Genomic DNA, 98,979 nt, shown 5'->3' on the forward strand with positions numbered 1-98,979 from the left:
AAACGCGGCGATGGCGATCGGCGGCCACCCCAAAGACTGGACCTACGGCAACATCGCCGACATGCGCGGCCAGATGAAACCGCTGGGGCTGTCGATTGACTGGTCCCGCGAATTTGCCACCTGTGACCCTGAATATTACGGCCAGCAGCAGGCGCTGTTCCTCGATTTCCTGTCGGAAGGGCTGGTCTATCGCAAGAACGCCATCGTGAACTGGGATCCGGTCGATATGACCGTTCTGGCCAACGAACAGGTCGAGGCAGGGCGCGGCTGGCGCTCTGGCGCGCTGGTGGAACGGCGCGAGCTGACGCAATGGTTCTTCAAAATCTCCGACCACTCGGAAGAGCTGCTTGATGCGTTGGACACGCTTGATAACTGGCCGGCGAAGGTCAAGCTGATGCAGGCGAACTGGATCGGCAAATCGCGCGGTCTGCAATTCGCGTTCTCGACCATCGACGCGCCGGAAGGTTTCGACCGGATCGAAGTATACACCACACGCCCCGACACCCTGCTTGGCGCAAGCTTTGTCGGCATTTCACCCGATCACCCGCTGGCCAAACTGCTCGAGAAAGACAGTCCCGAAATCGCGGCCTTCTGTGCCGAATGTCGCAAGGGCGGCACAACCGAAGAAGCGATCGAGACTGCCGAAAAGCTGGGGATGGATACCGGCCTGCGTGTGCGCCACCCCTTCGATACCGCGTGGGAACTGCCCATCTATATCGCGAACTTCATCCTGATGGACTACGGCACGGGGGCGATCTTTGGCTGCCCCGCCCATGACGCACGGGACTTTGAATTCGCCACCAAATACGGGCTGCCGATCACGTCGACCTTCTTGCCGTCCGAGGACGCAGACCCAAAGCTCTCCGCGCCCTTCGTGCCGGCGAAATCCGAAAAAGTGTATTACAACGGCGGCTTTGCCGGCGAGAAATGGCAAACCGGCGAAGAGGCGATCATTGCGGCCATCGACGCCTGCGAAGCGCAGGGCGTGGGCCAAGGCGTGACCAAATACCGCCTGCGCGATTGGGGCCTGTCCCGGCAACGCTACTGGGGCTGCCCGATCCCGGTCGTGCATTGCGACACCTGCGGCGTGGTGCCCGAAAAGAAAGAGAACCTGCCGATCGANCTGCCCTATGACGTCAGCTTTGACACGCCCGGCAATCCGTTGGACCGNCACCCCACNTGGCGCGACTGCGCCTGCCCGTCTTGCGGTGCGCCCGCGAAACGCGAAACCGATACGATGGANACATTCGTCGATTCCTCTTGGTATTTCGCCCGCTTNACCGCGCCACGCGCTGACACGCCGACCAATATGGCGGATGCGGAATACTGGATGAATGTGGACCAATATATCGGTGGCATCGAACACGCGATTCTGCACCTGCTGTATTCGCGCTTCTTCGCCCGCGCGATGCAGATNACCGGCCACCTGCCTGAAAAAGCGATNGAGCCGTTTAACGCGCTGTTCACGCAAGGCATGGTAACACATGAGATTTACCANACCCGCGACGCAAATGACCGCCCCGTCTATCACCTGCCCGAAGATGTGACCGACGGNAAACTNGCCGATGGGACAGAGGTTGAANTCATCCCNTCGGCCAAGATGTCGAAGTCGAAGAAAAACGTGGTCGACCCGCTGGGGATCATCGCGAANTACGGGGCGGATACCGCCCGCTGGTTCGTTCTGTCCGATTCGCCCCCCGAACGCGATGTCGAATGGACCGCATCNGGGGCAGAGGCGGCGTATAAGCACCTAAACCGCGTGTGGAACATCAGCANCCGNATCGCCGAGATGGANGACAGNGCCGCAGGCACNGGCGACGACGATCTGCTGCGCGCGATGCACAAGACCATCCACGATGTCACGATGGGTGTGGAATCCTTCGGCTTCAACGCCGCGATTGCCAAGCTTTATGCCTTTACCGCGACGTTGCANAAATCCAAGGCGGGCAAAGCCGCACAGCGCGAAGCGATCATGACGCTGGCCCAGTTGATGGCCCCGATGACCCCCCACCTGGCAGAGGAAATCTGGACCGCGCAAGGCGGCGACGGNNTGATCACNACCTCGACCTGGCCGCNAGCNGACGAAGCGATGCTGGTCGACGATACGGTGACCNTGCCNATCCAGATNAANGGCAAACGCCGCGCGGAAATTCAGGTACCTGCNGATATGCCNAAGGAAGAGGTTGAAAAGATCGCGCTGAGCCACGAAGCTGTCATTCGTACCCTTGATGGGGCCACGCCTAAAAAGGTCATCGTTGTGCCCGGACGGATCGTCAATGTCGTTGCTTAACCGCCGTTTTCTTATCGCATTGCCACTGCTGGTCCTGGCGGCCTGCGGGTTTCAACCCGTTTANGGCCCCGGCGGCACTGGCACGGCGCTGCAAAACGCGGTGCAGGTCGACGCGCCGAATGATGCCTATTCNTACACNCTCGTTCGCGAGATCGAGACGCGNTTGGGCCGCGCCGCNAGTCCGCGTTATGCTTTGGCCCTGACCGTCGANACNTCGGAAGAGGGGNTGGCGATCGACAGCGAAGACAACACCACACGGTATAANCTNNTCGGCAAGGTCGANTTNGCCCTGCGCAACCTCAGCAGTGGTCAGATCGAGGTATCAGGAAATGTCGAAAACTTTACCGGCTATTCCGCGACCGGTTCGACTGTTGCAACGCTCGCGGCAGAACGTGATGCCCAAAAACGCTTGATGGTCATGTTGGCCGACCAGCTGGTCACCCGCCTNTACGCGGCCGATCTGACCCCATGAAGCTGCCCCCGCGCGACGCGAATGCCTATTTCGCCAAGCCCGATCCGACGAAGACCGGGCTGCTGATCTATGGCGGCGATGCGATGCGCGTCGCGTTGAAACGGCANANTTTNCTGAAAAACCTGCTGGGCCCCAATGCCGAAGAGGAAATGCGCCTGACCCGTATTCAGGCCGCTGACCTGCGGCGGGATGCGCCNATGTTGCTGGACGCNATCAAGGCGGTAGGTTTCTTTCCGGGNCCGCGCGCGGCTTTTGTGGAAGACGCCAACGACAATATCGCCAAAATCCTGACCGATGCGCTGGCCGACTGGCAGCCGGGCGACGCCCAGATCGTCGTGTCGGCGGGGGATCTGAAAAAAACCTCCAAGGTGCTCAAGGCGTTCGAGGCACATAAGAACGCTTTCGCCACCCCGATCTACGACAATCCACCCGACCGGGCAGAGATTGAACGCGTGCTTGCCGAAGCAAAGCTCAGCCCCGAGGCGGATGCGATGGGGGCGCTCAGTGAATTGGCGCGGGTGCTTGATCCGGGCGATTTTCGTCAAATGGTCGATAAAATCACTCTCTATAAAATCGGCGACGCAGGCCCCCTCACGGCAGAGGATGTGGCCAACTGCGCCCCCACCTCGACAGAGGCAGAGGTCGACGACATTCTCCACGTCGTGGCAGAGGCGCGCGCGGGCGACATTGGCCCCGTGATGGCCAAGCTGCAGGCCCAAGGGGTGAACGCCGTGACGCTGATCATCATGGCGACACGTCATTTTCGCACGCTTTACCGCATCGCGAGCAATCCGGGCGGCCAGATCTGGGGCGTGCGCGACCGCGATCGCGCCATGCGTCAGGCCAAAAACTGGGGTGCGGCCAAACTGGAAACCGCACTGACCGTGCTGACAGACACCGACCTGACGCTTCGGTCAGCAGGCCAACACGCGCCGACGATGGCGCTGGTCGAACGCGCCTTTATCCGCCTCGCCATGCTGGGGGCACAACGCTAAATTCAGGTTAATTCTTGGGAGGGAATGTCGATGTATAAGGTTATCGGGGCAACCAAAACGCGGGCGATGCGGGTGATGTGGATGCTCGAGGAGTTGGGCCAGCCCTACGATCACCTGCCCTGTGCGCCACGTTCGGACGAGGCAAAGCAATACAACCCGTCCGGCAAAATTCCCGCACTTGTGGACGGCGACGACGTGCTGACCGATTCTGTCGCGATCATGCAGTATCTGGCGGACAAGCATGGCGCGCTGACAGCCCCCCCTGGCACCGCGGCCCGAGCGCATCAGGATGCGCTGACCTTCTGGCTGATCGACGAAATGGATGCGATCCTTTGGGCTGCGGCGAAACACAGCTTTGTTTTCCCGCAGGAACAGCGCGTCCCCGAGATCAAGGATAGCCTCAAAGCCGAATTCGCCCGCTCTGCTGCGATCCTGTCAGACAGGTTGGACGGACCGTTCCTGATGGGGGAGGAGGTCACCATACCGGATTTGCTGGCGACCCATTGCATCAACTGGTCCATCGGCGCGGGATTTGCGCGGGTGGATGACAAGCTGGGAAATTGGGCCAAGTCCATGCGTGACCGCCCCGCGTTCAAGGCCGCCGCCACCCGCGAAGGTTAACCCCGCTGCGCCCATGCGGCAGCGTGTTGGCCGGCCCATCGGCCTGTCGCAAGGCAGGCCGAGATCAGATACCCGCCCGTCGGGGCCTCCCAATCCAGCATTTCGCCTGCAACGAAAACGCCGGGGCGGGCGTGTAGCATCAACCCGTCATCCAGCGCATCAAGCTTTACCCCGCCTGCGGTTGAAATCGCCTCGTCCAGCGGGCGCAGCCCTGCGTGTTTCACCGGCAGCGCTTTCAGCAACCTCGCCAAGTCAGTCGCGTTCGCCGGCAAGGGGCGCGCCATTTCCTGAAGCAGCGCAATCTTGGCCACGTCCAGTTTGAGCGTTTTGCGCAGATAGTTTGCCACGCTCATCTTGCCACGCGGCTTAGCCAGCTTTTCGACCAACGCCTCGCGGGATTGATCCGGCAGCAGGTCCAGCATCAGCGGATGCCCTTCACGCAACCCGCGCGACACGGTGTAGATCCCGCCGCCTTCCAATCCGCGGGCGGAAATAACCGCCTCCCCCCGCGATCGGTGGGTGCCTGATTTCAAGCCGATCCCTTTCAGCGCCGCGCCAAAATGCGCTTCCATATGCGGCGACCAGTTCATCGCGATTCCTGCATTGGCAGGCGCAAAAGGCGCGATATCGACGCCCGCGTCGCGCAGCGGCAAGGCCCAAGCACCGGTGGACCCCAAGCGTGACCAGCTTGCCCCGCCCATGGCCAGCACGGTGACATCGGCCGGCAAGCCTTTCATGCCGTCTGGCGTATCGAACACCGGCGCGCCATCTTCCCATCCGGTCCAACGCCAGCGGGTGTTCACCGCAACACCTGCATCGGCCAGTCGTGCCAGCCACGCACGCAGCAGCGGCGACGCCTTCATCACGGTCGGGAAAACCCGCCCGGTAGAGCCGGTGAATAGGGTTTGCCCCAATCCCTTGGCCCATTCCTGCACCGCCGTAGCATCGAAACTGTTGAGAATGGGTTCAAGCGGTTCTTTTGCCGTCGAAAAAGCGTTCAGGAATTTGGCGTGTTCTTCGGCCTTGGTGATATTCAGCCCCGATTTACCCGCCATCAACAGCTTGCGCCCGACGGATGGTTTGTGATCGCAGACCGTCACAGCCAAGCCTGCCGCCGCCATCATTTCAGCCGCCATCAGCCCTGCAGGCCCCGCCCCGATGACAACCCCGCGACGGGCTGGCAAATTTTCTGATGTCATGACGTGCTCTTCCATTCGGGTTAAGGATATAGCTGTGAGTTACAGCGGCACCATTAACTTGACCTTAAACCAAATGCACGACGATCGTGCTTATTCCAATAAAAGGGCAGAATATGCGCATCATTTTAATCATCTCGGGCCTCACACTGCTGGCAAGCTGCGGCGTGCCCTTTGTCCCGTTCATCTAACCGCCTGACCTAGGGCATCTCGGCAGGGGTTTCGGGCGGGGCGCACATCGCTTTGATCCCAGTGGCAATTTCGGGCGTGGCGGCAACGGTATCGGCGACGATATCGCGTGCGCTTTGCATAAGCTCCTCGGCTGGCACAATACGATCGACCAAGCCGAACGTTAGTGCCTCTTGGGCGGTGATCTTCTGCCCGCCCATCAGAATAAGCTTGCTGCGCGCAGGGCCGATCAAGGTTGCCATACGTGCGGGGTCGCTGGGTTGCGGCAAGAACCCCAGCTTCATCACCGGATAGAAAAATTTGCCCCCGGGCACGCAGATCCGCAGATCGCAGGCCAGCGCCATCCCCATAGCGCCCCCCGCCAGCGTCCCGTTCAGCGCGCAGATGCTTAGCCCCGGCAGCGCGGCAATCGCGCCCGATAGCCTTTCCCATATGTCAGAGACAGCGAGCCCCGCGCGCGCCTCGTCCAGATCGGCACCGGCGCTGAACACTTTGCCAGTACCCGTCAGGATCACCGCGCGGGCGGCTTGGGCGTCCTCCATGAACTCGGCCAGGGCGACCAGCATCTCGTGGGTGAGGGAATTCGCCTTGTCCGGCCGGTTGATCGTCGCGACCCAGACGGGGCCTTCGCGGTCGAAATCGATCATACCAGACCAATCGCTTTGCGGATGCCCTCGTCGCGCAGCGAGATTTCCTCGCCACAGTATGTGTCGGCCTCGGCGCTGCACATCCACAACAGGGCCCGCGCGGGCCAATCGGCGGGAATGTGATCTTCCCACGCCAGTTCGCTGACGGGGTTGATGCCGCTTGCCTTGATCTCGCGCTGCATCTGGGTTGCGACCGTGCCCGGCGACAGACCGATGGCGCGGATCCCGTTCGCGGCTTCCTCCAGGTGGATCGAGCGGCCCATCATGTTCACCGCCGCTTTGGACGCGCAATAGTGGCTCCAGGCTTCGATGGCGTGATGCGCGGCACCCGAGCTGATGGTCAGGATCGACCCGCCGCCTGCGTCTTTCATCACGGGCAAGACAGCGCGCATGCCGTTGTAGACGCCCTTGAGGTTGATATCGATGACCTGCGACCATTCGTCAGGGTCCGACGTGGAAAGATGCGAGATCGGTTCAATCACACCGGCGTTGTTGATGAGCACGTCGACGCCACCAAAGGCCCCCAGCACCGTTTCCACCGCCGAGGACATCTCACCGAAACGGGCCACATTGCAGGGGATCGCGATGGCTTGCTTGCCGATTTCGCCCGCCAGATCGGCAATCGCGTCCTGAGACCGCGCCATCAGCACGACATTCGCCCCTGCGTCTGCAAAAACCCGTGCCGCTTCGGCCCCGATCCCGCGGCTGGCACCGGTGATCATCACGGTTTTACCTGTCATATCCATCGTATAATTCCCTTCGTCATCAATAAGCCCCGCACGGGGCCTGCCGCACGCGGCGTTTGGTGACATCGTTAGCAACTACATTCGCCAGCGCCAATCAAAAGCGCCCCCGCGGGCGGAACATCGCAGATTGGCGCGGGTCGCTTTGCCTTGTAAGGTGGCGTCGGGCGCTTACCTTTAGCGCAACCGCGCTGTCACCGGATAGCCGCCCGCGATTTGCGACAAAGGAATTTTTCATGATCCGCCCTCTCTTCGGCAGTGCCGCCCTTTCAGTTCTTTTCACCTCGTCCAGCGCTTTGGCGGATGTGACGCCGCAGGATGTGTGGCGTGACTGGCAGGACCATATGCAAAGCATGGGCTATGCGCTGACGGCCACGGAAAAGGTATCCGGGGATACGCTCGCGGTGAGCAATGTCCGCTTTGATCTGACGAGCGAGCCTGATCTGGGCCAGATCTCGATGTCGCTTGAACAGCTGAGCCTTGTGCAAAACGACGATGGCACCGTGTCGGTGGTCATGCCCGACGCAATGCCCTTGGTGTTCGAAATCACCCCGACCGACCCGGATGAAGACCGCGTGCGCGCAGCGCTGATCGTGAACCAGACCGGCCATGACATGCGCGTGAGCGGGACGCCGACCGACCTGAGCAGCGCCTATGCTGCCGGTCTTCTAGGCTTGACGCTGGATCAGATGACAGTGGGCGACGAGACCTTCGGCCCCGACAACGCGTCGCTGAATGTGGTGCTGAACAACGTCGAATACGCCTCTAAATCGGTGCTGGACGATATGCGCGCCTATGCGCAGGACGGGTCTATTGCGTCGATGACGTTTGACATGCGCTTCAAAGACCCCAAAGAGCCCGCCATCGCGACGATCAACGGCACCTCGACGGATATGACGTTCGACGGCGACGGGCGGTTGCCACTGGGTATTGCGCAGGCCAGTGACATGGCCGCCATGCTGCGGGCAGGCATGACCGGCGCGGGCACGTTCACCAGCGGCAACAGCACCATGACGGTAGACATCGAAGATCCCGAGAATGGCAATATGTCTGCCGCTGTCGCCTCTGAAGGGGGGCGTTTGACGGTTGAAACCAGCGCCGACGGCATGAGCTATGCCGGTTCGCGTCAAGGCATGGCGCTGTCAGTGCAGCCGCAGCAGTTTCCTTTCCTTCTGTCCTTCGGCCTCGATAATGCGGCGTTCAACCTAAGCGCGCCGGTGCTCAAGTCCGACGATGCGCAGGACGTGGCCCTTGGGCTGAACCTCGAAGGGTTCACCATGTCGGATATGGTCTGGGGCATGATCAACCCGCAAGGCACCCTGCCCCGCGATCCTGCCAACCTGTCGCTGGATGTGTCCGGCAAGGCGCGGCTGTTGATGGATTACTTTGACCCCGAGGCCGCGACCAGAATGGCCGAGACCGGACAGGTGCCAGCACAGCTGGATAGCGTGAACCTGAATGCGCTGATCGTGGATGCACTGGGGGCCAAACTGACCGGCAATGGCGCGGTCACGTTCGAGCATGACGAGAACGACCCAACGGCGCTAAAGCCGTCGGGCGCTGTAGACCTCAAGCTGGTGGGCGGGAACACCTTGATCGATACGCTGGTGTCCTCGGGCTTGCTGCCTGCGCAGATGGCGATGGGTGCGCGTATGATGATGGGCATGTTCGCCGTCCCGGCCGAGGGTGAGGACGATACGCTGAAATCCAAGCTCGAATTTACCCGCGACGGGCAAATCCTCGCCAATGGGCAGCGGATCAAGTAACCCTTCGCGGCCACGGCCCTCCAGCGACTGGCGTCCCTTGCACAGCTGCGGCAGGGGCGCTAGCAGTCTTTCACCCATTCAAGGAGCATCCCCCCATGTCGCAATCCATTGAGGCGCTGACCAAGTCGTTGCTGCATGCCGCCCGTCAAGCGGGTGCGGATAGTGCTGATGCGATGGCCGTGCGCGGGACATCGGTGAACGTCGATGTCCGTGGCGGGGTGCTGGAACAGGCCGAACGGGCCGAGGGCGTCGATATCGGGCTGCGGGTTTTTGTCGGGCAACGCTCGGCCAATGTCTCTGCTTCCGACACATCGGACCGCACGATCGAGGAAATGGCGATCCGCGCGGTGGCAATGGCGAAAGAGGCCCCCGAAGATCCCTACATCGGCCTTGCCGATCCCGACCAGCTGGCGACGGACTGGGATGTCGAGGCGCTTGAGCTTTACGACCCCGCGCCCGAGCCTTCGCCCGAAGCGCTGCAAGATGACGCCGCCCGCGCCGAGGCCGCAGGGCTAGCCGTCAAAGGTGTCAGTCAGGTGCAGTCCGCGGGTGCGGGCTATGGCGCGCAACAGGTATTTATGGCGGCCAGCAACGGGTTCGAAGGCGGATACCGCCGTACCGACCGCGGGCTGTCCTGCGTTGCAATCGCCGGCACCGGCACAGGGATGGAGCGGGACTATGACGGCGACAGCCGCATCTTCCAGACCGACCTGCGCAGCCCCGAAGACATCGGGACCAAAGCCGGTGAGCGCGTTCTTGAACGCATGGGGGCACGCAAACCGCCCACGGGGGCCTATCCGGTGTTGTTTGACGAACGCATTTCCTCGGCGCTGATCGGGCATCTTCTGTCTGCGATCAGCGGCACGGCGATTGCACGCGGTGCCTCGTGGCTGCGCGACGCTATGGGCGAACAGGTGCTGCCAAAGGGCATGTCCCTGATCGAAGACCCGTTTCGCCCCCGCGTCGCAGGNTCGCGCCCGTTCGATGGCGAAGGGCTGCCCACGTCGCGCCGNACCATCGTGGACGACGGGATGTTGCAGGGNTGGACCCTTGANCTGGCAACCGCGCGCAAGCTGGGGCTGACCCCGACCGGCAATGCCGCACGCGGCACCGGATCGAACCCCGGTCCGGCCACATGGAATATCGCGCTGTCCCANGGCAATGCCACCCGCGCNGACCTGATCCGCGATATGGGCACAGGTCTTTTGGTGACGTCGATGATCGGGTCGACCATCAACCCCAATACCGGCGACTACTCTCGTGGGGCGTCCGGTCTGTGGATCGAAAACGGCGAGATCACCCACGCNATCAACGAATGTACCATNGCGGGCAATCTGCGTGATATGCTGCAATCGATTGTACCNGCCAATGACGCGCGCGCGCATCTGAGCCGCGTTGTGCCGTCGCTTCTTGTCTCGGGAATGACCCTTGCCGGCGCTTGATGACCTCTCCCTTCTGATCGAGGCCGCACGCCGCTCGGGCGAGATTGCGACCTCTTTCACCGGCAAGACCGCGCAGCGTTGGGACAAGCCCGATGATGCCGGCCCGGTGACCGAGGCTGACCTTGCGGTGAACGCGATGCTGCACCANACGCTGACGGCGGCACGCCCGGATTATGGCTGGCTGTCCGAGGANAGCGACGACGGTACACGGCGGCTGGGGCAGCGTGATCTGTTCATCGTCGACCCGATTGACGGCACACGCAGCTTTATCGAAGGGTCTGACACCTGGTCCCATTCCCTTGCCATTGCGCGCGACGGGAGGATTACGGCGGCGGTGGTGTTCCTGCCCATGCTCGACCGGCTCTATGCCGCGGCGGCGGGGGCCGGTGCCACCCTGAACGGGCAAAGCATCTCTGTCTCGGACATCGCCACATTGCCCGAGGCGACCGTGCTGGCCACGAAACCGGTGATGGACATGCAGCATTGGACCAAGGGCGACCCCGGCTTCAAACGCGCGCACCGTCCGTCGCTGGCCTATCGGCTGGGGCTGGTGGGTCAGGGTCGTTTTGACGGCATGGTCACGTTGCGCAAAAGCTGGGAATGGGACATCGCCGCAGGGGCGCTGATTGTCACCGAAGCAGGCGGGCAATGCACCGACCGCACNGGGCAACCCCTGCGGTTCAACAACCCCGATCCACGCCTGAACGGTGTCGTCGCGGGGGGCGATGCCGTCCATGGGGCGCTGCTAAGCGGCCTTGCCCAGACCCAAGCCACCCCTTAGATTGCCCCCAAGGCCATCTGTTTGAAAACAAAGGACCGCGATATGACCCAACGCTTGCACCTCGTCTTTGGGGGCGAACTGATTTCGCCCACCGGTACCGCGTTCAAAAACGTCGATGACATCCATGTCGTCGGGATTTTTCCGAACTACGCCAGCGCCTATGACGCCTGGAAAAACGAGGCACAGCGCACGGTCGATAATGCGCATATGCGGTATTTTATCGCGCATCTGCACCGTCTGCGCGACGAAGAGGCTGCGGCCTCCTCTACCGAAGAGCTGGGGTAAACTCTTATGGCGCGGTCGCTTGGGCTGTCGGCCTATCGCGCCTTTACCGGTCGCGGGGGCGTGCCGCCATTCACCCCCGTGGCCAAGCGCCCCNCCGGAGAGCTGGTCTGGTGCCACGCCCCCGAACCCGGCAGCTTGTTCGCGATACAGGATCTGGCCATTCGCCTGTGCCGGAGCCGTCCGGGGCTGAGTGTTCTGATCACCGTCCCCCAAGCCTTGGTGCCGGTCGACCTGCCGCCGTGNAGCGAAGCCGACGTGCTGATCGATNCNCTGCCCGANGACCNCCCNNCGCTTGCCAANANNTTTATCGATTACTGGCAGCCCGACGCCTGTGTCTGGGCATGGGGGCGTNTGCACCCGAATATGATTGCAGAGATGACCACACAGNCCTGNCCGATGTTCCTGATCGATGCCGACAGCGACGGCTTTGACGGGCGACGCGACCGGTGGCTGCGCGATCTGACCCGCGATCTGCTGATGCATTTCTCGGCGATCATGACGCGGTCGGAGGCGGGGATGCAGCGGCTTGTCCGGCTTGGGCTCGCCCGCAAGGACATAGAGCTGACCCCCGCCCTTCAGGCCGGTGGCCGCGTGTTGCCTTGTATGGATTCCGATCTGGCCGATCTGTCNGCTGCGGTTGTGGGGCGCCCGATCTGGTTCGCCAATCAGGTGCTCGAGGGTGAGCTGAACACNGTGCTCACCGCGCACCGCCAAGGGCTCCGTCTGTCACACCGGCTGTTGCTGATCCTCGCGCCCGCCGACCCCAAGCAGGCCGATGTTTTCGCGCAGCGNATGGAGGATCAGAACTTTCGCGTGCTGCGATGGGGCGACGCGGGCTATCCCGANGCCTCGACTCAGGTGATGATCGCCGATGATCCGGCAGAGATCGGCTTGTTCTACCGGCTGGCCCCTGTGTCCTTTCTGGGCAANTCCCTGATCAACGGCAGCGGTGGCTGTGANCCGTTCGAGGCCGCGGCCCTGGGNTCGGCTGTGCTGTACGGGCCGAAAGTCCGGCGGTATCTGCCGCTNTATACCCGGCTGGCTGCCGAAGGAGCCGCGCGNATCGTGAATGATGCCACAGCGCTTGGCACCGCCGTGAACCGGCTGATCGCGCCAGATCAGGCAGCGACGATGGCGCAGGCGGGGTGGGATGTGATCAGCCGCGGTGCGGCCGTCACCGACAAGGTGATCGACCTTGTNCANGAAACGCTTGACCAGCNAGAGNCCACATCATGAAACGCGCCCCCGCCTTTTGGCACCGTCCCACGCCCGATTGGCGCGCGCGCCTGTTGCAACCTCTGGGCGCGCTTTATGCGCGTGCCACTGCCCGNAGGCTGGCGGCGGGNACGCCGCTGCGTCTGGATATTCCGGTGGTCTGCGTCGGCAACATCAACGCNGGGGGCACGGGCAANACGCCAACGGTCATGGCTGTCGTCGAACANCTGCGCGACAGGTATCACACGCCCCATGTGGTGTCGCGCGGTTACGGCGGCACGCTGAAGGGGCCGGTGCAGGTTGATCCGTCGCGCCACACCGCCGCACANGTGGGGGATGAACCGCTGCTGCTGGCCGCCTTTGCCGATGTCTGGGTTGCGCAGGATCGCGCAGCGGGGGCGCAGGCCGCGGCGGACGCAGGGGCCTCGGTGATTGTCATGGACGACGGCTTCCAGAACCCCGCGCTGCATCAGGACCTATCGATTGTGGTAGTGGATGCGGCCAAGGGGTTCGGCAACGGGCTGTGCCTGCCTGCGGGCCCCTTGCGCGAACCCGTTGCTACGGGTCTGGCGCGGGCGGATATCNTGCTGTCCATCGGTGGCGCNGCAGATCAGGCGCAGTTTGACGCGACCGACCTGCCCCGCGGGCTGCCGCATGTGCGTGCCGAACTCNCCCCCCTGCAAACGGGGATGGATTGGTCCGACACCCGCGCGCTGGCNTTNGCAGGNATCGGCCACCCCGAGAAGTTTTTTGCCACCCTGCGCGATCTGGGGGCAGAGATTGTCCACGCCGAAGCGCTGGAGGATCACCAGCCGCTGAACCCTGCGCTGATGGGACGGCTAGAGGCGGATGCCGCCCTGCGCGGCGCACAGTTGGTCACAACAGAAAAAGACGCGGTGCGTCTGCCCGCGTCTTTCAGAATGAAGGTGATAACCCTGCCTGTGCGACTGAAGTTCGATCCTGAAAACGCGCTATTTGCNGCGCTGGATCNACTGCCGAAACCGGCATAACCGCCAGAGCTTCCAGCGAAGCNCNGGCAGCNTGTCGGGGCGAACCTAGTCGTCCTGCCCCAGCTTTGGCGCGGCGCGATGCAAAGCCAGTTCAGCGCCCGAGAATTTGAACGGCGACCGGATGCCCGGCACCCCGTCCAGCTCGACCTTCATGCCACGCGCGATGACNTGGGGGTCTTCGAACATATCGGCCATGTCGTTGATCGGCCCNGCTGGCACGCCCTCTGCCTCGCAGGCGGCGAGCAGATCGTCGCGGGTGCGTTGGCTGGTAGCCCCNTTCAGACGGCGGATCATCTCGGGCCGGTTGGCGACGCGGTCGGCGTTCTTGGCATAGTCNGCCGANNTTGCCATATCATCCAGCCCCAGCATCCGGCACANCCGNTGGAACTGCCCNTCATTGCCCGTNGCNATGATCAGATGCCCGTCAGAGGATGTGAACACCTCGTAGGGGGTCAGGTTCGGGTGTGCATTGCCCATCCGCGTCGGCGCATTGCCCGTGGTCAGATAGTTCATCGCCTGATTGCCCGTCACCGCAACAGCGCAATCCAGCAGTGCCATGTCAATATGCTGGCCCACGCCGGTCTGGCTGCGCTGGTGTACCGCTGCCAGAATGGCCGTGGTGGCATAGACGCCGGTAAAGATATCGGTGATCGCCATNCCGTGTTTCTGCGGCTGACGGTCGGGTTCACCCGTGATCGACATCAGGCCGGACATGCCNTGGATGATGAAATCATAGCCCGCGCGATGCGCATAGGGGCCGTCTTGCCCGAAACCGGTGATCGAGCAATAGATCAGCTTGGGGAACTGCTTGGACANGCTGGCGTAATCCATCCCGTATTTGGCAAGCCCGCCGGTTTTGAAATTCTCGATCAGGATGTCGGCATCGGCCANAAGCTCTTTCATCTTGGCCTGACCNTCATCNGTGGTCAGATCGACAACAACCGAGGCTTTGCCCCGGTTGGCCGAATGGAAATACGACGCGGATTTATCTTCCCCGCGCTCGATGAACGGAGGCCCCCACTGGCGGGTNTCGTCGCCCGCCGGGCTTTCGACCTTGATCACCTCGCAGCCGAGATCCGAAAGCGTCTGACCGGCCCAAGGGCCTGCCAGAATACGTGCCAGCTCAATAACCTTGAGCCCTGCCAGCGGGGCCGCCATTATTCTTCCAGCGCTGCGTCGATGATCTCTTTCATCTCGGCATAGGGCATGTTGGAGTATTTCTTGCCGTTGATGATGAAGCTTGGCGTGCTGTTGATGTCATCCGCCTTCTGGTTTTCTTCCCACCATGCGACCAGCGACTGTGCTTTTTCACCGTCTTGCAGACAGGCGTCCAGTTCAGCNTTGTCGAGCCCGGCCANACGGCCGATTTTGCGCANCTCTTCGACGATCGCGGCAGGCTCTCCGGCGCGGACCCATTCGGACTGNCCGGCATAGATCATGTCGGTGATGCCAAAGAACTTGTCCTCGCCACCGCAGCGCGACACCATCGACGCCCAAAGGCCGTAGCGGTCAAAATAGACCTCGCGGTAGGTGAAGCCGATCTTGTCGTTGTCGATGTAATCCGCCTTGAGCTGCTGGAACGGGCCTTGGTCAAAGGAGGCGCAGTGCGGGCAGGTGTAGGATGCGTATTCGATGATCTGGACCGCTGAATCGGGGTTGCCCAATGTCATGTCCTGAATTTCGGTGGTTGCAGCAGGCGCATCCGCCTCTGCCGTGTCGGCGGACTGCGCGTTGGCCGCGCTGACCAGCGGGTTGATCGGTGTGCTGTTCACGGCATTTGTACCGCTGAAAGCGTACCAGCCACCTGCGGCAGCTACGGCAACAGCCGCAAGGATGGGGAATGTCGGTTTCATGTGATTTCCTTTTTCAGCGTTTGGTCTTGTTCAATATGTTCTCGCCCAGACGTGCAAGTGCATCGCGCAGGGCCTCGTTCGCGACAGGGCTGACGGTTTCGGCAGCACGCTGTTGCAAGACGGGGTCGTTCGGCGGTTCGGGATGGGTCTTGGGTTGCGGCGCAAACGCGACCTGGCCTTCGGCAAAGCCGGTGGCAGCCGTCTGGGTCACCCGCACCCGCGCAATCGCGTTGAACCCGTAGATGGCGTTCACCTTGGCGCGCAGCTGTTCCTTCTGCATCTCCAGCATGGGCGCATTTGCCCCTGTCGTCAGCAAGGTCAGCGTCGCCCCCATACCGCCGCGGCCATAGCTGACCTCAACAGGGCGCGAGATGGCCGCGACGTCCTGACCGACGATTTCGGCCCATTGGGTCAACAGACGGGATTGGGCAAAGCCGCGAGTCTCGCTCGCCTGACGGATCTTGGCCGAAAGCAGGCTATCCGTCCTTTTGAACCCTTTTGTACTGGTACGCCGTGGCGCCATGACTATCTTTCCCGAATGACTAGCCACAACATAGCGATCCCGCCTCGTATCACCAGCCATACCCAACCGAAAAGGTTATAAACATTGCGTGACACCGACCCCTCCGGCGACCTCCCGCTGATCCTTCTGGAATGGTACGATGTCCATGCCCGCGCGATGCCTTGGCGCGTGCTGCCAGCGGCGCGGATGGCGGGCGTGCGCCCCGATCCCTACCGCATCTGGCTGAGCGAGGTGATGCTGCAACAAACCACCGTCGCAACCGTGCGCGACTATTTCCAACGGTTCACCGCGCGCTGGCCGACGGTCGTTGATCTGGCAGCGGCTGCGGATGCGGATGTGATGGGAGAATGGGCCGGACTGGGCTATTATGCCCGTGCCCGCAATCTGCTGAAATGCGCCCGCGCTGTGGTGGCCGATCATGACGGCCACTTCCCCGCCGACCACGCGGCCTTGCTGAAGCTGCCGGGAATTGGCCCTTATACTGCTGCGGCCGTATCCTCTATCGCGTTTGATCTGCCGTTCACGGTGCTGGATGGCAATGTTGAACGGGTGATGGCGCGGCTTTATGACATCCACACCCCCCTGCCCGCCGCCAAGCCCGACCTCATGGCACGTGCTCAGGCGCTTACCCCAACCACCCGTCCCGGAGATTACGCCCAAGCGGTGATGGATCTGGGGGCCACGATCTGCACCCCCAAATCCCCTGCCTGCGGCATTTGTCCGTGGCGCGCCCCCTGCCTTGCTCGCCGCAATGGCACGGCGGCCGAACTGCCCAAGAAGACCCCGAAGAAGCCGAAACCGATCCGNCATGGCACGGTCTATCTGGGGCAGCGCGCGGATGGNGCCTGGCTGCTTGAGACGCGCCCCGACAAAGGGTTGCTCGGCGGTATGCTCGGGTGGCCCGGCACCGACTGGATNGAGGCCGACGGCNCGCGCCCCGCAGGCACGCCGCCTGCCCCCGCCGACTGGCACCCCCTTGCNGGGGAGGTGCGGCACACGTTCACGCATTTNCACCTGATGCTGACCGTCATGCACGCGCCCCTAACGAATGACACGGTGCCAGCACGCGGGCANTTTGTCNNGCGGGATGATTTCCGCCCGTCGGACCTGCCCACGGTGATGCGCAAAGCCTATGACTTGCTACGTTAGCGGCGGCGCGGCATAGTTTATCGCAGCCAAAGCTGTGCCCGATCCCCTTGGGCCAGATAACCCGAAAAGGCCGTGCAGCATGACCTCGCCCACCACAAACATAAGCACCGACCAGCTGTCGCAGTTCCGGCGTGCGCTGCCTTTTGCCCTGTCCTTNGCGCTGATCCCGCTGGTCTGGATNTCCGCCACCGTCGGCGGCTGGACCGTGATCCTGATGCCGCTGGTCACATGGTATCTGTTTTCGATCATCGACGCGATNGCGGGGCTGAACCTTGATAACGCCGATCCGGACGCNTCAGACGGCGACCTGTTCTGGTATCGCATGATCACGACCGCGTGGATGCCGGTGCAGTTTCTCACGCTCTTCGGGTTGCTATGGTACGTGCCACAGGCCGCGCATCTGTCCGGCTGGGAGAAAGCCGCCGTCTTCTTCGGCGTCGGCGTCATGACNGGCACCATCGGGATCAACTACGCCCACGAGCTGATGCACCAACGCAATAGACGCGAACGCTTCTGGGCCGATGCGCTGCTGGCGATGGTGCTNTATTCGCACTTCCGGTCTGAACATCTGCTGGTGCACCACCGCTATGTCGCCACCCCGCGCGATCCGGTGACCGCACGCTATAACGAAGGGTTCCACCGCTTTTACCCGCGCGTNCTGCGGCAATCGCTGGTGTCCAGCTTTCAGGCCGAAAAANCGATGCTGGCACGCAAGGGCAAACCCTGGANCGACCTGAGCAACCCNTTTTTCAAATACTGGGCGCTGCAAGCAGGCTGNCTGATCCTCGCCGTGGTCCTTGGCGGNTGGGTCGGNCTGGGNCTGTTCCTGCTGCAAGCGGGCGTGGCGATCTGGCAGCTTGAGCTGGTGAATTACATCGAACACTACGGTCTGACGCGCAAACATCTGGGTGACGGCAAATATGAACACGTCCAGCCGCGTCATTCGTGGAACGCNGCGCATAAGGCGTCCAACTGGCTGCTGATCAATCTGCAACGCCATTCCGACCACCACTANAAACCCGACCGGCGGTTTCCCGTGCTGCAAACCTATGGCGACGCAGAAGCNCCGCAANTNCCCTATGGCTACCCCGTCATGACAATGGCCGCGATGATGCCCTGGGTCTGGCGGCGNGTGATGAACCCACGGGTGCGGGAATGGCGCCGGACCTACTACCCCGAGATCACNGACTGGGCCGAGTATAACGCAGGCAAGACNCCCTANCCCCGCTGAACATCGCTGAACCTTCCTGACCGCCTGAAACGAAAAAGACCCCGCCAATGAAAGGCGGGGCCAAGGTGAGTGTCCTTATGGGCACGCCTTCTCATGAGGCGGCAAGGACACCGGCGGTGTTCGTAAATAGGGTGTGAAAGTGGGGAGAGGCCTAGTTGGCCATNTCTGCCCGGATCTGCTGGCGCAAGATATCGATCGGCACGCGNTTGCCGTCTTTCTTGTAGCACCAATATGTCCAACCATTGCAGCTTGGCGCTTTCTCATANGCCGCACCGACTTGGTGGATCGATCCTTTGACCTCGTTCCCGACAAGCGTGCCATCGGCACGNACCTTGGCGGAATACCGGCCGTTNAGGGAATAAAGCTCTTCGCCCGGGCGCAGCATGCCACGTTCAACCAGCTGGCCAAACGGCACGCGCGGCTCGGCGCGTTTCGAGGTGGTGGTCTGCAACGCTTCNTTNTCGAACTTGCGCACGGATTTNATCCGCTTTTCGGCAACCTTGCGATACGCCTCTTCCCGTTCNATCCCGATAAAGTCGCGGCCCAGCATCTTGGCAACGGCNCCTGTGGTGCCNGTGCCAAAGAACGGATCAAGCACGACATCACCGGGGTTGGTGGACCCCACAAGGATACGGTGCAACAGGCTTTCGGGNTTTTGCGTCGGATGCGCTTTATCGCCCATCTCGTCCTTCAGACGTTCGTGACCGGTGCAGATCGGCAGCACCCAATCNCTGCGCATCTGGATNCCTTCGTTCANCGCTTTCAACGCTTCGTAGTTGAAGGTGTATTTGGAATTCTCGTCCTTNCCGGCCCAGATCATGGTNTCATGCGCATTGGTAAANCGCTTGCCGCGAAAGTTCGGCATCGGGTTCGACTTGCGCCACACCACGTCGTTCAANATCCAGAAACCCGCATCCTGCAANGCGGCACCAACGCGGAAAATATTGTGATAGCTGCCAATAACCCAGATNGCGCCATTGGGTTTCAGCAGACGNCGCGCGGCTTTCAGCCATTCGCGGGTAAACTTGTCATAGACGGCAAAGCTGGAAAACTGATCCCACGCATCATCGACCGCATCCACCTTTGAATTGTCGGGACGATGCAAGTCGCCACGCAACTGCAGGTTATAGGGGGGATCCGCAAAGATAAGGTCCACCGACTCTGCCGGAAGCGCATTCATCGCTTCGATACAGTCGCCAGAAATGATCGTGTTTAAAGGGAGTGCTGCCGCACCCTTGGTCATCGTCTTCATAATAGCTGCCTCTTGCCCGGCACATTGTGTGCTCTTGGTTATCCACAAGATGCCCCGACAGACGATTCCTGGTCAATTTCTTTTTTGAATCAAGTGGTTAGTTATTTATCTTGATACAACATGTTGTGTACGGGTTTGAACAAACGTCTATGGTGTGGGGTCACACCAATTTTCTGCAACGCCTCCATGTGCTTTTTCGACCCGTATCCCATGTTGGTTTCCCAGCCATATCCAGGGTGCTGTTGCGCCAAGGACAACATGACACAATCTCGACATATTTTGGCCGCAATTGAGGCCGCGGAAATCGACTGCGACCGAGCGTCTCCCTTGATCACGGTTTCGGCAGGCAAGGTCAGATCGCGCGGGATCATATTGCCGTCGATCAACGCATAATCGGCGGGGGTCTTCAGCCCCTCCAGCGCGCGCAGCATGGCAAGGTGGCTCGCCCTCAGGATGTTGAGCTCTTCAATCTCTTCGACCGAGGCATGGGCAACGCTGATATCCGCAACCTGCAAAAGCTCTTCATACAGGCGTTCTCGCGCAGGTTTGGTCAGCTTTTTTGAATCGTTCAGCCCCTCGGGAATGCGATCCGGGTCCAGCACCACGGCAGCGGCAGTGACCGGCCCCGCCAAGGGCCCGCGCCCCACCTCGTCCACGCCGGCGACCCGCTCAAAGCCGCGCGCATGGGCGGCCCGTTCAAATTCAAAATCTGGTTTCATGACCCGTGAAAACCCCAACCCGCGGCAAAGCTCAAGCCCCGCCCACGCGAATTGTGACCTTGCGAAGACTGCGATGTCACAATCGCAAAAGATATCCACAGCACATAAGAAAGGGAGGGATGCCCGAACATCCCTCCCTTCCCCACCCGAGAGCATCGAAATGCCCCCGGTATTGGCACGCTGAGATTAACCGCGCGCCAAACTGTATCCCGCGCCGCGCAGGCAGCGGGCGTCATACCCATAGCGGGTGCCCCGATGGGTCCGGATCTGCTGCGCACATTGCTGCGGCAGACGGTTGGCATGACGGAAATTATTCTCAAGACAGCGGCGGCCGAACATCAGCACCTGACCGCGACGCGTGTCGAAGCTCTGGAAACACTGTTTGGGCAGCAGCTTGGCGTTGGCATGGGTGCGATGCTGCTTGCGCTTGTAGCCCTTGGGCAGCGGACGCGGCTCTACCCGGTGGCGCGATTGCGGCGCGCGGTAGACGGGCACGCGCTCGGCCCGTTGAGGGCGTGGAGCGCGGTACACAGTGTTTGGCGCGTGGCGGTGCTTTGATACTTCCTGCCGGGCACGTTCTTCGTCGCGCTTGTTCTTGTCGTGAATGATCTTGCCGACAATGGCCACGCCCAAAACACCGACCGCGATTTTCGCCAGATCCCTGTTGCGGTCGCCCGCCGCGGCGGGGGCAGCAGTAAAGGCGGTGATAGCGACGGCTGCGGCTGCAATCGAGGCGATGAATTTATGGTGCAATGTAAAGCGCATTGTCTGATCCTTTCGGTTGGGGGCAACATGGGAAGCACCCCATGCAAAGCCATCAAGAGCGAGGCCGTGGGATCAAACTGGCCGCACCCCCCTCAGACAGGCAATAACACCCCCCTGTTATCGAATAACAAAGCGGTACAGACCCAATGGATATTGAATATCCGCCCGGATAGGCGCAGTCTGATCGTCATGAAACACATCCTCCTTTCCCTGACTGCTGCGGGGCTTCTGGCCCTCTCCGCCCCCTCTGCCCAAGCGGCGGAATGTTTTGCCGACTACAAGGCAAAGCAGGAAAACCCCTTGCGCCTGCATTATGGTGTGGCGCAGGTATCCGGTGACTGCAGCCGTGCCTCGGCGCAGGCCCAATTGACGGACCGGCTGGCTGCAAATGGCTGGACGTTGCTGACGATCGTCTCTGTCTTTGGCAAGGATGGCCTAAACCAAAGGAAAGCGAGTGCCGGACCAAATTTCCTCCGCTTCTGAGATGCGCCGCACGGGCGGGCGTTTTGTCGGCGGTGGTATCGCGGCCGTTGTGGCGATCATTCTGATCGGCGCAGGGCTGTTGCTATGGGCCCTGCCCGACGCCAATGCCTTTAACGCGCAGGTCGAACGCATCTTTGTCGAGAACGACGATCTGACGACTCAGGCCGAAATCAAACTGCTTGAAATTCTCGCACAATCGGGCACGGCGTTTTCCGAAACCCTGTCGAGCTACCGGATCGTGATCATCGTGCTGCTGGTCTTTGCGACGGCCATGCTGGTCGCGGCGCTGGTGTTCCTGATCATGCTCGTGGGCTTCAACCGCCGCATGGCGCAGATCGAACGGGTGGGGATACAAGTAAACTCGCTCCTCATCAGCCGCGAGGAAAACACCGTCTATCTCAACAACCTGGGCTTCAAACTGACCGCCGCCGCGATGGAAACGATGTCGGTCCTTGCTGAAGCGCGCATGGATGACGATGTGCTCTCAGGCTCCGAGATCGAGGGCATGATCTCGGGCCGGACCGCCGCTGACTGCGACGAAGCAGCAGGGGCCACGCGCATCAAACGTCTGCGCGATACATTGGGCAACCAGATCGTGTCGGAACTGCTGGTCAAGAATATCGCGCGGCGCGGCTATATGCTGGCCATCGACAAAGACGTGATCAAGGTCATCTGACCTCTTCATTTTGCCCTGAAAACTCCGGGGGAGTCGCGCCTGCGCGACGGGGGCAGCGCCCCCCTGCCCGGTCTCGTGTCATCCGCGACATTCACCCCCGCTTTGTCGATCCGCGCTTTNTCAGCTCCACGCCGAGCCGGATATGCGGCGTGTGGATGGCCGCGCGGTCAGCGATTGCGTCCCGAAGCAGGGTCATTGCCCCTGCACCGACCTCGTAGCGCGGCGTCGCGACAGAGGTAATGCCCGGGTTCAGNTGCCGCGACATTTCAAGGTCGTTGAAGCCGCAGATACCCAGATCGTTGGGGACGTTGATGCGACGGCGTTCGGCCTCGAACAGCGCGCCGGCGGCGAGGTCGTCNTTATTGCAGAACACAGCATCGGTGTCTGGCGCTTGCGCAAGAAGATCGCTCAGNAGTTGCCCGCCCATACCCACCGAGGACGGGTNGGTCGTCGTGATCACGCGGCTCGGATCATACACGCCGCGCGCCTGCGCTTCGGCTGTGAANCCCGCAAGCCGCGCCTGCGAGCGCGGGTCCATTCGCGCGCCCAGAAATCCGGGCTTTTTGTACCCCGCATCAATCAAGTGCCGCGTGCCTTCGACCGCACCATCGTAGTGTGAGAACCCGATCATGAGATCAATCGGAGAGTCCGACACGTCCATAATCTGCACGACGGGACAGGGCGCGGACTTGAGCAGGGTTCGTGCTGCGTCGGTTTGGTCGATCCCTGCCACAATCAGCCCCGCCGGACGCTGACGCAGGAAGGTACGCAAAAGGTTTTCTTCCTTGCTGGGGCTATAGCGGAAATTACCGATTTGCACCGATAAGCCCGACCCGTCGATCACATCGTAAACACCGCGCAAGACGTCAGAAAACACCGCGTTGGTCAGCGATGGGACCAGCAGACCCACCACATTTGTCCGCTCGGACGCAAGCGCCGAAGCGGCTTGATCCGGTACATACCCAAGCAGTTCGATCGCAGCCTGAACCTTCTTTCGCACACCAGCCGAGACCATGTCGGGGGCACGAATCGTCCGCGATACCGTGATAGCGCTGACACCGGCCTCTGCCGCGACTTCATTCAACGTAACCCGCTTGTATTTAGTGTTCTTTTCCATGTGATAAAACCTATCACGTGCACAGCTCTTTGGGAATAGTTGACAGATGACAGCGCTGTCATTAGCGTCCGCCCATCGTCACCGTTTACGGTNACGACTTTTTAGGGAGGATAAATACATGCGCTTTACCGCTAGGCTTCTGGCCGCAACCGCACTTGTCAGCGCCGGGCTGGCCGGTGCCGCTGCTGCACAAGATTTTTCGCTCAAGTTCCAGTCATCTGATCCGGCAGGCAACGCCAACTTCTTGCTGCAGCAAGAATGGGCCAAAGACGTCGCCGCCAAAACCGACGGCCGCGTCGAGGTCGATCTGCTGCCCGTTGAAACAATCGTCGCCCATACTGAATCTCAGGATGCCGTGGCGGCTGGCATTATCGATGGCCACGTCACCGATACCTCTTATTTCGCAGGGAAAGAGCCGGCGTTTGGTCTGATTGCCAATCCGGTCGGGGCATGGTCAGACCCGCAGCAGATGTTCGACTTTATGGAGAACGGCGGCGGCAATGANCTGATGAACGAAATGCTTGAACCCTACGGTTTGCATTTCATCGGCGCGACGACCCCCGGCCTCGAGGCGTTTCTGTCGAAGGTGCCGCTGGACGGTGTGGACGANCTGAAGGGGCTGAAGATGCGCGCCCCCGAAGGTATGGTNCAGAAAGTCTTTGCCGCGGCGGGCGCGTCTCCGGTCAACCTGCCTGGCTCCGAGGTCTTCACCTCGCTTGACAAGGGTGTGATCGACGCTGCGGATTATACCGTCTTCTCGACCAACCACGCGCAGGGCATNCATGACGTGGCNAACCATCCNGTATACCCCGGCTTCCACTCCATGCCGCTGGTNGAGGTGTCGATCAACAAAGGTGTATGGGATTCGATGCCCGAGGATATCCAAAGCGCATTGGTGGAGTCCGTAAAAGACTTCCGGCAGCTCCAGGTGTCGACCTTGGCCGAACGNGACATGGCCGCGGTGAAAGAAGCCGAAGCCAACGCCNATATCACCGTGCACAATTGGTCCGATGAAGAGCGTGCGAAATTCCGCGCCTTCGCCAANACCGAATGGGAGAAGGCGGCCGAAGCATCCGACGCATCGCNCAAGGTCTATGACACGCTGACNGCCTATCTCGAANAAAACGGGNTGCTGNAATAAGCGCCGAAGCACCAGCACCCTTCCGGACAGACCNGAGGGGTGAACGCTCGGGAGGGGCANATGCAAGACAGGACAGATCCCAACGTCGCGGCCAGCGCACCCGTGGATATTGACGCACCCAAGGGGGCGATCCCAGAGGCCGGGCTGCTAGGGCGCGGCATCGACCGGATCGGCATCCTTTTTGCCTTTGCGATCCTCGCCTCTGCCGCGATCCTNGGGATCGAGGTGGTCTTGCGCTATGTNTTNGACGCCCCGACGATCTGGGCGCATGAGACGGTGATCTTTCTGAANGCCACCGCNTTTGTTTACGGGGGNCTNTATGTGGTATCGCGGGATGCGCATATCCGTGTGGTCCTGATCTANGATTACCTNTCAGCCCCGTGGCGGCGCATTTTCAATGTGGTGATTTCGCTGGTCTGCCTCGTGGCGACNGCCTTCTTCGGCTGGGCCGCATGGCAAAGCCTTGTGCGTGCGGTCTGGACGCCAACCGGNGCGATCCGGCTGGAAAGCAGNGGCAGCGCATGGGATCCNCCCACGCCGGGGATGCTTAAAATCTTTCTCTTTACAATTCTCGTGGTCATGGCCGTGCAGTTCGCTGTGCTTGCTTGGAACTACATGACAAAACAGGACCGGTGATGGACCTTCTCACAGCGCTGTTCGACTTTAAGGCCATGGGGATCGAAGTGGCGACAGGGGCGATGTTCGTCACCTTGTTCCTGCTGCTGATCACCGGCATGCCACTGGCTTTCGTGACCCTGCTCGTGGCGCTGATTTTTGCGCTTGGCTGGTTCGGNCCNATGGCCGTGCCGTTGATCACCAGCCGCATCTTCAGCTTCGTCAATTCNTTCGTCTTCGTNTCCGTACCGATGTTCGTATTGATGGCCGCGATCCTNGATCGGTCGGGCATTGCACGCGATCTGTTCGACGCCATGCGCGTGGTCGGTGGCCGTCTGCGGGGCGGCATCGCGATCCAGACTTTGCTGGTCGCCGTGGTGCTGGCNGCNATGTCCGGCATCATCGGGGGCGAGGTGGTGCTGCTGGGTCTGCTGGCNCTNCCCCAGATGNTGCGGCTTGGNTATGACCGGCGTCTGGCCATCGGCGTATGCTGCGCGGGCGGGGCCTTGGGGACAATGGTGCCCCCGTCCATCGTGTTGATCATCTATGGTCTGACGGCGTCCGTCTCTATCGGGGATCTGTTCACCGCGTCCTTCCTGCCCGGTCTGATGCTGGCAAGCTTCTATATCATCTACGTGCTGGTGCGGGCCTANATGAACCCCGACATCGCCCCGATCCCGGAACCGGACGAGACCTCGACAGCCGAGAAGATGCGTCTGCTCAAAGGGTTGATCTTGCCAATCATGGTGGTGATCTTTGTGCTGGGGTCGATCTATGGCGGCATTGCCTCNGTCACCGAAGCCTCTGCCATCGGGGTGATCGGCGTGACCCTGTCCACGATGATCCGCGGCGAATTCACCACAGAGCTGATGGTGGGCGCGGCCAAGCGGACCCTCGCGACCGTCGGGATGATCGTCTGGATCGGGATCGGTGCCTCGGCACTGGTCGGGGTCTTTAACCTGATGGGNGGCATCACCTTTGTCTCTAACCTGATCACCGGCGTGTCCGACAATCCNACCGTGATTGTCTTGTTCATGATGGCGATCCTCTTTGTCCTTGGGATGTTTCTGGACTGGGTAGGGATTGCGCTGCTGACCATGCCGATCTTTGTCCCGATCATTCGCGATCTTGGTCTTGATCCTGTGTGGTTCGGTGTGGTCTTCGCCATGAACATGCAGGTCAGCTTCCTGTCGCCGCCCTTTGGTCCCGCCGCCTTCTATCTCAAGTCGGTGACACCACCCGATATCTCTTTGGGAGAGATCTTCCGCTCTCTCCTGCCCTTCATTGCCCTTCAAATCCTCGCGCTCGCTATTCTCATTGCCTTCCCTGGCGTGACCGGCCGCTGAAAGACGAATTATGACCGACACCAAATCTCTGCGCTCCCGTAAGTGGTTCGACAATCTCGACGATCCGGAGATGACCGCGCTNTATATTGAACGCTACCTGAACTACGGGCTCACGCTTGAAGAACTGCGGTCAGGCAAGCCGGTGATCGGGATCGCGCAGACNGGCAGCGACCTGAGCCCNTGCAACCGCCACCATATCGAGCTGGCCAAACGGACCCGCGACGGGATCATCGCCGCCGGAGGCATCCCGATGGAAATTCCGGTGCACCCTATCCAGGAAACCGGCAAGCGTCCGACCGCGATGCTGGACCGTAACCTCGCNTATCTTAGCCTCGTCGAAAGCCTGTATGGCTACCCGATCGACGGCGTCGTGCTGACCATTGGCTGTGACAAAACCACGCCGGCGCTGCTGATGGCAGCGGCCACGGTGGGCATGCCCGCCCTGGCCTTTTCGGTCGGGCCGATGCTGAACGGCTGGCACCGNGGCGAACGTGCAGGATCGGGGTCGGTGATCTGGCAGGCGCGGCAAGAGCTGGCGGCCGGCACAATCGACGCCGAAGAATTCCTCGAGATCGCGGCCTCTTCCGCCCCCTCGGTCGGGTTCTGCAACACGATGGGCACCGCGTCGACGATGAACTCCCTGTCAGAGGCTNTGGGTATGCAGCTGCCCGGCGTTGCCTCTATCCCCGCACCTTACCGCGAACGCGGGCAAGCGGCCTATCATACGGGAAAACGTATCGTTGATATGGTCCATGCAGACCTGCGCCCGGCCCAGATCATGACCCGCGAAGCCTTCGAGAATGCCATTGTCGTCAACTCCGCCCTTGGCGGTTCAACAAACGCGCCGATCCACCTCAATGCCATCGCCGCGCATCTTGGCATCGCGCTGAGCAACGGAGACTGGGAGGAATTCGGCCACGCCGTGCCACTCCTCGTCAATATGCAGCCGGTCGGCACCTATCTGGGCGAAGACTTCCACCGAGCGGGGGGCACAGCCGCTGTGATCGGTGAATTGTTGCGGGCCGGGCTTTTGCCACATCCCGATGCGCTGACTGTAACCGGTCAAACGATCGCCGAACTCTACACCGACACGCCGATCCTTGATGAGGATGTGATCCGCCGCGCGGCGTCACCGTTGAAACCCAATGCNGGTTTCCTGAACATGCGCGGCAACCTGTTCGACAGCGCCTTGATGAAAACCTCTGCCATCGACGCGGGCTTTCGGGCGCGCTATTTCTCGAACGCACAAGAGGCNTTTGAAGGCCGTGTCGCGGTATTCGACGGACCAGAAGACTTTCACGCCCGCATCGATGACCCCGCGTTGGGGCTGACCGANGACAGTGTTCTGGTGATGCGTGGCGCAGGGCCCAAGGGCTATCCCGGCGGGGCCGAGGTGGTGAACATGCGCCCGCCAAGCTATCTGATCAAACAGGGCGTCCGCGCCCTGCCGTGTATCGGCGACGGGCGGCAGTCGGGCACCTCTGGCTCCGCGTCGATCCTNAATGCATCGCCCGAAGCTGCGGATGGGGGCGGGCTTGCGCTGTTGCAAGACGGCGATCCGATCCGNATCGACCTGAAACAGCGCCGCGTNGANGTGCTGCTGGANGAAANCGANCTTGCCGCGCGCCGCGCNGCNCTNGACGCTGCGGGGGGCTATGCGCAGCCNGAAAGCCAATCCCCNTGGCAAGAGATCTTCCGCGAGAAAGTACGCCCCTTCTCCGAAGGNATGGTCTTTGAAGGCGCTACCGAATACCGCGACATCACNAGCCGCGGCCTGCCGCGCAACAACCACTNACCCATGCGCGACTTNGATATNATCTGCATNGGCGAACCGCTGGTCGAGTTCAACCAGATCAACGGGACGCAGTGGCATCAGGGGTTCGGTGGTGACGTGTCNAACGTCGCCATNGCCGCTGCCCGTCTCGGCGCGCGCAGCGCCATTGCAACCTGCGTGGGCGACGACNGTTTCGGGCAAGAGCTTCGCAATCTTTGGNGCCGCGAGGGCGTCGATGCCTCCTGCGTTGCGACGGACGCATCGGCCCCGACGGGGCTCTACTTCGTGCGGCACGGGTCNGATGGGCACCGGTTCGAGTATCGCCGCGCAGGGTCTGCTGCCAGCNGAATGACCGCAGACAGCTTGCCTGTTGACGCCATAGNGCGCGCCCGGTTCACCCATCTGTCCGGCATCACTCTGGCGATCAGTGCCAGCGCGCGCGATGCCGGTCTGGAGGCGATGCGTATCGCACGGGCGGCCGGACGGCAGGTGTCTTTCGATCCGAACTTGCGGCTGGCGCTCTGGCCCCTTGAGCAAGCCCGTTCCGTGATTACCCAAGCGNTCGGNCTGGCGGATATCGCGCTGCCGGGTCTGGATGACGCGCGCCAGATTACGGGNCTGGACACCCCCGAAGACATNGTGCGGGCGTTTCACGAAATGGGGCCGGACNTNGTCGCCCTGACCCTCGGAGAGGACGGCGCGCTTCTGGGGCACGCCGGAACGATAACGCATATNCCCGGCGTTCNGGTCACAGCCGTCGACGCCACAGGTGCCGGAGACTGTTTCGACGGGGCCTTCCTGACCCGCCTGTCAAAAGGCGACACCCCCGAAGCCGCNTGCCACTACGCCGTCGCGGCCTCTGCGCTGTCTGTCCAGGGCTACGGCGCCGTCGCCCCGCTGCCCACTGTTGCCGACATGGCGGCGGGTTAAGCAAACGTCTGCGCGGGCGGGGGCAGCGCCCCCTCTGGACACTCCGTNATGCTTGACCCTAGGGTACGCCGAAACAGCACCAAGGATCATGCCCATGCCAGCCCCCTTCAACGCNTTCAAACAGGCTTTGAAACAAGGCGANACCGTCTTTGGCTGCTGGCTGGGTCTTGCGGACACCTATAGCGCCGAACTGATGGGGACCGCCGGTTTTGACTGGCTGGTGATCGACGGNGAACACGCGCCGAACGACCTGCGCTCTATCATGGCGCAGCTTCAGGTGCTTGAAGCCTCTGACAGCCATCCNGTCGTNCGCGTCCCCGTGGGNGAGACCTATCTGATCAAACAGATGCTGGATGCGGGGGCGCAGACCCTGCTGGTGCCTATGGTGGACAATGCCGATCAAGCCCGCCAGCTGGTGCGCGATGTCACCTATCCGCCTCACGGCGACCGCGGTGTCGGCTATGCGCTGACCCGTGCCGCGCGTTTCTCGCAGATCGCGGATTACGGCACCACGGCGGATGATGAGATCTGCCTGCTGGTGCAGGTCGAAAGCGTGAAAGGCCTTGAGAACCTGAATGCGATCCTCGCGGTCGACGGGATCGACGGCGTGTTCATCGGCCCTGCGGATCTGGCGGCTGATATGGGGTACATGGGCAATGCGCTCCACCCCGAGGTACAAGACGCGATCATGACCGCGCTGCACAAGGTACACGCGGCGGGCAAGGCACCGGGCATCTTGTCGACCCACGACGACATGACCCGCGACGCGCTTGAGGCCGGGGCGCAGTTTGTTGCGGTCGGGGCGGATGTTCTGCTGCTCAGCCACGCGGCGCAAGCGCTTGCGGGCAAATGGCGTGACACACTGACATGACGCGCGGGGTAGCTTTGTTGGGGCTGGGCTATGTGCTCAGCCAGTTTTTCCGTGCCTTTCTGGCCGTGCTCAGCCCGTCACTGCGCGTTGATCTGGGGGCCACGCCCGAAGACCTCGCCTTTGCGTCGGGGCTGTGGTTCTTCTCCTTTGCGGCGATGCAACTGCCTGTGGGATGGGCGCTGGATACAGTCGGGCCGCGGCGCACGGCGGCCAGCTTGCTGCTGGTGGGCGGGGGCGGCGGGGCGGCTTTGTTCGCAGTGGCAACGCAGCCGCTGCACATCAATCTGGCGATGGTCCTGATCGGGATCGGCTGTGCGCCGGTGTTGATGGGAGCCTACTATATCTTTGCACGTGAATTCGCACCAAGCCGCTTTGTCGTGCTCGCCTCTGTCATGGTGGGCATCGGCACGCTTGGCAATCTCGTCGCATCCTATCCGATGGCGATTGCGGCGGAAACGATCGGCTGGCGCGCGTCTCTTTGGGGGCTTTGCGCCATCACCACGCTCACGGCGGTTGGCATCTGGAGCGTCGTGCGCGACCCCGCCACCCCCGAAGGGGAGCAACGCGGCAGCCTTCTTGGCGTGTTCAAGATCAAGGCGCTGTGGTTCATCTTTCCCATCATGAGCGTCAGCTACGCCCAGGTCGGCGCGTTGCGCGGGCTCTGGATCGGTCCCTATTTCGAGGATGTCTTTGCCGCGAACGCTCACCAGATCGGCTGGGCGACCCTGTTGATGGGCATCGCGATGGTGGCAGGCAGCCTCGCCTATGGCCCGCTGGACCGCGTGATCGGCAGCACAAAATGGGTGATTGTCGGGGGCACGGCGCTGAACCTTGCGGCCTTGGTGGCGCTTATGCTTTTCCCCGACAGTGGCATCATTCTTGCCACCGCGCTGATGGCCGCTGTCGGTTTCTTTGGCGCGACCTATGCGGTGATCATCGCCCACGGCCGCAGTTTTATGCCGCCGCAGCTGGTCGGGCGGGGCATGACCCTGTTGAACCTGTGCAGCATTGGTGGCGTTGGCGTGGCGCAGTTCCTGTCGGGCCGCGTCTATGCGGCCAGCCAGCCCGCCGTCACCGCGCAGGCCCCCTATGTGATGATTTTCACCCTGTTTGCCGGGCTCATGGCAGCGGGTCTGTTCGTCTACCTGTTTTCCCGCGATACAGGCGAATAGGCCACGCCCCCTTCCCCCGCGGGCCCAAGCGGTATAAGAGGCCCGCACCATCACATTTTAGTATTGGAGTTTTAAGATGGGTTATCGCGTCGTCATCGCGGGTGCCACAGGCAATGTGGGCCGTGAAATGCTGAACATTCTGGCCGAGCGCCACTTCCCTGTAGATGAAATCGTGGCACTTGCCTCGCGCAAGTCTATGGGATCCGAAGTCAGCTTTGGCGACAAGACGCTCAAGACGAAAGACTTGGATACGTTCGACTTCACGGGCTGGGATATGGCGCTGTTCGCCGTCGGTTCGGAAGCGACCAAAAAATACGCGCCCAAGGCCGCCAAGGCCGGTTGCGTGGTCATCGATAACTCGTCTCTGTACCGCTACGATCCCGATATCCCGCTGATCGTGCCAGAGGTGAACGCCGACGCGATCCACGATTATTCCAAGAAAAACATCATCGCGAACCCGAATTGCTCGACCGCGCAGATGGTTGTCGCGCTCAAGCCGCTGCACGACCGCGCCACGATCAAACGTGTTGTCGTGTCGACCTACCAGTCGGTGTCCGGTTCGGGCAAAGACGGCATGGACGAACTGTGGGACCAGACCAAATCGATCTACAACCCCACCGACGACAAGCCCGCGAAGAAATTCACCAAACAGATCGCCTTTAACGTGATCCCGCATATCGACGTCTTCATGGACAGCGGCGACACGAAAGAAGAGTGGAAGATGATGGTAGAGACGAAGAAAATCGTCGATCCCAAAATCAAGGTCACAGCGACCTGTGTCCGCGTTCCGGTCTTCGTGGGCCACGCCGAATCGATCAACATCGAGTTCGAAGAGCATCTGGACGAGAACGAGGCCCGCGACATCCTGCGCGAAGCCCCCGGTATCATGGTGATCGATAAGCGCGAAGACGGTGGCTATGTCACCCCCGTTGAATGTGCGGGCGATTTCGCAACCTTCATCAGCCGCATCCGTCAGGACAGCACGATCGACAACGGTCTGAACCTGTGGTGTGTCAGCGACAACCTGCGCAAAGGTGCCGCATTGAACGCCGTGCAGATCGCGGAACTGCTGGGCCGCGAAGTGTTGAAAAAAGGCTAAGCGCCCCCTGATCTTTATGTTGGGAAAGGCCAGTGCGATGCGCTGGCCTTTTTCATGTCCGGCATGTTCAGATCAACGCTGCCGCGGGCGCTTTGGCCATCAGGCGGCGCTCTGTTCGTCTGACAGCGTGGCAAAGTCGAACCACAGCTCTTGTTGCCGGTATCCACCCTTGATCAGATGTCCGCGTCGCAGCACCTCGGGAAAGTCATCGGCCCAGTCACGGTAGCGGTCATTGCTCACGACAACCGCCCCCATCTCGCGCGCGGCGGTCAGGATGAAGGGATCGGCCGGCGATCCGCTTGGCACGACCATCACCTGATCCACCGGCAGCTTCAGCATCGCCGCCAGCGCCGCATCATCTTTGTAAGCGTTCGTCAGCAGATGCCCTGCGTTGGCATCAAAGACCACGCCTGTCTTGAAGCCAAGGTCTTTCAGGGTCCGCACCACGTCCTGCACGGGCGTGATCAGCGGCGTGCCGCCCCACCAATACATGACGTTTGACCCGTCAATCACCACCGCCCCACGGGCACTGCGCCGGGATTGCCCCGCCAGCCAGACCCGCGCCTCGCGCAGGAGCAAGATGGCGCTGGCGATGGCACAAGGCCCCGCCAGCAAAACCAGATCCCCCCAAACCGGCTGGGAGGTCGCGATGACCGTACCAATGATCGACACGGTCAGCAAAAGCGCAGGAACGATCACGCGCAGGTGCCGCCGGAACCGTCCCTGTCAGACCAGCCCATTATACGGGCCGGAACATCTCTTTATCGGCGCTATAGCACTCAAGCCCGCCCTCGCCGATGTTGTGCCACAGGCCGTGCAACGTCAGCTCTCCCGCTTTGACCTGCTGCGCCACAAAGGGGAACGTCATCAGGTTCTCAAGAGAGGTCATAACAGCGTGTTTCTCAAGCTGGCGCGCCTGCTCTTTCGGGTCTTCGATGTCCGATACCGCATCGTACTTCGGGCGCAGGATATCCATCCACCGACCGACAAAACTGTCTTTGGCATCCAGCGCTGGCGCGTTGCCTTTGCACATGTCCAGACAGCCCTGCACACCGCCACAGCTGGAGTGACCCAACACGATAACATGCGCAACTTTCAACGACTGAACCGCATATTCAACCGCGGCCGACGTACCGTGCTGCTGCCCGTCAGGCTGGTAAGGTGGCACCAAGTTGGCGATATTACGGTGAATAAAGAATTCACCCTGATCCGCCCCAAAGATCGATGTTACATGCACGCGGCTGTCGCAGCACGAAATGATCATCGCACGCGGATGCTGCCCGTCGGTGGCCAGACGGCGGTACCACGACTCGTTTTCAGCGTAACTGGTTGCTTTCCATCCGTGATACCGTTGAACCAGATAATTCGGGAGCGGTTTCGCGTTATCCATCTCTGTCTCGCCTTTACTAAATTTTAACCAAATTACTCTGAATTCGCATCGTATTCGAGCGAAAACGCACACGGCCGTAAACGAATTGGACATCAATTGGCCGACATAGTGCAGATGCGCTGTGGGGGCGTAATGATGAGGTGACTCTAATGTATGTATTGCAAATGCGGCCAGTCGAACAAGTCCGCGTAGATCAGGAACGTCTGGGTATCCTGTATGACCAACTGGGTGAATCAGGGGCCGAAGATGTCGTCTGTCGCGCGATGGAGGAATTGGCCCTGCGCATGTCCCACTGCGACCGTCTGTATCAGGCATCCAACTGGCTTGAGCTGCGTAAAAACTGCCGGTCGCTGATTGCGATTGCCGAACAGGTGGGGCTGCAAAAGCTGGCAAACGTCGCGGGGGATGTGATCTGCGCGATCGACCAGAACAGTCACGTCGCGATCGGGGCGACGCTCACACGGCTGATCCGCATCGGCGAACGGTCGCTGACCGCGATCTGGGACACGCAGGATGTGACCCTTTGACGGGCTTGCAGCGCCACAGGATACGTCTAGGCTGCGCGCGACTATCACGCACGAAAGGCCCAGCCCTATGTCCGCTCTCTTCGCCGATCCCTCCGCCGCTGCGATCCCGCTGCATCTGATTGCGTCCGATGCCCTGCCTGACTGGCTCGACGGGCAATCCGATGCCACACGCACTTGGGTCGCGGCACAGGGGTTTACCGGCGCGTTGGGGCAGGCGTTGTCGCTGCCGGGCGAAGATGGCGCGCTGCGCATGGCTCTGGCGGGCTACGGTACGGCCAGCGCCCGCAAACGGGGGCGCTTCCATCTGGCAGGTGCCGCGGCAAAGCTGCCCAAGGGCGACTATGACCTGCACGCCGACCTGCCCGCGGCAGAGCTCGCGGTGGAGGCTCTGGGGTGGCTGCTCGCGTCCTATCGGTTTGACCGCTATGCCACGCAATCGCCGATGGCCGCCCGCCTTGTTGCGCCCGCTGGGATCGACGCCGATCACATCCGCGCCCTCGCCGAAGGGGAAATGCTGACGCGCGACCTGATCAACACGCCTGCCTCGGATATGGGCCCGCCCGATCTGGAAGCCGCAGCACGTAAACTGGCAGATCAACACGGGGCGCAGATCTCTGTCATCACGGGCGACGATCTGTTGGCACAGAACCTGCCGCTGATCCATACCGTCGGCCGCGCCGCCGACCGCGCGCCCCGGCTGATCGACCTGACCTGGGGCAAAACCGGGAAAAAGCTGACGCTGGTGGGCAAAGGCGTGTGTTTTGACACCGGTGGGCTGAACCTGAAACCCGGCGCGTCGATGGGCTTGATGAAAAAGGACATGGGTGGCGCGGCGGCGGTACTGGGTCTGGCGCATATGATCATGGCCACGGGGATGGACCTGCAACTGCGCGTGCTGATCCCCGCGGTTGAAAATTCGGTCTCCGGCAATGCTTTCCGCCCCCAAGACATCCTGACCTCGCGCAAGGGCCTCACGGTCGAGATCAACAATACCGATGCCGAAGGCCGGTTGGTGCTGGCCGATGCGCTGGCACTGGCGGACGAGGACAAGCCCGATCAGATTATCTCTATGGCGACGCTGACCGGTGCCGCACGAGTCGCCGTGGGCCCCGATCTGGCCCCCTATTTCAGCGACGATCCCGATTTCGTCGCCGCGTTGGAATCCGCTGCCGCCACCCACGCCGACCCCGTCTGGCGCATGCCCTTCCACACGCCCTACGAGCCGCTGATCGAACCCGGTATCGCTGATCTGGATAACGCCCCCTCTGGCGGGTTCGCAGGCTGTATCACCGCCGCGCTGTTTCTGCGTCGCTTCGTCACCGACAGCCCCTATGCGCATTTCGACATCTACGGCTGGCAACCAAGCGCCGCCCCTGCCCGCGCCAAAGGCGGCGTGGGTCAGGCCACACGCGCGCTGCATGCCAGCCTCGGGGCGATCTTGTCACAATGACCGACCGACGCCTGCATCCCGACCCCGAGCGGATCACCGAAAAGACAGCGGCGCAGATCACCCTGCCGGTCGTTGATCTGAACCGCAGCCCCGACGGCCCCCGCGACCGGCAAGCGCTCTTGGGTGAGGCGCTGACCGTGCTGGATCGCACCGATGGCACCGCCTATGTGCAACTGACCAAGGACAACTACTGCGGTTACATATCCGAAACCGCCATCGGCCCTGCGGTCCCCCCGACTCACGTCGTCACCGCACCCGCCACCCACGCCTATGCGCGTCCCGATCTGAAATCACCGGATGTCAGCCGCCTCAGCTTTGGCAGCCGCGTTATGGTGACTGGAACGGAAGGCCGATTTGCCCAGACCTCGCTTGGCCATATCCCGACCCAGCACCTCGCCCCGCTGCCGCACGCTTTCCCGGACCCCGCCGCCGTCGCGGAGCTGTTTCTCGGCACGCCCTACCTCTGGGGCGGGAACAGCCGCTGGGGGATCGATTGCTCGGGCCTCGTTCAGGCCGCCTTCCTCGCCTGTGGCATTCCCTGCCCCGGTGACAGCGACCAGCAGCAGACCAGCTTTGCCGACCCCGTGGCAGGTGCAGGCCCCGTCCCGCGCGACATCCGACGCAATGACCTCCTGTTCTGGAAAGGCCATGTGGCGCTGGTCCTCGACCCCGCCACCATGATCCACGCCAATGCGCATCATATGGCCGTCACCCGCGAACCCATCCAGAACGCACTGACCCGTATCGCCACAACCGACGGCCCGCTGACCGGGCACAAACGGCTCAGCCCTTCCAAATGGCCTTAAATCCGTCCGCCCCCTCGGCCGGCGCGGCGGTCTAGGTGTCGACGGCGCGGATCATCTTGCGTTCCAGCACGCGCAGCACGGCAGCCAGATCCTGACCGCGGCGCAGCACCTGCCCATTGGCCCCGATCACCGCGTACATCCCTTGCTTCAACCGCAGCTTGGGACGTTTCTCGATCCGGTAAAGCGGCATCTCTGCAGTGCGTCTGAAGATCGAAAACACCGCGACCTCGCGCAGCGAAGAGATTCCATAGTCGCGCCATTCCCCCGCTGCGACCATGCGCCCATAGAGCGACAGGATCGGGCCAAGCTCCGTCCGGTGAAAGGAAACCTGTTCGGGCGCGCGTTCATTCTGCGGGTGTGAGGGATGAATATGCACTGTCATGTTTTGACAGTTGCGCCCTTCGCCGCTCAAATCAAGAGAGCCGCCGATCAATTCTCTTGAAAGCGTTACATTATCTGTGCAAGCATCCAAATTGTGAAACATAAAGGCTCGCCATGACCCCGCAACTCCGCGCCGAAAAATCCGCCGCTGCCATGTGGTCCACCGATACGGCCAGCCAGGCTTTGGGGATGCGCATCGACCATATCGCCCCCGGCACGGCGGATCTGTCGATGGTGGTCACCCCGGCCATGTTGAACGGCCACGGCATCGCCCACGGCGGGTATATCTTCACCCTCGCCGACAGCGCCTTTGCCTTCGCCTGCAACAGCTACAACCAGCTTGCCGTCGCCCAGCAGAACCAGATTTCCTACCTCGCACCGGGGAAGGCTGGCGAACGGCTGCACGCGGCGGCGCGCGAACAATCCAGAACCGGACGCTCCGGCGTCTATGACGTGACAGTCACGGGGGAGGACGGGCGCACCATCGCCTTGTTCCGTGGCCTGTCACGCACCATCAAAGGCCACCATTTCGAGGAGGAAATGACCCCATGAAAGACCTCACGCCTGCCCGATCGTCGCTTGACCCGATCGAGCTTGCCAGCCGCGATGAAATCAGCGCCCTGCAATTAGAGCGGCTGAAAAAATCCCTGCACCACGCCTATGCGAATGTCCCCTTCTACCGTCAAAGCTTCGATGCAGCAGGGGTCCACCCCGACGATCTGAACGACCTAAGCGATCTGGCGAAATTCCCCTTCACCGTGAAAACCGACCTGCGCGACAACTATCCCTTCGGCATGTTCGCCGTGCCCCGCGACCAGTTGGCGCGCATCCATGCGTCCTCGGGCACCACCGGCCAGCCGACGGTCGTGGGCTACACCAAGAATGACCTCGCCAATTGGGGCAGTGTCATGGGGCGGTCCTTGCGCGCGGCAGGGCTGAAACCCGGCGACATGCTGCATAACGCCTATGGCTACGGGCTGTTTACCGGAGGGTTGGGGGTGCATCTGGGGGCAGATAGCCTTGGGCTAAGCACCGTACCGATCTCGGGCGGGATGACCCCGCGACAGGTCCGCCTGATCGAGGATTTCAAACCCGACGGCATCACGGTCACACCCTCTTATGCGCTGTCGATCCTGGATGAATACGCGCGTCAGGGCATCGATCCGCGCCAGTCTTCGCTGCAAGTGGGTATCTTCGGGGCCGAACCCTGGACCAATGCCATGCGGCTCGAGATTGAACAGGCGTTTGATATGCACGCTGTCGATATCTATGGTTTGTCCGAGATTATGGGCCCCGGCGTGTCCTGCGAATGTGTCGAAACCAAAGACGGTTTGCACATCTGGGAGGATCATTTCTACCCCGAGGTCATCAACCCCGAAACCGGACAGCCCGTGGCCGACGGCGAACAGGGGGAGCTGGTCTTTACCTCGCTCACCAAAGAGGCGTTTCCCATCATCCGCTACCGCACCCGCGATTTGACCCGCCTGCTCGCCGGCACCGCCCGCAGCATGCGCCGGATGGAGAAAGTCACCGGCCGCAGCGACGACATGATCATCCTGCGCGGCGTCAACGTCTTCCCCACCCAGATCGAAGAGGCGCTGATGGCCACCCCCGGTCTCGCCCCGCATTTCCAGATCGAGCTCAGCAAGCCCGACCGCATGGATCAGATGCGGGTGCTGTGCGAATGTGTCGACACCACCGTCGACGATGCCGCCCGGCAAACAGCGGCACAGCAGCTGGCCGCGCAGATCAAGGAAACCGTAGGCATCAGCGTGATGATCGACGTGGGCGATGTGAACACCATCACCCGTTCCGAAGGCAAAGCGGTGCGGATTATCGACAACCGGCCCAAGGGCTAAGCCGCGTAGCGCGCCAGAAATACATCGACCGCGCTGTCTACCACGCGGTCGATCTCTGCCTGAGAAATCCTGTCGATGATCCCAAAGGTCAGTCGCAGCCAGACATCCCCCTTGCAAAGCTCTCCGAATTGGTCGGCCGCCAGTAGCGGGTCCTCCATACGCAGCTGCCCACGCGCGACAGCGGTCTCGAAATACCCCGCCATCTCGCGCCGGACCACAGCTGGGCCAGAGTTGTAAAAACGCTGGCCAAGCTCGGGGAACCGGTCACATTCGGCCACACACAGACGAAACATCTGCTGACCAAAGGTCGATGTGATGAACCCCAGCAGATGCCGACCGGCCAGCCCCAGCACCACACGCGGCGGCGCATCTGTGTCGATACTGTCGAAAGCCTGCCGCGACTGGCGGGCACATTCGGTATCGGCGACCTCCATGAACAACAGGCGTTTGTCGGGAAAATAGCTGTAAAGCGTCGCCTTGGACACNCCGGCGGCACGGGCAATCGCATCAACGCTCGCGCCCTCAAACCCGTCCGCCATNAAGACATCACGCGCCCCCGCAAGAACCTGATCGAATTTACGGCCCTTACGAACCTTGGTCTGGTCACTGGTCATGAAGGCTCCGGCAGTTTGAAAGGCAGAGTATAAACTGAACCGTTCAGTTCCAAGTCCCAAATGCAGCCCCCCCACCCCAAAGCCTGTGTATTTGCGTCACAGCACTGTTGCCCCGTTGCACGAAGCACAGGCAGCCGCTACCAATTTCACATGCTGGCGATCTTTCTCAAGACACTTCCCTTTTTCGCGCTGATCGGCTTGGGCTATTGGGCCGGGCGCACGCGGTTCTTCACNGCAGAGGCCACGGCCTATCTGACCAAATTCGTCTTCTANTTCGCCCTCTCTGCCATGCTGTTCCGCTTTTCCGCCAACCTNTCNTTGGCCGAGGTNTGGGACAGCCGCCTNGTCGCGGCCTATCTATGGGGCACNGGCTTTGTCTATGGCATCGCAACGCTGACAGGCTTTCTGCGCCGCCTCGATGTCCCCGCCACCGCGATGGAGGCCCAATGNGCNGTGATCGGCAANACCGGCTTCCTCGGCGTGCCCATGCTGACCCTGCTGCTCGGGGCAGAGGCAATCGGCCCCGTCGTGCTGGCCCTGGCGGTGGATCTGATCGTGTTTTCCAGCCTCATCGTGATCCTGATCACCGGNGCGCGCGATGGTCAGCTGAGCCTGCGCGCNNTGCGCACGATTTCCGTGGGGCTGGTGAAAAACCCGATGATCGTCGCCATGACCCTTGGCTTTATCTGGTCCGGCCTTCAGATCCCGATCCCTGATCCGATGAACGAATTTCTNGCCATCCTCGGCGGNGCCGCGACNCCCGGCGCGCTTTTTGCCATCGGGGCGTCGCTGGCGACGAAATCGGCGGAGAAGCTGCATGTCGCGGGCTGGCTGTCGTTTTGCAAACTCGTGCTGCATCCGGCCTTTGTNGNNTTTGCCGCGCTGTGGNTGTTCAACGTCGATCCGTATAAGGCGGGCGTGATCATCGCCACCGCCGCGCTGCCGGTCGCGGGCAATGTCTATATGCTGGCCCAACATTATAACGTCGGACCGCAACGGGTGTCTGCCGCAATCCTTGTCTCGACACTGCTCAGCATCCTCAGCGTCAGCCTTGTCATCGCGTGGGTCACCGCGCTTTAGCCTTCACCCTTTCGCAAATACTCAGCCAGCGCAGCGTCCTGCCCTTGCCGCGCAGACCGAGGGCCGATAGCCATAGACCAACCAGACACAGGAGACGCCCGATGAAAACGATTTCCGAAAACGCCAGCTTCCGAGGCACCCAAGGCGTCTATTCCCACCGTTCCACCGCCTGCAACTGCGACATGACCTTTGCGCTGTTCCTGCCCGAAGAGGCGCAGCAGGGCCCGGTGCCCTTGATGTGGTTCCTGTCGGGGCTGACCTGCACCCATGAAAACGCGATGACCAAAGCGGGGGCGCAGGCATGGGCCGCGGAACACGGNATCGCGGTGGTCTTTCCCGACACCTCCCCCCGCGGNGAGGATGTGGCCGACGACGACGCTTATGATCTGGGCAAGGGCGCGGGCTTCTATGTGAACGCCACCCAAGACCCNTGGGCACCGCATTTCCAGATGTGGGACTATATCGCCGACGANCTGCCGGCGCTGCTGGNTGAAAACTTCGCNCTGGANATGGACCGGCAGGCGATCTGCGGCCACTCCATGGGCGGGCACGGGGCGCTGACGCTGGCGATGAACCTGCCGGGGCGCTTTACCTCGGTCTCGGCTTTCGCGCCGATTGCGCATCCAACCAGCAGTGACTGGGGCCGCAAACANCTGGCAGCCTATCTGGGCAGTGACGAGACNACCTGGGCCAAACATGACGCGACGCTTTTGATGGCGGAACGCGGCTTTGACGGGCCGATCCTCATTGATCAGGGCACNGATGACCAATTCCTTGANCTGCTGAAACCCGAAGCANTGGCCGANGCGATNGCGAAAGCCCGCCAGAACGCCACATTGCGNATGCAGCCGGGCTATGATCACAGCTATTTCTTNATCTCGACCTTCATGGAAGACCACATCGCCTTCCACGCCGATGCGCTTTATGCNCGATAGGGCNCGGCGATGACGGTGCTTTATATCGACGCGGACGCCTGCCCCGTGAAGGCAGAGGCGGAACGCGTCGCCACCCGCCACAAGGTGCGGATGTTTGTGGTGTCCAACGGCGGGCTGCGNCCCTCGCAGAACCCGCTGGTCGAAACCGTGATTGTCCCNGANGGCCCCGACATCGCCGACATCTGGATCGCCGAACGCTGCGGCCCCGGTGACGTCGTGGTGACCGGCGACATTCCNCTTGCCGCNCGCTGCGTCGAAGCCGGCGCGCGGGTGCTGAAACACAANGGNGAAGCNCTGACCGCAGCCAATATTGGCAATGTGCTGGCNACGCGTGATTTGATGGCCGACCTGCGTGCCGCGGACCCGTTTCGCCAGGGCGGCGGCAAAGGGTTTACAAAGGCCGACCGCTCCCGTTTTCTGGACGCGCTAGAACGCGAGCTTCGCGCGGCACAACGATAGGGCAAGGGCGGCGCAGGTGCCCCCANCGACCCGGCAAAAGGAAGAGCACATGAAACCAGCGGCAGTCGTCTTTGACATCGGNAATGTGCTGATCGAATGGCAGCCCGAACGGTTCTATGACTCCGTNATCGGAGAGGACCGCCGCCGCGCCATGTTCGCCGAGGTGGACCTGCACGGCATGAACGANCTTGTCGATAGCGGCCAGCATTTCACCGACACGATCTATGCCGCCGCCGAAGCCAACCCCGCCTGGCGCGATGAGATCCGCATGTGGCATGATCGCTGGATCGAAATGGCCGCCCCCGTGATCCCCCGCTCTCTCAGGCTGAAAGAGGCGCTGCAGGCCAAGGGCGTGCCGGTGTTTTCACTGACCAATTTCGGCATCCAATCCTATGATCATGCGGCAGAACACTACCCTTTCCTGCGCGCCTTTGATCGCGATTTCATCTCGGGTCATATGGGTATGATCAAACCCGACCCCGCGATCTATGCAGCGCTCGAGGAAGGATCGGGCCTGTCCGGCGACGCGCTTTTGTTCACCGACGACCGTATCGACAATATCAACGCCGCCAACGCCCGCGGCTGGCAGACCCATCATTTCACCGGGCCGGACGGCTGGGCTGACAGGCTCGTCGCTGCGGGGCTGTTGACCGAAGCAGAGGCCGCATGACCCAGTTCGACATCATCCCCTTCGACGCCGGCGATGCGCTGCTGGACTGGATCGGCCTGACCGACGCACTGGCCGAGGGGCACAACCTGCCGCGCGCCGAAATCGCGGATACGTTTTTGTATCGGGGCAAGGACACCTTGCTGAACCGCGCCGCATGGATCGACGGGTTGGGTTTGGCGGTGAAATCCGCCACCATCTTTCCCGACAACCCCGCCAAAGGGGCACCGATGGTGAACGGCGGCGTGTCGCTTTACGCGGATGATCACGGCGCGCTCGAGGCTTTGGTAGATTTTCACCTCGTGACCAAATGGAAAACCGCCGGTGACAGCCTGCTCGCCGCGCGCAGGCTTGCCCGCCCTGACAGCCGCAAAATCCTGATCGTCGGCGCGGGCACCCAAGGGCGCGGGCTTCACGCTGCCTACCGGGCGGCGTTTCCCGATGCCGAATTCACGGTGTGGAACCGATCCGCCCCCAATGCTCAGGCGATGGCACGTGATATCGACGGGCTGCGCGTTGCCGATGATCTTGAGGCCGCGGTGCGCGACGCGGACATCATCACCAGCGCCACCATGTCGACCGAACCGCTGATCAAGGGCGCGTGGCTGCAACCCGGCCAGCACCTTGACCTGATCGGTGCCTACCGCCCCGACATGCGCGAGGTGGATGATACGGCGCTGACCCGTGCCCGGGTCTTTGTCGACAGCCTCGACACCACGGTTGAACATATCGGTGAGCTGAAGATTCCGATGGCCCAAGGTGTGCTGAGCGCAAGTGACATCGTCGCGGATTACTATGATCTTGGCGCGTTCACCCGCCAGTCAGAGGATGACATCACCCTGTTCAAAAACGGCGGCGGCGCACATCTCGACCTGATGACCAGCCGCTATATCCTTGACCGGTGGCGCGCTCACAGATGATCTGGTTTCTTCTCATTGCGGCTCTGGTCATCGCAATTCCGCTTGTGATCGAACGCAACCGTGCCGAAATGGAGGACGCGGACCGCGGCAGCGCCCTTGGCCAATTCGCAGAGCTGCCCGACGGCGTGACCCATTACGCGTGGACCGGCCCCGCTCAAGGCCCTGTCGTCGTTTGCATCCACGGGCTGACCACCCCCAGCATTGTCTGGCGCGCGGTCGCCCGCGGGTTGGCGTCGATGGGGTACCGGACTCTGACCTATGACCTTTACGGGCGCGGCTATTCTGACCGTCCGTCTGGCCCGCAAGATCGCCAGTTCTTTATCAAACAGCTGCAAGACCTGCTGGAAGATCAGGATGTTACCGGCAGCTTNACCCTGNTGGGNTATTCCATGGGCGGCTCNATCGCGACGTGNTTTGCCGCCGCTTTCCCCGAACGTGTCGAACGGCTGATCCTGCTGGCGCCCGCTGGGATGGGGCTGGCACCGAACAAGCTGGTGGACTTTATGGCCAAAACCCCGCTGGTCGGCGATTGGCTGATGCTGGCGCTGTTCCCGCCGACCTTCCGGCGCGGCATCAGGGCCGAACGTGACATCCCCGTACAGGTCCGCCACATCCACGACCATCAGGCCGAACAGCTNGACTANAAGCACTATGTTCCTGCGGTGCTGGCCAGCCGTCGCGGTATTCTGGCGGATGTGCTGCGGGACGAACACCGCGCGATCCGGACGCATGATATCCCTGTGCTGGCGCTTTGGGGGCAGGATGATCAGGTGATCCCCGCGTCAGCCATCGGCAGCCTTGCCGAATGGAACCGCGCCGCCGAACACGAGGTGATCAAAGGCGCNGGCCACGGCCTGCCCTATACCCATGCGCCCCAGATCATTGCAGCGATCAAGGCACATATCGACACGGCGGATAAGGCGACAGATTAACTCGTCACCAGCCCGGGCAACCGCTTCTCGCGGATGGGCAAATGGATCAGCGCGCTAAACGCGCCCACGGCCACACCGATCCACCACACGGCGGTGTAATCGCCGTAAGCGTCATACATCCGCCCGCCCAGCCAGACCCCCATAAAGCTGCCCAACTGATGGCTGAAAAACACGATCCCATANAGCGTGCCCATATAGCGCAGCCCATAGATATGCGCGACCAGCCCGCTGGTCAGCGGCACCGTCGCCAACCACAATGCCCCCATCCCGATGGAGAACAGGATGACCGACACCGGCGTGATCGGCAGTAGGATAAACAACGCCGCAATCACGGTACGTCCGGTATAGATCGCAGCCAGCAGGTACTTTTTGGAATAGCGTTTGCCCGCCCACCCCGCCAACAATGTTCCGGCGATATTGGCCAGACCGATCAGGGAAATCGCCACCGCACCCAGGGCAGAGGTTGTTGTGATCCCGATGTTATGCAGCACGCCACCCGCAAGGATCGGACCGCAAAGTTCGGTCACGAAGGCAGGAAAATGCGCGGTGATAAAGGCCAGCTGATAGCCGCAGGAAAAGAAGCCGATAAAGATGAAGGTAAATGTCGGGTCGCGCAGCGCCTTGCCCAGGATTTGCGACAGGCTTTCCTCCAGCTCGGCCTTGCTGGCCATCGCGGGGGCGCGCATCAACGGCAGCGTCAACAACATCGCCATGATCGCGCCCGCAAAGACAAGGAAGGTCGCCTGCCAGCTGAGGAACCCCAGCAACCATTCCGCCACTGGCGCACCAAAGACCTGACCCGCGCTGCCCGCCGCCGTGGCAATGGCCAGCGACATGGACCGGTTCTCGGCCGTTGAGGCGCGGCCCACCACGGCCAAAATCACGCCAAAGCCCGTTCCCGCGATCCCGAAACCCACCAACCACGCATAGGTTTGGTGTTCAATCGGTGACACCGAATTGGCCGACAGCACCAGCCCCACGGCATAGACCACGGACCCGATGATAATGGCGCGGCGGTCTCCGATCTTCTCGGCCATCGCGCCAAAGATCGGTTGACCGATGCCCCAGGCGAGGTTCTGGATCGCGATCGCCAGCGAGAATTCGGAGCGCAGCCAGCCGAACTCTTCCGCGATGGGGATCTGAAAGACGCCAAAAGAGGCACGCACGGCAAAGCTGACCATGATGATCAGACACCCGACGATCAGCACCGGTGTGAAGATTGACGTATTTTTCTCCATGATGACCCCCGAAGCACGTGGCGCCACCGTAGCTTTGAAACCGGGGCCGTCAATTTCAAAACTGCGCGCATATCGGCCTGCGGGGGTTCTTCCCAAAGCCTGTGGCACATAGTAAGCCAAAGGCATGACCGATTTACGCACCATTTACGATAACCGCGTTGCCGACGGCAGCCTGTCGCCGGACCCCGCGCAAGAGGCCGTACTGCCAGAGCTTGACCGCATTCGCAGCGCCTTGATGGCCCCGCAGAAAAAGGGCTTTTTCAAGCGCGCGCCCGAGCCACCGCAGGGGCTGTATCTTTGGGGTGGTGTGGGTCGCGGCAAGTCGATGCTGATGGATATGTTCGCGGCAAATATGGGCGATGTGCCAACGCGGCGGGTGCATTTCCACGCGTTCATGCAGGAAATTCACAGCGCGATGCATGAGGCGCGGAAAACAGGCGTCGACGATGCGATTGCGCCAGTCGCAGCCGAGGTCGCGAATAGCGTGAAGCTGCTGGCCTTTGACGAGATGCAGATCACCGACATCACCGACGCCATGATCGTTGGCCGGCTTTTTGAGGCACTTTTCGCCGCTGGTGTGGTGGTGGTGACAACGTCGAACCGGATACCGGATGACCTCTATAAAGACGGTCTGAACCGCCAGATATTCCTGCCCTTCATCGAATTGATCAAAGAGAAGATGAAGGTGATGGAGCTTGCCAGCCCGCGCGACTACCGACAGGACCGATTGGCGGGTACGAAATCCTATTTCACCCCCGTCAACCCAGAGAGCCGTGCCGCGATGAATGCCGTCTGGGATGATCTGGCTGGCGGCCCGGGGGAGGAGCTGATCCTGCGGGTGAAGGGGCGCGATGTCGTCGTGCCGGAGTTTCGCAACGGTGTCGCCCGCGCCAAGTTCCACGCGCTTTGTGGTCGACCCCTAGGGGCGGCAGATTATTTGACATTGGCAGAGGCCGTGCGCGTGCTGATGCTGGACGATATCCCCAGTCTTGGCCGGTCAAACTTCAATGAAGCCAAACGCTTTGTGACCCTGATCGACGCGTTATACGAGGCTAAGGTGAGGCTGATCTGCTCNGCCGCGGCCGAACCCGAAATGCTATATCTGGAGGGGGAAGGCACCTTCGAGTTCGAGCGTACGGCATCGCGTTTGCGCGAAATGCAGGGGGAAGGCTGGGGCGCTTAATTGCGCCGCCGCCCCGGGGCGTACCCATCCCGCTGNAGATCGACTGCAGCCAGATAGAGTGGCGCGGCCTGATCGTGGTAAAATGCGACGGACTGGCGGATCTGCCGCCCGTCGCGAGCATGATCTTGANCGCCGTCAGTCTGGCGGGCGGCCAAAGCCTTGCGTTCNGCGACAACAACCGCCGTCAGCAAACCTGCCGTATCCAGCGCACCAGAGGCTGTCGTAAGCGCCGGTGGTACTTTGAAATCGCCTTTGGCCGCCGCGCTGTTCAGCAAAGTATCAATATAGCTGTCCGACCGTTCCGTGCTGATCGCCCAGATCAGGTAGGATTCAAGCACTTGGCCGCGTTTGCTATCATCGAACGATTGGACGATCGCGCTGACGGCATCGCCCACGTCAAAGGAAGCGTCTTTGTGCATCTTGTTGAGCAGCGTCGCAGGCGACAGCGGCACAAAGGCTGGCCCACCGGAGGCCAGATACGCCACCTGTCCATTGGCATAGCCCTGCGCGGNGTCGTGGCCCCCGGAAGATCGCCANTGATCGACGATAAAGGTCACACCGACAAAGATTGCGAGCAGACGGAGATGGCCGAACACCATCCTGCGCAGCGCAAGGAAATTCTGATACGTATTGGTCATTGCATTGGTCCCCCCAAAGGCAAAAATGTTACCCTCGGACCTTAGGACGCAAATTCCCTACAAATCGTAAATATAGCCAATTCTAATTGTTAAAAGGCTATCCGTTTTCCCGCAAAATTGCNCCTGCCAGATAGAGCGANCCGCAGATCAATACCCGCGCGTGGGGCACCTTCGCGACAATGGTTGCAAGCGCTTCGGCGACGCNAGGTGCCTCTTGCGCGGTCAGGCCGACGTCGATCGCTGCGCGCGCGGTTTCGGTGGCCGGCAACGTTGCTGCTTCGCCGGGGATCGAGACGGCGAACAATTGTTCTGCATGNCCGGCCAGNGGGCGCAGATAGCCGCCGATATCCTTGGTNTTCAACATGCCACAGATCAGGAATGTGGGGCGGGCGGGCATGTCTNCTAGCACCGCCGCGATGGCGTCGCCCGCAGCAGGGTTATGCCCGCCGTCCAGCCATAATTCTGCCTGCGGCGCTGCGTCGATCAGCGGCCCGTGACGCAGACGTTGCATTCGGGCGGGCCATTCGGCGCGGGTCACAGCGGCCTCGCANGCTTGCGCGGAGGCCCCCAATTGNCGCANTGCCGCCAAAGCCGCACCGGCGTTGGAAATCTGGTGCGCGCCCANCAGGTTAGGCTTGGGCAGGTCCAGCAAACCCGTGTCATCCTGANAGACCATNCGTCCCGCTTCGGGGGCCACATGCCACTGCTGACCATAGGCAAAAACGGGGGCGTGGTGGCGTGCCGCCTGCGTCTCTATCACCTCGAGCGCGGCATCTTGTTGCGGGCCGACGANGCAGGGCACGCGACGTTTGATGATGCCGGCTTTTTCACCCGCAATCTCCGGCAGGGTCGTGCCCAGAAACTGTTGGTGATCAATCGACACCGGCGTGATGACGGTCAATGCGGGCTGGTCGATCACATTGGTNGCGTCCAGACGCCCGCCAAGGCCGACCTCAAGCAGGGTATANTCCGCCGGNGTACGGGCAAAGGCCANNAGCGCNGCGCAGGTCGTGATCTCGAAATAAGTGATGCTCTCGCCGTTGTTGGCGGCGNAACATTCATCCAGCATCTCGGTCAGCGCGGCTTCGGAAATCAGCTCTCCGGCAAGGCGGATGCGTTCGTGAAAGCGCGCCAGATGGGGNGAGGTATAGGCGTGGACGCGGTGGCCATCCGCCTCAAGCCCCGCACGGATCATCGCCTGTGTCGATCCTTTACCATTGGTNCCNGCAATATGGATCACNGGNGGCAGGTCGTTCTGGGGGTTGCCCAAAGCGTCCAGCAGCCGCCACATGCGATCCAGCGTCAGGTCGATAATCTTGGGATGCAGCGCCATCATACGCGCCAGCACTGCATCCGATGTNTTCTGCGTCATTTCGCCTTGGGTTCCGCCGCTTCGGCTTTGGGGGCCGCATCGGGTTCTGGCGTCAGCGCATGGGCAATATCGCCGCCTTCGGTNGGCGCAGGCAGATCGCCGCGCACCGCGGGNGGCAGCTTCATCAGCATCCGCGTGATNTCGATCAACTCGTCCCGCATCTGGGTGCGNGGNGTNACGCGGTCCAGCATGCCGTGGTCCAGCAGATATTCGGCGCGCTGGAAGCCTTCGGGCAGNTTNTCGCGAATGGTCTGTTCAATCACACGTGGNCCGGCAAAGCAGATCAGCGCATTGGGTTCCGCAATCTGGACATCNCCCAGCATCGCATAGCTCGCCGTGACACCNCCGGTCGTGGGGTGGGTCAGAACGACGATATAGGGCAGCCCCGCTTCTTTCAGCATCTGCACGGCGATGGTGGTGCGCGGCATCTGCATCAGGCTCAGGATGCCTTCTTGCATACGCGCNCCNCCGGCNGCGGAGAAGAGNACCAGCGGGCATTTCAGCTTAACCGCTTTTTCAGCNGCGGCGATGATGGCGTTGCCGACATACATGCCCATGGACCCGGCCATAAACGAGAAGTCCTGACCTGCCGCGACGATCGGCGTGCGGCCGATTTCNCCNGTNGCGACCAGCATCGCTTCGGCTTCGCCCGTTTGTTTCTGGGCGGCCTTCAGACGGTCGGGGNATTTCTTNTGATCGCGNAANTGCAAAGGGTCCGGNGTCGGCGCGGGGACTTTGACNTCGGTAAAGATGCCGCCGTCGAACAGCGCCTTGAAGCGTTCACGCGGGGTAATCGCCATGTGGTGACCACAGCTGGTGCAGACGTTCAGGTTGTCCGACACCTCGCGGTGGAACAGCATGGTGCCGCATTCTTCGCATTTCGTCCACAGATTGTCCGGCGTCTCGCGACGCGAGAAGATGGAGTTNATCCGAGGACGGACGTAGTTGTTGATCCAGTTCATGNTGAACCTTTGCTTCCAGTTTCGCCTTCCAAATAAGCTGACGCGCAGTAAATTGCAATCAACGGCGGATCGCCANCCGTGCGGCAAGCCAGCTGACCAGCATCAGCGCGAAATCGACGGGCAACCACGCGCGCAACGCGTCAACATCATNCATCCCGAAGGGGGTCAGATACAGCGCCAAACCCGATAGGTCATCGGGCAGAGAGGTGATGACGATNGCCGCGACATTATTGCANAAATGCACTGCAATGGCTGGCCCCAGCGACCCTGCCCGCGCGGTCAGATCGGCCATCAACATCCCGAAGACACCGGCCCAAAGTGCTATGACCAGCGCATTTTCGCCGGCTTGATCGGGAAGATAGTGCCCAAGCGCGAAAATCACGGCCGGCAGCACCATCCACACCAGCGGAGAGGTGAACCGTGCCGCCAGCTGCTGCTGGACATAACCGCGAAAGACGATCTCTTCGGCGCNGACCTGTACCAGCACCCCGAGCAGCGAAAACGGCAGCAGCATCAGCCATGTGCCAAGCGCGAGGTTGGGCACATAGGGCGCGCCAAGGTTCCACGGTGGCAGCAAATAGGTCACCGCACCAAGCAGCACCAGCATCTTGAGCACGGCCCAGAACTGCGGCACCACNAGCCCCGACGGGCCGATCAGGCCTCGCACGGGACGTTTGTGGATCACCCGTGTCACCACGGCCACGCCGANGATCATCANCCCGAAGCTGCCAAGCAGCAGGAACATCGCCATCGGCGTCTTGCCTGACAGCAAGCTGTCATAAAACCCGTCCGCACGCGNCCCCATCAGGTTGAACAGGGTGGTGAACATCAGGTTGTTGAGCAGCAGGTAGATCGCGGTTGCCGCAAGAAANCCNANGATCAGCCGCCACAGCGCCGCCGAGGGGATCGCAGGGGCGACAAAGGCTTTGTGGGCAGCGTATCGGGTCACGCGGGGTCATCTCCTACGGGCGGGGGCAAGGCTTCGTCTTCGCGCGGAATATCCACCCGTGCCGCACGAAGCAAGTCGGCGGCGTTGGTCAGATGGCTTGATACCGTGCGTAGAAGGCTCAGCAGGATCACACGGTCNTTTTCAACCACCGACTTGAATTGATCCGCGCCGATCCGAAGGAAACGGCTGTCTTCGAGGGCGACAAAATCCATCTGNCGCGNCTCGTTCACGATGACCGNAAGGTCACCGATCAACCGCCCCTTTTCGACGGTCGAGACGTGATGCGCCAACCCTTCGGGGTCGCGCCAGCTCAGCTCTCCCTTCCCTGACAGACAGAGGTAGACCGCATCTGGACGTTGGTNTTGAGCAAAGACCATTTCCCCCTGTGCGACGGTGTACCACTGCGCCGCAAAGGCCAGCAGGCGCTGGTTGCGCGGGTCGAGGTTGCCGAACAAGTCGTTGCGCGCGATGATCCGCAGCTTGCGTCGCAAATCGTCCGAGATGCTGTCGTCCTGACTGGGGATATCAACCTGCGCCANNCCGTCAATGCGCCCGCCACGGATCTTGATGTACATGTCGAAATCGTCAGGATTGGCAAAGGAGCTATCCATGTAAATCTGGGTCGTTTCGGGCAGCAGTTCGCTGACCTTGTCGCGCAACCGTTGCAAGCTTTCCGCGTCATGCCCCGCAAGCGACTGGTTCAGGATCAGGATATCGGGTCGTTTCATCGCCGCGCGGCTGAATCCGGCGCGTCCCTGAAACATCATCGCGATATTTGACCCGCCGATGCTGACCGGCAGATCAAAGACGTTGAGCGCGACATCCTGTTGCAGCCCGTGTTTCTTGAACACGTCCGACACCACATCCAGAACCAGATCCGCCTGAAGCCCCGCCACGGCGGAAATCCGGCCATACAACACGTTTTCGAGTATCGTCAGACGCGGCAGATACTGGTCAGGTGTGATCGGCACGAACATATCCCGCGCCCGTTCGCGCATCTCGGCCCCCTGCTGCTTACGGATTTTCAGGATCTCGTCCTTGAAGGTCGCAGGGAAAGCCGGGCCGATCTGTTCGGCCGTGAAGGCAAAGGGCACGGTAAGCAGCAACGAGAATTCATCCTCGCTCAGCGCTTCATCCCCTTTGGCGCGACGCCGCAGCGCGATATCGACCAGTTGTTCGTACAGTTCTTCCTCGATGCCGAGCGCGGTGAACAGCGGGTGGTCGGTGCCATCACGTCCAAAGGTCTGGTGCAACGTTTCTACGAGCGTCTGTGAAATCGCGATGCCCTGCTCGGCCAGCCCCTGTTCGATGATCATCGCCAGAAAGCTGCGTTCAAGCGCCAGACCCGCCTGCGAGATGCTGCGGATGGGCGCGGCGAACATCAGGTTCCCCCCAAGCGGCAGCGCCGGGTTGAACCGATCTGGGTCAAAGCGGTGCACCACCTTGTCCAGCCCTTGCTCTTTCAGCCGCTCGTGCACCTCGTCGCGCAGGGCAACCACGCGGGCCGCAAGCTCGGGGTGTTTTTCGGGGTCCATGCGATCGGCGGCCATGCGACGGAACATCATGTCCTGTGTGCCAACGGCGCCGGCCAGCTCATACCACCAGTCGTTGATGTCCTCGCGGGTGCTCAGATCGGCGAGCCCGGGGTCCAGCCAATCCGCCTTGGTGCTGTCCAGACTATTGCCCGACCGCTTTGTCTCGATCGCGGCGCGGTCGGTTTTCTTGGGGTCCCAGAGGACGGTTTTCGGGCTCGACCGCAGGGGCATCAGCAGATTGTCCCCGACGGTGCCCTGAAACAGATAGGGGTGCGCATCGGAATAGCCGATCCGCGCCGCAAGCACGGCCTGATGCAGCTCTGCCAGATTATGCCCCGCCATCGTGATCCGCCCGCGGCTCGGCACGGCCTCGCGCACCAAAAGCTCTGCCAGCGCGTTGCGTTCGGATTGGTTGGGCATCTCAAGCGCGACGCGCGCGCCTTTGGGTATTTCGAGGTTCAGATCATCCAGGATCGTATTCCCGTCCGGCGTGCGCAAAGACACATGTTCCAGCACAATTGGGCCGCGCAGGTGCGGGACGTCTTCGGGCTCGCCTTCGAACAGGCGCGCGTCGATCTCGCCGCGCGGGGCGAAACGTTCAATGACCACATCCCACCGCAGCGACATGTCCTGCGTCTGGTTGTAATAGGTCAGCAGTTCCTTCCACGGGCTCGACAAATCCTTGTAGGCGGCCAAGGCCGCGACCAGCGCGCCCACCGTGATCTGCCCCTTGATCGCAAGATACCCCCCCACGGCATAGAAAAAGAACGGTGTCAGCTGGGTGATGAAGTTGTTGAGAAACTTCATGAAGAATTTCTTCTGATAGATCTGGAAGCGGACCTCGAACAGCTGGCCCAGCCGGTCGGTGAACAGCGCCAGACGGTAACGCCAGCCGCCGTTGGTGCGCAGATCGGTGATACCGGCGGCGGTCTCGCCGATTTCCGACGACAGGTGCCGCACTTCCTTGATCCGCTGTTTGTTCAGCAGGTTGATCTGCCGCTGCAGCATCGGGATGAGATACGCCTGCAACGGGATCAATGCGACGCCCGCCAACCCGAACCACGGGGATTGCAGGAANAGGAACAGCAGGATGATCAGCATCTGCCCCGCCTGGAACACAGGTTGGGCGACCGCATCGCCCATCAACCCGCCCATCGGCTCTGCCTCCGAGGTGACCATCGACACCAGCTCGCCCTGACTGGTGTTTTCGAAATAGCTGCGCGGAAAACGCATCATCCGCGCGATCAACTGATAGCGGAAGCGACGCAGTAGCCGCTCTGCCAGCACCCCCTTCATCGTGTTCAAACGCATCTTCATCAGGCCGTGGATCAGCACCGAGAAAAGATAGGCAAAACACAGCACCATCAGGAACTGCACCTGACTGAACGACATCCCGAAAACGTCGATCACATCGGTCTCTGCCCCAATGGCATCGTTGATGATGCGCTTGGGCAGTTCGAGGGTGATGTAGAGGATCGGGAAGGTAATCAGCGTGAGGACAAGCAAAACCAGTTGGTCACGACGGGAGTATTTCCAAATAAAGGAAAAAATCGAATGCTCCATGCAGGGTCGCTTTCGCTAGGGGCGGCACAGAGCCAAGGATTATTTAACACCTAAGCCCACAGCCCGCGCTGTTCAACTGGTGGCTTGAGCCTTGCAGCGACAGGGCTGGGTGGCTATTCCGGTGTAAACGTCCACTCAGGGAGGCCTGCCACATGTCCACCAACACCCGCTTTGATAAATCCAGACTGCCAAGCCGGCACGTGACCGAGGGGCCAGAGCGCGCACCGCACCGGTCCTATTACTACGCAATGGGCATGACCGAAGAAGAGATTCACCAGCCTCTGGTGGGTGTGGCAACCTGCTGGAACGAAGCGGCCCCCTGTAACATCGCGCTGAACCGTCAGGCCCAGGCGGTCAAGGTCGGCGTCAAGGCGCAGCAAGGCACGCCACGCGAATTCACCACCATCACCGTCACCGACGGGATCGCCATGGGCCACGAGGGCATGCGCTCTTCTCTGGCGTCGCGCGAAGCGATTGCCGACACGGTAGAGCTGACAATGCGCGGTCACTGCTACGACGCGATTGTCGGTCTCGCGGGCTGTGACAAATCGCTGCCGGGCATGATGATGGCGATGCTGCGGCTAAACGTGCCGTCCGTGTTCCTCTACGGTGGGTCGATCCTGCCGGGCAAAGTCCCGGAAGGGGCCGATGTGCCTGCCGATTTCGCCAGCCGCGACCTGACTGTGCAAGACGTTTTCGAAGCCGTGGGTAACTACCAGAACGGCAGCATGTCGCAAGCCGCGCTTGAAGTTCTGGAACGCGTCGCTTGCCCGACAGCCGGTGCCTGCGGGGGCCAGTTCACCGCCAACACCATGGCCTGCGTGTCCGAGGCAATCGGTCTGGCGCTGCTGAACTCCTCTGGCATGCCTGCGCCCTATGAATCCCGCGACGCCTATGCGGCGGCCTCGGGTGAAGCCGTCATGAACCTGATCGAAAAGAACATCCGCGCGCGCGACATCTGCACCCGCGAAGCGTTCGAGAACGCGGCGCGTATCGTGGCCTGCACCGGCGGATCGACCAATGCCGGTCTGCACCTGCCCGCTATGGCCGCCGAGGCAGGTATCGACTTTAACCTCAGCGATGTATGCGACATCTTCCGCGACACCCCCTATTTCGTCGACATGAAACCCGGCGGGTCGCATGTGGCCAAAGACCTGTATGACGCGGGCGGCGTGCCTGTTGTGATGAAAGAACTGCGCAAGGCTGGCCTGCTGCATGATGACTGTCTGACCGCCTCGGGCCTGTCCATCGGTGAAGAGCTCGACAAGATCGAACGCGAGGCCGACGGCAAGGTGATCCACGCGATCGAAACACCGATCAGCAAGACCGGCGGCGTCGTTGGTCTGAAGGGCAACTTGGCACCCGAAGGGGCCATCGTGAAAATCGCTGGCATGACCGAAGAAGACATCGTCTTTACCGGTCCGGCGCTGATCTTTGAATGTGAACAAGACGCGTTCGAAGCCGTGCAAAACCGGGCCTACAGCGAAGGCGACGTGTTCGTGATCCGCAACGAAGGCCCCGCTGGTGGCCCCGGCATGCGCGAAATGCTGGCGACCACGGCGGCCCTGTCCGGTCAAGGCATGGGCAAAAAGGTAGCGCTGATCACCGACGGCCGTTTCTCCGGCGCGACACGGGGTTTCTGCGTTGGTCACGTCGGCCCAGAAGCCGCGCATGGCGGACCGATTGCCTTGCTCAAACAGGGCGACATGATCACGCTGAACGCGATCACCGGTTCGATCTCTGTCGATATCTCGGACGCGGAAATGGCAGAGCGCAAAGCGGCTTGGCCCGGCGCCCGCAAAACCAACTATCAAAGCGGTGCACTGTGGAAATACGCGCAGCTTGTGGGCCCAACCTATCTTGGTGCGGTGACGCATCCCGGCGCGAAGGCGGAAACACATGACTATATGGACCTGTAAAGGTCCGCTTGCCGCCGTTGGCGTGATGCTTCTGACCGCCTGCGAGGGCGGTCAGGGGCTTGGCGCGTCCTCGGGTGCCGCCAAGCCGCCGTTGTCACGCGCGAAAATGGCCGGAGGGGTCGAACTGGTCGCCCCCGATGGTTTCTGCATCGACCAAACCAGCCTCGAGGCGCGCTTTGCCGTGATTGCACGCTGTGACGGATTAGGGGCCCCTGCCTCTGCGGGGGCAGCACCGCGTGGGTTGATCACGGTCAGCCTGACCCAGTCCAAACCCGGCTCCCTGCCAAGCGCCCAGCAGATCGCGGCTGAAACCTCGCTNCAGAATGTGAGCGATGTGGAGAAAGGCGACCAAAGCGTCACNTTCCGCGCGCAGGGGCGTATTCCTGTCGGTGGGCTTTCCCCCAANCAATGGCGCGGCGTCGCACGGATGGGCACGCAAACCGCCGGTATCGCCGTCTACGGCCCCGAACGCGGCGAGATCGTCAGCGCCTCTGGCCGAAGGGTTCTGACNCAGTTGATCACCCGCAGCATCGACGCCAGNGCACCTGCAAAAACCACCGTCGCGCAACGCAACTAGCGCGCCGGCCTCTTGGCCCATTTCATTTGTGCCCCCACGCCACAGGCGGTAGGGTACGACCAACAACCCATTCGTAATCGGGGCAACAGGCACATGCGCAAACTCGGGAAAAAGCTGATCGACAGCGCCTTGATCGCGCGGTTTACCCGCCGCTGGTCCGCCAAAGCCGACCGTGCCCCCCAGACAGAACTGTCCGTGCTGCGCAAACAAGCAGGNCAAGCACGCGCCNTGCGTCGNCATCTGGACAAGNTGATCTACACCGCCGAAGACCGGCTTGCCCTGCCCCGNATCGGNTCTAACAAGTTCTCTCGGCCCCATAACACCGATTGGTCCTGGCGCCCGCAGCTNTGGCGCGCGCCCTTGACCAAATCGGGNCTNTCGTCGGTGCAATCCAAGGCGACCATGGGCGATGAGGTCACGATTTTCCACGACTGCACCCTGTCNGAACTCGGCNTCCGGCAAATCCGCAACCTCGAAGAAAACCATCTAGCGCCCTATGGGCTTCGGCTTGAGGTCTACCGTTTCGACGGGTCTTTCCTGTCTNTGGTGCTGGACCTGCAGGATGATTGCGTCGACGGGATGAAGCGCACNCATGTCCTGCGNGTGGACGCNGTGATCGAGATGGAAAAACCGATCGAGATTTTCGCCCGCCTGAACATCCGCCACGGGCCCAACACCGAACAAATGGTGCAGGAACTGCCGCTGAACAAATCCGAGGTCACGGCAGAATTCGACCTCGCNTATTCCAACCTGAACGAAAAACGCGTCGAGAAAGCCTGGATCGACCTGATTTTTGAAGGGCCCGAAATGAACCAGATCATGCTGCGTGACCTGACCTTTTCGCGCCGCCCCCGCGCCCAGTTGTAGGAGCCCCGCATGAGCAACCTGACCCTCACCAAAACCCAGATGCGCGACGGCACATGGCAAGGGATCGTGACCGGCGCGGACGATACCAAACCCGATCTTGTGGTCACCCACGCCGATGCCGATGTCGCGGGGGTGCAGTTGGAACATGACGCGTCATCGGATCACTGGGTGCTCAGCATCCCTGTGCCCGCAGCCGCAATCGCTGATGGGCTGCACACATTGCTGGTGGTCGACCGCGCGTCTGGCACGACATTGGCCAGCATCACCCTGATCGGGGACGAGGTCACCGGCCCCGATTTGCGCGCCGAGGTGGATTTGCTGCGCGCCGAACTTGATATGCTGAAACGTGCGTTCCGGCGGCACTGCGTCGAAACGACCTGACGGCCCTTGCTTGCTTGCCCCTGTGACGCGATGTATCCCTTGGCAAGACTGAGCCCTTCAGAGGACCCTCGTAATGGCAGTGAAAAGACGGACTATCGGCGTGATCGGCCTTGGCAACTTTGGCTCTACGGTCGCAACCGAGCTACAGCGTTTTGGCAACTACGTGATCGGCGTGGACCTGAACGACCAGCGCGTCAGCAACCATGTCGAAAAGCTGAGCCAAGCCGTTATCGTGGACGCCCGCGATGATGCCGCCCTGCGCGAGGCCGGGTTGGGCGACTGTTCGATGGCGCTGGTCGCCATGGGCAGCGATCTTGAATCGAGCATCCTGTCGGCCATCAACCTGAAACTGCTGGGCGTCGAGACGATCTGGGCCAAGGCCAAGACAAAAACGCACCACCGGATCTTGTCGAAACTGGGTGTCGACCGTGTGATCCACCCCGAAGTCGAAGTCGGCCAGCATATCGCGCAGGTGATCCACAACCCCTTGGTGCGCGACTATGTCAGCCTCGGGAACGGGTACCACGTGGTCAACTTCCGCATCCCCGAAGCGCTTGAGGGCAAATCGCTCGAGACGTTGTCATACGGCAAGAAGTTCGACCTGCGCTGTCTGGGCGTGATGCGGGGCACCGAATATATCGGGCGCGACGGGTTGGACTGCACGTTGCAACGGGACGATCTGTTGATCCTGCTCGGGCAGCGCACCGACCTGCGCAGCTTTGCGGCAAGCCTTTGAAGCTCTTTTCAAAGTCACAGAAAAGCGCGTGGCGGCTTCTGCCCCCGCCCGCCGTGCTTGTGTTGATCTATCTGACGATGGTGGTTCTGGGCGGATTGATCCTGTGGACTCCGCTGGCGAATACTGCGGGGATCAGCCTGTCGGACGCGCTGTTCACCTCTACCTCTGCTGTTACGGTGACGGGGCTGGCGGTGGTCGATACCGGCACCGCCTTTACCGGCTTCGGGCAGGCGGTCATCGCACTTTTGATCCAGATGGGCGGCTTGGGATTGATGACCTTTGCCGTTCTGGTGCTGTCCGCGCTTGGTATCCCTTTGGGGATGCCGCAGCGGATTATCCTGCGCGAAGATCTGAACCAGCCGAGCATCTACAATCTGACCTCGCTGGTGATGGCGATCCTGAAGATCGCCATTCTGGCAGAGCTTATCGGCGCGGCCTTGATGGCCTTTGTCTTCGTGCCCGAATTCGGTCTGGCGCAGGGGCTTTGGCATTCGGTGTTCCTAAGCATTTCTGCATTCAACAATGCGGGGTTCGCGCTGTTCCCCGACAGCCTAAGTAACTGGGTCAGCGATCCGATTATCAACGTCGTGATCCCCGCGCTGTTCATCATCGGCGGCATCGGGTTCATCGTGCTGGCCGATATCTGGGAAAAACGCAGCTGGCGTCGGCTCAGCCTGCACAGCAAGCTGATGCTCACCGGCACGGTGGTGCTGATCCTGCTGGCTTGGGCGCTGTTTGCAGCACTGGAATGGCGCAACCCCGCGACCTTGGGCCAGTTCGGCAGCCTTGGCAGCAAGCTTTGGGCCAGTTGGTTTCAGGCCGTCACCCCACGGACAGCGGGCTTTAACACGCTTGATTACGCAGAGATCCACGAGAGTACTGCGTTGATGACCATGACGCTGATGCTGGTCGGCGGCGGTAGCACGTCGACGGCGGGCGGCATCAAGGTGACCACGCTCATCGTGCTGATCCTCGCCACCGTGGCCTTCTTCCGTCGCAGCACCAGCCTGCATGCCTTTGGTCGGTCGATGGGGCCGGATGAAGTGTTCAAGGTCATGGCGCTGACCACAATCAGCATCCTTCTGGTCCTGACGGGCATCTTCATCATATCAATCAAACATGACGGAGAGTTCATCGACCTCGCGTTCGAGGCAACATCAGCCTTTGGCACCGTCGGCCTGTCGCGCGGTGCCACGGCAGAGCTTGATAGCACCGGCCGCGCGATGATCATGCTGATGATGTTTCTGGGCCGCGTCGGCCCGCTGACCATCGGGTTCTTTCTGGCGACGCAATCGGTGCCCCGCGTGCGCTACCCCGAAGGCAAGGTCTATCTGGGCTGAACACCCGCCCTTGGCCCAACAAAAAAGACCGGCCCGCCTATCTGCGGACCGGTCTTTAATNNNAACGCGTGATCGNCGCGCTTACTTCTTCGGGCCCAATGCGGACAGACCCTTGAGGATGTCGATGGCATAGGCCAGCTGGTAATCCTCTTCCCGCAGGGAAGCGGCTTTTTCGGCCTTGGCGCGGTCTTCCATGATCTGGTCGACCTGATCGTCGGTCAGGCTGTCGTTGTTCAGGCTNCCGCGCAGGTCTGCTTCGGACCGCAGGGGGCGTGCTGTTGCATCCTCTTCCTCGTTGTCCGCAGGCCGTGCCGGTGGCTGGGCGACGATGATGTCGGGGGACACGCCAAGTGCCTGAATGGAGCGGCCCGACGGCGTGTAGTATCGCGCTGTGGTCAGGCGCATCGCCCCTTCACCGCGCAGCGGCATGATCGTCTGCACCGACCCTTTGCCAAAGCTTTTGGTCCCGACGACAATCGCGCGACGGTGGTCTTGCAGGGCACCGGCAACGATCTCGGAAGCCGATGCAGAGCCGCCGTTGATTAGCACCACAATCGGCTTGCCTTCGGCCAGATCGCCGGGGGTGGCGTTGGTGCGNTCGCCATCCGCGGCATCACGGCCACGGGTGCTGACGATCTCGCCTTCTTCAAGGAAAGCATCCGACACGGCGATNGCCTGATTCAGCAGACCACCGGGGTTGTTGCGCAGATCAACGACAAAGCCGCTGACATTCTCGATGCCGCCGGCGGCCTTGACCTGCTCTTCCAGACCCTCTTTCAGCTTGGGGTAGGTCTGTTCGTTAAAGGTGGTGACCCGCAGCACAACCGCGTCGCCTTCGGTACGGGCGCGCACCGCGGTCAGCTGAATCGTATCGCGCACCAGCGACACGTCGAAGGGTTCGGTCTCGCCTTCTCGCACCACGGTAATCTCGATCTCTGAACCCACCGGNCCGCGCATCAGCTCGACCGCGTCATCCANCGTCAGCCCCAGCAGGCTTTCGCCGTCCACATGGGTGATGAAATCGCCCGCTTCGATACCCGCTTCAGAGGCAGGCGTGCCATCAATAGGGGAAACGACTTTGACGAAACCCTCTTCCTGCGTCACCTCGATGCCGAGACCGCCGAATTCGCCACGGGTCTGGTCGCGCATCTTCAGCGCGTCTTTCGGCGACAGGTAGCTGGAGTGTGGATCAAGCGAGGTAAGCATGCCGTTGATCGCGGCCTCTACCAGCTCTTCGGTGTCGACCTCTTCGACGTATTGCGCACGGATGCGTTCAAAGATGTCGCCGAACAGATCAAGCTGTTCATAAACGTTGCTGTTCTTTTCAGTTTCCTGTGCCAGCAAGGGGCCCGCAATCTGCGTCGTGGCAATTACCCCTGCCAGCGTACCGCCCACGGCAGCCATCACGAACTTCTTCATCGTTTATCCATCCTTATCAGTTCGGAACCAGTCTGACGGGTCCTGCGGAACATTGTTCTCTCTTACTTCTATATAGAGCGTTTCTGAACGCTCCACGCCAGCCCCATCACCATTTGGTGACAGCGCCTGTTGATTTACGCCGGCCGGNCCGCCCATAAGGCCAATCGGCGTCTCTGCCCCGATCACCTGCCCTGCCTCGCCATAAACCACATCCAGCCCTGCCAATACAAACAACGCCCCGGCCCGAGGTTCAAGAATGACCACGTTTCCAAGGTCCAGCAGCGGGCCGGTGTAGCGGATTGTCGCCGCCGTGGGCGATGTCACGATGGCACGCGGGCGGGTCGCGAGGATAATCCCGGGGCGCGTCNCCCCCGCNGCATCGGTTTCATTGGCACGGCGCAGGATCACGCCCTGCACCGGCAAGGTCAGGTCGCCCTTCTGCCCTTCGAAATCGGCNGGCGCATCCGCAATCGGNTCCGAGGTCATCTCGGACAGGCCGCTGGCGAACCCCGATAGCGTCTCGGAGGTCGAGATCAGGATCGCGGTGCGCACCGGGTCTTCGTTGAAGCGTTTGGGCAGATCNGTCCGGTTGGCCATCGCCTGATTAAGCTCTGTCCGGGCGCGCTGGATTTCCGTCAGCCCCTCCTGCAAGCGCTGTGCCGCATCGGTCTGAAGCGCCCGCAGGGTCTGCACGTCTTCAAGATCCTGCCGCAAGACATCGGCGCGGGTGTTCAGGGCCGGTGTCAGNTCTGCCAGCANCATACCNGCGCGTGCNGTGCCAACGGGCCCTTCAGGATGCAGGAACAAGGTGGGCGACGGGTTGCCGCCGATGCTTTGCAACACGCCCAGCAACTGCGCGACCTCGCCATCGCGGGCCTGTAGCTTTTTGCTCAGCTGCGCCTCGTTGATNGCCGCCTGACGCAGCCCCTCGCGCATGGCCCCAAGGCCGGTTTCAAACGCCTGAATCGTCTGGGTCAGCGCCTGCACGCGGTCCCGCGCCCCATCTGCGGCGTCCAACTGGGCAGAGGCCGCTTCAAGGTCGGCCATCGCGCGGCGCGCCTGTTCTGCNGCCTCGGTCTGCGCAAACACGCCGACGGGCCAGAACATCAGGGCAAGGGCGCAAAGGCGGATCATTCGAGCAGCGACTTTCCCGTCATCTCGGCGGGTTGATCCAGCCCCATCAACTGCAACACTGTCGGNGCCAGATCGGCCAGACGACCGCTGCGCAGGCTGGCCCCATCGGGCCCGCCGACAACCGCCACGGGCACGGGGTTGAGCGTATGCGCCGTATGCGCCCCGCCGGTTTCGGGATCAATCATCGTTTCGCAATTACCGTGGTCCGCGGTGACGATCATCGCGCCGCCGACNTCCTCAAGCGCNTCNAGCACGCGCCCAAGGCCGNTATCCACNGCCTCGCAGGCCGCGATGGCGGCATCAAGATCACCGGTATGCCCNACCATATCGGGGTTCGCGTAATTCACNACAATCAGGTCGTAGCGGTCCTTGATCGCTTGCACGAANCGGTCGGTGACTTCCGCGCAAGACATCTCTGGCTGCAAATCATAGGTCGCCACATTCGGCGACTTGGGCATATAGCGGTCCTCGCCCGTTGTGGGTGTTTCCTCGCCCCCGTTCAGAAAGAACGTCACATGCGGGTATTTCTCTGTCTCGGCCAAGCGGAACTGNCGCAGGCCGTGCTGNGCGACCCATGCGCCAAGCGTATTCACGATCTCGGGCTTGGGGTACATGGTGGTCATGAACGCNCCATGCGCGTCGGAGTATTCCGCCATGCCCATCACCGCAGACCANGNNGGCCGCGCNCCTGTGTCGAAGGCGTCAAACTCCGGATCCGCNAGCGCCGACATGATTTCNCGCGCGCGNTCNGCGCGGAAATTCAGGCAGAANANCCCATCCCCGTCCTGCACGCCGGTGTAGCCCTCCAGCACCGTGGGCGTGATAAATTCATCGTTTTCGTCCANACCATAGGCATCATTCACCGCATCGCGGGCGGTTGGGGCGGCACTGCCCTTGCCCTGCACGATCGCCTCATAGGCTTTGGCAACGCGGTCCCAGCGGTTGTCACGGTCCATCGCGTAATAGCGCCCCGAGACGGTCGCGATACGCGCCCCGTCGGGCAAGGCGGCTTGCAGCGTCTCGAAATAGCCCAAGGCCGAGCGCGGCGCGACATCGCGCCCGTCGGTCAGCGCATGGATNACNACCGGAATACCCTGCGCCCGCAGCGCNCGCACCGCGGCAATCATATGNGTCAGGTGCCCATGCACCCCGCCATCAGAGACAAGCCCCATCANATGCGCCGTGCCGCCNGTCTGTTTCAGCGTCTCGGCAAAGTCCAGCAACGGTTGATGGGTGGCAAACNCGCCNTCCTCGATCGCAAGATCGATCTGTCCNAGATCCATCGCGACGACACGACCAGCCCCGATATTGGTATGCCCCACCTCGGAGTTGCCCATCTGCCCCTGTGGCAGACCCACATCAGGCCCGAAGGTGGTCAGCGTCGCCGAAGGGCAGCTTTGCATGATCCGGTCGACATGCGGGGTCTTTGCCAGAAGGGGCGCGTTGCCCTGAGGGTCATCGCGCAGGCCCCACCCATCCAGAATGCACAATACGACAGGTTTTGGGGTGTTCATCCTGAGACCGCTCCGCAGGTTTACAGTGGTTTTCCGTCTTTTAGCGGCTCTGTGGCCGATGGTGAACCTAATTCAACGCAGTTTACAAACTTGTAAGCAGAGGGNGGCCAAATCACACGGCGCACCCTTGCCCTGCCTGCGCGGTTTGGTCATAAGATGGGCGCATCAAAGCCAAGGACGACAGCATGACATCCCAAGCACCGGAAACCCGCATTGTGAACACCTGGCGCGTCGCCTGTGACGGCAGCGAAGGCGCCTTGGGGCACCCGCGCGTCTGGCTGCAAATCCCGCAAGACAAGGGCTGGGTCGAATGTGGGTACTGCGACTGCAAGTTCATCCACGCCGAGTTTGAGGGCAAGGTCTGACCAAAGCGTTACGATGGCTGGGCGCNNTTGCGCTTTTGCCCGCGTGCTTTGTGCTTGCCGCAGTGATCGGTGCCNTNTGGGCCGCTCCTGCCTCTGATGAACCGCGCGCGGTGCCAACGCGCGAGGTGCTGCTGGTCCACGGACCCATCCACTATGATCTGCTGATCCCGATTGATGATATCTCGGGCCCGCGGTTTGCCGCGCTCGAGACGCGGGGTCTGCCGCTATCGCANCCCGATGCGCGGTGGCTTGTCATCGGATGGGGGGCGCGCAAGTTTTATACGGAAACCCCCACCTATCGCGAATTGAANCCCGGCAATGTCTGGCGCGGGATTATCGGCGATGACGCGGTGCTGCGNATTGATGTCATTGGCCCCATCGCNCCGACCGCCAAACGCCGGACCGTGACGATGTCCGAANGCGCGTACCGCAGGCTGGTCGCGAATGTCTGGTCGGCGCTTGACCNCGGCCCTGACGGGCTGCCGCAACGTGTCGATGTGGATGGGTATACCGNCACCGATGGNTTCTTTGCCGCNAAAGGACGCTTTAGCNTCCTGCGCACCTGCAACGTCTGGATCGGCGACCAACTCCGCGCGGCAGGGCTGCGGTTCGGACGCTGGACGCCGCTCCCCTTGTCNGTGAGCCTGTCCTGGCGCCTTTACCAAAGCGAGCCCCGCTAGNCAGGGACGCTCCGCGGGGAGTTTATTTGGCAAAATGAAGCCGGTCGCGGGCAATTGGCCGCTGGAGAGTTTGCCGGCTTCGTGGCACAAGAAAGCTTGTCTTAAAGAGGAGCACCGACATGTCCGGCACATTTGGCAAAGGTCACCATCTGCATCTGATCGACGGGTCGGCGTTTATTTTCCGCGCCTATCACGCGCTGCCACCGCTGACGCGCAAGTCGGACGGGCTGCCGATTGGNGCGGTGGCGGGTTTTTGCAACATGTTGCACCGCTATGTCGAAGGCAACACAGGGCCGGATGCNCCGACCCATGTGGCCGTGATCTTTGACAAGGGCAGCCANACNTTCCGCAANGACATGTANGACAAATACAAGGCCAACCGCGAGGCCATGCCCGAAGACCTGCGTCCGCAGATCCCNCTGACCCGCACCGCCACCGAAGCCTTCAATATCGCTTGCAAGGAAAAGGAAGGTTTCGAGGCGGACGACATCATTGCCACGCTCGCCGTACAGGCACGGGCCGCAGGTGGCCGCTGCACCATCATCAGTTCGGACAAGGATCTGATGCAGCTGGTCGGCGGCGGTGTTGAAATGCTGGATGCGATGAAAAACAAGAGCATCGACCGCGACGGTGTGTTCGAGAAATTCGGCGTCTATCCCGATCGTGTGGTGGATGTGCAGGCGCTGGCGGGCGACTCTGTCGATAACGTCCCCGGGGCACCCGGGATCGGGATCAAGACNGCNGCTTTGCTGATCAACGAATANGGNGATCTCGATGCGCTGCTGGAGCGCGCGGGCGAGATCAAGCAGCCCAAGCGGCGCCAGACCCTGATCGACCATGCCGACCAGATCCGCCTGTCCCGTGATCTGGTCAAGCTGGACGAGAACACACCGCTGGACTTCACCCTTGAGGATCTTGAGGTGCGCAACCCTGATGCAGATCAACTGCTGGGCTTTCTGGCCGAGATGGAGTTTCGCACCCTGTCNAAACGTGTGGCCGAGGTGCTNGGGAAAGAGGCCCCCACCATCGCCGAGGCACCGGTCGCCGCCGATGCCCCGGCCGCGGCGGATGTGCCCTTTGACGCAGAGCTNTATGAACACGTCAGTGACACAGCCGCGCTNCAGGCCTGGATCGACCGTATCTATGAATTCGGCTATGTCGCCGTCGATACAGAGACCACCGGGCTGGACGATATGGTCGCGCAGCTTGTCGGCGTTTCGCTNTGTGTCGAACCGGGCAAGGCCTGCTACATCCCGCTTATCCACAAGGCGCGCGGCAGCGATGATCTGTTCGGGAGTGATGATCTNGCCGAGGGGCAGATCCCTACCGAAGAGGCGCTGCGCCTGCTGACCCCGATGCTGGAGGATCCCTCNATCCTCAAGATCGGGCAGAACATGAAATACGACAGCAAGATTTTCGCTCAGCTGGGGATCAACGTCGCGCCCATCGACGACACGATGCTGCTGTCCTACGCGATGCACGCCGGGCTGCANGGCCACGGCATGGACACGCTNTCTGAACGCTATCTGTCGCACACACCGATCCCGATCAAGCCGCTGCTGGGGACAGGCAAATCGGCCATCACCTTTGATAAGGTGCCGCTCGCCGATGCGGTGAAATATGCCGCCGAGGATGCGGATATCACTCTGCGTCTGTGGCAATTGTTCAAACCCCAGCTCCACCGCGTCGGGGTGACGAAGGTGTATGAAACGCTTGAACGCCCGCTTGTGCCTGTNTTGGCGGCNATGGAACGCTCTGGCGTGAAGGTGGACCGNGATACGCTGAGCCGGATGTCCAACGCCTTTGCCCAGAAGATGGCGGGGCTTGAGGACGANATCTATGAGCTNGCCGGGCGCAANTTCAACGTCGGCTCGCCCAANCAACTGGGGGAAATCCTGTTCGACGAGATGGGGCTGGAAGGCGGCAAGAAAGGCAAGACGGGGGCCTATGCCACCGGTGCCGATGTGCTTGAGGACCTCGCGACAGAACATGACCTGCCCGCGCGGGTGCTGGACTGGCGACAGCTGTCCAAGCTGAAATCGACCTATACCGACGCGCTGCAGGATCACATCAACCCCGACACAGGCCGTGTGCATACGTCCTATTCCATCGCGGGGGCGTCGACCGGGCGGCTGGCCTCGACCGATCCGAACCTNCAAAACATCCCGATCCGGTCCGAAGAAGGGCGGCGCATCCGCGAGGCCTTTGTNGCAGAGCCGGGCAAGGCGCTGGTCGCGCTTGACTATTCCCAGATCGAGCTGCGGATTCTGGCGCATATCGCCAATATNCCCGAGCTTAAGCAGGCGTTTCAGGACGGCATCGACATTCACGCGCTGACCGCTTCGGAAATGTTCGGCGTGCCACTGGACGAGATGACCTCGGACGTGCGTCGTCAGGCCAAGGCGATCAACTTTGGCGTGATCTATGGNATCTCNGGCTTCGGNCTGGCGCGCAACCTGCGTATCCCGCGCGCCGAAGCACAGGGGTTCATCGACCGCTATTTCGAACGTTTCCCCGGCATCCGTACCTATATGAANGACACCAAGGCGTTCGCCAAAGAGCATGGCTTTGTGCAGACGCTGTTCGGGCGCAAGATCCACACGCCCGAGATCAGCGCCAAGGGCCCCCGCGCNGGTTTTGCCCAACGGGCNGCCATCAACGCGCCNATTCAGGGCACCGCCGCCGATGTGATCCGCCGCGCNATGATCCGCATGCCCGANGCGATCAAGGATCTGCCCGCCACCATGTTGTTGCAGGTCCACGATGAATTGCTGTTCGAGGTGGAGAAAGGGGCCGAGGACGATCTGATCGCCGCCGCACGCCACGTNATGGAGAATGCAGCCGATCCNGTGGTCAAACTGGATGTGAAGCTCGACGTGGATGCGGGCGTCGGGGCGAGTTGGGCNGAGGCGCATTAANCGTCTCTGAAGTGCCCCCTGNGGCTAGCTGAGTGTCATCCAGCCGAGGCTGTCCTCNGTCCGTGGGCCGGGGATATATTCGCCACTGACCCAGCCGCGATACCCCGCGCGGCGCAGGGCGGCGAAAAGCGCGGGGAAATCAACTGTACCCGCCCCCGGCGCGCTGCGATCGGGCGCGTCGCCAAGCTGCACATGTACGATCAGGTCTTTGTATTGNTCGAACACCGCCACCGCGTCGNCGTGGATCATCTGCGCGTGGTAGCTGTCATATTGCAGCCNGACGTTCGGCCGGTTCACAGCACGCAGCACATCGGCGGCAAGCGCGTAGTCGTTCATGAAATACCCCGGCATCGCGACGGGGTTCAGCGGNTCAACCGTCAGGGTAAGCCCCTTGGGCGCGATATCAGCCGCCCAGATCAGATTGTCGATGAAGGTNTGCCGCGCCAGCGCGCCTTGCCCATTGCCCGCCATGACATGCAGATAGCGGNCCTTGAGCGCGGTGGCATATCGAAACGACCGCTGGATATCGACGCGGAAACGGGCCGCCTGTTCGGGNACCGCGGCAAAGCCCTGNGCGCCNCCGGTGTAATTGGGCGNCGGGGCGTTGATCAGGATCAGCTGCAAGCCGTTGGCGACACAGGCGCGCAGNGTCTCTNTGGCGGCCAGATCATAGGGGAAAAGCACCTCTACNGCGGTAAACCCCGCCTTTGCGGCGGCGGCAAAACGGTCAAGATAGGGCAGCTCGGGCCACAGCAGAGTAAGGTTCGCGGCTGGCTTCATGAANGATCATCCGGTTNGGGCCGCTATCGTCNCGCTNTGNCAGGCAGGATCAATCGGGCAGTTCGTCCGAGGGGATAATACCAAAGAAGCTGCCGCCCGACCANACGCCGAACCAGCCGTCNTGATGNACGCCAAGCTCGACCAGNCGGTAAAAGCTTTTNCGGTCGATCAGCGCCTCAAGGTTGCGGCGGANACGGACGTANGGCGCGGGTTCACCATCTTCNGGGTCGCGCTCAACTCGGATAGGCAGATCGGGGCCTGCGACGGCGATGTCTTCCAGNTTNGTCTGGAAGGTCAGCNTCTGGTCGGTGCCACTGCCTTCGGCCTCGAAATCGATGGCGACAAAGGGGGCGTCCTCGACCTTGATGCCGACCTTTTCAACCGGCGTCACAAGGAAATAATCATCTTCTTCGCGGATCAGAATCGATGCGAACAGCTTTACCANCCCGATGCGTCCGATGGGGGTGCCTTGGTANAACCAAGTGCCGTCGCGTTTGATCTCCATGTCCAGATCNCCNCAAAACGGGGGGTTCCACTTTTCAACCGGCGGCAATCCGCGTGTTTTGGCGGCGGAAACAGACGCGGCAAGGCTTTCTGCTGTCGGGGTCACGGTTTTTTGTCCACTCATTGCTTTTGCCATTTCCTGTTCACACGATACACTTACATCTAACTGATATAACCCCGAGGACGCAAAAGTCATGACCCAAGCCCGCGATATGGTAGCAGAAATCGAGACGCTTGGCGAAAAGCTGGCCGAGGCGAAGGCGTCGATCAACCGGCGTTTCATCGGGCAGCAACGGGTCGTTGATCTGACGCTGACGGCNCTGCTNNGCGGTGGCCACGGGCTGCTGATCGGTNTNCCGGGTCTGGGCAAGACGCGGCTGGTCGAAACGCTGAGCACGGTNATGGGGCTGGATGGCAATCGNGTCCAGTTCACGCCCGATTTGATGCCTGCCGATATTCTGGGGTCAGAGGTGCTGGACACCGCCGCCGATGGCACCCGCGCGTTCCGCTTTGTCGAGGGGCCGATCTTTTGCCANTTGCTGATGGCGGACGAGATCAACCGCGCCTCGCCGCGCNCCCAGTCGGCTTTGCTNCAGGCGATGCAGGAAAAGACCGTGACCGTCGCCGGACAGGACCGCGCCTTGGGGCATCCGTTTCACGTGCTCGCCACCCAGAACCCCATTGAGCAAGAAGGCACCTACCCGCTGCCCGAGGCCCAGCTTGACCGCTTTTTGGTGCAGATCGACGTGGCCTACCCCGACCGGGAGACAGAGCGGGATATTCTGCTGGCCACCACAGGGGATACCGATGCGCAGGCCGCNCCCGTCTTTACCACGGCAGAGCTACTGGCCGCGCAAACGCTGCTGCGGCAGATGCCGGTGGGTGAATCGGTGGTCGAGCTGATCCTTGATCTGGTNCGCGCCTTCCGCCCTGACGGGCCTGATGCCAGCCCGCANGTGCGCGATACCGTGGCGTGGGGCCCCGGCCCNCGCGCCGCNCAAGCGTTGATGCTGACNGTGCGGGCNCGNGCTTTGTTGCAGGGNCGTCTGGCACCGTCGGCGGAGGATGTCATCGATATGGCNCGTCCTGTGTTGCTGCACCGTATGGCGCTGAACTTNGCGGCGCGNGCTCGTGGNGACAGCCTNTCCGNGCTGATTGACACAACCGCTGCCAGCCTGATCGGGAAAAAGGCCGCGGCGTGAACAGCCCCGACACCCTTCGCATCCGATCAGAGGAGCAANCCGCCCGTTTGCCCGCGCTGCTGGCCCGTGCAGAGCATCTGGCCGGTGCAGTCNTGCTGGGTGCCCATGGGCGTCGACGCGCAGGGGTGGGGGATGATTTCTGGCAATACCGTCCGGCACAGGCCGGGGATAGCCGTCGCAGCATCGATCACCGGCGTTCGGCCATGGGGGACCATGAGTTCGTGCGCGAACNNGAATGGCAGATCGCGCAGTCGGTCATGCTTTGGGTCGATCAGGGGGCGTCCATGCGCTTTGCCTCGACGNCTGCGTTNGAANAGAAGGGCGACCGCGCGCGGCTGATCGGGTTGGCGCTGGCNATCCTGCTGCAACGGGGCGGTGAACGGGTCGGGCTGACCGGCAGCGCCCTGCCCCCGCGATCCGGCAGGCCGCAGATCCTNCGCCTTGCCGAAGCCCTGTGTCAGGACGACGNCGCCGACTACGCCCCGCCGGAACATCGCGCCATGATCCCCCANGCACGGGCTGTGTTCATCTCTGACTTCATGGGGGATCTTGCGGGGGTGACCACCGCGCTGACCAAAGCGGCGGACCGCGGGGTGCGCGGCGTGTTATATCATGTGCTGGACCCCTCGGAAGANGCCTTCCCCTTCACCGGCCGCACCATCTTTGAAAGCGTNGGCGGCACNCTGCGCCACGAGACCTTGAAAGCGAACGACCTGAAAGACCGCTATCTGGAACGGCTCGCCGCGCGCAAGGCAGAGCTGCGGCAGCTTTGTNCCCTGACNGGCTGGCANTACGGGCTGCACCACACNGACAGCACCGCNCAATCGGCGCTTTTNTGGCTCTATGCGGCGCTGGATACGCGCAGCGGGGGGGCNGCATGACCGTTCTNGGGGGNATCGGCTTTACCGCGCCGTGGATGCTGCTGGCGCTTCTGGCGCTGCCGATCCTGTGGCTGATCCTGCGCGCNGTGCCNCCTGCNCCGATCCGNCGCCGCTTTCCCGGNGTGGCGCTGCTGCTTGGGCTGAGCGATGATGAAAGCGTGTCGGATCGCACGCCGTGGTGGTTGCTGCTGCTGCGCATGCTGGCGGTGGCCNCGTTGATCATCGGGCTGGCCGGACCGATCCTGAACCCGCAAGAGGAACAGACCCAAGGCACCGGCCCGCTGCTGATCGTGCTCGACGGGTCTTGGGCGGGAGCCACGCGTTGGCCGCAGCAAACCGAAGCGCTAGAGGCGCAGTTGACCCGTGCGGCACGCGCTGGACGCACTGTCGGTTTTCTGACCCTCACCCGACCAGAAGCACCCGCCTTTCAATCCGCTGACGCATGGCGCAGCCGTCTGGCCGGGTTTGATCCCGCCCCNTGGCAGCCNNCCCCCGCCGACATTGACCGCGCGATAGAGATCGCGGACACGCTTGGCGGCTTCGATACCCTGTGGTTCAGCGACGGGCTGGCCTATGCCGGGCGCGACGCGATGCTTGATGCGCTTCAGGNCAAGGGCAGCGTCGAGGTCTATCAGACTGGCGCAGACGTGCTGGCACTGGCCCCCGCGACCTATGAGGACGGGGCGATTACCCTGACCGTCAAGCGCGCCCTCGCTGGTGCCGAGCGGTCGGTGACCATCACNGCGCAGGGTCGTGATCCGGCGGGCAATATCCGCGTCCTCGCCAGCGTTCCGGCCACATTCGACGCAGGATCAACACAGGCCAGCGCGGCCCTGTCCCTGCCCGCAGAGCTGCGCGCGCGGATCACGCGTTTCGACATCGCGGGCCAACGCTCCGCCGGGGCGACGACGCTGGTGGATGATGCGCTGCGGCGGCGCGAGGTTGGGCTGATCGCCGGACGCGAAAACCGCGAGGGGCTGGAGCTGCTGTCCCCCCTGCACTACATCGAACAGGCCTTGGCCCCCGCCGCCGATCTGATTGAGGGGGGGATTGGCGATGTGCTGCCCGCAAACCCCGATGTGATCGTACTGGCCGATATCGCGACCCTGTCGGAGGCAGAGCAGGCCCCCTTGATCGACTGGATCGAAGCCGGTGGCATGTTGGTGCGTTTCGCCGGTCCACGCATCGCCGCCAGCGACATCAGCCGAGATACCGAAGACCCTCTGATGCCTGTGCGCCTGCGNGCCGGTGGCCGCAGTGTCGGCGGCGCAATGAGCTGGGGTGCCCCGAAAACGCTGGACAGCTTCCGCGAGTCCTCNCCTTTCTACGGTCTGGAGATACCGCAGGATGTGACCGTCTCGGCCCAGGTCGTCGCGCAGCCCGACCCGACACTGGCAGAGCGTGTGATCGCATCGCTGAGCGATGGCACCCCGCTGGTCACCCGCAAGCAGGTAGGACAGGGGCAGATCGTATTGTTTCACGTGACAGCCACGGCCGAGTGGTCGACGTTGCCGCTGTCGGGGCTGTTTGTNCAGATGATGGAACGGTTAGCGATTTCTTCATCTTCCGCCGGTATCGAGGCTTCGGACCTGCAGGGCACGACGTGGACGCCCCTGCGCGTGATGGACGGGTTTGGCACACTGTCTGACGCGGGTACGCTGCCCGGTGTGGACGGGGCTGATCTGATGGCCGCGCCTGCGGGCCCAGACCTNCAACCGGGGGTCTATGCCTCTGGCGATCGGCGCATTGCGCGCAATGTGGTGGTTGCAGATACCACCCTGACCCCCGCGGCATGGCCAGCGGATGTGCCAGTACGTGGGCTTGATGTGGCCGATGAACAGCCGCTTGCCGGTTGGCTGTTGTCCCTGTCGATCCTGCTGCTGCTCGCTGATGTCATCGCGTCGCTGTCCCTGTCCGGGCGGCTGCTCAGGCACAGCAATGCCGCAGGGCTGATCCTTGCGGCGCTGATCTATGCGCCGACGCAGGCCGATGCGCAGGCGGACGACAGCTTTGCCCTGAACGCCACGGCGGAGATGACGCTGGCCTATGTGATCACCGGCAACGCGTCGGTTGACGAGATGTCGGATGCCGGATTGCGCGGGTTGTCGGATACGCTCTATTTCCGCACCTCGGTCGAACCTGCCAACCCCATCGGTGTGGATCTGGAGCGGGATGAGCTNGCCTTCTTCCCNATGCTATACTGGCCCATCACCCCCGATCAGCCCCGCCCATCGGATGCGGCCTATCGCAAGCNGAACGACTATNTGCGCTCCGGCGGGATGATCCTGTTCGACACACGTGATGCGAATATCGCGGGCTTCGGGGCCGCCAGCCCCAACGGGCGCAAGCTACAAGATCTCGCCGCGCCGCTGGACATTCCCCCGCTTGAACCCTTGCCTGCGGATCACGTGCTGACCCGCACGTTCTATCTGCTGCAGGACTTCCCCGGACGGCACAGCGGACGCGATCTGTGGGTAGAGGCATCGCCCCCCGATGCCGAACAGGTAGAGGGGATGCCGTTCCGCAATCTGAATGACGGGGTGAGCCCGGTTGTCATCGGTGGCAATGACTGGGCCGCGGCCTGGGCCGTGTCCTCGAACGGCGCGCCGATGGTACCGATCGGGCGCGGTTTCGCCGGGGAACGTCAGCGCGAGCTGGCCTACCGCTTTGGCGTCAATCTGGTCATGCATGTGCTGACCGGCAACTATAAATCCGATCAGGTGCATGTGCCTGCGCTGCTGGACAGGTTGGGCCAATGACATCGACCATCATCTTCGACCCGCTGATCCCGCTGCCGATGTTATGGGGCGTTGCCGCACTGGCGCTGGTGGCCGTTGCCTTGGCGGTGCTGCGCGGGTTGCAAGGCTGGGCGCTGCGGGGGGCGGCGATGCTCGTCGTTCTGGCGGCGCTTTCTGGCCCCTCCGTGCAGCAGGAAGACCGCGCGCCGCTGACCGATATCGTCGTGATGCTGGAAGACGAAAGCGCCAGCCAATCCCTCGCAGACCGGCCCGCACAAACCGCCGCCGCCGCAGAGACGCTGGCAGCACAGATCACGGCGCGCGAGAATACGGAACTGCGCCGCGTGACCGTGCCCGATGGGGAGGGCGATAGCGGCACGCAGCTGATGACCGCCCTGTCAGAGGTGCTTGCCGAAGAGCCGCGCGCCCGTATCGCAGGCATCCTTGCGCTTAGTGACGGACGCATTCACGACGCCGACCTGCCAGTCGATCTGCCGGCACCGATGCATCTGTTGATGACCGGAAAGCAAAGCGATTGGGATCGCCGCCTGTCCGTCCGCAACGCCCCTGCCTTTGCCATCATCGGCGAACCCGTGACCCTGACCCTGCGCATCGACGACCTTGGGGCCGCCCCGCAAAAAGACGCGCTGGCCCCGCTTGAAATTTCGGTCGATGGGGAGCCGCCGCAGACCTTCCGCGTCCCCGTGGGGCAAGATCTGGAACTGCCCGTCACCCTGCCCCACGGCGGGCGCAATGTGATCCGGTTCTCGCTGCCCGAGGCCGAAGGAGAGCTAACCGACCGCAACAATGCCGCGCTGATCCAGATCAACGGGGTGCGCGACCGTCTGCGGGTGCTTCTCGTCAGCGGGGAGCCGCATCAGGGCGGGCGTACGTGGCGCAATTTGCTGAAATCCGACAGCTCTGTCGATCTGGTGCATTTCACGATCCTGCGACCGCCGGAAAAACAGGATGGCGTGCCGGTGGACGAACTTTCGCTGATCGCCTTTCCCACCCGCGAGCTGTTCATGGAAAAGATCGAGGATTTCGATCTGATCATCTTTGACCGCTACAAACGCCGCGGCATCCTGCCGTCGCTNTATCTTGAAAACGTCGCGAATTATGTGCGCGGCGGGGGGGCTGTGCTGGTCGCTGCCGGGGCGGATTTCGCGAGCGCCGACAGCATCTACCGTTCCCCCCTCGGAGAGGTCTTGCCCGCCACGCCGACCGCGCGGGTGATCGAACANCCCTACCGCCCNCTGGTGTCCGAGCTGGGGCACCGCCATCCGGTGACCAGCGGCTTGCCCGAACAGGAAACATGGGGCCGCTGGCTGCGGCAGATCGACGTGGCCGATCCCTTGGGACATGTGGTGATGACCGGCGAAGATGACCGGCCGCTGCTGATCCTGAACCGTGTGGAANAAGGGCGCGTTGCGCTCATGGCGTCNGATCATGCGTGGCTNTGGAACCGTGGCTATGAAGGTGGCGGCCCGCAGCTAGAGCTGTTGCGACGCTTGGCCCACTGGATGATGAAAGAACCCGAGCTTGAGGAAGAGGCCCTGACCGCCACAGCCGAAGGCCAGACCATGCGCATCACCCGTCGCACGCTGGGGGACGACATCCCGCCTGTCACCCTGACCAACCCCGATGGCAGCACGGCAGAGATCACGCTTTCGCCAGCCACGCCGGGTGTCTTCGAAGGGGTTTACGACGGCCCCGAGATTGGCCTTTACCGGCTGGAAAATGGCGACCAAAGCGCGGTGATCGGTTTGGGCCCCGCCGCCCCGCGGGAATTTGTGGAAACGATTGCCAGCGACGAAACCCTCGCCCCCGTACTTGCGCCCCTGCGCGGTGGTGTCGCGCGGATCGAAGACGGCCTGCCCCGCATCCGCGACATACGTGTCGGGCGCCCCGCAGCCGGACGTGGATGGATCGGTCTGACCCCTCGCAACGCCTACGAAACACGTGACGTGCGACAGATGCCGATCCTGCCCGCGTGGCTCGTCCTGTTGCTGGGCAGTGCCCTGATCCTTGCAGCNTGGCTGCGCGAAGGGCGGCGTTAANCTTAAAAANAACGCCACCGCCCGATAAATCNCGCAACGCTTAANCAGTTGTTCACCCCAAGCCCCGCATGATCCCCCCGATAGGAGGGATTCGGAGCTTTGGATGAAACCAGCTGACCAGCTTGCCCATGAACAACGCCGCCGCGCAGAGGTGGAAGCGCTGCTTGAACAAACCCAGGCAGAGCTTTGTGCCGCTTACCGCAAGCTGGATGACCACGCGCAAAATGTCTCTGTCGAGATTTCTGAAACACGGGCGGAGGTTGAAAACATCCGCGGCGAAAACAAACGGGTGATGTCCGATCTATGTGCCGCGCGGGAACAGATCGAACTGACCCAACGCCGGCTGTGGCATTCGGTCGAAACCATCCACGACGGCTTTGCCTTTTTCAACAAAGACAATGAAATGATCATGGCCAATCGGTCTTATCTGGCCGTGTTCGACGNTATNGATGCCATCCGTCCGGGTGTCAGCTACTCTACCATCCTNCGCGTGCTCACCGATGAAGGGATCGTTAACATCGGGCGCCGCACGCCAGAGGAATGGCGCGCCAAGATGCTTCTGCGATCGCAGCAAAAGGCTCCGGCACCCATCATCATAAAGCTTTGGAATGGCGCATATATCAAGATCGTCGATCAAAGGGGAAAAGGCGGNGATATCGTATCNCTCGCCCGCGACATTACCGAAACCGTGGAATATCAACGCAAGCTCGTCGATGCCCGCGCCACGGCCGAGGCAGCCAACAGCGCGAAATCGCTTTTCCTCGCCAAGATGAGCCACGAGATCCGCACACCGATGAACGGGATCGTAGGCATGACGGAGGTGCTTGGCGATACCGCGCTGACCCAAGACCAACGCCTATATGTCGACACCATAAAGACCTCTGCCGAAGCGTTGCTGGTCATCATCAACGACGTGCTGGATTTCTCGCGCATCGAGGCAAACCGGCTGAGCATCCACCCCGCCCCGTTTGATCTGGAACGTGTCTTCCAAGAGGTATTGCTGCTTTTACAGCCCCTTGCGGTGCAAAAGGGGCTGGACCTCGCNCTGGANTACGACCTGTTCCTGCCGCGCAAACTGGTCGGGGATGCAGGGCGCATNCGNCAAGTGCTTACCAATCTGGTGGGAAATGCTGTTAAGTTTACGCAAAACGGGCATATNNTGATCCGCGCCACGGGGCTACCTGATGCGGGCGCTGGCAACGTGCTCATCAAAATNTCTATCGAGGATACGGGCATCGGCATCGCGCCGGACATGATTGAACATATCATGGGGGAGTTTACCCAAGCCAGCAGCGACCCCAGCCCCAATGCAGAGGGGACGGGACTGGGGCTCGCCATCTGCCAACGTCTGGTACAACTGATGGGGGGCGAGATTTGGGTCACGTCAGAGCATGGNGTTGGGTCGTGCTTCGGCTTCGAACTGCCCCTGAAGGCCCAAGAGGACAGTGCCGCGCCNCCGCTNAAGCCACCCCCNTTCCTGCGCCATGTNCTGATTGTCGAAAGGGAAACGATCTGCCGATCGATCTTGCAGCGCAATCTGGAACATATCGGTGTGCGCGTGACGTCCTGTGGCACCGGCTCGGAGGGGCTGGCCGCGCTGGACGGCAGTATTGATCTGCTGCTTGTCGACGACACGCTGCCCGATATGGACGGGATCGAATTTGCCCGCGCGGTGCACGTCTCCGACCCCGCGACCGAGGTAATCCTGTACAGTCAGACGCCCGACAAAANTCGCGATAGTATGGATGATACGAGCGTGCGCCGGATCATGAAGAACCCGATCAGCGTCACCGAGCTGCTGGCCGAGGTGTCAACGATGCAGCCGGTGCCTGTTGGTACCCGNCCGATGCGGGTCTTGGCGGCCGAGGACAATAAGACCAATCGTCTGGTGCTTCGAAAGATGCTGCAACGGCTGAACATCGACCTGCAACTTGCCACCAACGGGCAAGAGGCAGTTGCGCTGTTTGAAACCTTCCGGCCCGATNTGGTGTTCATGGACATTTCTATGCCCAAGATGAATGGAAAAGACGCCGCCGCCGCCATTCGTGCGCTGGAAGGCGAGGCAAGCAGCTGCCCGATTGTCGCGCTGACAGCGCATGCCATTCAGGACGAAAAGGAAAGGATACTCGCCGCCGGGCTGGATCATTTCCTCACCAAACCCTTGCGCAAGGCGGAGCTTGTGGCGCTCCTTAACCGTTACTGCCCCAACGCGGCTTTCCCGCTGGAGGGTCAGCTGGTGGGATAGGGCCGCACAAATACGGGTTTTTCCGGCGTCGACAGCTCTTTCTGCCATGCGTACCCGCCNANATCGAAATCCTTGATCGCNTCGGCGTCGGTAAGCCGGTTCTGCACCACGAAACGCGCCATCGCGCCNCGGGCTTTCTTGGCGTAAAAGCTGACAATCTTGGGCCCTTTGCCGTCCGATTTATCTTCCATGAACTGTGGTGTCACAACCGTCGGCACCAGCGCCTTAAGGTNGACAGCGCCGAAATATTCCTGGCTGGCACAATTCACCAANACCTTGCNGTTGGTCTNTTCCGCCTGTTCNTTCAACGCTTCGGACANGCGCGCGCCCCAATAGTCGTAGAGCGATTTGCCCTGCGGCGTTTTCAATCGGCTGCCCATCTCAAGCCGGTACGCCTGAATGGCGTCCAAGGGTCGCAGCACACCATAAAGCCCCGACAGAATGCGCAGGTGATCTTGGGCATAGTNCAGTTCATCAGGGTCCAGGCTGGTCGCTTCCAGCCCCTGATAGGTGTCACCAGCAAAGGCAAAGGCAGCGGGGCGCACAACATCGGGGGACGGATTTTCCTCGAACGCGGTGAAACGGTCGCGGTTCAGCTTGGCCAGTTTCTCGCTCAGGTGCATCAATGATTGCANATCACCAACGCTCAGCTCGCGGGCCACCTTGACCAAGGCGACCGCATCNTCCTGCAGGTCGGGCGTCGTCATATCGACGTCGCGCGGGGTCCAGTCCATTTTCTTGGCGGGAGAGATAACGGTCAGCATGGATTTTCCTTTTTTGGTCGCAGCAAGAGCTAGCCCGCTTGTTGCAAAACGTCCAGAAATGCGGGGCCAAACCTTTCGGTGCGTTTCTCGCCCAAAATGCGTTCGATGGCATCAAGGTTCGGCGCGTGCAGCTGCGCCACTTTTGCCAGCAGCGAGGTCGAGCAGCTCAACGGNTTTTCGCCCCCATCTGCCCCACGAGACAAGGTNGTTTGCACTTCGCGCANTTGATCGAACACCGANCCTGCCGCGCGTCCNGCCAGCTTGCGCCGCGTCGGGTGCATCTCGGCGGCGGCCCCGTTGATCACCTCTAGAAACGCATCGCCAAAATTCTCGAGCTTTTTGGCCCNCACCCCGCCGATACGNGCCATGGCGTCCAGTGTATCCGGGCGTTTCTCGGCCATCTCGATCAGGGTGCGGTCGTTAAAGATGATATAGGCGGGCACTTTGGCGGCTTCTGCCAACCCGCGTCGCTTCGCCTTGAGCGCAGAGAGCAGCGGCGCGTCCTCGTCGCTGACCATCGCCNTGACCGCAGGACGGCGCTGCGATGCGGCGGCGCGNATACTGTCCCGNCGCAGAGAGATCGACGCCTCACCGCGCAGGATTGGCAATGCGGCATCGGTCATGCGCAGCGCACCGTGACGTGCGGCATCGGGGCGCACCAGATCGTGCCCCATCATTTGCCGGAACACCGCCTGCCATTCGCGTTTGTCATATTCCTTGCCCACGCCATAGGTCGGTAAATCGCTGTGCCCGCGTTCACGGATTTTATCGGTTTCATTGCCCANCAGGATNTCGATCAGATGNCCTGCGCCAAACCATTCCTCGGTGCGCAGCATCGCCGACAGCGCCTTGCGCACGGCGGTGGTCCCGTCAAACACATCGACAGGCGTATCACAAAGGTCGCAATTACCACAGGTGACATCGGTTTCGTCAAAGTATTTCAACAGGTTCGCACGGCGACACGCCAATGCTTCGGCCAGCCCCANCAGCGCGTTCAGCCGTGCATGNTCNGCGGCGCGCCGTTCGGGCGGAGCGAGCCCTTCGTCGATCTGGCTGCGGCGCAATCGGATATCATCGGGGCCGAACAACGTCAGCGTCTCGGCCGGCGCACCGTCGCGACCCGCCCGCCCGATTTCTTGGTAGTAGGCTTCGATGGATTTGGGCAGATCGGCGTGGGCCACCCAGCGGATATCCGGCTTGTCGATGCCCATGCCAAAGGCCACTGTCGCCACCACAATCAGCCCGTCTTCCTGCTGGAAACGGCGTTCGGCGGTGCGGCGGTCGTCCGCCTCCATCCCACCATGATAATGCAGCGCCAGGTGCCCGTCGTCGCGCAACGCTTTGGCCAGCCCTTCGGTCTTGGCCCGCGTTCCGCAATAGACGATGCCCGACTGCCCCCTACGCCCTGACGCAAAGTTCAGTATCTGCGCGCGCGGCCCGTTTTTGGCCGCAAAGGCCAGATGAATATTGGGCCGGTCGAACCCGCGCAGGAAGGCGCGCGGGGGGACACCGTCGAATAGTTTCTGAACGATCTCGGCTTGGGTTTCCGTGTCCGCCGTTGCGGTGAACGCGGCCAGCGGAACGTCAAGCGTACGACGCAATTCGCCGATGCGCAGGTAATCGGGGCGGAAATCATGGCCCCACTGGCTGACGCAATGCGCCTCGTCCACGGCGATCAGCGATACGCCAACCCGTTTGAGCATGCCCGTAACCGACCCGGCAGCGAGCCGTTCTGGGGCCATATAGAGCAGCTTGAGCGTCCCGGCCTCAAGCCCTTCCCACACGGCATCGGTTTCCTCGGGCGTATTGCCAGAGGTCAGCGCCCCCGCCCCGACGCCAAGCTCTTGCAGCGCGCGGACCTGATCGCGCATCAGGGCAATCAACGGCGATATCACCACCGTCACCCCGTCGCGCAAAAGTGCAGGCATTTGGAAACAAAGAGATTTACCACCACCCGTGGGCATGATGGCCAATGTGTTTTCGCCGGCGGTAACGGCCTCTACGATCTCTTGTTGGCCGGGGCGGAACCCGTCAAATCCAAAGACATCACGAAGTAGCGTGGCAGCGCCTGACATGAAAAACCCAACTGTATCTAACCTGCAGTTTGCAGAATCTCATAGTCGCGGGCGGGGAACAATCCCTGCCCGTGCGTCCGGCGGGGTCTTTGCCCCAGCAGCCGCCCGATCAGTAGAACAGCGCGGCGTTGTTGATCAGCAGGATACGCAGAACGGCAACGGCGATCAGAACGACCAGCGGTGCCAGATCAAGCCCGCCCATTTGCGGCAGAAAGCTGCGGACCCGCCCGTAAACAGGCTCCAACAAGCGATTCAGCCCATCCCAAACTTGCGCCACCAAAGGTTGACGAAGATTTAAAACCTGAAAATTAATCAGCCAGCTCATGATGACATGTGCGATGATGATGAACCAAACGATGTTCAGCAGAAGCATCAGGATCTGAAACAGGGATGTCATAAGGGGGCCTTTCGTTGCACAGCGCGAAAGTAGGTGCGCTGGCATCAAAGAACAAGAGCGGCAGCGCGTTGGCACGCCGCTCTTGGTAAAATCGCATCACATCACGCTTGCATCGCGTTGATGACGACAGAAAAATCCAGACTATCGACCTGAAGCATGGACCAATCGGCGAAATGCCGTGTCTCGATCGGCTTTTCATCGAGGATTTTGAAGCCGCTGTGACGACTGTCTTTCTGGATGTTTTCGATCAACTGGCGGATGGCGGCTTCTTCGCCCTCAAGCACCTGACAAAAGTTGCGTCCGTTGTAGGCCAAGGCACCGGTGACACCGTGTTTTTCATTCTCGCGCACAGCGACGGTAAATATGTCGGCAACATCCGTCTTAGAGACCGAAGGAACTGCGGTGCTGAAGTACAAAAGCCGGATCATCGACATACGGAGCCTCGTAAAATTATCCAAAACATTCTTAACGTTGGCACCCTGTGTAGGCAAAAAGGATTTGAAAAGCGACCCTTTTGAGATGTCTTATGACATACTTATGGGAAATTCACGCTAGCGTTGCGCCCAACACCGCTCTTGCGCCGCGTAGGGCTGCTGCACTACCGTCCGTCAAAACAGGAGAAAGCAGTCATGGCAGCCACGTCAGCGCGCAAGAAAATCTGGGGCTGGTATTTCTTTGACTGGGCCAGCCAACCCTATAACACGCTTCTTCTGACGTTTATTTTCGGCCCCTACTTCGCGCAAACAGCAACGGCAAATCTTGTGGATAGCGGCATGGCGCTGGATGCGGCCAAGGCGCAGGCACAGGCCTATTGGGGCTACGGGCTGACGGTTGCGGGGATCATGATCGCGATACTGGCCCCGACCCTTGGGGCGGTTGCTGATTCATCGGGCAAACGGATGCCGTGGATCTGGCTGTTTTCGGGGCTTTATGTGGTGGGATCAGGCGCGCTGTGGTGGACCGCGCCGCAAGATTTCTCGGTCCTGTGGGCGCTCTTCTTCTTTGGCATTGGCCTGATCGGGATGGAATTCGCGACAATTTTCACCAACTCCTATCTACCAGAGCTGCACCCCGACCCGGGAGAGCGCGGGCGGCTGTCGGGATCAGGCTGGGCTTTTGGCTATGTCGGCGGTGTTGTGGCGCTGATCGTGATGATCGCGCTGTTTCAGGCGGGTAGCAACGGGCGCACGATGGCGGGGCTGAGCCCGCTCTTCGGGCTGGACCCCGCGACCAAAGCCGATACGCGCATCGTCGGGCCGCTGACCGCGATCTGGTACGCGATCTTTATGATCCCCTTCTTTCTGTATGTGCGCGATACGCCGGTGACCGGCGCGGCGCGTTACCGCGTGGGGCAAGGGCTTTCTGACCTGTGGGTTACGCTGAAGAACCTACCGCGTCACCCGTCGCTGCTGGCCTATTTGGGGTCATCCATGTTTTACCGCGATGCGCTTAACGGAATGTACACATTCGGCGGGATATACGCGCTTGGCGTATTGAACTGGAGCATTATTGATATCGGCGTCTTCGGGATACTTGCCGCGATTTCAGGCGCGGTGTTCTGCTGGGTGGGCGGGCGTGTGGATCGTGCGATCGGGCCGATGCCTGTGATCGTAACATGCTGTCTGATCCTGATTGCAATGGCCGTGCTGATCATCTCGCTGACGCCCAACTCGATTATGGGCATCACGCTGGCCGAAGGTTCCTCCGCGCCCGACATCGCCTTTTACATCGCCGGTGCGTTGATCGGTGCGGCGGGCGGGGCGCTGCAGGCATCGTCGCGCAATATGCTGACCCGTCAGGGCAACCCCGACCGCATGACAGAGGCGTTTGGCCTTTACGCGCTGTCGGGCAAAGCGACCTCGTTTCTGGCCCCTGCCCTGATCGCCATCGCAAGCGACGTATCCGGCAGCCAGCGGATCGGGATCGCCCCTGTAGTAGGGCTGTTCATCATCGGCCTGGTTCTGTTAGTCTGGGTGAAACCGAACGGAGATTTCGCGAAATGATCCTGACACGAATCCTCACATGTACCGCGCTGGCCCTTACGCTGGCGGCTTGCGGCGGGTCACCGTCCAAGCCGAATGCGGAAGCGTCCAAAATCCTGCCGACCATCGGGTCGTCGGGGGGCGCGCGCAGCAACATTCAGGCCAAGAAGCTTTTTGGCGCGAAAGCCGACGGGTCACGGCAGTCTTCCGCCGCTTACGGCAGCTATTCAAAGGGCTGTGTCGCGGGGGCACAACAACTGGCGGAAACGGGGCCGACCTGGCAAGCGATGCGCCTGTCGCGCAACCGCAACTGGGGCCACCCAGAGATGATCGATTACATTAAAACGCTCAGCGCGAAGGCCGCGCAGCAACCCGGATGGGAAGGGCTGTATGTCGGCGATATCAGCCAGCCCCGTGGCGGCCCGATGCTGACAGGGCACGCCAGCCACCAGATGGGTCTGGACGCCGATTTCTGGATGCTTCCGCCCAAGTCGCTGTCGCTCAGCCGGGCAGAGCGTGAAAGTATTTCGTCTATTTCCATGCGGCGCACACGTGGAGCCTATGTGAACAGCAGTTGGACGCCGCAGCACCATCAGGTGCTCAAGGCCGCGGCATCTGATCCCCGCGTGGCGCGCATCTTTGTTTTCCCCGGGGCCAAGGTGCAGATGTGTGCCGATGAAAAGGGCGACCGCAGCTGGCTGCGCAAAATCCGCCCTTGGTACGGGCACCACTATCATTTCCACGTCCGGCTGAGCTGCCCCAAAGGGGCGACTGGCTGCGTCAACCAGGATCCGCCCCCTGCGGGCGACGGCTGCGCCGATGCGCGTCAGTGGCAGGCGAATATCCTGAACCCGCCCCCACCAAACCCCAATGCGCCCAAGCGCAAGCCAAAGCGCGAACTGCTGCTTGCTGACCTGCCAGCGCAATGCCAATCCGTGCTGGATTCGAACTAAGCTTGCTACAGATCCTTTTTGCCCTCGGCTTTGCCTCCGCTGCTTTTGCGGCGGGTGCAAATGGCCCTATCGCGCAGCATCAACAGTTGACGTGGGAGCATGACGCCCCCTGGTTCGGTGGCCTGTCCGGTGTCGAGATGCGCGCGGATGGCAAACAGCTTACCGCGATCAGCGACCGCGGGCGGATTATCGTGGCCGACCTGTCGCGCGACGCGCTTGGCACGCTGACGGGGATGGAGATCATCCATTCCGTCGCGCTGCGCGATAAGAACGGCGCGGTGATGGACAAACCCGAGGCCGACGCCGAAGGTCTGGCGATTGCGCCGGATGGCAGCATCTTTATCAGCTACGAGGGCGATCATCGCATCGCGCGTACCAACCTTGCCGANGGCACCCCNTTGCAGTTCATCGCCCCGCCCGAGGGCGCANTGCTGCGCGACAACGCCGGGTTTGAAGCTTTGGCGGTTGATGCAACGGGNGCGCTTTATGCCTTGCCCGAGGATAACCGNGGCGATCAGATCNCGCTGTACAAATACCAAGACGGCACGTGGCGCATCGCGNCCTACCTCGAAAATGACAGCCCCTTTGTCCCCGTGGGTGCGGATTTCGACGACGAAGGTCGGTTGTACCTGCTTGAGCGTACGGTCACCCCGCTGGGGTTTCGCACNCGCCTGCGGCGGATCGAACTCTCNGGGGNTCAGGCCAGCGCGGTGACGCTGCTGCAAACCCTGCCCGCGCGATATGACAATCTAGAGGCGCTGACCGTTTGGCGCGACGCCATCGGGCGCACGCGGGTGATGATGATATCGGACGATAACTTCCTCTCCGTGCAGGAAACCCAGGTGATCGAGCTGACGATTACGCAATAGCTTGCGCGGGTGCCCCGCCTTCCCTACAACGCATGACGTCTGCGATCCCCGCAGGCCAAGTCGCCGCACCCTTGCAAAAAACGGTTTCAAATATGACACGCACCTACCTTCCCGGCATTCTTGCCATGGCTGCCATCGTTGTGGCCTCCAACATTCTTGTTCAGTTCCTCTTTGGCCAATGGCTGACCTGGGGCGCGTTCACCTATCCGCTGGCGTTTCTGGTCACCGATGTGATGAACCGCGTCTACGGCAAGGACGCCGCGCGCCGTGTCGTGCTGGTAGGCTTTGTCGTCGGGCTGGTCTGTTCGCTGATCGGGACACAGATCATGGGCGAATTCGGGCCGCTGGTGACCCTNCGCATCGCGATCGGGTCCGGTGTGGCATTCCTNGTGGCGCAATTGGTCGATGTCGCGATCTTCTCTGCGCTGCGCGATGGCACGTGGTGGCGTGCGCCTTTGGCCAGCACGCTGGTCAGCAGCACGCTTGATACGNTGCTGTTTTTCTCGATCTCATTTTCTGGTGCCCTGTCGTTCCTGCATCCTGCAACCGATGTGTCCTGGGCGGCCGAAATGTTGCCATTGCTCGGCAGCGGCCCGCTCGCGCCGCTTTGGGTATCGCTGGCCGTTGCAGACTGGTCTGTGAAACTCGGGATTGCGCTGATTGCNCTGATCCCCTTCCGCATCATCACTGCACAACTTTTGACCCGCAGTTGATAGGCACCCTTTTGTGAACCGTGACGGGTGCAGAAAACGTTTTGCGTTTTCAGATTACTGTGCCAGTCTTCAAGTGAGTTCAACAAATGTAAAGGAGGTGATCCAGTGTCAAGAACGGTATTGGAGCGAGGTGTCGGAACAGCTTGGGAGGTATCCCGTTAGGGCAGCCCCTGACGGTTGAAACAACCCGGNTGGATCGCCGATCTAACCGATNCCACCTCCTTAAACCATTCGATTGGGCCGCTCCGCACCGGGGCGGCCCTTTTCGTATCTGGGCGTTNCCCTTTCCCTTGGGTCTGCGCGATGCGATAGTCGCNATGAAGGAGNGTTTGATGCTGCGGATCACGGACGAGATTGCCATTCAGGACTGGGAGCTGACGGAAAGCTTCATGCGTGCCTCCGGGCCCGGCGGTCAGAATGTGAACAAGGTCTCAAGCGCCGTGGAACTGCGGTTCGAGGCCGCGACCTCCCCTTCTATTCCGACGCCGGTCAAAAACCGTCTGCGCAGACTGGCGGGCCGTCGTTGGACGACCGAGGGCGCGTTGGTGCTGCAATGTGACGAAACCCGAAGTCAGGTCCGCAACCGCGAGATTATCCGCGAGCGCCTGAAGGAACTGATCACCGCCGCGTTGAAGCCGCCCAAAAAGCGTATCCCGACACGCCCCACGCTCGGTTCGAAGAAACGCCGGCTGAAGGCGAAAAAGACGCGGGGCGAGGTGAAGGCGNTGCGCGGGCNGGTNGATCCGCCGGAATAGCCTGCCGCGGGGCCTGCCCTGCGCCGCCGTTCCATCACTTCTATAGCAGCCCCCCTATCTCGCCGTTTTTTGCCTGTATGCGCCCCCGATCGGCAAATCGCCGCCAGAGGGACGAATCCGCGCCGGAACGGATCGCCGCGGCCCCGTGTTCCCCTCGCAGACATACAAGCGATGTCTGGTAGTAAATCTAAGGAGAACTCAGATGAAACTTACGACCACAACACTGATCGCGACCCTGATGGCCACCGGCGTTTCCACCGCAGCGATGGCGCAAACCTCTGTTGATGGTGCCGTTGGCGGCGCAGCAGACGTAGGCTCGGGCATCAGCGCTGACGTTGGCGCATCCGGTTCACTATCCACCGATTCCACACTAAATCAAGCCAAGGGTGCCGTGACCGACGCCGGCGACACCGCGCAGGAAAACTATGGTCAGTTGATCCAGGAACTGCGCGCCGGTGCCGAAACCGACACGCAGACCCAAGCAGAAATTGACGCGTTCGATGCCGACGCCAAGCTGGACGTCGTAACCGTGTCGGAGCTGAAGGCATCCAAACAGGGGACCACAACCGCGCTGGACGACGCGCTGGACGCACAGGCCGAGGCCGTTGATGACATGCGCGCCTCTGTTGACGCCAATGCCGACCTGAGCGCAGAGCTGGAAGCCGAAGGCTTCACCTCGGAAGAGGTCGTGGCCGTGCGCGGTAACGGTATGGGCGGTCTGACCCTGATCGTCGACGACCGCGGCTAAGCGATTTGCAGTTATGCCCCGCACCCCACGCAGGCGGCATAAAGCAGAGGGGCCGGTGGGAAACCACTGGCCCCTTTTGCCGTCGGATCAGACGATAACTTTCTGAGCCGCCTGATCGCCGACGCCAAAGACACGTTTGTAACGGTCGATCTCTGACTGCGGGCCCATTGCTTTGTTAGGGTTATCCGACAGTTTCACCGTCGGGCTGCCGTTCGCCTTGACCGCTTTGCACACCAACGAAAACGGGGCGAGCGCGTCGTCAGGCACCAGCCCGCGGAAATCATTTGTCAGCAAGGTGCCCCACCCAAAGGAGGCTTTGACCTTGCCCGCGAACTGTTGATGCAGTTCCTTGATCTTGGCGACATCCAGACCGTCGCTGAAAATAACCCGCTTTTCACTGGGGTCTTCACCGCGGGACTTCCACCAGTCGATCGCGGTCTGTGCCGCCACCGCCGGATCACCACTGTCGACGCGGATGCCGGTCCAGCCCGCCAGCCAGTCGGGCGCGTTATCCAGAAAGCCTTTCGTGCCGTAAGTATCAGGCAGAATGATACGCAGGTTGCCTTCGTGTTCATCGTGCCAGTCTTGCAGAACGTCATAGGGCGCTTGCGCAAGTGCGGCGTCGTCCTTGGCCAATGCGGCATAGACCATCGGCAGTTCATGCGCGTTGGTGCCGATCGCCTCTACCTCTCGGCTCATGGCGATTTTGCAGTTTGACGTACCGGTAAAGGCGTCGCCCAGGCCTTCCTGCATGGCCTGCACACACCAATCCTGCCACAGGAACGAATGGCGGCGACGGGTGCCGAAATCGGCGATGGACAGATCGGGGATTTCCCGCAGGGCTTCGATCTTTTCCCAGACACGGGTCATGCCGCGCGCATAGAGCACCTGCAGTTCGAACCGGCCCATACGGTCCAGCACGGCGCGGCTGCGCAGCTCCATCAAGACGGCGAGGGCGGGGATCTCCCACAGCATGACTTCGGGCCACGACCCTTCGAATGTCAGCTCGTATTGGTCGCCCTTACGCTCAAGATGATAGGGCGGCAGGCGCAGNCCCTCGAACCACTCCATGAAGTCGGGGCGGAACATCTGACGCTTGCCGTAAAAAGTATTCCCACGCAGCCAAGTGCTTTCCCCGCGGCTGAGTGACAGCGACCGGATGTGATCAAGCTGTTCGCGCAGCTCGCCTTCGTCAATGAGATCGGCCAGCGGGATATGCTTGGAACGGTTGATCAGGCTGAATGTGACCTGTGTTTCCGGCTTGTTGCGAAAAACCGACTGGCACATCAACAGCTTATAGAAATCCGTATCGATCAGGGACCGCACGATAGGGTCGATCTTCCACTTGTGGTTCCAGACGCGGCTTGCAATGTCGACCATGTTCAAAGCTCCCTTAGGCGGTGTGTTTGTGGCCCATCCATCTTGTACGGGCAAGGGAATTGCCGCTGACACAGTGCAAAACCTGTGGTAATCCACCGACTTAACCCCCTAAGGAGCGCTGCTAGATGCTGGAATGGCCCAATCTCTTGCGAGAGTTGATTACCTTGTTTGTCGTGATCGACCCTATTGGCAGCCTTCCCGTCTTTCTTTTCGCGACAGCCAACGTCCCGCAACACCTGCACAAAAGCTTTGCGATGCGGGCCGTACTGGTGGCCGGTCTGGTCTTGCTTGGGTTCCTCGTNGGCGGGCAATATCTGCTTGAGAACCTTGGGCTGCGGCTAGGGTCGTTTCAGGTCGCGGGCGGGATTATCCTGTTNCTNTTCGCGCTCAGNATGATNTTCGGCGACCCGAAACCGACACAGGAAATCGAGGCGGCAGAGCGGGATCATCTCGCCGGTGCGGTCTTTCCGCTCGCCATGCCGTCTATCGCCTCTCCGGGGGCGATGCTGGCGATTGTAATCCTGACGGACAACCACACCAACCAGATATCAGACCAGCTGGTCACGGCGGGCCTGCTGGTNGTCGTGCTGCTGTTCACGCTTGTGCTTTTGTTGCTCGCAGGGCGGATCGGTCACCTGATGGGGACCACGGGCGCCAGCGTGATCAGCCGCGTCATGGGGATCATTCTGGCGACCGTCGCGGTGGATGCCACGCTTNGCGGGCTGGATGCGCTGGATATCCTCAACATCGCCCCCGTCGAAGACGCCCCGCTTAGCGCAGAGTAACCCCCGCCGTCGTCATCGCCTCGCGCGCGGCAGAAAGCGACCCGTCCANATCGATCGCACGACACAGGTCCAAACGGACCTCGACATCAAAGCCCAGCTTCGCCGCGTCCACGGCGGAAAAGTTGACGCAGAAATCAAGCGCCAGCCCGACCATCGTCAGCGTGGTNATGCCNCGTGTCCGCAAATACCCTTCAAGNCCGGTAGGCGTCTTCTGGTCATTTTCGAAGAANGCAGAATAGCTGTCGATGGCGGGGTTNTACCCTTTACGAATGATCATGTCGGCACGGGTTTGATCCAGCCGCGGGTGGAACGCGGCCCCGTTGCTGCCTTGGACACAATGATCCGGCCACAGCACCTGCGCGCCATAGGGCATCTGCGTCACCTCGAACGGTGCCTTATCCGCATGGGACGACGCAAAGGAGGAATGGCCCGCCGGATGCCAGTCCTGCGTTAGAACCACCGCATCCACCTGCCCCATCAGCGCGTTGATCCCGTCGACGATNGCGTCGCCGTCTGTCACCGCAAGNGCTCCGCCGGGGCAGAAATCATTTTGCACATCAATCACGATCAGGGCNTGGGTCATATCGGGTTCCTCATAGGCCAGCTTGTGCCANGGGACATAGCACGGCGGGTGCGGCACGGCACCCCCTTGCCTGAACCGCCGCATGGGCGTATCTCAGCGCGCATGTATACCATTGCCGCCCTCTATCATTTCAGCCGTTTTGACGCGCCTGACGCCCTGCGCCCGCCGTTGATTGCGCTTTGTGCGCAACATGACGTCAAAGGCACGCTGCTTGTCGCNGCCGAAGGCATCAACGGCACCATCGCCGGNCCCCGTGCGGGGATAGACGCGGTCATCGCGCATATCCGTGCCCTGCCCGGCTGNACCGATCTTGAGTGGAAGGAAAGCACCGCCACNACGCCGCCCTTCGGCAANATGAAGGTCCGCCTGAAGCGCGAGATCGTGACCATGGGTCAGCNCGATGTCGATCCGCTGGCCAAGGTTGGGCATTACGTCGATCCCGCCGACTGGAACGATCTGATCGGCCGCGACGATGTTGCCGTGATCGACACGCGCAATGATTATGAGGTCGCGATCGGCACCTTCGACGGGGCCATCGACCCGGAAACCCAGAGCTTTGGCGAATTCCCCGCCTGGTGGGAGGCGAATAAGGACCGGTTCCACAACAAGAAAATCGCGATGTTCTGCACCGGCGGTATCCGGTGTGAGAAATCGACGAACTACCTGATCGGCCAAGGGGTGGAGGACGTGTTCCACCTCAAGGGGGGCATCCTCAAGTACCTTGAAGACGTCCCCGAAGAGCAAAGCAGCTGGAAAGGCGATTGCTTTGTCTTTGATAACCGGGTCAGCGTTGGTCACGGATTGAAAGAAGGGCCGCATATGCTGTGCCACGGCTGCCGTCGCCCGATCCTGCCCGAAGATACCGCAAAGCCCGGATACGAGGCCGGCGTCAGCTGCCCGCAGTGCGTCGGCGAAACCTCTGACGCGGATAAGGCGCGGTTCCGTGAGCGCCAGCGGCAGATGACGCTTGCCAAAGCACGCGGCGAAACCCACCGCAGCTGATCACGCTGTCGGCCCGCCCTGTTCCAAGCGCGGGCCTGTGGCGCAGGTTAAGCCCCGAACCCTTCGCGCCCGATAGAGACATAGGCCGAGAAACCGGCGCGTTTGGCATCTTTCGGGCTGTAGATATTGCGCAGATCTGCCATCGCAGGGGTCGCCATGCGCTTGGCCATCCGCTTGAGGTCCAGCGCGCGGAATTCGTTCCACTCCGTCAGAATGACCAGCGCATCCGCATTTTGCGCGGCCTTATAGGCATCCTCCAGCCACGACACGCCCGGCAGCAAGGCTTCGCCCTCGCGTTTGCCCTGCGGATCAACCACACGCACCTTGGCCCCGTTGCCCACCAGCGATGGCACAATCGTCAAGCTGGGAGAGTCGCGCATATCGTCGGTGTTGGGCTTGAACGTTACCCCCAGCACCGCGATGGTCTTGCCGTTTACCGACCCGCCACAGATGTCGACCACCTTGTCGATCATCCGGCGTTTGACCTCGTCGTTCACCTTGATCACGGTTTCGGTCAACTGCATCGGCACCGAATGATCCTGCCCCATCCGCGCCAAGGCCTGCGTGTCTTTCGGGAAGCAGCTACCGCCATAGCCCGGGCCCGCATGCAGAAACTTGGACCCGATCCGGTTATCCAGCCCCATGCCTTTCGACACCATTTTCACATCCGCACCAGTGCGTTCACACAGCGCCGCGATTTCATTGATAAAGGTAATCTTGGTCGCCAAAAACGCGTTGGCGGCGTATTTGATCATCTCTGCGCTTTCCAGATCCGTCGACATGATCGAAAACTCGCGCAGCGAGAGCGGGCGGTAGATGTCCTTCATCACCTGTTCGGCGCGTTCATTCTGCGTGCCTACAACCACGCGGTCGGGGCGCATAAAGTCGTCAATCGCGGCCCCTTCACGCAGGAATTCCGGGTTCGAGGCAACGTCGAATTCGGCCTTAGGATTGGCTTTAGCGACGACCTGTTTGACCTGACGGTTGGTGCCCACAGGCACAGTCGATTTGGTGACGATCACCGCATACCCCGTCAGGACAGAGGCGATCTCTTCTGCGGCGGCCATGACATAGGTCAGATCCGCATGGCCATCCCCGCGCCGGGTCGGTGTCCCAACCGCGATAAACACGGCATCCGCACCATCCACTGCACTGGCAAGGTCCCCTGTGAAAGACAGACGACCCGCTGCAACGTTCTTGGCCATCAAATCATCAAGGCCGGGTTCGTAGATCGGGACGATGCCCTTTTCCAACTTCTCGATTTTAGACGGGTCTTTGTCGACACAGACAACTTCATGTCCGAAATCCGAGAAACAAACACCCGAGACCAAACCGACATAGCCGGTGCCAATCATCGCAATCTTCATGAAACTTTATCCTAAATCAATTTGACAGTCAGCAAGCCAAGCCAGCCGGTGCACCCACATCTAGTGATCTGACAGCGCAAAACCAAGATAGGCAAATGGCATCAGAAGCCGACGCAAGCGCCCCAGTTCGAACTTTCGCAGCCGCTTTTGCATAACCTTAGGGTAGGGCCGGTCGATGGGTTTGCCCATCACCAGATCCGCGACCANCCCGCCCGAATAGCTGCCCATTGCAACACCATTCCCATGATAACAAAGACTTGCATAGACGGCACCGGGGTCAGGGAGCTTGCCGACAAAGGGCATTTGCGCGCGCGACAGACATACCATACCCGACCATTGGTAGGGTGTCTCAACGTCTTTCCACGCCGGGAAAAACTTTTCAAAATCGCGGCGCACACGCGCAATGGCGCGCGCCTCTGCCGCTTTGCCCGTCACCAAACCGCCGCGCATGCCGAACAACATCCGGCGGTCCGGCATCAGCCTGAAATAATGCAGCAAATTGCGCGTATCTGCGGACATATAATCGCTCTTCCACCCAGCGGCATCAAGCTCTGCCTCGGTCAGGGGGCGGGTCACAAGGACCGTCGACTGCGTGGGCATATAGCGCGCAGACAGCCCCGGCACCAAATCTTCCGACGAATACCCGTTCGTAGCGACAATCACCTTCTGTGCAAGCACCCTGCCCTTGGGCGTTCGAACGTCGTGACCCTGCGCCGCCTGCCGCACCTCGAGCGCAGGCGTACCATGGTAAATGACCGCACCCGCCTTTTCCGCCGCCGCAGCAAGGCCGGTCACGTATTTCCGCGGNTTCAGCGCAAAGCCCGCCGGAATATGCAGCGCCCCGTGGAACGGCCCTGAAAGCCCATGCGCCGCGAAATCCGCGGGATCAATAAGCCGCGCCTCCAGCCCGTAGTTTTCTCGCACCTCGCGGGCGCGCGTGCGAAAATCGTCCATATCCTTGGGCCGATGCGCCAGCTCGATCTCCCCGTCGGAGTGGCGGTCAACCTCGATCCCATGCCGCGTGATCAACGCGTCAACAAAGTTGATCGCCGCCAGCTCAGCCGCGCGAAAGCGCAACCGATCCTCGCGCCCCGCAAGCTTGTCCAGCGCGGCATCACTTAGCCGTCCGCCCCCAAGGCAGCAAAAGCCCCCGTTGCGGCCCGACGCGCCCCAGCCGACGTATCGGTTTTCCAGCACGACCGCAGAATATCCAGCCTCCGCAAGGCGCAACGCGGCAGAGAGCCCTGTAAAGCCGCCCCCCACAATCGCCACGTCACAGGGTACGTCACCTTCCAACACAGACCTGTCGGTAGCGGCGCAGGTTTGATCCCACCAACAATCTTCCCTAGGCGCATCTGTATAGGCAAAATCGTCAAAAATTCGTTCCATGCCGCCGCTCTTTCATGCCACGGCGCGTTCCGCCGCCTGCACATCGCGTTGCGCCTTGATCGCCTTGCGCTTCGACATCAGTGACGCCGTGATAACCCCGAAAGTCACGATACCGATCATGATGGTGGATAATGCGTTAATCTCGGGCGAGACGCCAAGACGCACCGCGCTCCAGATCTTGATCGGCAGGGTTGTGGAGGACGGGCCCGTGGTAAACGAAGCGATAACAAGGTCGTCCAGCGAGAGCGTAAACGCCAACAGCCACCCCGAAATGACAGCCGGCGCAATGATCGGCAAGGTCACCAAACGGAAGGCGTCGAAAGGCGAACACCCAAGGTCCAGCGCCGCTTCCTCCAGCGATCGGTCAAAAGTCACCAGCCGCGATGACACGACCACTGACACGTAGCACATCGAAAAGGTCGTGTGTGCCAGCACGATGGTCAGCGTCCCCCGGTCCAGCCCGATCCCGATAAACAGAAGCAACAGCGACAGGCCGGTAATCACCTCCGGCATGACCAGCGGCGCGTAGATCATACCCGAGAAGAGCGTACGCCCTGCAAACCGCCCCCCGCGCACAAGGATATATGCCGCCATCGTCCCCAACACCGTTGCCAGCGTAGAGGATGCCACCGCGACCTTCAGCGTTACCATAGCAGCATTCAGAAACGCCTCATTCTGAAGCAGCTCGCCGTACCATTTCGTCGAGAAACCGGCCCAGACAGTCACCAGTTTCGAACTGTTAAAACTGTAGATGACCAACAGGATCATCGGCAGATAAAGAAAAGCAAACCCGAGGGTGAGCGACGTAATATTGAACCAGCTTGCGCGTCTCATGACTCCACCTCGGCCTGACGTTGCTGGTTGCGTTGGAACAGAACGATTGGAACGATCAGTATCAGCAGCAGGATCACCGCCACCGCGCTCGCGACGGGCCAGTCGCGGTTGTTAAAGAACTCCTCGAACAAGACCTTGCCGATCATCAACGTCCCTGAACCGCCCAACAAAGACGGGATAACGAATTCGCCCAGCGCGGGGATAAAGACCAGGAAACACCCTGCAATGATCCCGTTGCGAGACAAAGGTATCGTGACCAACCAGAATGCCTTTAACCGTGAACATCCCAGATCTTCAGCGGCCTCGATCAAGGATTCGTCCAACCGATCCAGCGCGGCATAAATCGGTAGAATCATGAATGGCAGATAAGTGTAAACAATTCCTATATAGACCGCGGTCGTCGTGTTCATGATCGTCAAAGGCGTATCGATGATGCCCAACCACAGCAGGAATTGATTCAAAAGCCCCTCATTACTCAGAATACCGACCCATGCGTAAACGCGGATCAGGAAACTGGTCCAAAAGGGCAAGATCACCAGCATCATGAGGGTCGGACGCCATTCTTCGGGCGCGCGAGCCATGCCGTAGGCCATGGGGTAGCCCACCAAAACCGCTAAAACTGTAGATATTAACGCAATCTTCAAACTGCTTAGGTAAGCCTTCCAGTAGAGATCGTCCGACGCAAGAAAGGTAAAGTTTTCCAGATCGAATGCCGCGAACATCGCCCAGATCCCGTCCTTTGCCGTCGGGGAGTAAGGAGGAATCGACAAAGCCAGATCAGAGAGAGAAATTTTAAAAACAATGATGAAAGGAATGAGAAACAGCGCGAGCAACCAGGCATAGGGCACCGCGATAAGGAAAAAGCGACGCATATTCATCGCTCCAACAGGACGCCGGCGGTGGCGCTCCACGAAATCCAGACCTTATCCTCCCACGTGATCGTGCGGCGCGACAGCCGACGCGTGTTTGCGGTCTGCGCCTTGATCACTTGTCCACCCGCCAGCTGGACATGGTAGGTGCTGAGATTGCCAAGATATGCGATGTCCAGAACGGTGCCCTGAACAGCGTTCTTCATTTCTGTCGGCTTCTCGGTAGAAATGGCGATCTTTTCGGGTCGGATCGCAAGATGCGCTTCCTGCCCATCGCTAAAGGGGCGTTCTGATGCCGCAAGCAAGGGGGCCTCATTCGCGACCCAATCAAGGTGGTACATATTCTCGCCTGCGGGCTTCACCGTGCCAGAGATAATGTTCACGTCACCGATGAAGTCAGCGACGTAGACGGAATTAGGTGCTTCGTAGATACCTCCTGGCGTCGCGACCTGGATGATCTGCCCTTCGTCCATCACAGCCACGCGGCTCGCGACGGTCATCGCTTCCTCTTGGTCGTGGGTAACGATAACAAAGGTGGTCCCCGTGCTTTCCTGGATATCCATCAGTTCAAACTGGGTATCCTGACGCAGCTTTTTGTCCAGCGCGCCAAGCGGTTCGTCCAGTAGCAAAAGCTTCGGCGCTTTGGCGAGGGACCGCGCAAGCGCGACCCGTTGACGTTGCCCCCCCGAGATCTGGTGGGGTTTGCGTTTGGCAAATTTAGTAAGGCGCGTCAGCTTGAGCATCTCTTCAACGCGCGCGGCGATATCTGCCTTGGACATATCCCCTCGTTTCAACCCAAAGGCGATATTCTCCCAGACAGACAGATGTGGGAACAGGGCATAGGACTGAAACATCATGTTCACCGCCCGCTTGTTCGGCGGGATGCCCGCGATATTCTTACCCGCCAATTCGATCTTGCCCGCGCTTGGGTTTTCAAACCCGGCAAGCATGCGCATCATCGTTGTTTTACCGCAGCCCGAGGGCCCCAGCAGAGCAAAGAACTCGCTTTCATAAATACTCAAAGACAGATCATCGATCGCAACGAAATCGCCAAAACGCTTTGTCACATTCTCGAAGCGGATAAGCGGCTTTTCGTTCGGGTCATCCCACGGGGCGAAAACGGGTTGGCTCACTTTGATCTATCCTTTGCACAGCGTTTACCCCTCCGAATGGAAGGGTCCGGTTGATCGGGTCAAAACCGGTAAGGCTTTGACCCGATGCGATTTTAGATACCAGATTTGATCTTCGTCCACATACGCGTGACGACACGCTGTACCTTGGGTGAATATGAAGAAATGGTATACAGGTTTTCCAGCGTGGCTTCGTCTGGGTAAATCGCTGTGTCCCCGATTACGTCTTCGGCAAGGAACTCCTGGCTCGCCTTGTTGCCGTTCGCATAGTAGACGTAGTTCGACGCGGCGGCCATATTCTTTGCGTCCATCATGAAGTTCAAGAACTTATGTGCCCCATCCGGGTTTGGCGCATCCGCTGGAATAGCCATATTGTCGAACCACATCAGCGCCCCTTCTTTCGGCGCGTAATAGGCGATTTCGACACCGTTATCCGCCTCGGCCGCGCGGTCACGCGATTGCAGGATGTCACCCGACCAACCGAAGGCAACGCAGATATCACCGTTGGCCAGTGCGTTAATATACTCCGAGCTGTGGAACTTTTGAACGTGGGGGGCAACCGCCGTCAAAACAGGCTCTGCCTTCGCGATCACATCGGGGTCCTGGGTTTGGGGATCTTCGCCCAGAAACTTCAGCGCCGCGGGGATCATTTCTGTCGGAGCGTCAAGGAAATGCACGCCACATTCGGCCAGCTTTTCCATATTCTCGGGCTTGAATACGAGGTCAAGCGAATCGACAGGGGCATCTTCGCCCAGCACTTCCTTAACCTTGGTCATGTTCACGCCAAGCCCGGTGGTGCCCCACATATAGTTAACGGCATATTCATTACCGGGGTCGTATTTCGATACGCGGTCCTCGATCACGTCCCACATGTTGGTGATGTTCGGTAGCTTGTCTTTGTCGAGCTTCTGGAAAACCCCCGCCGTGATCTGGCGTTCAAGGAAGGTACCGGTCGGGACAACCACGTCATAGCCGGACCCGCCTGCAAGCATCTTGGTTTCAAGCACTTCGTTACTATCAAACACGTCATAGATCAGATCAATGCCGGTTTCTTTTTCAAATTTCCGCAACAGGTCTTCGTCGATGTAGTCGGACCAGTTATAGACCCGCACCTCTTCACCCAAGGCGCTGGTGGCGATCAATGCCGTTGCTGCGATTGAGCTGAGCAAGCTATATTTCATTGTCATCTCCCGTTGTGTAGGCTCAGTTGATCCGAACCTTTCGTCAATTTGATCAAGTTTTGCGTCATGCGACAAGATCATTTATAATTTTACGCAGGTGCATGCCGTGGTTCAAAATGTGGTTGAGTACAATTTAGGCAAATTTGATGAACGTAAATTCCACTGACCTTGCGTCGCAAAAGCCTTTGGAAAGCCCGGCCAAGGTGCCGGCCCATCAGCATGTCTATGAACGCGTGCGCAAGCTGATCCTGTTCGGCGATCTTGCCCCCGGTCAGGCGGTCACCATTCAAGGCCTTGCAGAAACCCTTGATGCGGGCATGACCCCGGTGCGCGAAGCGCTGCGACGTTTGATCGCCGAAGGCGCGCTGGTGCATCAGGGCAATCGGCGCGTATCGGTCCCTGTGCTGGACCTCGAAGGGGTTAACGAGCTGGAATTCATGCGAAAAACTCTTGAAGCAGAGCTTGCTCAACGTGCCACAAGCCGCATGTCAGAGACTGTTTTAAACGAGCTTGCACAGGTGGACGACGCGCTGAACCACGCGATTGATCGCGGGGATATCGGCGAATACCTGACCCAGAACTACCGCTTTCACACCATCGTCAACACCTGTGCCGAGGCCCCTATTCTGGCCGCCACCGTCGACCGTTTATGGCTGATGTTCGGCCCGTCGCTGCGCGTGGTCTGCGGTCGGTTTGGCACGTCGAACCTGCCGGATAAACATGCCGACTTGCTGGCAGCTTTTCGCGAAGGCGATGCGGCAAAGGCTGCGCAGGCCATGGCCGAGGATGTTTCTCAGGGCATGGTCCAGATTCGCGCCTCTCTTTGATTAAAATCTGATCGGCTGATAGCCGTTTATCATCACCACAGCAGAGCGATTCGATTGACTCTGCATAATTTGATCATATTCTGAGCCCAATCTTCCCTCCCCATTCCCAGAGGTGTTCTTTATGGCCCATATCACCAACCACATGCCCACCGCCGAGCTGCAAGCACTTGACGCCGCGCATCACATGCACCCGTTCACCACCAATGACGAACTTGCCGAGAAGGGCGCGCGGATTATCACCCGTGCCAAGGGCGTCTACCTGACCGACAGCGAGGGGAACGAGATCCT

91 protein-coding genes and 2 pseudogenes are annotated in these 98,979 nt (G+C 61.2%); 57 read left to right on the plus strand and 36 right to left on the minus strand.

Going from position 1 to position 98,979, the window contains the following annotated elements; translation table 11 throughout:
* The 4 genes from leuS to CBB63_RS02385 form a co-directional block, all read left to right on the plus strand.
* Positions 1-2,290: leucine--tRNA ligase (gene leuS, locus CBB63_RS02370; protein WP_286698000.1), on the plus strand; the 2,290-nt coding region annotated here is incomplete at its 5' end.
* Positions 2,277-2,762 carry an LPS assembly lipoprotein LptE gene (gene lptE / locus CBB63_RS02375; RefSeq protein WP_286698001.1) on the plus strand — a complete coding sequence of 162 codons (486 nt, stop codon included), beginning with the start codon at positions 2,277-2,279 and terminating at the stop codon, positions 2,760-2,762. The genes leuS and lptE, both read left to right, overlap by 14 nt.
* Positions 2,759-3,757 (plus strand): DNA polymerase III subunit delta, encoded by a 999-nt coding sequence (holA, locus tag CBB63_RS02380; RefSeq protein WP_286698002.1) that lies wholly within the window; start codon positions 2,759-2,761, stop codon positions 3,755-3,757. Before lptE ends, holA begins: the two co-directional genes overlap by 4 nt.
* Positions 3,758-3,787: 30 nt before the next feature.
* On the plus strand, positions 3,788-4,378 hold the full coding sequence (locus tag CBB63_RS02385; RefSeq protein WP_037942696.1) for a glutathione S-transferase family protein: 591 nt from the start codon (positions 3,788-3,790) through the stop codon (positions 4,376-4,378).
* On the opposite strand, the gene CBB63_RS02390 is transcribed toward CBB63_RS02385, so the two are convergent.
* The 3 genes from CBB63_RS02390 to CBB63_RS02400 form a co-directional block, all read right to left on the minus strand.
* Positions 4,375-5,577: a TIGR03862 family flavoprotein gene (locus CBB63_RS02390; protein WP_286698003.1), complete on the minus strand. Its 1,203-nt coding sequence runs from the start codon at positions 5,575-5,577 to the stop codon at positions 4,375-4,377. The genes CBB63_RS02385 and CBB63_RS02390 overlap by 4 nt on opposite strands.
* A gap of 197 nt (positions 5,578-5,774) precedes the next feature.
* Positions 5,775-6,410, minus strand: a complete 636-nt coding sequence (locus CBB63_RS02395) for an enoyl-CoA hydratase/isomerase family protein (RefSeq protein WP_286698004.1) — start codon at positions 6,408-6,410, stop codon at positions 5,775-5,777.
* Positions 6,407-7,156, minus strand: coding sequence for an SDR family oxidoreductase (locus CBB63_RS02400; RefSeq protein ID WP_037953985.1), 750 nt, complete (start codon positions 7,154-7,156; stop codon positions 6,407-6,409). The genes CBB63_RS02395 and CBB63_RS02400 overlap by 4 nt, the downstream gene beginning before the upstream one ends.
* Before the next feature lie 233 nt (positions 7,157-7,389).
* Here CBB63_RS02400 and CBB63_RS02405 point away from each other — a divergent pair, with 233 nt between their 5' ends.
* From CBB63_RS02405 to lpxK, 6 genes are all read left to right on the plus strand, one after another.
* Positions 7,390-8,919: a DUF2125 domain-containing protein gene (locus CBB63_RS02405; RefSeq protein ID WP_286698005.1), complete on the plus strand. Its 1,530-nt coding sequence runs from the start codon at positions 7,390-7,392 to the stop codon at positions 8,917-8,919.
* Between the two features lie 95 nt (positions 8,920-9,014).
* Positions 9,015-10,361 carry a TldD/PmbA family protein gene (locus CBB63_RS02410; RefSeq protein ID WP_286698006.1) on the plus strand — a complete coding sequence of 449 codons (1,347 nt, stop codon included), beginning with the start codon at positions 9,015-9,017 and terminating at the stop codon, positions 10,359-10,361.
* Positions 10,348-11,142: a 3'(2'),5'-bisphosphate nucleotidase CysQ gene (locus CBB63_RS02415; protein ID WP_286698007.1), complete on the plus strand. Its 795-nt coding sequence runs from the start codon at positions 10,348-10,350 to the stop codon at positions 11,140-11,142. The genes CBB63_RS02410 and CBB63_RS02415 overlap by 14 nt, the downstream gene beginning before the upstream one ends.
* A 42-nt stretch (positions 11,143-11,184) precedes the next feature.
* The gene (locus tag CBB63_RS02420; protein WP_005850395.1) at positions 11,185-11,427 is read left to right on the plus strand and encodes a DUF4170 domain-containing protein; all 243 of its coding nucleotides are present in this window, start codon (positions 11,185-11,187) and stop codon (positions 11,425-11,427) included.
* A 6-nt stretch (positions 11,428-11,433) separates the two neighbouring features.
* A complete protein-coding gene (locus CBB63_RS02425) occupies positions 11,434-12,663 on the plus strand; it encodes a 3-deoxy-D-manno-octulosonic acid transferase (protein ID WP_286698008.1) in 1,230 nt (409 codons plus the stop codon).
* Positions 12,660-13,652, plus strand: coding sequence for a tetraacyldisaccharide 4'-kinase (gene lpxK, locus CBB63_RS02430; RefSeq protein ID WP_286698009.1), 993 nt, complete (start codon positions 12,660-12,662; stop codon positions 13,650-13,652). Before CBB63_RS02425 ends, lpxK begins: the two co-directional genes overlap by 4 nt.
* Before the next feature lie 45 nt (positions 13,653-13,697).
* On the opposite strand, the gene CBB63_RS02435 is transcribed toward lpxK, so the two are convergent.
* From CBB63_RS02435 to CBB63_RS02445, 3 genes are all read right to left on the minus strand, one after another.
* Entirely contained in the window at positions 13,698-14,810 is a 1,113-nt protein-coding gene (locus tag CBB63_RS02435; protein WP_286698010.1) for a CaiB/BaiF CoA transferase family protein, read from the minus strand.
* Positions 14,810-15,505: a DsbA family protein gene (locus tag CBB63_RS02440; protein ID WP_286698011.1), complete on the minus strand. Its 696-nt coding sequence runs from the start codon at positions 15,503-15,505 to the stop codon at positions 14,810-14,812. Before CBB63_RS02440 ends, CBB63_RS02435 begins: the two co-directional genes overlap by 1 nt.
* Positions 15,506-15,518: 13 nt before the next feature.
* On the minus strand, positions 15,519-16,028 hold the full coding sequence (locus CBB63_RS02445) for a DUF721 domain-containing protein (RefSeq protein WP_005850403.1): 510 nt from the start codon (positions 16,026-16,028) through the stop codon (positions 15,519-15,521).
* Between the two features lie 84 nt (positions 16,029-16,112).
* Here CBB63_RS02445 and CBB63_RS02450 point away from each other — a divergent pair, with 84 nt between their 5' ends.
* On the plus strand, positions 16,113-17,177 hold the full coding sequence (locus CBB63_RS02450) for an A/G-specific adenine glycosylase (RefSeq protein ID WP_286698012.1): 1,065 nt from the start codon (positions 16,113-16,115) through the stop codon (positions 17,175-17,177).
* Positions 17,178-17,256: 79 nt separating this feature from the next.
* Positions 17,257-18,408: an alkane 1-monooxygenase gene (locus CBB63_RS02455; RefSeq protein ID WP_286698013.1), complete on the plus strand. Its 1,152-nt coding sequence runs from the start codon at positions 17,257-17,259 to the stop codon at positions 18,406-18,408.
* A gap of 151 nt (positions 18,409-18,559) precedes the next feature.
* Here the strand turns inward: CBB63_RS02455 and CBB63_RS02460 are convergent, their stop codons facing one another.
* The 3 genes from CBB63_RS02460 to CBB63_RS02470 form a co-directional block, all read right to left on the minus strand.
* On the minus strand, positions 18,560-19,660 hold the full coding sequence (locus tag CBB63_RS02460; RefSeq protein WP_286698014.1) for a site-specific DNA-methyltransferase: 1,101 nt from the start codon (positions 19,658-19,660) through the stop codon (positions 18,560-18,562).
* Positions 19,661-19,761: 101 nt separating this feature from the next.
* Positions 19,762-20,379 (minus strand): ribonuclease HII, encoded by a 618-nt coding sequence (gene rnhB, locus CBB63_RS02465; RefSeq protein WP_286698015.1) that lies wholly within the window; start codon positions 20,377-20,379, stop codon positions 19,762-19,764.
* Positions 20,380-20,565: 186 nt separating this feature from the next.
* The gene (locus CBB63_RS02470; protein ID WP_286698016.1) at positions 20,566-21,144 is read right to left on the minus strand and encodes a hypothetical protein; all 579 of its coding nucleotides are present in this window, start codon (positions 21,142-21,144) and stop codon (positions 20,566-20,568) included.
* Between the two features lie 189 nt (positions 21,145-21,333).
* Between CBB63_RS02470 and CBB63_RS02475 the strand changes: the two genes are divergently transcribed.
* Together CBB63_RS02475 and CBB63_RS02480 are read left to right on the plus strand one after the other, a co-directional pair.
* The gene (locus CBB63_RS02475; protein ID WP_286698017.1) at positions 21,334-21,627 is read left to right on the plus strand and encodes a hypothetical protein; all 294 of its coding nucleotides are present in this window, start codon (positions 21,334-21,336) and stop codon (positions 21,625-21,627) included.
* 1 nt (position 21,628) lies between these two features.
* On the plus strand, positions 21,629-22,303 hold the full coding sequence (locus tag CBB63_RS02480) for a winged helix-turn-helix domain-containing protein (protein WP_037942669.1): 675 nt from the start codon (positions 21,629-21,631) through the stop codon (positions 22,301-22,303).
* Between the two features lie 91 nt (positions 22,304-22,394).
* On the opposite strand, the gene gntR is transcribed toward CBB63_RS02480, so the two are convergent.
* Entirely contained in the window at positions 22,395-23,420 is a 1,026-nt protein-coding gene (gene gntR / locus CBB63_RS02485; RefSeq protein WP_286698018.1) for an HTH-type transcriptional regulator GntR, read from the minus strand.
* A gap of 118 nt (positions 23,421-23,538) precedes the next feature.
* Here gntR and CBB63_RS02490 point away from each other — a divergent pair, with 118 nt between their 5' ends.
* From CBB63_RS02490 to CBB63_RS02525, 8 genes and pseudogenes are all read left to right on the plus strand, one after another.
* Positions 23,539-24,561, plus strand: a complete 1,023-nt coding sequence (locus CBB63_RS02490) for a TRAP transporter substrate-binding protein (RefSeq protein ID WP_286698019.1) — start codon at positions 23,539-23,541, stop codon at positions 24,559-24,561.
* 60 nt (positions 24,562-24,621) lie between these two features.
* Positions 24,622-25,197 (plus strand): TRAP transporter small permease subunit, encoded by a 576-nt coding sequence (locus tag CBB63_RS02495; RefSeq protein ID WP_286698020.1) that lies wholly within the window; start codon positions 24,622-24,624, stop codon positions 25,195-25,197.
* A complete protein-coding gene (locus tag CBB63_RS02500; RefSeq protein ID WP_286698021.1) occupies positions 25,197-26,522 on the plus strand; it encodes a TRAP transporter large permease in 1,326 nt (441 codons plus the stop codon). The genes CBB63_RS02495 and CBB63_RS02500 overlap by 1 nt, the downstream gene beginning before the upstream one ends.
* 10 nt (positions 26,523-26,532) lie before the next feature.
* A pseudogene (locus tag CBB63_RS02505) lies at positions 26,533-28,314 on the plus strand (IlvD/Edd family dehydratase); the annotation flags it as partial.
* A 6-nt stretch (positions 28,315-28,320) separates the two neighbouring features.
* Positions 28,321-29,226, plus strand: a complete 906-nt coding sequence (locus tag CBB63_RS02510) for a sugar kinase (RefSeq protein ID WP_286698070.1) — start codon at positions 28,321-28,323, stop codon at positions 29,224-29,226.
* Positions 29,227-29,320: 94 nt separating this feature from the next.
* On the plus strand, positions 29,321-30,097 hold the full coding sequence (locus tag CBB63_RS02515) for an aldolase/citrate lyase family protein (RefSeq protein ID WP_286698022.1): 777 nt from the start codon (positions 29,321-29,323) through the stop codon (positions 30,095-30,097).
* Positions 30,094-31,269, plus strand: coding sequence for an MFS transporter (locus CBB63_RS02520; RefSeq protein ID WP_286698023.1), 1,176 nt, complete (start codon positions 30,094-30,096; stop codon positions 31,267-31,269). Before CBB63_RS02515 ends, CBB63_RS02520 begins: the two co-directional genes overlap by 4 nt.
* 76 nt (positions 31,270-31,345) lie before the next feature.
* Complete coding sequence (locus CBB63_RS02525; RefSeq protein ID WP_005850430.1) at positions 31,346-32,368, plus strand: aspartate-semialdehyde dehydrogenase; 1,023 nt, start codon at positions 31,346-31,348, stop codon at positions 32,366-32,368.
* A 99-nt stretch (positions 32,369-32,467) separates the two neighbouring features.
* On the opposite strand, the gene CBB63_RS02530 is transcribed toward CBB63_RS02525, so the two are convergent.
* Positions 32,468-33,067, minus strand: coding sequence for an NYN domain-containing protein (locus CBB63_RS02530; RefSeq protein ID WP_037942652.1), 600 nt, complete (start codon positions 33,065-33,067; stop codon positions 32,468-32,470).
* A gap of 40 nt (positions 33,068-33,107) precedes the next feature.
* On the minus strand, positions 33,108-33,758 hold the full coding sequence (locus CBB63_RS02535) for a carbonic anhydrase (protein WP_286698024.1): 651 nt from the start codon (positions 33,756-33,758) through the stop codon (positions 33,108-33,110).
* 149 nt (positions 33,759-33,907) lie between these two features.
* Here CBB63_RS02535 and CBB63_RS02540 point away from each other — a divergent pair, with 149 nt between their 5' ends.
* The 3 genes from CBB63_RS02540 (at position 33,908) to CBB63_RS02550 (ending at position 36,541) form a co-directional block, all read left to right on the plus strand.
* Positions 33,908-34,285, plus strand: coding sequence for a hypothetical protein (locus tag CBB63_RS02540; protein WP_005850435.1), 378 nt, complete (start codon positions 33,908-33,910; stop codon positions 34,283-34,285).
* Between the two features lie 67 nt (positions 34,286-34,352).
* Positions 34,353-35,735, plus strand: a complete 1,383-nt coding sequence (locus tag CBB63_RS02545) for a leucyl aminopeptidase family protein (RefSeq protein WP_286698025.1) — start codon at positions 34,353-34,355, stop codon at positions 35,733-35,735.
* On the plus strand, positions 35,732-36,541 hold the full coding sequence (locus CBB63_RS02550; RefSeq protein WP_286698026.1) for a C40 family peptidase: 810 nt from the start codon (positions 35,732-35,734) through the stop codon (positions 36,539-36,541). Before CBB63_RS02545 ends, CBB63_RS02550 begins: the two co-directional genes overlap by 4 nt.
* Positions 36,542-36,572: 31 nt before the next feature.
* On the opposite strand, the gene CBB63_RS02555 is transcribed toward CBB63_RS02550, so the two are convergent.
* On the minus strand, positions 36,573-36,923 hold the full coding sequence (locus CBB63_RS02555) for a DUF2794 domain-containing protein (protein WP_037953992.1): 351 nt from the start codon (positions 36,921-36,923) through the stop codon (positions 36,573-36,575).
* 113 nt (positions 36,924-37,036) lie between these two features.
* Between CBB63_RS02555 and paaI the strand changes: the two genes are divergently transcribed.
* Complete coding sequence (paaI, locus tag CBB63_RS02560; protein WP_286698027.1) at positions 37,037-37,474, plus strand: hydroxyphenylacetyl-CoA thioesterase PaaI; 438 nt, start codon at positions 37,037-37,039, stop codon at positions 37,472-37,474.
* On the plus strand, positions 37,471-38,781 hold the full coding sequence (gene paaK / locus CBB63_RS02565) for a phenylacetate--CoA ligase PaaK (protein ID WP_286698028.1): 1,311 nt from the start codon (positions 37,471-37,473) through the stop codon (positions 38,779-38,781). Before paaI ends, paaK begins: the two co-directional genes overlap by 4 nt.
* Here the strand turns inward: paaK and CBB63_RS02570 are convergent.
* Positions 38,778-39,395 carry a TetR/AcrR family transcriptional regulator gene (locus tag CBB63_RS02570; RefSeq protein WP_286698029.1) on the minus strand — a complete coding sequence of 206 codons (618 nt, stop codon included), beginning with the start codon at positions 39,393-39,395 and terminating at the stop codon, positions 38,778-38,780. The two genes, paaK and CBB63_RS02570, sit on opposite strands and share 4 nt — an antisense overlap.
* Before the next feature lie 150 nt (positions 39,396-39,545).
* On the opposite strand from CBB63_RS02570, the gene CBB63_RS02575 reads away from it, so the two are divergent.
* The 6 genes from CBB63_RS02575 (at position 39,546) to CBB63_RS02600 (ending at position 44,388) form a co-directional block, all read left to right on the plus strand.
* A complete protein-coding gene (locus CBB63_RS02575) occupies positions 39,546-40,475 on the plus strand; it encodes an AEC family transporter (RefSeq protein WP_286698030.1) in 930 nt (309 codons plus the stop codon).
* 101 nt (positions 40,476-40,576) lie between these two features.
* Positions 40,577-41,410, plus strand: a complete 834-nt coding sequence (fghA, locus tag CBB63_RS02580) for an S-formylglutathione hydrolase (protein WP_286698031.1) — start codon at positions 40,577-40,579, stop codon at positions 41,408-41,410.
* Between the two features lie 9 nt (positions 41,411-41,419).
* Entirely contained in the window at positions 41,420-41,869 is a 450-nt protein-coding gene (locus CBB63_RS02585) for a YaiI/YqxD family protein (RefSeq protein WP_286698032.1), read from the plus strand.
* Positions 41,870-41,918: 49 nt separating this feature from the next.
* On the plus strand, positions 41,919-42,539 hold the full coding sequence (locus CBB63_RS02590) for an HAD family hydrolase (RefSeq protein WP_286698033.1): 621 nt from the start codon (positions 41,919-41,921) through the stop codon (positions 42,537-42,539).
* Positions 42,536-43,456 carry an ornithine cyclodeaminase family protein gene (locus tag CBB63_RS02595; RefSeq protein WP_286698034.1) on the plus strand — a complete coding sequence of 307 codons (921 nt, stop codon included), beginning with the start codon at positions 42,536-42,538 and terminating at the stop codon, positions 43,454-43,456. Before CBB63_RS02590 ends, CBB63_RS02595 begins: the two co-directional genes overlap by 4 nt.
* A 68-nt stretch (positions 43,457-43,524) precedes the next feature.
* A complete protein-coding gene (locus CBB63_RS02600) occupies positions 43,525-44,388 on the plus strand; it encodes an alpha/beta fold hydrolase (RefSeq protein ID WP_502695847.1) in 864 nt (287 codons plus the stop codon).
* On the opposite strand, the gene CBB63_RS02605 is transcribed toward CBB63_RS02600, so the two are convergent.
* Positions 44,385-45,626 (minus strand): MFS transporter, encoded by a 1,242-nt coding sequence (locus CBB63_RS02605; RefSeq protein WP_009825556.1) that lies wholly within the window; start codon positions 45,624-45,626, stop codon positions 44,385-44,387. The two genes, CBB63_RS02600 and CBB63_RS02605, sit on opposite strands and share 4 nt — an antisense overlap.
* 124 nt (positions 45,627-45,750) lie before the next feature.
* Between CBB63_RS02605 and zapE the strand changes: the two genes are divergently transcribed.
* The gene (zapE, locus tag CBB63_RS02610; protein WP_074636470.1) at positions 45,751-46,809 is read left to right on the plus strand and encodes a cell division protein ZapE; all 1,059 of its coding nucleotides are present in this window, start codon (positions 45,751-45,753) and stop codon (positions 46,807-46,809) included.
* Between the two features lie 735 nt (positions 46,810-47,544).
* On the opposite strand, the gene CBB63_RS02620 is transcribed toward zapE, so the two are convergent.
* From CBB63_RS02620 to CBB63_RS02635, 4 genes are all read right to left on the minus strand, one after another.
* Positions 47,545-48,819, minus strand: coding sequence for a bifunctional folylpolyglutamate synthase/dihydrofolate synthase (locus tag CBB63_RS02620; RefSeq protein ID WP_286698037.1), 1,275 nt, complete (start codon positions 48,817-48,819; stop codon positions 47,545-47,547).
* Complete coding sequence (gene accD / locus CBB63_RS02625; protein ID WP_286698038.1) at positions 48,816-49,781, minus strand: acetyl-CoA carboxylase, carboxyltransferase subunit beta; 966 nt, start codon at positions 49,779-49,781, stop codon at positions 48,816-48,818. Before accD ends, CBB63_RS02620 begins: the two co-directional genes overlap by 4 nt.
* A gap of 58 nt (positions 49,782-49,839) precedes the next feature.
* The gene (locus tag CBB63_RS02630) at positions 49,840-50,730 is read right to left on the minus strand and encodes a CPBP family intramembrane glutamic endopeptidase (RefSeq protein ID WP_286698039.1); all 891 of its coding nucleotides are present in this window, start codon (positions 50,728-50,730) and stop codon (positions 49,840-49,842) included.
* Positions 50,727-53,828 (minus strand): ABC transporter transmembrane domain-containing protein, encoded by a 3,102-nt coding sequence (locus CBB63_RS02635; protein WP_286698040.1) that lies wholly within the window; start codon positions 53,826-53,828, stop codon positions 50,727-50,729. The genes CBB63_RS02630 and CBB63_RS02635 overlap by 4 nt, the downstream gene beginning before the upstream one ends.
* Positions 53,829-53,980: 152 nt before the next feature.
* Between CBB63_RS02635 and ilvD the strand changes: the two genes are divergently transcribed.
* The 5 genes from ilvD to CBB63_RS02665 all read left to right on the plus strand — a co-directional run bounded on the left by ilvD (position 53,981) and on the right by CBB63_RS02665 (position 59,648).
* Positions 53,981-55,747 carry a dihydroxy-acid dehydratase gene (gene ilvD, locus CBB63_RS02640; protein WP_286698041.1) on the plus strand — a complete coding sequence of 589 codons (1,767 nt, stop codon included), beginning with the start codon at positions 53,981-53,983 and terminating at the stop codon, positions 55,745-55,747.
* A 670-nt stretch (positions 55,748-56,417) separates the two neighbouring features.
* Positions 56,418-57,191 carry a DUF6478 family protein gene (locus tag CBB63_RS02650; protein WP_286698043.1) on the plus strand — a complete coding sequence of 258 codons (774 nt, stop codon included), beginning with the start codon at positions 56,418-56,420 and terminating at the stop codon, positions 57,189-57,191.
* A gap of 9 nt (positions 57,192-57,200) precedes the next feature.
* The gene (locus CBB63_RS02655) at positions 57,201-57,572 is read left to right on the plus strand and encodes a hypothetical protein (protein WP_009825564.1); all 372 of its coding nucleotides are present in this window, start codon (positions 57,201-57,203) and stop codon (positions 57,570-57,572) included.
* Positions 57,573-57,645: 73 nt separating this feature from the next.
* A complete protein-coding gene (locus CBB63_RS02660; protein WP_005850470.1) occupies positions 57,646-58,308 on the plus strand; it encodes a potassium channel family protein in 663 nt (220 codons plus the stop codon).
* Between the two features lie 77 nt (positions 58,309-58,385).
* A complete protein-coding gene (locus CBB63_RS02665) occupies positions 58,386-59,648 on the plus strand; it encodes a TrkH family potassium uptake protein (RefSeq protein WP_286698071.1) in 1,263 nt (420 codons plus the stop codon).
* Between the two features lie 81 nt (positions 59,649-59,729).
* On the opposite strand, the gene CBB63_RS02670 is transcribed toward CBB63_RS02665, so the two are convergent.
* The 3 genes from CBB63_RS02670 to gpmI form a co-directional block, all read right to left on the minus strand.
* The gene (locus CBB63_RS02670) at positions 59,730-61,067 is read right to left on the minus strand and encodes a S41 family peptidase (protein ID WP_286698044.1); all 1,338 of its coding nucleotides are present in this window, start codon (positions 61,065-61,067) and stop codon (positions 59,730-59,732) included.
* Positions 61,068-61,070: 3 nt separating this feature from the next.
* Complete coding sequence (locus CBB63_RS02675; protein ID WP_286698045.1) at positions 61,071-62,201, minus strand: murein hydrolase activator EnvC family protein; 1,131 nt, start codon at positions 62,199-62,201, stop codon at positions 61,071-61,073.
* Positions 62,198-63,715: a 2,3-bisphosphoglycerate-independent phosphoglycerate mutase gene (gene gpmI / locus CBB63_RS02680; RefSeq protein ID WP_286698046.1), complete on the minus strand. Its 1,518-nt coding sequence runs from the start codon at positions 63,713-63,715 to the stop codon at positions 62,198-62,200. The genes CBB63_RS02675 and gpmI overlap by 4 nt, the downstream gene beginning before the upstream one ends.
* A 185-nt stretch (positions 63,716-63,900) precedes the next feature.
* On the opposite strand from gpmI, the gene CBB63_RS02685 reads away from it, so the two are divergent.
* The 3 genes from CBB63_RS02685 (at position 63,901) to polA (ending at position 67,678) form a co-directional block, all read left to right on the plus strand.
* Positions 63,901-64,080 carry a zinc-finger domain-containing protein gene (locus CBB63_RS02685; RefSeq protein WP_005850479.1) on the plus strand — a complete coding sequence of 60 codons (180 nt, stop codon included), beginning with the start codon at positions 63,901-63,903 and terminating at the stop codon, positions 64,078-64,080.
* A gap of 62 nt (positions 64,081-64,142) precedes the next feature.
* Positions 64,143-64,760: a TIGR02117 family protein gene (locus CBB63_RS02690; protein ID WP_286698047.1), complete on the plus strand. Its 618-nt coding sequence runs from the start codon at positions 64,143-64,145 to the stop codon at positions 64,758-64,760.
* Between the two features lie 119 nt (positions 64,761-64,879).
* On the plus strand, positions 64,880-67,678 hold the full coding sequence (polA, locus tag CBB63_RS02695) for a DNA polymerase I (RefSeq protein WP_286698048.1): 2,799 nt from the start codon (positions 64,880-64,882) through the stop codon (positions 67,676-67,678).
* A 24-nt stretch (positions 67,679-67,702) separates the two neighbouring features.
* Here polA and CBB63_RS02700 read toward each other — a convergent pair whose 3' ends face one another.
* Both CBB63_RS02700 and CBB63_RS02705 read right to left on the minus strand, forming a co-directional pair.
* Positions 67,703-68,458 (minus strand): hydroxypyruvate isomerase family protein, encoded by a 756-nt coding sequence (locus CBB63_RS02700; RefSeq protein ID WP_286698049.1) that lies wholly within the window; start codon positions 68,456-68,458, stop codon positions 67,703-67,705.
* Between the two features lie 49 nt (positions 68,459-68,507).
* Positions 68,508-69,086, minus strand: coding sequence for a DUF1285 domain-containing protein (locus CBB63_RS02705; protein WP_286698050.1), 579 nt, complete (start codon positions 69,084-69,086; stop codon positions 68,508-68,510).
* A gap of 70 nt (positions 69,087-69,156) precedes the next feature.
* On the opposite strand from CBB63_RS02705, the gene CBB63_RS02710 reads away from it, so the two are divergent.
* The 5 genes from CBB63_RS02710 (at position 69,157) to CBB63_RS02730 (ending at position 78,088) form a co-directional block, all read left to right on the plus strand.
* Complete coding sequence (locus CBB63_RS02710) at positions 69,157-70,164, plus strand: AAA family ATPase (protein ID WP_286698051.1); 1,008 nt, start codon at positions 69,157-69,159, stop codon at positions 70,162-70,164.
* Complete coding sequence (locus CBB63_RS02715; protein ID WP_286698052.1) at positions 70,161-71,045, plus strand: DUF58 domain-containing protein; 885 nt, start codon at positions 70,161-70,163, stop codon at positions 71,043-71,045. The genes CBB63_RS02710 and CBB63_RS02715 overlap by 4 nt, the downstream gene beginning before the upstream one ends.
* On the plus strand, positions 71,042-73,804 hold the full coding sequence (locus tag CBB63_RS02720; RefSeq protein WP_286698053.1) for a DUF4159 domain-containing protein: 2,763 nt from the start codon (positions 71,042-71,044) through the stop codon (positions 73,802-73,804). The genes CBB63_RS02715 and CBB63_RS02720 overlap by 4 nt, the downstream gene beginning before the upstream one ends.
* Entirely contained in the window at positions 73,801-75,843 is a 2,043-nt protein-coding gene (locus CBB63_RS02725) for a hypothetical protein (protein ID WP_286698054.1), read from the plus strand. Before CBB63_RS02720 ends, CBB63_RS02725 begins: the two co-directional genes overlap by 4 nt.
* A 103-nt stretch (positions 75,844-75,946) precedes the next feature.
* Positions 75,947-78,088: a response regulator gene (locus CBB63_RS02730; protein WP_286698055.1), complete on the plus strand. Its 2,142-nt coding sequence runs from the start codon at positions 75,947-75,949 to the stop codon at positions 78,086-78,088.
* On the opposite strand, the gene yaaA is transcribed toward CBB63_RS02730, so the two are convergent.
* The 4 genes from yaaA to CBB63_RS02750 all read right to left on the minus strand — a co-directional run bounded on the left by yaaA (position 78,073) and on the right by CBB63_RS02750 (position 81,752).
* Positions 78,073-78,852, minus strand: coding sequence for a peroxide stress protein YaaA (yaaA, locus tag CBB63_RS02735; RefSeq protein WP_286698056.1), 780 nt, complete (start codon positions 78,850-78,852; stop codon positions 78,073-78,075). The two genes, CBB63_RS02730 and yaaA, sit on opposite strands and share 16 nt — an antisense overlap.
* A 29-nt stretch (positions 78,853-78,881) precedes the next feature.
* Positions 78,882-80,927 carry a DNA helicase RecQ gene (gene recQ / locus CBB63_RS02740; protein ID WP_286698057.1) on the minus strand — a complete coding sequence of 682 codons (2,046 nt, stop codon included), beginning with the start codon at positions 80,925-80,927 and terminating at the stop codon, positions 78,882-78,884.
* A gap of 109 nt (positions 80,928-81,036) precedes the next feature.
* A complete protein-coding gene (locus CBB63_RS02745) occupies positions 81,037-81,324 on the minus strand; it encodes a YggT family protein (RefSeq protein ID WP_005850500.1) in 288 nt (95 codons plus the stop codon).
* 101 nt (positions 81,325-81,425) lie between these two features.
* On the minus strand, positions 81,426-81,752 hold the full coding sequence (locus tag CBB63_RS02750) for a BLUF domain-containing protein (protein WP_286698058.1): 327 nt from the start codon (positions 81,750-81,752) through the stop codon (positions 81,426-81,428).
* A 201-nt stretch (positions 81,753-81,953) separates the two neighbouring features.
* Between CBB63_RS02750 and CBB63_RS02755 the strand changes: the two genes are divergently transcribed.
* From CBB63_RS02755 to CBB63_RS02780, 6 genes are all read left to right on the plus strand, one after another.
* Complete coding sequence (locus CBB63_RS02755; protein WP_286698059.1) at positions 81,954-83,327, plus strand: MFS transporter; 1,374 nt, start codon at positions 81,954-81,956, stop codon at positions 83,325-83,327.
* The gene (gene mepA / locus CBB63_RS02760) at positions 83,324-84,259 is read left to right on the plus strand and encodes a penicillin-insensitive murein endopeptidase (protein ID WP_009825581.1); all 936 of its coding nucleotides are present in this window, start codon (positions 83,324-83,326) and stop codon (positions 84,257-84,259) included. Before CBB63_RS02755 ends, mepA begins: the two co-directional genes overlap by 4 nt.
* Positions 84,232-85,128 carry an esterase-like activity of phytase family protein gene (locus CBB63_RS02765; protein ID WP_502695846.1) on the plus strand — a complete coding sequence of 299 codons (897 nt, stop codon included), beginning with the start codon at positions 84,232-84,234 and terminating at the stop codon, positions 85,126-85,128. The genes mepA and CBB63_RS02765 overlap by 28 nt, the downstream gene beginning before the upstream one ends.
* A gap of 92 nt (positions 85,129-85,220) precedes the next feature.
* Positions 85,221-85,841, plus strand: a complete 621-nt coding sequence (locus tag CBB63_RS02770; protein ID WP_286698061.1) for a queuosine precursor transporter — start codon at positions 85,221-85,223, stop codon at positions 85,839-85,841.
* Between the two features lie 332 nt (positions 85,842-86,173).
* On the plus strand, positions 86,174-86,596 hold the full coding sequence (arfB, locus tag CBB63_RS02775) for an alternative ribosome rescue aminoacyl-tRNA hydrolase ArfB (protein ID WP_286698062.1): 423 nt from the start codon (positions 86,174-86,176) through the stop codon (positions 86,594-86,596).
* A 202-nt stretch (positions 86,597-86,798) separates the two neighbouring features.
* Positions 86,799-87,344, plus strand: a complete 546-nt coding sequence (locus CBB63_RS02780) for a nicotinate phosphoribosyltransferase (RefSeq protein WP_286698063.1) — start codon at positions 86,799-86,801, stop codon at positions 87,342-87,344.
* 87 nt (positions 87,345-87,431) lie between these two features.
* On the opposite strand, the gene pncB is transcribed toward CBB63_RS02780, so the two are convergent.
* Entirely contained in the window at positions 87,432-88,724 is a 1,293-nt protein-coding gene (gene pncB / locus CBB63_RS02785) for a nicotinate phosphoribosyltransferase (RefSeq protein ID WP_009825586.1), read from the minus strand.
* A 125-nt stretch (positions 88,725-88,849) separates the two neighbouring features.
* Between pncB and CBB63_RS02790 the strand changes: the two genes are divergently transcribed.
* On the plus strand, positions 88,850-89,509 hold the full coding sequence (locus tag CBB63_RS02790) for a MarC family protein (RefSeq protein ID WP_286698064.1): 660 nt from the start codon (positions 88,850-88,852) through the stop codon (positions 89,507-89,509).
* Here CBB63_RS02790 and pncA read toward each other — a convergent pair.
* A complete protein-coding gene (gene pncA, locus CBB63_RS02795; RefSeq protein ID WP_286698065.1) occupies positions 89,496-90,092 on the minus strand; it encodes a bifunctional nicotinamidase/pyrazinamidase in 597 nt (198 codons plus the stop codon). The two genes, CBB63_RS02790 and pncA, sit on opposite strands and share 14 nt — an antisense overlap.
* 102 nt (positions 90,093-90,194) lie before the next feature.
* Between pncA and trhO the strand changes: the two genes are divergently transcribed.
* Positions 90,195-91,094, plus strand: coding sequence for an oxygen-dependent tRNA uridine(34) hydroxylase TrhO (gene trhO / locus CBB63_RS02800; protein WP_286698066.1), 900 nt, complete (start codon positions 90,195-90,197; stop codon positions 91,092-91,094).
* Positions 91,095-91,141: 47 nt separating this feature from the next.
* Here the strand turns inward: trhO and CBB63_RS02805 are convergent, their stop codons facing one another.
* From CBB63_RS02805 to CBB63_RS02830, 6 genes are all read right to left on the minus strand, one after another.
* Positions 91,142-92,461, minus strand: a complete 1,320-nt coding sequence (locus tag CBB63_RS02805) for a UDP-glucose dehydrogenase family protein (RefSeq protein ID WP_009825590.1) — start codon at positions 92,459-92,461, stop codon at positions 91,142-91,144.
* A gap of 60 nt (positions 92,462-92,521) precedes the next feature.
* The gene (locus CBB63_RS02810) at positions 92,522-93,850 is read right to left on the minus strand and encodes an NAD(P)/FAD-dependent oxidoreductase (RefSeq protein WP_286698067.1); all 1,329 of its coding nucleotides are present in this window, start codon (positions 93,848-93,850) and stop codon (positions 92,522-92,524) included.
* Positions 93,851-93,862: 12 nt separating this feature from the next.
* Positions 93,863-94,684, minus strand: coding sequence for an ABC transporter permease (locus CBB63_RS02815; RefSeq protein ID WP_005850514.1), 822 nt, complete (start codon positions 94,682-94,684; stop codon positions 93,863-93,865).
* Entirely contained in the window at positions 94,681-95,556 is an 876-nt protein-coding gene (locus CBB63_RS02820; protein WP_037942582.1) for an ABC transporter permease subunit, read from the minus strand. The genes CBB63_RS02815 and CBB63_RS02820 overlap by 4 nt, the downstream gene beginning before the upstream one ends.
* Before the next feature lie 2 nt (positions 95,557-95,558).
* Entirely contained in the window at positions 95,559-96,686 is a 1,128-nt protein-coding gene (locus CBB63_RS02825) for an ABC transporter ATP-binding protein (protein WP_064217298.1), read from the minus strand.
* A gap of 92 nt (positions 96,687-96,778) precedes the next feature.
* On the minus strand, positions 96,779-97,864 hold the full coding sequence (locus CBB63_RS02830) for a polyamine ABC transporter substrate-binding protein (protein ID WP_286698068.1): 1,086 nt from the start codon (positions 97,862-97,864) through the stop codon (positions 96,779-96,781).
* Positions 97,865-98,010: 146 nt separating this feature from the next.
* Between CBB63_RS02830 and CBB63_RS02835 the strand changes: the two genes are divergently transcribed.
* Both CBB63_RS02835 and CBB63_RS02840 read left to right on the plus strand, forming a co-directional pair.
* The gene (locus tag CBB63_RS02835) at positions 98,011-98,691 is read left to right on the plus strand and encodes a GntR family transcriptional regulator (RefSeq protein ID WP_286698069.1); all 681 of its coding nucleotides are present in this window, start codon (positions 98,011-98,013) and stop codon (positions 98,689-98,691) included.
* A 121-nt stretch (positions 98,692-98,812) separates the two neighbouring features.
* Positions 98,813-98,979, plus strand: a pseudogene (locus tag CBB63_RS02840) (aspartate aminotransferase family protein); the annotation flags it as partial.

The sequence above is a fragment of the Sulfitobacter sp. TMED3 genome (assembly GCF_002167505.1).
Lineage (GTDB): Bacteria > Pseudomonadota > Alphaproteobacteria > Rhodobacterales > Rhodobacteraceae > Sulfitobacter > Sulfitobacter pontiacus.

Excerpts from the sequence above, each read along its gene's own strand:
- CBB63_RS02520 (WP_286698023.1), top strand. The coding sequence starts at position 30,094 with ATGACGCGCGGGGTAGCTTTGTTGGGGCTGGGCTATGTGCTCAGCCAG.
- CBB63_RS02830 (WP_286698068.1), bottom strand. The coding sequence starts at position 97,864 with ATGAAATATAGCTTGCTCAGCTCAATCGCAGCAACGGCATTGATCGCC.
- CBB63_RS02540 (WP_005850435.1), top strand. The coding sequence starts at position 33,908 with ATGTATGTATTGCAAATGCGGCCAGTCGAACAAGTCCGCGTAGATCAG.
- CBB63_RS02555 (WP_037953992.1), bottom strand. The coding sequence starts at position 36,923 with ATGACAGTGCATATTCATCCCTCACACCCGCAGAATGAACGCGCGCCC.
- CBB63_RS02550 (WP_286698026.1), top strand. The coding sequence starts at position 35,732 with ATGACCGACCGACGCCTGCATCCCGACCCCGAGCGGATCACCGAAAAG.
- CBB63_RS02385 (WP_037942696.1), top strand. The coding sequence starts at position 3,788 with ATGTATAAGGTTATCGGGGCAACCAAAACGCGGGCGATGCGGGTGATG.
- CBB63_RS02405 (WP_286698005.1), top strand. The coding sequence starts at position 7,390 with ATGATCCGCCCTCTCTTCGGCAGTGCCGCCCTTTCAGTTCTTTTCACC.
- CBB63_RS02835 (WP_286698069.1), top strand. The coding sequence starts at position 98,011 with ATGAACGTAAATTCCACTGACCTTGCGTCGCAAAAGCCTTTGGAAAGC.
- CBB63_RS02665 (WP_286698071.1), top strand. The coding sequence starts at position 58,386 with ATGGTGGTTCTGGGCGGATTGATCCTGTGGACTCCGCTGGCGAATACT.
- CBB63_RS02595 (WP_286698034.1), top strand. The coding sequence starts at position 42,536 with ATGACCCAGTTCGACATCATCCCCTTCGACGCCGGCGATGCGCTGCTG.
- CBB63_RS02755 (WP_286698059.1), top strand. The coding sequence starts at position 81,954 with ATGGCAGCCACGTCAGCGCGCAAGAAAATCTGGGGCTGGTATTTCTTT.
- CBB63_RS02805 (WP_009825590.1), bottom strand. The coding sequence starts at position 92,461 with ATGAAGATTGCGATGATTGGCACCGGCTATGTCGGTTTGGTCTCGGGT.
- CBB63_RS02685 (WP_005850479.1), top strand. The coding sequence starts at position 63,901 with ATGACATCCCAAGCACCGGAAACCCGCATTGTGAACACCTGGCGCGTC.
- CBB63_RS02475 (WP_286698017.1), top strand. The coding sequence starts at position 21,334 with ATGAAACACATCCTCCTTTCCCTGACTGCTGCGGGGCTTCTGGCCCTC.
- CBB63_RS02525 (WP_005850430.1), top strand. The coding sequence starts at position 31,346 with ATGGGTTATCGCGTCGTCATCGCGGGTGCCACAGGCAATGTGGGCCGT.
- CBB63_RS02545 (WP_286698025.1), top strand. The coding sequence starts at position 34,353 with ATGTCCGCTCTCTTCGCCGATCCCTCCGCCGCTGCGATCCCGCTGCAT.
- CBB63_RS02445 (WP_005850403.1), bottom strand. The coding sequence starts at position 16,028 with ATGGCGCCACGGCGTACCAGTACAAAAGGGTTCAAAAGGACGGATAGC.
- CBB63_RS02480 (WP_037942669.1), top strand. The coding sequence starts at position 21,629 with ATGCGCCGCACGGGCGGGCGTTTTGTCGGCGGTGGTATCGCGGCCGTT.
- CBB63_RS02470 (WP_286698016.1), bottom strand. The coding sequence starts at position 21,144 with ATGCGCTTTACATTGCACCATAAATTCATCGCCTCGATTGCAGCCGCA.
- CBB63_RS02655 (WP_009825564.1), top strand. The coding sequence starts at position 57,201 with ATGAGCAACCTGACCCTCACCAAAACCCAGATGCGCGACGGCACATGG.
- CBB63_RS02400 (WP_037953985.1), bottom strand. The coding sequence starts at position 7,156 with ATGGATATGACAGGTAAAACCGTGATGATCACCGGTGCCAGCCGCGGG.
- paaI (WP_286698027.1), top strand. The coding sequence starts at position 37,037 with ATGACCCCGCAACTCCGCGCCGAAAAATCCGCCGCTGCCATGTGGTCC.
- CBB63_RS02420 (WP_005850395.1), top strand. The coding sequence starts at position 11,185 with ATGACCCAACGCTTGCACCTCGTCTTTGGGGGCGAACTGATTTCGCCC.
- CBB63_RS02660 (WP_005850470.1), top strand. The coding sequence starts at position 57,646 with ATGGCAGTGAAAAGACGGACTATCGGCGTGATCGGCCTTGGCAACTTT.
- ilvD (WP_286698041.1), top strand. The coding sequence starts at position 53,981 with ATGTCCACCAACACCCGCTTTGATAAATCCAGACTGCCAAGCCGGCAC.
- CBB63_RS02390 (WP_286698003.1), bottom strand. The coding sequence starts at position 5,577 with ATGACATCAGAAAATTTGCCAGCCCGTCGCGGGGTTGTCATCGGGGCG.
- CBB63_RS02750 (WP_286698058.1), bottom strand. The coding sequence starts at position 81,752 with ATGATCCGGCTTTTGTACTTCAGCACCGCAGTTCCTTCGGTCTCTAAG.
- CBB63_RS02815 (WP_005850514.1), bottom strand. The coding sequence starts at position 94,684 with ATGAGACGCGCAAGCTGGTTCAATATTACGTCGCTCACCCTCGGGTTT.
- CBB63_RS02535 (WP_286698024.1), bottom strand. The coding sequence starts at position 33,758 with ATGGATAACGCGAAACCGCTCCCGAATTATCTGGTTCAACGGTATCAC.
- CBB63_RS02745 (WP_005850500.1), bottom strand. The coding sequence starts at position 81,324 with ATGACATCCCTGTTTCAGATCCTGATGCTTCTGCTGAACATCGTTTGG.
- CBB63_RS02395 (WP_286698004.1), bottom strand. The coding sequence starts at position 6,410 with ATGATCGATTTCGACCGCGAAGGCCCCGTCTGGGTCGCGACGATCAAC.
- mepA (WP_009825581.1), top strand. The coding sequence starts at position 83,324 with ATGATCCTGACACGAATCCTCACATGTACCGCGCTGGCCCTTACGCTG.
- CBB63_RS02820 (WP_037942582.1), bottom strand. The coding sequence starts at position 95,556 with ATGCGTCGCTTTTTCCTTATCGCGGTGCCCTATGCCTGGTTGCTCGCG.
- rnhB (WP_286698015.1), bottom strand. The coding sequence starts at position 20,379 with ATGAAACCAGATTTTGAATTTGAACGGGCCGCCCATGCGCGCGGCTTT.
- CBB63_RS02780 (WP_286698063.1), top strand. The coding sequence starts at position 86,799 with ATGAAACTTACGACCACAACACTGATCGCGACCCTGATGGCCACCGGC.
- paaK (WP_286698028.1), top strand. The coding sequence starts at position 37,471 with ATGAAAGACCTCACGCCTGCCCGATCGTCGCTTGACCCGATCGAGCTT.